Below are 115,343 nucleotides of genomic sequence, written 5' to 3'. Positions count from 1 at the left end.
TATCGGCAACTACCTCACCACACAGGGACGCGACAAAAAAAGTGACCTGGAGATGATCAAAGAGCTTGGCTTAGATATTGCAACGAAGGTCTAGCCTTTGCACCCCTTTGGATTTCATTTTATTTTTGACCTGACTTTTTTTTCATGTGGCGTCTAATGTATAGAAGTAAAAGAAGGGATGAAATCCGAGATACAATTCAAAACAGCTGGTAATTACTGTTTATAAGAAAGCATTAAAACAGGCTCTTATTTCCTGTTCCAACAGGTAAATAAAAATTCTACAGGCCGTTGCCCCACATATGCATCTTCTTCGCCATCACCAGGTCGTACCCTTCCAGGATATCGATACTGTTAGAGGCCCGGAACTCCGCCGCCTCCAGCATCGCTTTGAGCTCTTCGACATCGGCGTCCCCCTTTTTAGAGAGGACGATGATATCGCCGGTGTTGGCAAGAGTCGTGTAGATACCTTTGAGAATACGCTCCCTGAAAGCGTGCCGATGGAGCACGTCGCGGATCAGCACGATATCGTTGTCGCGCGGCAGGGCTCGAAAAGGGGCGTTGTAACTTGCAACTGTGTGGATCTTGAGCGATTCGCTCTCCTCAAACGGCTGATGCTCACCCGGATAGAGTGCCAGTGCCAGACGGTATGCGGGAAAAGAGGAGAGGTGTTCAGCGACTGCTGCTGTCAGATCGTCGGCATGGGCCGTAATATCGAGCACCTTGAAGCCGGGCTGCGGCTGGATAAGTTGTAAAAACTGGCGGTAATCGTTCATATTTTATAATCCGTTGCTGCTAGGAAAAGAGGTGAAAATCTATACCGTTCCAACTTGCTAAATAGCGAGGTCGTGCAGCTCTTTGAAGAGAAAGGCCTCGACGATGTCGTCAATATCTCGTTGGGTGTGGGCGACTAGGACCATCATCTGCTGCTCAATGAACTCCATGACCGGCTCAAAGTCGCCGATAACGACGACCGCATCCACCCAGTCGTTGACATCCTCTTTGGTATCGAAGTAGTTGATCTCAACGACCTGACCCGCTTCGAGGTCGATCAGCGCCCAGGTTTTGGCATCATTGATCGAGACAAGCTGCCCCTCCTGCGTATCATCACTGTCCATCGGTAAAAGGATCTTCACTCGCTACTCCTGACCGACTTTTGAAAGATCAAGTTTCAGCGCTTCGTTGTCCATGATACCGATACCGGCATCGAGTACTTTATGCGCAATCTCCTGTGCCTCTTTAAGCGAATGCATCTTGGCCGTACCGCACTGGTAGAGGTTGAGTTCCGGAATGTCATTTTGCGAAGCGACCTGCAGGACATCTTCCATCGACTCTTTCCACGCTTTGGCAACCGTCTCTTCCGCCGGCGTGCCGATCGTGCTCATATAGAAACCGGTACGGCAGCCCATCGGCGAGATATCGATGATCTCGGTCTCCTTGCTGTTGAGATGGTCACGCATAAAACCGGCAAAAAGATGCTCCAGCGTATGGATCCCTTTCTCACTCAGGATATCTTTGTTTGGCTTGACGAAACGGAGGTCAAAAACAGTGATATCGTCACCGGACGGGGTCTTCATCCCCTTGGCTTTGCGCACGGCCGGTGCCGGCATGATCGTATGGTCTACGGTAAAGCTGTCTAATAGTGGCATTCGTTATCCTTAAAAATTATAGTAGGAGAATATTAGCATAAATGGGTAACATTAAAATCGGTACAATACAGCTATATTTTTTCTCTAAGTGAGTATTATGAAAAGCCTGTTTGATGATGCAAAAGCTGCCACGTTAACGACACCGCTGCAGATGCGGGTCTACACCTCCCAGCTGCTGGGACAATCTGAAGATCTGGTTCTCCACGGTGGCGGGAACACCTCATACAAGAGTGATGAAACCCTCTATGTCAAAGGGAGCGGCTGGAACCTGATTGACATTGAGGAACCGGGGTTTTCGCCCGTCGATCTTGCCGTTCTCCAGGAGATGGCAACACGTAAAGAGCTCAGTGATTCGCAGATGGTCAAGGAGCAGCGTGCCGCCCTTCGCAAGGCTGATGCACCCAACCCCTCCATCGAGGCGATCCTCCATGCCATCATCCCGTTTGCATTTGTCGATCACACCCATGCCGATGCCATCGTCACCATCTCCAACACCCCCAACGGCAAAGAGATGCTCAGAGAGATCTACGGCTACAATGTCCTGCTGATCGACTATGTGATGCCGGGCTTCATCCTCTCCAAACAGATCTATGAACAGACCCGGGACATCGACTGGAGTGCGCTGGAGGGGATCATTCTGCTTAATCACGGCCTCTTTACCTTTGATGATGACGCCAAAAGATCCTACGAAAAACATATCGACTTGGTGACAAAGGCCGAAGCGTACATTCAGGCCAATACAACACTCCCGACAAAATGCGAACCAAGAGATCTAGACGGTACCTTTTTTGACACCCTGATCCAAAAGGTATCGGAACTTCGCGGTACCGCTATTACCGCCGTTATCCTCGATTCGGTTCAAGCCTGTGCCCTTTCAAAGCTGCCCGACCTTGAAGAGATCCTATCCAAAGGGGAGTTGACACCGGAGCATGTTATTCGGATCAAACCCTTTCCCGCCGTTATCGACGAAGATGTACAAGAGGGGTTGCAACAATTCGTAAACAACTACCGTCGTTATTTTGAAGAGAATGCAGACAGCAAGCATATCTGTCTCGATCTGGCACCGCGATATGCTATGATTAAAGGCTTTGGTGCCGTCGCTTTCGGCAAAGACGAAAAAGAGGCTAACGTGATCGCCGACATCGTCGAACACACCGTCAAAGCGATGCTCACCGCCGAACAGCTCGGCGGCTGGAAAAGCCTCAAGCCAAGCGATGTTTTCGATATGGAATATTGGGAATTGGAACAAGCTAAACTGATAAAGCGCTAAAGTGTAATACAGGACAGGAACTAAATTCTGTATCGTAAAAAATAACTAATAAAGGATTATTATGAAAGTCACAAAAAAAGTCACATTTATCGCTAAAGAGGGGCACGAACAACAGCTCTCTACCCTACTGAACGCTATGATCACCCCATCGCGCAACGAACACGGCTGTCTGCTCTATGATATTTTCCAGTATGAAAAGGATCCGAAAACATTCATCGTCATCGAGTCATGGGCCGATGAAGAGGCGCTGGAGGGGCATAAACACTCCAAGCACTACCTGCACTACAAAGCCCATTATGAGGTACACACCGCGGACAAATACAGCGACAACCTCAACATTCTCGGGGATCTATTTTAAGCTTTTCAGAGGTATGGGTACCTGTAAATACGCAGGATACTTTCTTCTAAAAAATCACCCCAGTACTTCCAGTTCATCGGTGTATTTATCCAGACAATACTGCTCGTAACTCGACTTGTACACCTTGTAGTGTGCCGATGTTTTGTGCCCTTCTAGGGCTGTTTCGTCCCGCCATGTCTCTACCGCCATAAATTTCTCAGGCCTCTCTTTATACTGAACGATCTCGTAGAAGATACAGCCGTCTTCCGCTTTTGAGGGCTCTACCATCGCCGTCAACAGCGCCTTCATCTGTTCGATGCCGTCCGGTTTGGCAATAAATGTTACACGTTTTGTAATGGTCACTTTTTTCTCTTTCTGTTAAATTTTCAACGGGATTATAGCAGAAGGCTACAGCCCGGGGGCTCTCCACATCGACGTTGTGATTTCCTGATCGACCAGTTTCAGCTGCGAAGCGTATGCTGCCTGCCACCGACTGGCGACCTCCCGGTATTTTGCATGGTTCTGAGTATCAGGGTTGTAGCATTTATCCCACTGCACCAGATTTTTTGCCGCTTCGGCAATGCTTTTATACTCGCCCGTTGCAACACCGCAGGCAAAGGCACCGCCGAGCGACGTCGCTTCGTTTACATTCGGGATTTTCACCTCTTTGCCTGTGACATCGGCCAGGATCTGAGACCACAAAGTGCCCTTGCTTGCACCGCCGGCAAAGGTGATACTCTCGTTCTGCACCCCGGTAAAACGGAAGATCGCCTCAAGGTTGAGCATCGAGACGATAGCCGCGTTCTCCTCAAGCGAACGGAACATCGCTCCTTTCGAGGCGATCGCGGGATCGAGAGAGAGGTTCAAAAAAGAGGGAGCGGCATGGTACCATCTGCCGTAATGCATAACATCCGAGAAGATGGGCAGTATCCCGTTGGCACCGACAGGCACATTTGAAGCCAGCTCTTCGAGATAGGCATAAGGGTCGATCCCTCTTCTCTTGGCGTCTGACACCTCACTCTGGCACAGAGCGTCCCTGAACCAGCGCATCACCAGTCCCGAGAAGAAGGTGATCCCCTCCGCCTGCGAAATACCGGGGATGACGTGCGGGTTGATACGGATATCCATATTGGGATCTGTCTTGGCCGTCGGCATATTCACCAGCTGCTGCCAGAAGGTGCCGCCAAGGACCGCAACTTCGCCCGCTTCGACAACACCGAGACCGGCTGAACCCAACTGCACATCACCGCCGCCCGTCACTACCGGCGTCCCCGCTGCAAGTCCTGTCTCTTCCGATGCTCTTCTTGTCACCTCGCCGATGACCGCTCCGCTCTCGTATACCGGTGGGAAAATATCATCTTTTAATCCCAACTTTTTTGCCATCTCCGGTACCCATTGACGCTTTTCAAGCGAGAAGATACCCGATGTTCCGGCATTCGAGGGCTCACTCGCGATCACGCCGGAGAGCTTCGTCAGAACCCAGTCGCTGATCATGTTCATTGAAGCTGTCTTTTCATAAAGGTGCGGTCTGTTTCGCTTCAACCACAACAACCGGGGCAACGCACCGAGCGCATAGGTCTGACCACTTTGGGTATAAAAGCGTTCTTCACTGCCGGCAAACTCTCTTTTGAGTTCAGTCACCTCCCTGTCAGCTCTCGCATCCACATTGGCTACCCCGAACAGTTCTTTGCCTTCCCTGTCATAAAGGACGATCCCTTCACGCATACTTGTCGCTGTGACCGCTTTGATCGCTTCGGCTTTAATACCCGCTGTATCGATCGCTTTTTGGATACATGAAGAGAGAATTGTCCAATTGGTCTGATAGTCAAACCCCATTGAGTTTGCAACACCCTCCTCGCTCAGATGCGTCCACTCCTGCTGGCCTATCCCCACCTGATTACCAAGAGTATCAAATATTACTGCTCGTCCGCTTCCTGTCCCCGCATCAATCGTTAAAAAATAGCCCTGGCTCATCTTGTTCCTTGGGAGATCAATTCTTCTCTATATTGTAGCAAAGCAGCTCCCTTTTTTTCGTTTGCTGCAAGATAGCCTCATTCAGGCTATTTACCCAGTCGCGCTATACTTTTTCACCCCAGTGATAAAAGGTTTAACATGAACGCCGCTGCACTTTCCATCCTCACTCTGCTGACATCACCCCTGTTAAATGCTTCGAGCATTGCATCTCACCCCGACAGCTCTTCACTAATTGTCTACAACGGGAATATAGGACTCGTACACGAGAAGAGAGGATTATCACTTGACAGCGGCAAACAGTCGCTGATCTATCCCGATGTGGCAAGCAGTATCCAGACAGACAGTGTCAATGTCATTTTTCCCGACGGTGTATCACTCTATTCCCAACAGTACCGTTTCGATAAGATCACTGCACAGAAACTGGCAGAGGCCCATTTAGGCAAAGAGGTCAAATTTTACATCGAAACCGGCAGTGGGCTGATATATAAAAGCGGCAGTTTGCTTTCTGCAGATTCTCAGGCTGTTGTCAAAACAGCGCAAAGTGAGATCTATACAGTACCGGTATCTGCACTAATCTTTTCCTATATACCAAGTGAATTGATCACAAAACCCTCTTTGATCTGGAACATCGACACACCAAAAATAAACAGGGGCATCCTCTCCCTTGACTATCTTGTCAATAACATCTCTTGGAAGAGTGACTACACACTCAAGCTCTCTCAAAAAAGCGTTGATCTTAGCGGGTGGATCACCATCGACAACCGCAGCGGCAAAGCGTTTAAAGAGACCAGGGTGAATGTCCTGGCCGGTGATATCGACCGCGTCCAAGAACCCAAAAAGCGTTTGTATATGGCAAAAGCGGCAGTCGCCGAGATGGACGCTCCCGCGGTCCAAGAGGTTTCACATGAAGGGTACCATCTTTACCAGATCCCTTTTCCGGTCACACTACCCAATAATCAACAGACTCAGATCAAATTCGTCGACATCAAAAACATCCCCGTTAAACGGAAATACAAGGCCAAATTCAGCAATCCGTTCTACTTGCAGGGAGAAGCGAAACATACCATCAGCCAATATCTGGAGATCGAGTCCCTCGACAGGCCTCTGCCGATGGGAACTGTACGCAGCTATTCAAAAGAGAAAGAGACTACCCTGCTTTTAGGTGAGAGTGCTATCGCCCATACGCCCAAACACGAAAAGATCGCGATCACTCTCGGCAAAAACTTCGATCTTCATGCTACAGAAAAGACCCTGAGCAGCAACAGCGACCGGTACTATATGGACAAAACAGTCTACTATGAACTGGGCAACCGATCTAAAGAGTCCAAAACAGTGGAACTGCTTGTTCCTTTCATCAAAAATGACAAAGGACAAAGCAGTGTGGCTACGAAACAGCAATACCGTTGGGAAAATGCCAACCTGCTCTCATTTCAGGTCTCAGTAAAAGCCGACAGTAAACAAAGTTTTGAGGTCCATTACAGAGCGAAAAAACAATAGAATAGTGAATAGTGAATAGTGAATAGTGAATAGTGAATAGTGAATAGTGAATAGTGAATAGTGAATAGTGAATAGTGAATAGTGAATAGTGAATAGTGAATAGTGAATAGTGAATAGTGAATAGTGAATAGTGAATAGTGAAAGATGGCAAAACCCATCTTATCCCCACCTGAACTTGAAAAGTTTCAGATTGGGTGCAGATTGTGCCGAACTAAGGCCGAAGGCGCACTGATGTGCGTCGAGCGCCGCAGTCCGGTGCAAGATGTGCCGAAGCTGGAACTTTTAAACGCGTGCTTCTTCGCGGCGTTGCAGATAGTCCCATTTTGCATCTACGCGCTCTTGCCACTCTTTAATAAGATATTTGTATTCATCTTTGAAAAGGTGCTTGAAACGGCCCTGTGCAGCAAGGTATTCTTCTACCGGTACAACATTTTTAGGACGGTACGTGATGTTCAGCTCTGTCCCGTTGATGATCTCATACAGCGGGAATACGAGGGAATCGGTTGCAAGGTCCGTAATTGCCATTGTATCTTCAGGGGCAAATTTCCATTCCGTTGTACAGGCTGAAACGGCATTGATAAATACCGGACCTTCTACTGACATACCGTGTTGGATCTTCTTGACCATATCTTTCCATTTATTTGGAGAGACTTGCGCAACGTATGGCGAACCGTGTGCCGCCATAATGGCCATCATATCTTTTTTGTTCTGCTTTTCACCGTAACTAACGCGACCTGCAGGTGATGTTGTAGCAGATGAACCGATCGGTGTAGACGATGAACGCTGCCCGCCTGTGTTCGCATAGACTTCATTGTCAAGTACAACGTACATCATGTCATGACCACGTTCAAAACATCCTGAAATCCATTGGAAACCGATATCATAAGAGGCACCATCACCACCAAAAGCAACAAACTTAGGGTTGCGATCCGGTTGTTTCAATCGCCCTTTCGTTTTAAGTGCTTTGTGCATTGCTTCTGCACCGGCAACAGCAGTCGATCCATTTTCAAAGCCGATATGAATCCATGAAGCATCCCACGATGTATATGGGTAAACCGCTGTACATACTTCAAGACAACCCGTTGATGCTGCAAGAACCAGATCATCATTCGTTGCATTCAGTACTTCACGTACAATAATAGAGTGCGCACATCCCGGACAAAGAAGGTTTGCACCTTCGAAACGGTCCGCTGATGTCGAGAACTCTTTTAAGTTTTTAATTTTTTTAATTTCACTCATACTGTTCTCCTATAAAAATGCCAGTTTCGGACCGCGAACGCCGATAAACTGTTGTAGTGGTGTTGTTACTTTACCGGCATCAACATTCGCCTGAAGTTCCGTGTAAAGGTCAACAAGGTGTTGTTTAGTCAAATCACGCCCGCCAAGACCGTAAACATAACCGGAAAGAAGTGCACGACTCTCAGTATTGTAAAGTGTTCCTGCAATCTCGTTGAAAAGAGCACCCGGTGCGCCATTTGGAGATGAACGGTCAAGTGTAGCGATCGCTTTAGCACCCTTAAGTGCTTCTTTAATCTGTTCAAACGGGAATGGACGGAATACACGAAGACCGACGACACCTGCTTTTATACCTTGTGTACGCATCTCCTTGGCAACTTCACGCGCTGTCTCAACCGAAGTACCCATACAGATAACAGCAACATCTGCATCGTCCATATCATACGATTCAACAATGTTGTATTTGCGGCCTGTCAATGCTTCAAAGTCATCAAACGCAGCTTGAACTTTTGGCAGTACTTTTGTCATCAGGTCATTGTGCTGACGCGCTTTGTGCTCAAAGTGCCAATCTTCTTCCGTCTGAACACCGTGAGTAACCGGGTGGTCAAAGTCAAGCATATCGTTCATCGGTTTAAAGTCTCCGACAAAACCGTACGCTTGATCATCAGTCAACGTATTTACACCTTGTGCCGTGTGTGACGTCATGAAACCATCCTGGTGAACCATACATGGAAGACGTACATCATGATCTTCAGCTACTCTAAAAGCGATAAAGTTCAAGTCGTATGCTTCTTGCGGAGAGTACGCATCAAGCTGAATCCAACCGCTATCGCGGCCCAGGTACATGTCAGAGTGGTCACCATTAACATTAAGCGGTGCCGCAAGTGCGCGGTTAACAACGTTAAGGATGATCGGCAAACGCATACCGGATGCCTGGTACAACGTTTCAACCATCAAGGCAAAACCTTGACTTGACGTCGCTGTTGCGACACGCCCACCGGCAGCAGAAGCACCGATACATCCTGACATAGCAGCATGTTCAGACTCAACCATTACAAATTCGCCTTCGACATAACCGTCAGCTAAAAACTTTGCATAACCTTCAACAATCGGTGTTGACGGCGTAATCGGATATGCTGCAACGACATCGATCTGTACTTGGCGCATAGCTTGCGCCGCGGCAAAGTTACCGTCCCATACTTCAACGTCACGTAATTCCATTTTATCAAATGCCATTATTTTTCCCCTTTATCTTTCTCAGGCCAACCAGCAAGTTCTGCCTCTTCATCTGCTTGTTCCGGGAACATCAATAGTGATTTAGGGTTTGTAGGACAAACCTCTACACAGATGCCGCATCCTTTACAGTGATCCATATCGATACCGATCATCTTCTTGTCACGAGAAATAATTGAAATATCGGGACAATAGATCCAACAAAATTGACAATCAATACAGTAATCTTTGTTGAATATCGGTTTTTCAATACGCCAGTCTGCTACACTCGCTGTAAACGAGTTATTACTTGAGTAATTACGATCTTCTTGAGGTGTTGTCGCGATATCTTTGACTTCTCCGTCAAATGAACGAAGCATAGCGCCGATTTCAAATTCATCCCATCCGTTATTTTGCATCTATTGCTCCTTATTTCACTTCATCATACGCACGTTGGATAGCAAGCATATTTGCGTCAACAATCTTCTGTGGCAGTTTTGCAAGAATTCTTTGCATACTTTCTTTAAAAAACTCGATGTCATACATCTTAGAGATCTTCATAAATGCACCTAACATTGGTGTGTTTGGAATAGCACGGCCGATAGTCTCTTGTGCGATCTTGATGCAGTCAACCGTGTAGACTGTCTTACCTTCAAGTTTTGGTTGAGATGCGACCAGTTCTTCCGTACTCATATGTGTTGTAATAATAAATACCGTGTTCTCTTTTGCATTAACCGTAACATCAGTTGTATAAACAAGAGCCGGATCGATTACAAAGACATAATCAGGTTCCATATATTTTTCATGATTCATGATTGGTGCTTCATCGACGCGGTTATAGGCTGTCATTGCCGCACCGCGTTTTGCAGAGCCGTAAAATGCGAATGCTTGAACATGCTTCCCTGTTGTTGAAATAACATCAGCTAAACCTTTGGCACCAGTTACCGCACCCTGACCCGCACGACTGTGCCATCTAATCTCTAGCATGAATTCTCCTTAAATTGATTACAAAGAATTATTCATAATTCTATATATGCTAGCATTTTATGTATTTTGCTCTTAAATCTAGCTTCACCTTTTTTGCTTAGAAAAAAGGGTGGTGTTAACGTCACAATTATGCCAGTTTTGCGATGTATTTGACAGCTTGTAGAGCATTATTTTCGATAATATTAGTTAATGTTTGTAATTGCTCCAGATTATCATAACCGCTCAGAACCCCGATGCTCTTGATCCCCGCGTTGTTAGCAGAAGCAATGTCCAGACGGGTATCGCCTATCATCCAGCATTTTTCTTTTACTCCCTGCATCTGCGCTATTGCTCTGTCTATCGGTTCGGCATGAGGCTTCGGGTTTTGGACATCTTCTCGACCGATCAATACATCAAAATGGTGCATCAATCCGAAATGTTCCATCAGTACGCGAGAGTATTTTCCGGTCTTGGTCGTAACGATTCCGAGACGGGCAAATTTCTTGGCCTCTTCAACAGCTTCTATCGCTTCAGGCAGGAGTACTGTTTTCTGTGTTGATATCTCGCGATAATGCTCTTTATAGGTGTGGACAAAGTCCCAGACCTTCGCTTCTTCGATGCCCAACTCTGCATACATCACATCCAATGGATGCCCTATCAATGCCTTGATCTCTTCATCCTTGGGATGGGGATGTTTATGCAGATCAAATGAGTTATGAAAACTCTCCAATATCGCTTCCGTCGAATCGATAAGCGTCCCGTCTAAATCAAATAAAATTGTCAAATGTATTTCCTTCCACTTTAGAGAAAATAGTGCTACTACTACTCTATTTCCCACTCTATGTAATTGTGCCAAATACCGTTTATCGCTGGTTCGATATACTTGATCTTTTTATCGACTACGGTAATCGCGTTAGGGATAAACAGAAACATATAGGGGTTGTCATTCACCACATCCGCAAAGATCTCCTGCTGGATCTTTGCAAGTCTATCCCGCTCAACAGTTCCCTGCATCGTTTCGATCAACTTATCCACTTTCTTGTTGTGATAGCCGATAAAATTAAAACCGCCCTGCTTGTCGCTTTCACTGTGCCATAAGAGATAGGGATCAGGCGAAAGGGAGAGTGACCAGCCGAGCAGTACTGTCTCAAACTCTCTGGGAAAAACCACCGTATTTAAAAAAGCCTGCCACTCCATCACACGAAGCGTTACCTCAACACCCGCCTTGGCAAGCTGATGCTGCAGGATCTCTGCTGCATACGGACGGATCGGACTTGAATTTGACGTGGCTATCTCGAAGCTGAGCGGGTTGTTTTTATCATATCCCGCCTCTTTTAAGAGTGCAACAGCGCGTTCTAAATCGGGGACAGGCGCTTTGACCTCGCTGTTAAACGCTGGACCGCCCGGCAGGAACGGCCCCGTGCAGACCTGCCCGTGTCCCATAAACAAAATATCGACCAGTTCCTCTCTGTCAACAGCCAAAGAGAGTGCTTCGCGCACACGCGGATCTTGAAACTTCTTGTGTCTGAGGTTAAACCCCAGGTAGGTGTAGGCATGTGCGATCTCTTCGATCACCTTGAAATCATTGAAAAAACTCTTCTCTATCTGCCGTTCAATCTGTATTGCTTCAAGTGTGCCGATATCCACCTTTTTTGTCTTGAGCATCAAAAAACGTGTATTCGCATCGGGAACAACATGATAGATGATCTTATCGATTTTGGGTCGGTGTTCAAAGTACTCGCTATAGGCATCGAGCTCAATATTTTTAGAGAATTCAAGTTTGCTTAAGCGGTAAGGGCCCGTTCCGACAGGATGGGTATTAAAGTCCGAGCTCATAATACGCTTCTCATCTTTAAGCAGATGGTAGGGCAAAACACCGCTCATCCATAGCTCAAGTGCTTTAAAATAGGGTTTTGTATAGACGACCCTTAACGTTAGGTCATTCACAATCTCCACCGATTTTACCATGCGGAAGTTCGACGTATAGGGTGAGACCACCTGAGGTGAATTGATCAGTTCATAGGTAAAAAGCACATCTTGTGCGCTAAAGGGTGCCCCGTCTTGCCATTTAACCCCGTCGCGCAGTTTAAATACAAGCGTGACATTGTCTTCAAAATAGAAGTTCTCTGCCAGATCCCCGATAATCTGCTTACCGTCTTTATCATATTTGACCAAGCCGTTGAAGATGTGGCCTGCGATCTCCGAACTAGCTGCATCGGTCGCCAAAATGGGATTAATCCGCGACGGGTTGGAAGAGGTGCTCAGATGGAGGGTCGAAGCAGCCAAAAAGAGTGGAAAAAGTAAAAACAGCAGTTGTTTCAAAGGCGTACTTTTTTGAACGGATTATACCATAGCGGATGCTTTCGAAAAAGCGAAGAGAACTCGTTAGAGACTCTGACCGTTGACAGTTGCTTTACCGTCGTGCAGCGTGATATCGAAGAGGACAGCGTCGCCCTCTTTCTTTGCAAACATATCAGCCATGCTGAAATTCCCCTGCGTCCGCATAAAGTCGTAAAAGGAGGAAGCGAACTGCAGTTTTGCACTGATATCGATATTTTGCAGCAGTGCCATCGGTGTCATCTGCATCTTTTGAATCAGGTTGCCATCTTCTTTCACGATGATATCGACCTTATGATCAAAACCATTCATCAGACCCGAATCCTTGATCGCGATCTTGTCAACACTCAGTTTGTTCACGTGCAGGTTAAATCCTTTTGCCACCACGCCTAATGAAGCCAGCAGTGTATGCTGAGAAGAGGTACCCACCTGTTCCGAAGCTTGTTGGAATGATTCATACGCCACTTCATCAATGTCATCCGCATCCATATCAAACATAAAGTTTTCTAACTCCAGTGAACCATTTAGGTCTTGAAGTTTAAAATGTTTTACATTAGCATTAACGGTCATCGCCAGCTTGGCGTTCTCGACTTTTGACTTAGAAAGTGTCGTCATCTCGGAGGCATCAATATGTACATTCGTCTGGCTGTCTACAAATGCGAAATGAAGTGCATCCGCCTTATAGTTAAGATCAAAACTATTTTTTGCACCGAAAGTACTGCTGCTTTTGAGGTTATGAAGCGTCAGTTTCATCGTAGCATCATCGGGTAAAGAGAAATCAACATCGGCATTTTTGACATGCAGTTCAATGCTGTCAGGTTCAACCAGGGTACCGCTTCCCGTAAAGGTCGCCGCTTCAAAAACGATCATCGCTGCCTTGCCGTCTTGAAAAACGAGCTTCTTATTAATGTCTTTGATATTGCCTTTGAACGTTGAAGCGGCCATATTGTAATCCATGTGATACATGAATTCTCTGTTATCAAGCATCGCGACCATCTGCGTATAAAGCGTCGCATCTTCAGCCTTCATTCGATCGCCAGCCTCTTTCGAAAAAGCCACCGGATAAAGGTCGAGACTGATATCATTATTGTACAGCAGGTTTGAATAGGTCACGTCGGCAGCCATCACCACATCGTCAAGCATCGCATGCAGATAAGCCGGAACCTGGGTTTTAGAAAAACTGTTAAGATAATTCTCAAATGCGACTGGATCCTCAAGCGCAAATTCGTAATGGCTCCTGGTTGTCAGGTAGGTTGACCCGTTATCCTGGCGCTTGACCTGCACACCGTTCGCATTGAGCATAGCAACACGTTCATTGATCATTTTCTCGACACTCATATTTCCGACCAACGGCAGCGCAGCAAGCAGGGCGATAATAACCGCAGCGGCAATCAGCACTTTTTTGAACATTTTGGTTCCTTGTTATTGGGTGGGTGCATTATACAGAATGTTTATGGATAAAAAGAAAATAGCAGAACCTGTACTTGTACAAGGAAGTTGTTTTGTCTGCTTTACGCCGGCAGAGAAAAAAAGGTGTCAATATTTGTCAGTGAGAGGACTAATCTTCCAAACTACTGATCGGTAAAAATTGATTTTTTTCCGGATCATAATAGTCTATATTCCCGTTTTCAATATCATAATACCAGCCATGAATATGGACTTCACCGCTGTCGACCCGTCTCTGAACCGACGGGTAGGTCAGAAGATGTTCCAATTGCGTGATGATAGAGAACTGCTCCGTCAGACGAAGAAGCCTCTCTTTCTCCGCATTATGGCCCAGAGCGATCAACGCCATCGATTTCGCTTTTTCGCCGAGTTTCAACCAATGTTTTGTATGGATCAGCTCCGGATCATCTATCGTCTCAAAAAGACTTTCACAGGCACCGCAATGTGTGTGCCCGCAGATGATGATATCTTTGACTTTCAAAACACTGACCGCATACTCTATTGCCGAAGCGGTGGAGTGATAATCTTCATCGGGTCGGAAAGGGGCAACAAAATTTCCTACATTGCGTATGACAAAAAGATCGCCTGGTTTGGATTGCATAATCAGGTCGGGAATGACACGCGAGTCTGAACAACCGATATAGAGAACCTTTGGTTGCTGCCCATGTTTCGCCAGTTTTACTAACTCTTTTTCATTAGATTTAACATAGCTTTTTTGAAAGAGCTCATTCCCTTTAATCAATGTTTCAGTGACCAAACCATCTTTCCTTACAGAGCAAAATATTAAAAAGTATATCCTATTTTGACTGTTTCTGAAACAGATTGAGAGAAGTTTTTTGAAAATTTGATGGCAAAAAAGGGATAGTATCCAAAGCAGTTTGACACTGCTTCAGGAACAAAAAAGATTGGACTTAATTTGACTCGATTTGACGGTCAAACAGCTCTTGTACTGGACGCTCATTATCGACATAGTATTTTCGGAAAGCTTCGATCTGATCTTTCGATGCCTGTGCCGGTTGCTTAAGCAGATACCACTGTACGTTCTCGGAACACGGCGGTGTGGTCAATGAACCGATATAGTGGTAGTAGTGTGCCGTATCTTCCGGTAAAAGGTCTTGCGGATCAACTCTTATCTCTGCGCCGATATTTCCCAGGATATTATCGAGAACGGCGTTATTTTTACCCTCTTCAAAGAAGACCGCTACAACGGCCAGCTGTTTAGTCTCCGGATTTTGGTGAACAAGGTGCGCGACCATGTCATAACGTTTGCCGTCGACGGTATGTTCGCTTTTGCCGTGAAAATGAAACTGTAAAAGCGTGAACTTTTCGCCGTGAAGCGTGATCGTACCACCCTTGTTAGGTGTCACCTTGATAGAGTGACCGTTATCGATCACCTTGGCCGTAGTGTGGACATCTTCAGCCAGTGATAGGTCATACTGGTGGTTCATCTCTATCGTCTTGCCTGGGATGATGTTGATCGGAGACTGATGGTGCCCCGTACCGCAGGTCTTGGAGAACTCTTCCCAGTGTGCCGGGCCGTTTTCAGAGTAGTCCCAGTGCTTTTCATGCGATGCACCGTGTGCCTTTTCCGCCTCTTCGTGTGCTTTAACTTCTGCTTTGTGCGAAGCACATCCGCTGATCATCAACGCTGCTGCTGCACTTATCATTAAGATTGTCTTTTTCATGTATGGTTCCTTTTTTAAAATTTGTAGTTTGCAATGACACGATACTGTGTCAGTTTGTCGATCTGAGAGATCGATGCACCTGCATCGCCGGCTTTTATATCGGCGTCGGCAGCGGTGTTGCCGGCATTATTGCTGACCCAGATCCCTTTGAGGGCCAGGTCAAACTTGCCGATGCCGTATGCCAGGACAAGGTTGATGTCCTGCTGTGCATCGGTAAAGTTGCTGTTGTCATAATAAGCATATGACAAAACAGATTTGAAACCCTTGACGCCTGTAAAGTCATACTTCTGGGTGTATGCCGCTTTATAACCGGATGTCCCCGCAATATAGCCGCCGCTGCTTGTCAGACCTTTTCCGTAGTTGGAGGTAAAGAGGTCGTTCGAGGTGATCATGTCGGTAAAGAGCGGCGTACCGTCCCACGGCATAACAAGCGAGTTGTGCTCGTTTGAACGGGAACCCAGTACGTTAGTGTATGCCACCAGGAATGAACTTTCATGATAGTTCACACCCGCTTTCAAACCGAAAAAACGGCTATTGATCTTACCGCCGTAAGCCGCTGTGTCTGCGTCCATAGCGCCACGAGAATAGCCGACACCGTGCTGGTGCATTCCCTGAACAGCAGCCGTCCAAGAGAGCGCTTCATTGACCTGATGGTTATGCACCGCATCGAAATAGGTCGTGTTCATAAAGTCTTTGGAGTAATAGTCGTAGAGGCGGACAGCATGATGCGCATCATGCCACTCGAAATAGGAAGGGAGGACATTTCCGCTTCTGTGACCGGTGATCTCTTCGGTCTTATCGCCAAGCGCATGCTCGACAATATTGACAAACCGACTTGAGGTTCGCTGCTTGAACTTGTCCAGATAACCGCCGCCGATCTTGATGCCGTTTTCGAACGCGTATGAAAAGTCGCCCCCTTCAATAGTCGAAGGCAACATTCTGACCTCTTTGGCATTGACCAACGGGGTTTTTATGGTCTTACGACCGTACCAGACATCTACGCCCTGATATTGGTAGTCAAGATAGGCTTCGCCTAAAACCGAAAAACCCTCCTGCGCTACCGGATCACCTGCAGGCAGACCCTTCTGAACGGCATTGTCACGACCGATAATCGAGGTATCGACACTGTCCGGTAACGCGAAGGGGTTGGTCGTCATAAAGGTCGCACCGAGAGTGAAACCGTAGAGGCTTCCGGTTATATAGCCCAGCTGACCGCCGACGGAATTGGCATAGGCACTGCTCTCCAGACCTGAAGCACTGTGCTCTTTATTGGTCTCAATAAAATAGTATTTGATATTACCGTGTGCTTTGCCCTCGCTGAACCATGAGTCCAGTGACTCTGCACCGTAAAGTGTTGCGGCCAACAATCCGGATAAGATGATCGTTTTTTTCATTTAACACCTTGCATAAAAACTTATACATGTATTTTATCTGAATACATCAAAACACAATAATCAAATATATTGAATAAAAAATGAAGCAAATATTATTAAAAAAGATAAAAAAGCGTAAAGTTGAAAATGTTGGAAATTTGGAGGAGAAGGGGAAACAGCGCCAAAAGGCACTGTAAAGAAACGATTAACGTTTAGAGAACTGAGGAGAACGGCGTGCTTTGCGCTTACCTGGTTTCTTACGTTCAACAACACGTGAATCACGGGTCATCATGCCTTCTGGTTTCAAGATCGCACGGAATGAGTCGTCAAATTTGACAAGTGCGCGAGAGATACCGTGACGAAGGGCGTCTGCTTGACCACCGAAACCGCCACCAAGAGTAACGGCTACGATATCAACAGAAGTCTCTTGTTTGGTAAGAGCCAACGGTTGTTTAACACGAAGTTTTTTCGCTTCAAGACCACCCAACCATGCGTCTAGTGAAAGACCGTTGATTGTGATGTTACCTGTACCTGGTGTTAACCATACTTTAGCGATAGACGATTTACGACGTCCAGTTGCGTAGATTTTTGACATCTATCAATCCTTACTTAGAAATTTGCGCAGTGTGAGGATGCTCAGCACCAGCGTAAACTTTTAATTTTTTCAACATTGCACGACCAAGCTTCGTTTTTGGAAGCATACCGCGTGTTGCAAGTTTGAACAGTTTTTCCGGGTTGTTTTCCAGAAGATCTGTCATCTTAACGCTCTTAGTAGAACCGAAGTAACCACTGTGAGAGAAGTACTCTTTGTTTGCAAGCTTGCCTGCACCGTTGAATTTTGCTTTAGAAGCGTTGACGATTACAACGTAATCACCACAGTCAACGTTCGGCGTATAGTACGGTTTGTTTTTACCACGAAGGTGTGTTGCAACCTCAGTGATTAGACGACCGAAAGTTTTACCTTCAGCATCGATCAAGATCCAATCTTGTTTAATCTGCTCAGGTGTTGCAATTTTTGTAAATTTCATATTGCACCCTTTATAATTTTTTGATAGCGGAAGTATAGGGGAATAACCTTAATTAGTACTTAAATTAAGGTTTTTATAAGAATTTTGAGCGTTTTTACTCTATGCAATCTCGACAGATACTATTTATAGGCTGTCGCCAGAAAAACGTCGTAGGTCCGGCTGTTCTCTTTTTCGAAGGTGTGCACCGTATAGAAATGTATATTCTTAAAGCCGGCCGACTCAAGTTTCGAGCGGAACTCCTCGCGCTCAAACCCGAAGTGGAACACCCCATCGTTGCCGTCGCTGTGGAAGGTTCCGTCCTCTTTGTCCAAATCGGCAAGCGCAACAAAACCACCGGGTTTTATGTGGTCATAGAAGACTTTCAGTATCTCGTCGGTATCTTCGACATGATGCAGCGCCATCGCGCTAACGATGCCGTCAAAGTCATCTTCGAGAGGCTCATGCAGAATGTTTTGGCAGTAGGCTGCCACCTTCCCCTGCAGCGAAGGTTTGACGACCAATTCATCGAGCATCCCCTGCGAAATATCGACGGCAGAGACCCTGGCGACCCGCGGGACCACATGTTCGGCCAGCAGTCCCGTACCCGCACCGAAGTCCATCAGATGCATCTCCGGTGTCAGTTCGACATGTTCTACGATGCCACTGCCGATATTACGTGCCAGCTGCGTACGCTTATCGCTTTTATCCCATTCTTTGGCGGCTTTGTCAAAACGTTCTGTCATCCTCTTCTCCTCGTAATCTCTGATGAAAGTATGCGACAGTTCGGCTGACGGGCAGATAAGTCCAGCCGCCAACCGATATTCTCTTATGTTTGTCCAAGCCGCACCTCTATCTGGCGTCACCCTGCACTTCGACGATCTCACACCCCTCTTCAAGCATATAGATAAGATATCCGGACACCTTCTCTTTGGTAATGCTTGCAATCGCCTGTTTATAGAAACTGACCTGTTTGTTATACTGCTCACTGTGGCCTTTGGCAGACTTGTAATCCATAACGACCCATCCATCCTCATGCTGTACCAAAAGATCGATATAACGCAGTTCGCCCTTGTAGCTAATGGCACGTTCTTTCGTGACTATACCACTGCTGAGTGCCTTGAATGTATCATCCTTCACAAGATGGCTGATCCGTCTTTGGATACTGACAAAATCAGCTTCGCTAAGATAGGCACCGTAACGGTTCATGGCAACACTGACCGCTTCTTCAATGGCACCGGCATCAAAACCGCCCATCATTTCCATCGTATAGTGCAGCGCAAGACCGAACTCGATGGCGTGCTGGTCTTTATCCTCCTCCTCGTTCTCCTCTTTGATGATCTCACTCTGTTGACCGTAGTTGCACGCTTCATAGGCAAAGGGCTTACTCTCCGCTTGTACTGCAACACCCCGTTGTTCGATCTTTTCTTCGCCCCATATCTGCTCCTCCAGCGCCAAGATGTCAAATTTGGACTCTTTTGACTTTTGTATGATGTAAAGCCGGTTACGAGCACGGGTAAAGGCGACGTACAGGGCATGCATTGCATCCTCGTGATTCAAACGTTCCTCATCTTCCAAGGCTTGAGCGTACCCCAGATCAAAGCTGGCCCGTTTTTTCATTCGCAGATAGATCTTTTGAAGCGTGATCCCCTCATATTGATAGATGATCGTACTTGTATCGGCTTTCGCCCGTCCCAGTCTGTCCATGACAATGACATTTTCAAATTCCAGACCTTTCGATTTATGCACCGTCAATACCCGGACACCATGCAGGTCTGCCTGTGCCGCTGTAGCGTCAAGACGCTCGTACTCAAATAGGAACTGCTCAATGTCGCTGTAATTGCTTAGCAGCTGTAAAAAGAGCAGAAGGTTCAGGTCACCGTCAAAAAGCCTGTATTCATCTATCACCGTCAACAATTCGTCGGCAAGGTCGGACGCATTGATATTGCACGGCTTTAACGTTCCAACCTCCAGCTCCAAAAGGGCAAAGAAATTACGGGCGTAGATGTTCTCGTTGAAATAGGAGTACTTCAAATACTCTATCAGAGCACGAATGTTTTTTTGGTTGATCAAAAGAGACGTCGTCTCCGTCACGACATCAATGCCTAATTCCCGTAAAAGTGCTTCGACTTCTGTACCGTCGCGGTTTGTCTGTGTCAAGACAGCGATACTGTCCGGATCGGCCCCCTTCTCTATCAGAGCGAGGACCTTCTCCGCCATTCCCGCCAAAGCATCATCGTTGTTGATGACTTCGACATACCCTTCCCCGGCCTTGTCGCGCACCAGTTGCGGCTTATAGTTCCTAATCTTGTTTTCAAAGACCGTATTCACAAAACCGACCACGTTGGCATCGCTGCGATAGTTTGTCAGCAGGTTCTCCACTGTCACACCGTATTTGCCGGTGACGTGGTAGAAAAGCTCTTTGGTCCCGCCTCGGAAACGGTAGATGGACTGTTTTACATCCCCGACGATAAAAAGTGAACTGCGCTCGTTAATGCCCTTTCCGGAGGCGATCTCGTCGATGATCGGCTTGAGTATGTCAAACTGTACAACGGAAGTATCCTGAAACTCGTCGAGCAGCACATGGGCGATCTTCGCATCGAGTCTGAAATATAAGAACGCGCTGTCTACACGCTCTTTCAGAAGAGTGTAGACCAGGTTGGTAATGTCATCAAAAGAGAGTTCACTCTCCTCTTTCGCCACCATCATCTTCGCCTCTTCATAGATATCCAGAAGCGCCATAAGAGAGTGAAAGAACTGTGCCTCTTTGGCTTTCATGTAGTCTGGGAGCAGGATCTGAATCGTATGAAGACGTTCATCCATCTCCGGAGAAAAGCCTTTTTTGTACTGCCAATACTCCAGGGTGTCTTTCTCGATCCACGCTTTGGAAAGGATATCGTCAACGCTCTCACACTGCATTGTCTTTTTGGCACCGTCGGACATATTGGAAGCAAAAACCATGCTCTGCAGACTCGAGAAGTTACGCATGATCTCATTCTCAATGCTAATATAATCACGCTGCTGAAATTTCTGACTTTTCAGCTCTTTGCGTTTTGCGTAGAGCTCGTTAAGCAGCCCGAAGATGTCCGAAAGACGTTTCGAGGCCATGGTGGAAAGTGCAATCAGTTCACTCTCCTTTCCTTTAACATTGGCCAAGGTCAGGAACCGGGCCAGGATCTTGATCTCATGCTGTGATGCAAAAGTCGAGAAGGTCGGCATCAACCCCGCATGCAGGGAGAACTTGCGCAAAATCTTGGCAAAGAACTTGTCGATCGTCATCACCTTGGCATCGGACTTCAAAAACTGCGCCAAGACCTCTTGACGCAGCGTCAGGAGTGTCTCCACATCGATACCGGTGACACGGGCCACCTCAAAACGTTCATCACGTTCCTGAAAGTACATCAATGTCTCGACGATCCTCTCCTGCATCTCGTTGGCCGCTTTGTTGGTAAAGGTCAGAGCCAGAATCTTGTCGGCATCTTCCCCCATAAACAGCAGCGAGAGGTAGCGTACGACCAGGGAGAACGTCTTGCCCGCACCGGCACTAGCCTCATACGCGTGAAAAGGGATAAACTCAGACATTAGTGAAACCTTTGTGTACAGATCATACCGCTCAGAGGAAAAATAAGAGGTAAGATTGTTTTAGTTTTATTTGAAGACCTAGTTGTGACTAAGTTGAAAAGAAAAGTGAAGCAAGATTGCCTCTTATTTTCCCTCCCAAAGGGCAGTTGTGAGAGCGCTTTACTCCGCGTTAGACAACCTTCAACGTAGCTATGGCTATGCTGAAGAGCATCTGCCTTGATTAAAACGCTCTCACAACTGCTGAGTATATGATCTGTATACAAAGGCTTCACCCTCCCCTTTGGCAGAGGTAGGCGTATTCACAGTAGCTGCAGTCACTCAGCTTCTCTGTCATCTGGAAATCAAAATGTTTGGTCTCCCGCAGTTCATCCAGGACACTGTAGAGTTTTTCCAGTTTTTCGTTCAAGACCGGTTCATAGACGATCTTCCCGTTATTAAGGTCGTAAAAGCCGCAATTATTGACCTCACCCAATGTGCTCGCTAGCAGAAAGTAGAACTCCAGCTGAAAATCTTTTGCGCCCTCAAGCGTCTTTAGTGTGTAGGTCATATACTTGCCGCTTTTATAGTCCAATACTTCCAGGCCGTCCACCGTCATATCGATACGATCGACTACCCCGGCCAGTTTGATTCCCCTCGCCTCGGTCTCCAGCTTCTTCTCACAGGCGTGGACACGTGTCTCCCTGAAACGCTCGATCTCGCGTTCAAAAAACGGTTCCAGACGTTTCATCCAGAGTTTGTGCAAGTATTTGTCCAGTACACTTTTGCCGCTGCAGCTCTCCAGAGCCTTCGCCACTGCTTTTCTCAGTTCTGCGATGTCACTGAAACTGTTTTGCCCTTCATAGACAATTTTCAATGCCTCATGCAGGGCCGTTCCGACCTCATGTTCTTTCGGCATATCCTGGGCGATTTCATGGTTTTTGATGCCTTCGACATACTTATGATAAAACTTGCGTTTACAGGTCAGAAAGGTCTTTAGGCCTGTCGCTGAAAGAGAATGTTTGGTAAAGTCATACTCCCCCTCTATCGGGGTGAGTGGCCTTTTTTCATGGAACTGAACCGGCATGACGACTGGGGCGTAATACTCATCTTGTTGTCCGCCTCCCAATTCTAGTCCAAGCTGTGTCAAAAACCGCGAGGGGACGGAATCGCTTGAACTGACATACGCGATCATCACTTTGGAAGCCTGGGCGAAAAGCGAGTGGTAATAGAGCTTTTGCAGGTCTTCCCTCTCGCTGGTCGTCGGCAGACCTGCATTGTGTCTTGTAGTCGAGTTTAAAAAAAGATCTTTTTCGCTTTTACGCGGGACGACGCCCTCATTGAAGTTCACGACAATGACCCCTTCGTACTCCACCAAACGGGTCTCCAATACCCCCATCACCGTGATCTTGCCGCCGCGTACATCGTCAATGGACTTTGCCCTCAGCCGGTTGGCAAAGAGATGCAGGGCGGACTTCAAAGGCGACTCTTGCAAGAAGGGCAGGATCTTCTCAAAATAGTAGAGCTCTTCACGTACAATATCGATCACCGCCTGGTCATGCTCTTTCTCTAAAAACGGCTCCATCAGAGCCGAAAAGTCCAGACCGGAGACAGCGGAACGGTAGTTTGCATACAAGCCCTCAAGCAGTTCTACTCCGATACGATTCAGCCGGGCCCTGTTTTCAACCGTAGCGTTCTCCATATACTGCATCACCGCGTCAAGACTTTCGACAAAGATACTTTGCGAAAGTGGAATGCCCATAGCAAAGTTAAAGTTCCCCTCCGTATCAAAACGGCGCAGATGCTGCGCAAAGCTCTCATCGGGCAGTACCACAACGATCTTCTCGGGCGCCACCCCCTCTTTAATGAGGGCGTAGACCTTCTGTTTTATAAACCCGACTTGCAATAGTGACTGTGAAAAGCTCTCTACCGTGGCATTGATCTCTTCGTTATTAGGCCGGACATCATCAACTGCCATGGTCTGCAGGTTAATGCGCTGTGAACTGTTCTTTACCACTGGGACGCCGATCTTTACGAACTTGTTTGTCAGTTTTACATTAAACTCATTGGCACGGAAACGTAGGAAAAGAGGGATGATCTCGGCACATGAGGTTAATACTTCCAACTCAAAGTTTGTCAGGTATCCAAGGGCATAAAGCTCCACTTCGCCAAGCGTTTTCAGATAATTTTCATTGAGTTTGTAGTGCTGCGGCAGAAAGATCGGATCCAGTATCTTCTTCTCTTCGCAGAGATCTCTATAACGCCTGTGGAGCTCTTGAAGGATCGTTATGTGCTCTTCATAATCCCCGTAGGTATCGGCATATTCCAAACTTCCTATATCGACCAGTTCACCGCTCAACTCTTCATAAAAACGAAACAGATAGCTCGCATTTTGTGTAAAAGTAAAAAAGTTCCTCTCAATGTTCAGCGTTGCGAAGTTCTTAAAATCCGCCGCTTCGAGCAAAAGAAGCGTCCTTGTGTCCTCGTCTATTCGGTGATAACCTTTCACATGTATTGCCCGCTGCAAAAATTCGCCTATTGTCAGATAGTTGGAGAGAAACCCGTCGTGAGACTGTTCTTTCAAGATCTGTGACCGGATAGCACGTGAAGTAGGAAGGATGGTGGTTTTAAGAGACATTTATTACCTTGGTTTTCTTATAAAGAATTATAGTCAATTTATAGAAATAGGTCTGTTTTCTTGACAGAAGAGTGTATGGGGAGTGTAAAAGGAATGAAAAGCGTTAGACCCGGATGAGTCGTCTTTTAGACTGCCATAATGTTTACATTGATGACAGTCCAAAGCGAAAGAAAGTCGCGTGAACCCGGGTCAGTACTCAAACACGTTAGGATAACGCGTGTCTGCTTTTAGACTGTAATAGCGTTCATACCCGTTTACAACGATGTGAGCCATGATATTCCAGCGTCCCGTCAATGGAAGCTTTCCGGCGTTGAAAACATAAAGACCGTTCTCAATTGCCGGTGTATCCATAACGATATCGCTGTTGCGGTTGTCCGGTCTTGTCAGGACAATATTTATTTTCGCATCGTTTACACTCATACCCTCTTTGTCAGTGACCTTGTAAATGACGACCGCATTATCCTGGTTAAGCTCTTGACTGGCATAAACGATAGAATATTTTTTGTCAAAAGCGATTTGAGCGGCAATGATATCATTGGCGTTGGCATCATAATGGTGATAGTTCTGCATATCCATATCACTCATCTCTACAGGGTGCTGCACGGCTACGACGACAGTCATCACTGAAGCAGCGACAATCCCCAAGATCGATAAAACGATCGCGTAAGGCCAGACCTTACCTTGTGACTTCTTACTCATATTTTCCTACTTGTATCAGACTATTTTTCACTGTTTTCTTCATCTACTTTAGAACGAGAACTAAAGAACTTTCCTCTAATGTATTTTAATACAAAGAGTAGAAGTACACCATAAAAGATTAAACGAATGACATCAATAGCCATTTTATTTTCATTACCTGCTGCACTCTCAAGTTCAACGCCGTACGAGCCTGCTATCTGCTCCGCGATCTCGGAATAGCCGTTAAACATCGCAACGGCATACTTATTGACAATGTCGTCCCCCTTTGCCCTCTCTGCCAAGACAGGAAGGATAACACCACCGTAGTTGCTCATAAACTCTTTGATGTCATCAAAACTACGGGCAAACATAATGGAAGAGACGACGGCACCGATAAAGGTTGCATTGGGGCTTAGCACCTTCTCTTTGTCAAAATCATTGTAAAGTGATGTGGGACTGGCCAATATCTGCACCTGCTTTTTAAGCTCCACAAAGCTTAATATCACAGCCGGCTGCGGCAACTCTTTTGCAAGTGCCAACTCATAACCGGCAATACTCTGGTTTTCATCCAGGTCTCGAACCATAACAAGATAAAGGGAAACACCTGTCTTTTCATACAGTTCACTACCGATCTTGTCGATCTCTTCTGTAAAACTGTCTCTTTGAACAACATCGTCTTTGTATAGATACTCTGCAAAAAGGGTATTGGAAAGAAGAAGAGTGAGAATGAGGGCCGCTAGCCCTCGTGATTTACACAACTAAGTAACCCTAGCCGATAAACAGGTGATTTGGAGTCACAACGGCATACAGTGTGTATGCTGCCGCGATGATCAAACCAATTGTAAGAATTTTGTCCATGTATTGAATCATCATAAACTCCTTATTTAACTTTAACGTCAACCATATGAGATGCTGATGTCGTATCGATCATTTTGATCGACTTCGCATCTTCAATATCATAGAAGTTGTTGGCGTTTCTGTTCTGTGCACCGATAGCAGCCACAGTTAAACCGGCAAGAATACTCAGCAACAGCACTGTTGCGATAAGCATCCCTGTAATACCATCTAAAACGAATACACCTCTGTTTTCATTCATAATGGACCCCTTATTTGCTTAAGCTAGTAACGTAAGCACTAACTGCTTGAGTTTGAACATCTGTCAAGTTGGTAAATGCCGGCATTGCACCGATAACACCTTTTTTACCGTCTTTAAGAACAGATGAAACTGTCGGTACGTCGAAACCGTTGATTTTCGGTCCTGCAAAAGCCATACCTTCGCCTCTTTCACCATGACAAGAGTTACATGTACCCTGTTGGAAAAGTGCCGCACCTTCAGTATCGCTCTCCGGCAGACCTGCAACCACGTAATCAACCAGCTTGTTCAACTCAGCTTCGCTGGCAAACGAGTAGTTAAGACCCATCGGCATACCGCCAGGGAAATCAGTTTTCAGGTTGTTTGCACCATTCATTATAACATGAAGTACACTCTCTTTCGAGATACGTTTGTTCAGGTCAGCTGCTTTGCCATCGATACCGTCTGCTTTAAGACCGTGACATGGAGCACACTGTACCAAAAATACAGATTCACCCATCTCTACCAAGGTCTCAGCATCCAAGTTAGCATGTTCTGCTTCAAACTTTGCATTCAGAACGGCAACGTCTTCATTGTACTCACCGATCTGAGAGTAGGCATTTACAGGATATCCTGCGATAAAGTACCACATTGCCCAAACAATCGTGCCTAGAAACAGAAATGCCCAACCAGCCGGCAGTTCATTTTTGTACTCGCCGATTCCGTCCCAGTTCTCATCTGCCAATTTACCAGAAGCAGTATCTGTCTGCATTTGACGAACATACTTGATTACAACAAATACTGTAATGATTACAAGCGCAACCGCACCCGCAACCGCAAGCATGTTAACTATATCGCCGCCAAGTCCGTGTTTCGGATCGATTGCAAGATAAGTTGCACCGAGCATCAGAATGACAGTAATAATACCCGCTAAGGTTAACTTATTCATATTTGACTCCTACTTTTCTGTCTCATCCGAGACTTTGTTTACCGGTTCATCGGTAATATCATCACGCAGTGCCATATTGCTTAACTCTTCATAATCACGGCCATGCTTTTTCTTAGCCGTATAGAGATGGTAGATATACGCATAAAGCACTACTACCAAAAAAACGGTAAAGAAGAAATAACCGTACGCCTGTAAAGTTTCAATATCCACTGAATGACCCTCCTTACTTCAAGCTGTTCAAATAAGCGATCAGTGCTACGATCTCTGGGATCTTACCGGCAGCAACTGCATCTTGAACACTTTTGTCTTTCATGTCTGCAGCGATCAGTTTCGCCTCTTCAAGAGCAGACGCTTGCGCACCTTCAAGAGTCTCTGCAAGCTTAACTACTGCGCTAGAGCCGTCTTTCATCGGTAGTTCTTTGTTATAAGGAACAGAGAAGACATTTTTAACAGTCAGTTGTTCAGCATATGCTGTCTCGATATCTGATTCGTTTGTAAACATCCAAGGGTACGCCGGCATGACAGTTCCTGGAACAACCGCTGCAGGATCTTTCATGTGATTTTCATGCCAGTCCGTTGTACGGTAGTTACCAACACGCATAAGATCCGGACCGGTACGTTTTGAACCCCATAGGAATGGACGATCATAAGCGTACTCACCGCTTAGAGAGTAATCACCGTAACGGTCTGTCTCTGCTTTAAACGGACGGATAAGCTGTGAGTGACATGCATTACATGAGTTTTTAATGTAAACATGACGACCAGCCAACTCAAGTGTTGTATACGGTTTGGTACCGATGACAGGACGTGATGCCTGCGCAAAGTTTGGCACGATCTCAATGAGACCGGCAAACGCGATAACTACAAATACACCAACCGAGAAAAAGAACGGGTGTTTTTCTAACCAATGAAACATATTATCCCCTTTCCTTACGCTGCCATAGGTGAAGCGTTTTGAAGTTCATTTTCTTCAACACGACGACCAGCAGTCATAGTTTTATACATGTTCCATGCAAACAAGAACATACCGATTAGGTAAAGTGTACCACCAACTGCACGGATTGTGTAGTATGGGTGAAGTACGTTTACTGTATCGATGAATGAGTAAGCAAGGTTACCGAACTCATCGTGCGCACGCCACATCATACCTTGGGTAATACCCGCAATCCACATAGAAGTAAAGTAAAGAACAACACCAAGCGTCTGAATCCAGAATTGTGTATTCATTAATGACTTAGAGTAGATCTCACGTTTAAATACACGTGGAGCCATGTGGAAAAGTGCCGCCATAATCATGAATGCAACCCAACCAAGAACACCATCATGTACGTGACCAACGATCCAGTCTGTAAAGTGTGCGATAGCATTTACCGATTTGATCGCCTGGATAGGACCTTCAAGCGTAGAGAACATATAGAATGTCGATGCCAATACCATGAACTTGATCAATGGAGATGACGCAACTTGTTGCCACTCACCCTTCATTGTAAGAAGCATGTTGATCGCAGAACCCCAAGACGGAAGGATCAATACTACAGAGAATACTGAACCCATTGTCTGCATCCAGTCCGGTACCGTTGAGAAAAGAAGGTGGTGACCACCGGCCCAAAGGTAAACAAACATCAGACCCCAGAAAGAGAGGAGAGAAAGCTTGTATGAGAATACAGCCTGACCAGACTCTTTTGGCAGAAAGTAGTAGATCATTGCAACGATTGGCACGGTGAAACCGAACGCAACCGCATTGTGACCATACCACCATTGAACAAGTGCGTCATTCGTACCTGCATACATAGATACAGAGTGCCACCATGCGCCAAGACCACCAGATAAGAACATTGTTGGAACTTCCATGTTGTTAAACAGGTAAAGCATAGCAACACCTAGGAATGTAGCAATGTAGTACCAGATAGAGATATAGAGCGATTTTTCACGGCGGATACCGATCAAACCGAACATATTAATACCCCATAGTACCCATACGACAACAATCGCGATATCGATCGGCCATTCAAACTCGGCATACTCTTTCGACGTAGTAATGCCCAGCAAAAGAGATACGACAACAGCAACAACTGTCAACAGGTAGATCCAAAACTGAAGTTTAGCCATGAACATCAAGAACGACGATTCCGCCATTGACACTTTCAGAACACGTTGTCCCACATAATACCATGTAGCGAAAATCCCGCTCACGGTAAAACCAAAAATTACTGCATCCGTATGCAACGGACGCAGACGAGAGAAGTTTGTATACTCCGCTACTCCACTGCCCAACAGTGTGTTAACACTTGGAAAGGCAAGTTCCCATGCCAGAATAACACCGATAAGCATACCGACAATTCCGAGCAACACAGTCGTAAGCATAAACATCTTCGCAACAGTGTAATCATACTCTAAAGGACGATTCTCCATTTACAGCCTCCTAAAAAATTCAAAGCGTAAGAACCCTTTAAGAAAAAGGGTTTTTAGACGCTATGATAATAACGATTATTTTGTTTGATAATTCTTAAAGGATGGGCTTATGGCAATGTTATTCGATTTATATAATATATTTAAGTAGTAATTAAGTGTAATGGGAAAAAAAGAAACACCATCTCACAGAAATGGCTTAAAATATGGCTTTTTAGCAGCTATTCACCTCAAAGTAGACACTTTTTGATCAGCAGTTTTTACTCAATTTCCGCCGCATTTACCGCTGCCGCACTTGCCGGCACCACATTTCATCACGTCATCCTTAAGCGATTCAGGCGCATTGTTTTCTACCGGTTTTGCACCGCATTTGCCCATGCCGCACTTGCCGGCACCGCACTTGCCGGCACCGCACTTACCCATCTCTTGCGCATCCTTGAGCTGCTGCTCGCGAGGGGTGTTGTTCCAGTAGTCAAACTGCATATAGGCTTTCATCAGCGTCCATCCGCCGAAGACGATAATAGTGATCGCGGCGAACTGTATCATTAACGAACGAAAACGTGTTTGTGAGAATAGACCGACGGCAAAAGCGAAACTGAAGAGCGCAGGGATCGTAAAGATGCCGAATATCGCCATAACGATCGCACCCCACAGTGCCGACTGCGTGGTCGTTGCCGTCACAAGCATCGTATAAACAAGCCCGCATGGAAACAGGCCGTTCAACAGTCCCAGAGTAAAGAAACTGCTGGGTTTAGCCGATGTCAGCTGGGAGGTAAATATCTTTTTAAACCAGGGTTGTCTTGTAATCGGGTATTCGATCGATGTCAGAAACTTCAGCTTTCCGGCAAATGAGAATCCCATCAGGATCATCATAACACCGGCAACAGCGAACATAATGGCCCTTGCCAAAGGCGAAATGTCCCAGAGCGAACCGAAATAACCAAAAAGAGCACCCAGGACTGTGTAGGTTACGACACGTCCGAAATTGTAAAAAAGATGATAGGTCGATTGGGTAAACTTGTCTTGTTCCGGTTTGATCTTGGCTGTCGTATAGGTCACAATGAAACCACCGCACATACCGATGCAGTGGCCGATCGAACCGAGCAGTGCAAATGTGATTATGGCAGTGAACTCAATACCGTTCATGGAGGTCCTAAAAAGAGTGCTTTCTTACGCTTTGAATAAAAATTTTAGCGCAGGAGTGTTACATTAGTGTTAATTATATCGTCAGAAAGAAAAATCTTTCTTGACAGTCTACGCCTGTTTTAAAAGGCTTAAAAACTCGCCGAAGATATAGCGGCTCTCTTTCGGTCCGGGGCTTGATTCGGGGTGGTGCTGTACCGAAAAGATCGGAGCATCGTTGTAACGAAGCCCTTCGATCGTGCTGTCAAAGAGATTGGTATGTGTGACTTCCGCAATCTCCGTAATGTTCTCAGGAACATTGTAGTTGTGGTTCTGCGCTGTAATCTCCACCATGCCAGATTTGATATTTTTAACAGGATGATTGCCGCCATGGTGTCCGAATTTGAGTTTGTAGGTATCATAGCCATGCGAGATCGAAAGCAGTTGATGTCCCAAACAGATACCGAACATCGGCACTTTCGCTGCGATCAGTTTTTTGATTTGGGCCTGTTCTTCTTTCAATACCAGGGGATCGCCCGGTCCGTTTGACAAGAAGACACCGTCGATCTCTTTGTTCTTAACACGTGTGATCAGTTCATCGGCATCAAATGTATTCGGCACGACTTCGACTTCCAGTCCCGCCTGTGTCAGTTCATTTAAAATATTGCGTTTGACGCCAAAATCAATTGCAACGATTTTTGCTTGCACCTCAGGCGCTTCATTATATTTGAATCCAATGGCATCGTACGTACCGTTCTTGTGAACATACGCCTCTTTAGTACTGACCTCTTTAATATAATTGACCTCTTCGATACGCGGAGAAGTCTCAAGAACTTTTTTCAGCTCCTCTTTGTCGTCGATCTCAGTCGAAGCGACCATCATCATTGCGCCTTCAGAACGAAGCATCTTGGTCAGGTAACGTGTATCGATATCGCTGATACCCATAACATTGTGCTTTTTCAGGAAATTTGCCAAAGAATCTTCTGCACGGAAATTGGAATAACGGTCTTGATATTGACGGACAATCATCCCTTTCGCATGCGCTGCTTTCGACTCCATATCTTCATCGTTGACACCGACATTACCTATCTCCGGCGCTGTAAAGGTGACAAACTGCCCTGCATAAGATGGGTCAGACATGATCTCCTGATAGCCGCTCATTGATGTGTTGAAAACGATCTCGCCAACGAGCGTTGTCTCAGCACCAAATGATGACGCTTCCAAAAAAGTACCGTTTTCAAGATAGATCCAAACTGGTTTCATTAGGCAAGTCCTCTTTTTTGTAATTCTTCGTTATAGAGCTTTTCATGAATAATATCAAACTCTTCTGTGCCGGGGATAATACGGCGTTTGTATGACCGGATCTTCTCCATCACGGCATCATCAATCTCATCGTTACTTGCGATATAACCCGTAATTGCATTGTAGATAACATTTTTAATACGGTTTTCTGTCACTTCGTAATTGATTAGATCTTCTTCATACAGTTCATCCAGAATCTTATGCGAAAGATCCGAATAACGCTCTTCATAAGAGAGAATAACGCCATATTCCGGTGCCAGTTTTTTCTTGATCATGAAGAAAAGCTGGCGTTCATCTGCCAACATATCCTCAATATTGTCCTCGTTCTCAGCAAGCATCTCATTGACACGCTCTTCAAGTGCATGTTCTTTTTTTACACTCTCTTCAAGGATCTTCTCTGCCTCATGTGCGACAGGGTCAAGACCTCTGGTCATCGTAACTAGACCACTTTTGTTGAGTTCGATAGCGATTCTTTGTGCAATGCGTGGAACATGTGAGAGTGTTACTTTCATACGAAGACCTCATAATATTTTTTTGGATTTTACTCTATTTTTGGTTAGAAAGAGGTAAAAGGAAGAGACAAAAAACAGTATAGAAAGAACTGAAATTTTAGATTTAGTGTAGCTTGTATCGGATGTGAACCCGATAGCGCACTGCTGTGCTTAGAGAGGTGAACTCCGGTGCAAGATGCACTGAAACTGGAATTTAAAGGTGTATGGTGTCTTCGCGTTCCGGTGAAGTCGAGATAATGCCGACTTTCGTTTTAGAGATCTCTTTGATCGTCGTAACAAAATCCTGTGCATCCTGCGGCAATTTGTCAAATTCACGCACACCGACAGAGCCTGTCCACCCTTTAAATGTTTTATAAACAGGTGTGACGTTTTCAAGGTCAGCCGGCATGTAATTGATCTCTTCGCCGTTGTAGTTGTACGCGACACAGACCTTCACTTCGTCGAACCCGTCCAGGACGTCCAGTTTCATAAGGGCAAGCTCGTCCACACCGTTCAAACGGCATGCATGTCGGGTAGCAACAGCGTCGAACCATCCACATCGTCTGGCGCGCCCTGTCGTTGTTCCGAACTCGTGGCCCTGTTCACCGAGGCGTTTGCCGTCATCACCGAAATCTTCACTCGGGAAAGGTCCGTTGCCGACACGGGTACAGTACGCTTTGACAATACCGATCACTTTACCGATATCTTTGGGATTGATACCCAGACCCGTACAGGCTCCTGCGCTGACCGTTGAAGATGATGTGACATACGGGTAGGTACCATGGTCGATGTCAAGCAACGTTCCCTGCGCACCCTCAAGCAGTACTTTTTTATTCTCTTCGTCAAGCGCTTTCCATACCATCTGCGTCGTATCCGTAATAAACGGCGCCAGCTTCGCTTTGTACCCTTCAAGCTCTGCCAAGAGTGCCGCTTCTTCAGGTATCGCTATGTCAAGCACCTCAAAGATCGCACGGTTTTGCTCAAAATAGCCCAAAATCCCTTGGCATAGCTTAGCAGGGTCAAGAAGCTCACCGACTCTGAAACCGGTACGATTGATCTTGTCTGAGTAGGCCGGACCGATACCTTTTCCGGTCGTACCGATCGCTTTATCCCCTTTTAGACGCTCTTTGGCCTGGTCGATAAGCGCGTGATAACTCAGGTTCAAGTGTGCTTTGTCCGAGATATAAAGACGACCTTCAAGCCCGTCAAACTGTTCCATCTCTTTGATGATCGATTCAGGCGAAAGCACAACGCCGTTACCGACAACATTGACCGCTTTCGGGTTCAGTACGCCTGAAGGAATAAGGTGCAGTGCATATTTTACACCGTCTACCCAGATCGTATGACCTGCGTTGTGCCCGCCCTGGCTTCTACAAACCATGTCATATTTTCCGGCAAGCGCATCAACGATCTTTCCCTTGCCTTCATCGCCCCATTGGATCCCTACGATCAAATCTGCTTTCATTCTCATTCCTTACTTATTTGCTTCTATTAATGTGTCTGTGTAGATGGCGAAACCTACCGATGTTACGTCATCATTGACGTATCGACCGCCGCGCGCGTAGATCTCGTTGCCCTCGATCACTCTAAAAAAGAGTTCATCATAATAGAGCATCTTCGCATAGTAAAGCGGTGCAATCACCTTGTTTTTGTATGCGATCTTCCCGCACATCTCTTTCATCTTTAAAAGCTCTTCTCTGATCTCGTCCGGTACAACCTCGATAACACTGTCAACATCTTCCGGATGCTGCAGGTAAACGAGTTTGGTCAGCCAGTCAATATCGAGTGCCAGAAACTTCTGAATATTGATATGGCGAAAATCATCAAGATCAATGTTCAAAAGTTTTGATAACTTTTTCGGAATAGCGATATTTGAAATCTGAAGCAATGGCTCCACATTCAAACGGTTGAATATTTCAACAGACTGGTTGAGCACTGTACTCAAGTCACTCTCACCGATGATCTCTGCCCCTACCTGATACTGTTCCACCGAAGGGTAGTGGTAGATGGGCTGAATATAGAACCATTTGCGATGCGTCGTGTTACGACCAAGGCGTTTCGTGATAATACGTACCACGTCGATGGTCGAATCGGCGCGCAGGCTCATTTTGTTGTTCTGCTTGTCGTTGATTCGCACCAGTTTTTTCGTATCAGAAATAGATTCATGCTGATGGTAGGAAAAGAGCGGTGAAACGATCTCTTCAAAGCCCTCTTTGTAAAGAACCTCGCTCGCCACCTGTTCGATCTCGCGCTTGCGCTTTGCCGAATCGCCGAAATAGAGTTTGGAGCCTTCCGGAATCTCGTGTTCAAATATCATTTATTTGTCTGCTTTAACGAAAAATAGGTCTCATTGAACACACGGCTCGCCGTGCCGTCAAAGTCTCTGCGTCCGAGTTTCTGAAGTGCCAGTTCAACGGCATTGACAACCCAGACGATCTCATACGGTTCGATCAGTCCCATTTGGTTGATTCTGAAGATCTTGCCTTTAAGGTGATCCTGCCCGCCTGCCACATTGACACCGAACTCATTTTTGAGCAGGTTACGGATCTCAGATGCATTTTCATCATCAATCGTTGTCATCGAACGCGCCGGCGAGGTCGGATAGACATGAAGCCCAACGGCTTTGAGTGCCGCCAATACGGCAGTTGCACGTTTTTCCGTATCCGCATATAGCTTCTCCAAGCCGCCATTGTCTTCAATGTGCTGAAGCACAGAGCGAAGTCCGATAATAAGTGTCGTAGCCGCTGTATAGGCCGTTGTGTTCTGCGACTGCTTTTTGATCTCGGAAGCGAGATTGAGGTAGTAACCCTTTCCACTACCGATTTTCTCAACGGCCGCGTTGCTCAGGCCAAGGATCGCCAGTCCCGGTGGCAGCATCAACGCTTTTTGGCTCCCTGCGATCAGACAGTCTATGTTCGTCACATCGATACGCTCGACGCCCACTGCCGTAATACCGTCGGCGATGACCATGATGTTCGGATTGATCGCTTTAGCTGCCGCTGCGATCTCTTCGACATTATGACGCAGCCCGCCGGCCGATTCAGAGATCTGAATCGCCAGTGCATCGATCTGCGGGTTGGCCTTGAGTGCCTCGACGACCTCCGCTACCGATGCCGGTGTATGCCATTCGTTTTTGATCTCAATGTTCTTCAAACCGCTTGCAACCGCGATCTTTCCAAAACGCTCGCCGAACTTTCCGGAGTTAATACTCAGAAGCGTGTCCGAGCAGAGATTGACAACAGCCGCTTCCATCGCGCCTGTACCTGACGAAGCGAGCATGATCACTTCGTCTGTATTAAAAAGCTTAAAAAGCAGTTTACGCGCATCGGCAAAGATCGCTTCGAATTCCGGTGTACGGTGATGAAGGGTTTCTCCTGCCATCGCTACACGGGCAAATTCCGGTACGGGGGTCGGTCCTGGAGTAAAAAGCAACATATCATTTCCTTAAATAAACATCATCTAAAAACCCTGAAACAGAGGTCCTCAAATGATATTTATACCTAATATTTTTTCAAACCGCGTATTATAGCCTATAACCCTTTAGCTGTAAATGAAAAAAGGGCTTCATCGATAGCAAATACATCGACAATTCAAATCTAATCAATTTAGCACCGAAATGTTACAATGCTAAAACAAAACAAGCAGGTTTTTGCTTCTTTCAGACAGCCTGCTCGCATCTATATATAATCAGGAATTTACTTGGACATTTTTCAAGCCATCATCATCGGTATAATCGAAGGTTTTACCGAATTCTTACCTATCTCTTCAACCGGGCACATGATCGTTGCCAGTAAATATTTGGGTGTCTCTCAAGACAGTCTGACCAAAGCCTATGAGGTGATCATCCAGTTTGCCGCCATCCTGGCGGTGATGCTGCTCTACCGTGAAAAAATGACACTTGCCAAGGTCGAACTGTGGCAAAAACTTTTCATCGCCTTTTTGCCGCTGGCTATTGTCGGCTACCTCTTCAAAGACCAGATCAAAGCCCTTTTCTCCGTCGAGGTCGTCGCGATCATGTTCATCGTAGGCGGGATCATCTTTCTGATCGTCGAGAAGTTCTATAAAGAGGAAATGAGCCACACCAGCGAAGTCGAAAACGTCAGTTACAAACAGGCTTTTTTCGTCGGTGTCGCACAGGTCTTTTCACTTATTCCGGGCACAAGCCGTGCCGGAGCCACCATCATAGGCGGTCTTATGCTGAAGATAAACCGTAAGACAAGTGCCGAGTTCTCCTTTTTACTAGCGATTCCGGTAATGGGAGCCGTAAGCGGCTATGATTTGCTCAAACATTACAATGAGTTCGCTGATGCCAATTGGACGGCCTTTCTCGCAGGCTTTGTCACCGCATTTGTCGTCGCATACATTACTATTAAGCTTTTTTTAGTCTTTTTGCAGCGTTTTACCTTTGTCAGTTTCGGTATCTACCGCATTATTTTCGGTATTGTGTTATTGCTTATTAACGGGTAGTATAAAGACTCTATCCACTTCATTAGGATGCATACCTCCTGTTAACGAGCGTCTTCCAGTTGTCCTGTTTCTATCCCCTCACTGCTTAACTTAGGCATATTTTCACCTCTAAAGGCTAAGTCGATTTCCCTGCTTCTGCTTGTCTCAAGACCTGAATAACCGCAAGCATTTTATTTATACTGTTCGAGCTCTTCGAACGCCTCTTTGCCGGCACCGCAGTCAGGGCAGACCCAGTCATCCGGAATATCTTCGAAAGCCGTTCCCGGTGCTATCCCCCCGTCAGGATCCCCCACTTCAGGATCATAGATCCAATCACAAACGGTGCAGATATATCTTTTATGCATCTCCATCTTCTATCCTTTCATGCGCACTTAATGTATTACGTTGTCACATGCTTTTTAGTAGATATACAGTGTAGCAAATAATTTATTGATTTAAAAGTTATCTGGATAATTAAAACTGCAAGTTAATAGTTTGCTGATGCAAGGTGTGTCGGAAGTTGTTGCACAAGGAGTATGAAAACGCCAACACACCAAAAAGCTAAGAAAGAAAAGAAAGGGAAAAAATTATTAATTATATAATTGTTAATAACAGCACCCATCTGAATGCTTATAATAATTATAAATACAATTATCTTTTAAACAGCTTATAAATACTACATTTTTATATTATTTTATTTCATGCCGAAAATTTTGCTGCAAAAACCCTATATCCTGCTACTGTTTCGTCTTTTCAATCTCACTTTTAAAATCCTGTTTCATCTTCATCATCTTCTCTTTAATCATTTCGGGATGATTGATCATGAGGTAGCCTTTATACCCGGTATAAATACCATACAGGGCGATCAGTACCGCTGCCGCGCTCAGAACATGTTTACGCCAGGCCATTTGAGAGATAAAGGTACTCACCATCCCCAAAATAAAAAGTGCAGGCACCGTCGCCAGACCGAAGACGGCCATCACCACGGCTCCCATCAGCGCTGAACCCGAAGCGATCGCGGCCGTTGCGAAAAAGTAGACCAGGCCGCAGGGAATCAGACCGTTAAGCACGCCCATGTAAAAAAAACTCGGCAACGATTTTGACTTGATGACCGACTGAAAGAGTTTCTTGAACAGCGGGGTCTGCACTATAGAGTGTTCGATCACCGTCAAAAACTTTATCTTTCCGCTTAATGAAAAAGCGATGATCACCATCAAAATACCGATCACGATAAAAAGCACCCCTTTGGCACCCAGGGAGAAATTGATCGCCGAACCCAAATAACCGAATACCGCTCCGATCAACATATACGAGACCACACGCCCCACCGAGTAGAGCGTATGTGCCAAACTTTGAAAGAACTTTGTGCGGTTTGGATCGATCTTCGCTGTTGAATAGGCCACGACAAAGCCGCCGCACATCCCGATACAGTGCCCAACCGAGCCTAAAAGAGCCACAAAAAATATTGTCCATAGATCTACTGATTCCATCAATTCACCTCAGATTAAAATTATAATTATTATAAGATGCTATTGTTACATAAGTGTTAAGAAGAGAAAGAAAGGGTAATTCACCCTTTCCTTTTCATCTATTCGGTGGGGGCGTGATATGCTTCGATAAAATTGACGATCGAGGTATCAATGACATAGACATCACTGTATCCCATCATCTCTAAGTAACCCATAACGCGGTGTGCGAACCACCCTTTGAGACAAGCCGCAACAATAGGTGTTGACCGCGCTCATCCGGCAGCTGGTCCGTGTAATCCGCAAACTCATGAAACAGACTTATACTTTAATCTCATCGTCGTTCAAAACAGAGCTTCGCTCGAACTCTCTTGAGGTTCAAGCTCTATCGGTGTCTCTGTCGCCTCATCTTCTCCGCAGGAGGGTATATTGCCGGAATCCTTGGCATACTCAATGGCAAAATCCCTGACATGCTGCAGCTTTTTCCAAAGCTTCGGATCCTCAAGGAAGGCTTTTTGCTCGGGATACTTCCGGGAAAACTCGCTGATAAACCCTTTACCCTCCTCCTCGAAAAGCACGCTCCACTCCTCAGCGGTATGCAGCTGTGTAAACGCAAGCCCGTTCATCTTGAACTTCTGCTTGAAACTTTTCATATAGTAGCGTTTGCCTTTGTTGACATCGGCTGTTGCGGTCATCGAAAAAAGCAATACAAAGACGGCCAAAATGCTTTTACCCATCATTTCTGCTCCAATATCCAGCTTGTCACGCTGTCAAGCTCTTCATCGTTAAGTGTTTTAAACGCAGGCATCCTCGCGTGGTTTGCTTCTTCCCATCTGTCTTTGGTGCCTGAAAGGATGCTTCTCTTGATCTGCTTTTCGTCATCTTTGTAGCGCTTGGCGATAGCACGTAAGGCAGGCCCCATCTTCTTCTGTGTTACGCCATGACAGCTGGTGCAGCCATATTTTCGCGCGACACGTTCACCGGGATCCATATCCCGCAGGATCTGTCTCTCTTTCATCACCCGCAGAAAATTCTCCCGGTTATAATGTTCAAACATGTAGATGGCAACAGCGTCAAGCTCTGCTTCGCTCAGTTTCCCTTTTTGCGACGGCATCAGACCGTAATCCTCCAGGCTTTTCTTGTCACAGAACGACTTCTCGTAAGAGGGGCTGAAAACATAATCCTTCACAAAAGCGATCGACGCGGGGATCTTCTCTGCCGGTGTATCCACCTCGATAAAGTCGTAGATGTGAAACGCCACCGCCATCATCGGCGGTGCTTTCTCTTCGGGATACGTTTCCGGCGGAATATCGAGGTTGTGGCAGGAGGCACATTTGCTCTCTAAAAGAGCTTTGCCGTCAAGATCATTGCGTTTTTTCTTCTCCGGCGCGCAGCCTGCAAAGGCGAACAGCAGCAGATTCAGCGCAACCGACACTCTAAAAAAGATCTTCATCATGGTATCTTCGGCGGTTTTATCTCTTCGCTCATCATCGCATACGATTTGCCGACACGGGCCACCGCATCATAGCTGATATGCATCGTTTCGCTGTCACTGACACAGCTATCGTCGATATACTGCTGTTTGATCTCGACGACAAGCGGTATGGTCTTGGAACCTTTAAGCTCGAACTCCTGGTAATACTCACAGAAAAAAGCGCTTGGGGTCCCTTCGACCATCGGCGGGAAATTCTCGTACGGACGGGTAAGAGGAATATTGAAAACGTCGGCTTCGCTCAACGAAGCGTCCAGCTCTTTGGAGCTGAAGTGCATCTTCTCCAGAAGCTTGCCGTCCACCATGCAGATCGTGCATTTTTTGCTCTCTCGCAGGTTGCGCAGGGTGTCTTTTTCACTGCCGTCACTTTTGTGCCCGACCGATATCACCATCGTCGCCGGTTCGGATGAAAGTCCCATGAAGTAGCTGAAAGGCGCGACGTTCACCACCCCGTCATTTTCCGTAACGACCCAGGCTATAGGTCTGGGGATAATCGTCTGTGCCATCAGCTGGTAGCGCTGTGTCAGCGCTTTATTACGGTAATCGATCAACATGCCCTATCCTCCTTCTTCAATAATGCAGTAATACAACTATACCTGCATTTCCTTGTTCTTCTCGAACTTCGCTTCAAGCTCTTCAAGACGCTCCATCTTCGCAAAATGGCGCAGATTGAGTTCAACAAACTTGTATGACATATAGATGATGACAGGCCATGTTGCGTACCAGATCATTCCTGATAGATGTTCCATCTTCTCTCCTTAATAGTGGTGCGAGTCGGCTTCGACTTCGTCAATCGTGATCGGCTCTCTGTCCATCGCGCGCCACACCACAATGATGTATGCGAGTACGGCTGGAACGAAAAGCGAGACATAGCTCATGGCCGTGAGCGTGTAGTGGCTTCCTGAACTGTTTTCGATGCTCAGTGAGCTCTGCAGGTCGGAGAGCGACGGGTAGTAGACAGTATTGTTCAGTCCAAGGATCAGGAAAAGACTCATCACGACCAAAACGGTACCAAGACCCGAAGACCAGATCCCTCTGTTGCTCTCTTTAAAGAGTGTGCTGTAAAGCGAAAAGAGTACCAGGAGCGTCCCGGCAAGCAGCATGATCGCCACGACCGGCATCGCCATAAAGTTTTTCAGGAATTTGAAGGCGACGATCTCCACACTTTTGCTCTGCGGGTCATACCCGTACCCGCTCATCAAAAGGATGGCAACCGCCACACCGATAAAGAGCGGCAGAAAAAAGAGGGCGTTGGTCCGGACACTTTTACGGGCACGCTCAGCGATGCTCTCTTCGGCGACGTTGTTCAGGAAGTACATCGACCCCTGAATACGTGCCAAAAAGAAGAGCATCAGTCCGAAGGCCACATTGAAAGGATCCAGCAGTGCTTCAAGACCGTAACTCGGCATCGTCCAGCGCGAAAGGTTCATCGTATTGACGATGAAGTTTCCGCCGGTGAAGAGCGTCGCAACGGCGGCACCGATCAGAAAGACACCAACACTTCCGTTGATGAAGAGCAGTATCTCGTAACTGCGTTCGCCGAAGAGGTTGTCTGGCTTTTTACGGTACTCATACGAAACCGCCTGAATGATAAAAGAAAAGAGAATCGCCATCCAGACATAATAGGCCCCGCCGAAACTGACCGCATAAAAGAGCGGGAAAGCGGCGAAAAGTGCCCCGCCGAACATCACCAGGGAGGTGAAGGTAAGTTCCCATTTCCGTCCCAGTGAATTGACGAGAACATTGCGTTCTTTGTCACTTTCGGCAAGTGTGTAGAGAAGGGTCTGACCCCCCTGGACAAAGGTCATAAAAACAAAGAGTGCGCCCAGAACAGCGATCAGGAACCACCAATACTGCTGCAATACCAATAACGATAGATTTTCAAACATTCTAATGCTCCTCAGGTCCGATTTTGATCTGTTTCAACATGATCTTGACCTCGGCAAAAAGCAGTCCAGTAAAGAGGACCGCAAAAAGCCAGAAGGTGATCATGACACTGGTATGCTCGATGCTCGACGTCGCCATACCGACCGGCAGCATATCCTGAATTGCCCACGGCTGACGACCCACTTCCGCGACAATCCAGCCCGCTTCCTGGGCCACATACCCGAGTGGAATCGTAAAGAGTGCCGCCCACAACAGCCAGCGTCGCTTCTCCATCTCATTGGTCATAATACTGTAGAGCATCACGATAAAGAGCAGGATAAACCAGCTGCCCAGCCCCACCATAATGTGAAAGCTGTAAAAACTTATCGGGATATTCGGCACGGCATCTTCAGGCTTCTCAAGATAGCCGTACCCCATATAATGGCTGCTGCTTTCAAAACGCTGCAGTGCCGTATCAGCCGTGACCAGGTCACCGCTCTTTTTCGCCTCTTTATACTCGCTGAGTGAGGCAATTGCCTCCTTACCGATGGCAATTTTCTCCGCGGTACTGATGATGCCGTATTTTTCATTGCCATAGACCAGGTCTTCGACACCCGGGACAAAGGCATCAAAGGAGTGATACCCGAGGAAAGAGAGGGCATACGGTATCTCGATACTGAACTCAAAAGGCGCATTGTCGTCGCCGACCTCTTTGTCCGGATTGAGCTGGCCGAAGGCGATAATACCGGCACGTTCCTCGCCTTTGTAGAGCCCTTCCATCGCTGCCAGTTTCATCGGCTGATTAAGAGCGACCTGATGCGCCGACTCGTCACCGCTTGCAAGCAGAAAGAGCGAGGTCAACAGACCGAAACTCGATGCCACGACGATGCTACGCTTGGCAAACAGGACCTCGCGCCGTTTCAGAAGGTACCAGCTGCTGATCCCGATCACAAAGAGCGAGGCCAGTACATAACCGCTGCTGATGGAGTGAAGGAACTTGCTGACGGCGTTCGGGTTGAAAAGCACCGCCCAGAAGTCGACCATCTCATTACGCGCGGTATCAGGGTTGAAACGCATCCCGACCGGGTTCTGCATCCAGCCGTTGGCAACCAGGATCCACAAAGCCGAAAGGTTGGAACCCAATGCGACCAGCCATGTTGAGAGCAGGTGCATCTTTTTAGAGACCTTGTCCCAGCCGAAGAACATCACGGCAAAAAAGGTCGACTCCATAAAGAAAGCCATGATCCCTTCGATAGCAAGCGGAGCCCCGAAGATGTCGCCGACGATCCAGGAGTAATTCGACCAGTTGGTCCCGAACTCAAACTCCATGATGATACCGGTCGCAAGACCGATCGCAAAGTTGATAGCCAACAGGGTCATCCAAAACTTCGTCAGTGTTTTCCATTCGCTCTTGCCTGTCTTGACATAGATCGTCTCCATGATAGCAACCAGGAAGGTCAGACCGAGCGTCAGCGGTACAAAAAGCCAGTGATAGAGCGCGGTCAGTGCAAACTGGGCACGCGACCAATCTACCAACAGATCAGCATTTTCCATTATTTCTCCTTTGGTGGTGTTAATGCATCGAGGATATAAGCACCCCGGTCTTCATCGTTTGTGAAACGGGTCTCTAAAAAGTTGGGGAAGAAGAGCCACTTGATAATGACCAGCAGCACAAAAAGCTTGATCCCTATGATCAGCCAAAGCGTCTTGCCTGTTTTCATGTTCTTAAAGCCGTCATAATAGAGGTAAAACAGCCATTTCAACCTGGAAAAACTCTTCTGCGCCATCTTTTTTACCCGTTCAATATTTAATGTGTATGCCCGTGTTCATGCCCATGGGGATGCGTATGATGCTTTTCATGTTTTGCAATAATATTTTGCATCTGTGACGCATTGAGTCCATTTAATTCGCCTGCTTCATATTTTTTGATGATATCCGCTACTTCTATACGTTCGTCACCCGCATATAATAACTTCATATGATAGTTTTGTAAAGCCTTATAGGGGTTGCTCCCCATCTCTTTGACGATGATCGTATCGACACCTTTTTGTGCGAACCAGTTGATCACCGCTATGCCGTCGCCTACTTCATTTTTTTCTATTGTAATATTTTTCCCGTCATAGAAGGCAAAAAACTTCGCCTTACCGAATAGAGGGGAGACTGCTGTGTTCTCTTTGTCTGTCTTTACTGCTACTGCCAACATCTGAGACTCCTGTAAATTAGTGTTTATATGAACATATGTCCGAATGATAGCGATTTTATGAACATATGTCAAATTAAAAACTTGATTGGATATAATTTCTTTATGGCAAGAGAAAAAATAAAACGCACCCTCAATTTCAAACCCCTCGTCAAGGCTTTCGGACCGCTTGAACAAAAGGGTGAAAACAGTATCACCCTTTTTCACGAAGAGATCGAAGCGATCTACCTGATGGATCTGCTGGGGCTCTACCAGGCCGATGCCGCAAAGAAGATGAATGTTTCACGCCCTACCTTTTCGCGCATCATGAAAAGCGCGCATGAGAAGGTCGCTCTGGCCCTGGTAAGCGGCGCAAACCTCATCATCAAGGACCAGAAAGAGGATTACAGGATTGCCTTCTGCTCTTCCGATAAAGAGAGTTATAAAACCATCACGCCGCTGCAGCCCTTTATCATCATCTTACATATCAATGAAGGCGAAGTCGTCAGCACGGAGATCCTGGATAACCCCGTCTTCGTACAGAAAGGAAAACCGGGACAGCTGCTGCCCGGGTTTTTCTCAGAACATAACGTCAACTTTTTTGTCAGCAGCAGTATCGGGGAGGGGCTCAAGCATGCCTTGGCGGCTAAAGGGATCTCCCCTGTTGTCACAAAAAAGATCGAAGTGGAAAAACTGCTGAATTTGGGATTTTTAAACGGTCAGCAGCGGTCTTAGCCTCTGCCTGTTCTGTCTAAACAGAGACTTTCAACCTATTTCAGCGGAGCGCTTTTTGGTGTATTGCCTTGTGCAAGTCCGACTATGCCGCCTTTCATCACACGCGTATTTTTAAAACCAAGCATCTTCAGACTGGCGGCAGCCATCGTCGCGCGTGTACCGGAATAACAGACGATCACGATCAATTCATCGGTCGGCAGTTTCGCAAGGTTCTCTTTTTCAAAAAGATGTTCAAGAGGCATCTCGACGGTGTTCGCAGTTTTGAGTCCCAATACAGCCAGTTCCCCTTTTGTACGGATATCAAGCAGAGTGAACTTTTTCTCTTCACGCAGCATCTGCATCACTTCGTCACTGCCGATCGAAAGTTTTGAAGCAGCACACGCTTTTTGTGTCATGTGCGAGTAGAAAGCGTCAAAATCCTCTGCTTTATTCGTATCGAATGCAGACAGGTTCAGCGCCAAAGTCGAAAATAAAACCGCACCTGTTACTATTTTTTTAATCATGGGAATACTCCCCCTTTTTATTTTTTGGAACTCTACTAAAGTGACGATTAAATAAAACTTATGACGTATTTTATACGTCAAATACCGCCATCGTGCGATAAATTGCTTCCGATATAGAAAATAGCCCGAAAAGGGTTTCATCGCTGTCACTGATCTCGAAAGCGAATACGGGAGTTTCCATGATCACGGAAAGAAGGGGTTTTCATTTTGGATTTGAAGAAAGTACATTAACGACAATCGCCGAAAAGCACAGCTTCGGGACCATCACCTTCCAGATAGTCTATGCGATCGAAAAAGAGAATGGAAGAACGTATCCACTTTTCTGATTAGCGCGGTCAAAGGTTAATAGACCTTACGGACTTTGACCTTCTTCAATTCGCGTTTGACGATTTTGTTCTCGTGCTCCATCTTTATCCAGAACCGCTGGGTCTCATACCCCTTTTTGCTGATACGTATATCATAGTTTTCCGGTTTAAGCAGGATTCCCGGCTTGTATGCCGGTTTGATGTTCATGATCTGTATTTTGGCATCAAACGGTACCGTTTCGATGAAGAGCGGGTACGCCTCTTTTATCTCGATCTTTGTCGCTGAAAAGTAGTAGCTCATCGCGCCTAAGAGGATCAAAAGGGGAAGAATACTTGCTAAAAAGAGTTTATTAAGCCGCTGTTTTTTCTCCTCTTTCTCCTCATTGGCCTGGCGTTGCTCTTCCTGCCTGCGCCGACGTGCTTTTTTCTCTGCCTGGAAATGTGCGCTCTCTTGCTGTTCTATCTCTTTTAGCGCATCAAGATCGATTTTCAACTCTTTGGGAGAGGCGTCCTCGCTATTCTCTTCAGGACGGGTAGAAGAAACGCTCTGGGTAACTGTCTCTTTCTGCAACTTTTTCTCCTCTCTCTTCTCCTCTTTTTCAGCTAAAAAATGTCTCTCCATCTCTTTACGTCTCTCTTGATGCTCCGCTTCGGCACGTTTTTTCTCTTTTATATAAAATGCTTCTCTCTGCGTCAGAAAAGCACTCTTCTGTTTTTCCCACTTCTCTCTATCCTGCTCATGCAAAAGGGCAGAACCGTCAAAGTCGCTTTCAACTGCGTCGACATAGGCCTCGAAAGAGAGAAGATTCGCAAGGTAAAAATCGTTCGAGATGTCCAAGGCCTCTCCGTCAAAGATGTTTTTATTAAGCAGATCACGATCGGTATAAAACGCTTTGGGAGGTCTGCACTCGGCCCAGGAGAGAAGACCGAAGGCCTCAGCCCTGTTCTCCTGATGCACCGCCGCCCTGATGCGGCGTTTCAATGCCCGGCTGGGGTGGATGCCGCGGTTGTCCACTGCGATACCGGTGATCATCCTCCGGCCGTTTTTGGCACTCTGCAGCTTTCTTTTTTTATGGTTAAGGCGAAAACCTGCACCATTGATGATCCTCTCGACAACTTTTTCAATCGTCTCCGCAAAGGCCTTGTCGTTAAAAGAGAAGATCAGGTCGTCGGCGTAACGGGTATAGACAGCATAGACCCCTTCATCTGAAAGAGCATCCGCAATCGCTTTATCGATCTCTACAAAAGCGAGATTGGCGATCACAGGGCTTGTCGGTAGACCTTGCCTGGCGATGCCGTCGATAAAACAGAGAGAGAACGCTTCTTCACTCAGGTACGCTTTGACCATATCCGCTTTCACACTGTCAAAAAAATCTTCCAGATCAAGCGAGAGCGTGTAGGCGTAGCCGACATGTTTGAGTGCGTTGCTCACCGGTGAACGGCCGCGCATAAAACCGTGGATACGACCTTCTACATCGATATTATGGAGTTTTTGCTGTAGTTCCGGAAGAAACGATATTAATTTGTTTTTGTAGGCTTTGTGTGGTGCGTAAAGTATTCGATATCGTCCATCACCTTTGGCAATTTTGATAGTCTTGTATTGTTTGATCATAGTTCTTCTCTTAGGAAGGCAGCACGAATTTCAGTGGGACCATTCAGAAAAGTAGGCGAAACGCGCTACCAAAACGGACCTGAACTACGATCGAAATCGTATAAAGCTACTGCCTAGTTTTATTATAATCAAGTCATGCTCATACTAGCTTTAAACAGCATCATGTTTTACTATCTCTGTTCCGTGATCGCCGGAGGCAGCTGGCAACAGTCAGGAACGGGATAGTCATCTGATAAAAGACCCGTCTAGTATTACTGCAATATGATGAATGTTGTGCTCCGAAACGATATCTACTGATGACGTTCTTTTTTGATCGTATGCAGCACCAGGGCAGCCAGATAAAGGGCCTTTGATCGATGCGACAGTCCTTTTTTTACCTCTTCGTCAAGCTCACCCAGGGTTTTGTCAAAACCTTCCGGTATAAAACAGGGGTCATAGCCAAAACCGTTGTCACCGCGAGGCACGGTAATGACATCACCGTACATCCAGCCGTGTACTGTCTGCTCACCCTCTTTCGTCACGATCGCAATGGCTGCCGTATAGTGTGCCGGGGAACTCTCCAACCCTTTGGCTTTGACCGCGTTCATCAGTTTTTGAAGGTTCTCTTTATCGCTGGCATCCTCCCCGGCGTAACGCGCACTGTAAATACCCGGTTCGCCACCGAGAGCATCTACGGAGATGCCGCTGTCATCAGAAAGGACGATAGCATCCTCGTCGCCGAGCGCCGCATATACAGCCCGCGCCTTGATCAGGGCATTTCCCTTAAAATCCGGGGCATCCTCGATGATGTCAAAAGCATCTATCAGGTCGGTGTAGGGCACCACTTCAAAATCACTGCACATCGCTTTTATCTCACGTACTTTCCCCTTATTAGAGGTGGCCAGGACAATTCGCATCTTACTTCCTTACGCAACTTTTAATTCAAAACACTGCCTCTATCTTTGAGACAAAAAAAACAGCATCTGTACTATAATGCGCATTTTAACGCAGTTGTCTAGAAAATTGCCACTATTTTTACCCGAAGGTCTGTTCATGTTCAAAAAAATAATGCCGCTCTCGGCTATTTTATCCCTGCGCTTTTTAGGGCTGTTCCTCGTTCTTCCTGTTCTCTCGGTCTACGCCATGAGCATGGAGGGGGCAACACCTCTGCTCGTCGGTATCATCGTCGGCGGTTACGCCCTAACGCAGGCACTCTTTCAGGTACCGTTCGGCACGATCAGCGATAAGATCGGCCGCAAACCGACCATCTTCGTCGGACTTGTCATCTTTCTTATCGGTTCCGTGATTGCGGCTCTGAGCACGGACATCTATACCCTGATGGTCGGCCGTTTCCTTCAGGGTGCCGGTGCGATCGGTGCGGTTGTCACCGCCATGATCTCCGACCTGGTTCCCGAAGAGGTACGCGGTAAAGCGATGGCGATGATGGGCGGTACTATTGCCCTCTCCTTTGCCTTGGCAATGGGTCTTGGTCCGGTACTGGGGGCTGCTTTCGGGGTCGATTTTCTTTTCTGGGTAACCGCCGGACTCTCCGGCCTGGCCATGCTGCTGCTTTTCACCAAAGTACCGACGCCCCCGCGTATCCGCCACATCTACCATAACACGACCAAGACCTCCGATATTCTCAAAGATCCGAACCTGCTCGGCATGATCATCATCAACGGTATGCAGAAAGGGCTGATGACCGTCGCCTTCGTACTGATCCCGATCATCATGACCAACCCGCTTGCCGAGGGCGGTTTTGCCTGGGAAAAATCGGAGTTGTGGATGGTCTATCTACCGGCAATGCTCTTCGGCCTGATCGCAATGGGGCCGGCTGCCGTATTCGGTGAGAAACACAACAAGGCAAAAGAGATCTTTATGCTCTCTATTGTCCTCTTTATCACCGCATTTGTGTTGATGGGCTACGCCACGACGCCGGTACTTTTCATTGTCGGCGTCGTCAGTTTTTTTATCGGCTTCAATATGATGGAGCCGTTGGTGCAGTCGCTCATCTCCAAATATGCAAAAGTGCACCAGAAAGGTGCCGCTCTCGGGATCTCCAACTCGATCTCCTACTTCATGACCTTTTTGGGCGGTACCTTTGCCGGTTTGATGCTGGACATCTCTGACCGTCAGAGCATGGGGATGATACTGGGGCTGATCGGCGCACTCTGGTTGATCATGACAGCGATCAAGCTCTCAAATCCGGCAAAGCACAAACATCTTTTCAAACATATCGACGAGATCGATATGAAAAAACTTGAAGACCTTGAGCATGACGCTATTGCAGAGTGGTACATCAATGAGACGGAAGACCTTGTAGTCGTGAAATACCGCAGTGACGATATCGCTGAAGAGGCGATCCTCGCGAAAATTCAAAAGTAAACATTGCCAACGGAACCTCGCCTTTAGGTTCTATTCTGTTTTTTTATATTTTTATGTGTATTTTCTGTTATAATGAATCTTCAACTCGTGGAGTCCGAAGAGAGAGATGCCTAAAAATATACTTGCAGTGCTTAACCAACAGATCGGCCAATACGACTCCAAAGCGTATACAGCATTCCAATATGCCCTGCTGCTCTCGCTGCTGGGCTTTTTCTCGGCCGCCTCTTCGTTCTTTACGATAAAACAGCTTTTTTCTTTCCATGACACCCAGATGTTTATTGCCGATGCATCTGCCGCGGCTGTCAGTCTGGGGCTGCTGCGACATCTTGTCCGCTACAAAAACTTTTCGCTTGTCGCCACCTATACGATCTATTTTCTCTTTCTGTTCCTTCTTACATTCAGCATTGTCAGTCAGAACAGAGATTTCGGGCTGGTCTGGAGCCTATTTTTCCCCGCATTCGCTATATTGCTCAAGGGGGTCCGTTTCGGTCTTGCCATCACCGCTGTCTATTACGTTATTCTTCTCTCTTTCGCCTATAACGGCATAGGCGTCTGGGAAGAGGGGGCGTGGTCGATGCAGGCTTTTCTGCGTTTGGCGGTGGCCTCTTTCGGCACCGTCTTCGTCATCTCGCTTGCCGAATACAACCGTGAACGCACCTTCAAGGCACTTCATCTGCTGCATGAGAGAGAGCGCAGAAATGCCAAAAAACTGCGTGAGCTCTCCCATAAAGACCATCTGACCGATCTCTACAACCGCCGCAAACTCCACGAGATCTACCCGCAAAAAATGGACATCGCCTCGAGAGAGAACAGCTATTTTTGCTTTTTTATTCTGGATGTCGACTATTTCAAAAACTACAACGACACCTACGGGCATCAGATGGGCGACAAGGCGCTTAAAAAGGTAGCCGATATTTTGAAGAACGTACTGCGCCGCAGCGATGACCATGTTTTTCGGATCGGCGGCGAAGAGTTTGGCGGTATTATTGCAGGGAGGTCAAAAGAGTCGATAGAAGAGCGGCTTCAAAGCATACAGAAGAGTATACGCAGTGCCAGGATAGAGCACAAGAGCAGTAAGGCCGCCGCTTATCTCACTGCCTCGATCGGTGCGGTGGTCTCCCGACCGATCGAAGTCTGTCATACCTTTGAGTCCAAGTTCTTTCAGGCGGACAAAGCACTCTACCATTGCAAAGAGAATGGGCGAAACAGCATCTCTCTCGTGGCGATCTAGAAACGATCGAGTTTTATAACCTTAACCGTCTCGCCAGCCTCTTTAGCTCCGTCATTTTCCTTGCTGTGGATCAGTGCGGAACTGCCGAGCATATTGGTCAAAATCGCGGACGTTCCCGATTTTTTCCCTTCAAAATCGACGACGTAACGCCCATTTTCGAAACGGAGGTTGCAGGCGGTAAACTCGCTTTTCTTGGAGCGTTTGTTGAACGGTTCTGCCAGCGTCGCTTCGACTACTTCGAACACTTTTTCGCTACCCAGAAACTTCTTGATCAACGGGACGACGTACAATAAAAAAGTCACCGTTGACGAGTAAGCAAACCCAGGGAGTCCAATGATGAGCTTCTCCCCTTTTTGGGCGACCATGACGTGCTGCCCCGGTTTGATGTTCACTCCTTTGAAAACCACTTCGGCCCCCAATGCGGGGATAATATCTTTGACGAAATCATAGTCGCCGACACTCACGCCTCCGGTACTGACCACGATGTCAGCCGAAGAGAGGGCGTTTTCAAAAGCCGCAGTGATCGAAGCACGGTCGTCTTTGACAACCCCCATCTGCATCGCCTCACCGCCGGCCATATTGGCAATCGCCGCGATCGTGTGATGGTTTGAACTTCTTATCTGCGCGGCGTTTTGCTGCGGTTCTCCGATCTCGAGGATCTCACTGCCTGTCGACAGCACCGCAACACGCGGTTTCAAAACCACCGGAACTACGGCCGTATTGAGGCCCGCCATCACGCCGATCTCCGCAAAACCGATCTTGGTCCCTTTGTTGATCAGCACATCGTCTTTGGCATAACTCTCGCCGATCGGACGGACACTGAATCCACAGGAAACCTCTTTATTGACAATAATCGTATCACCTTCCACTGTCACATTCTCGATCGGGATAAGAGTATCGGCACCACGCGGCATCACCGACCCGGTAAAGGTTTTGATGCAGTATCCGCTTGTGACTTCCCTTGTCTCATCACTGCCGGCAGGGTTGTCGCCAAGAATCTTGATGCGGCCCGAAGCGAGATCGCTGTGGAGCACCGCATAACCGTCCATCGCAGATGTCGGCTGTGTCGGTGAATTCTCAAAAGCGACCAGATCTTCTGCCAGATAGCGTCCGAGAGAAGCATTTAAAAAGACCTTCTCACTGCGGACCGCACCCGTATCCAGAGCGTTAAGGCGTTCTACCGACGCCTCGTAGGCAAGAAAACTCACGCCTCTTCCCCAAGGAGGCCGCTGCCGCTGATCGGCGTTGAACGATCACGGGCATAGACGCGTTTTCCCTCTTTGAGGTCATACTTCCAGATCGGGGCGCTTGCCTTGAAATCCTCGACAAAGTCATTAATCATCTTCAGTGCGACCTTGCGTTTCGGCGAGAAGACCGCCGCAACATACGAAGAGGTGTGCAGGGGAACATCCCCTTTGGAATGGGCCATCTTCAGGATCGCACCCGCCTCTTTCGCCCTCTGCTGCCATGCATCAAACCATGACTCCAGTATCGGCTCGTAAATATCGAAACTCAAGCCCGAAATACCCTCTTCGTCACGGATCGTTCCGATAAAAGGGATAAAAGCACCGTAGTTGCTGCCCGCTTCTTCACGGTACCAACGCACCAGGATCTCTTCGACCGGGACCGGACCATCGTAAAGTTCAAGCATCTCAGCCCCCGCAGACCGGGGGCAGAAGCGAGACTTTGTCACCGGACTTCAACACAGTATCAAGACTCTTGACCAAGGTGTCATTGACTGCCACCGCACAGGTGTCAAGCCAATCCTTGACCTCGGCATCACTCTGAAGAGCTGCGGCTACATCCCGAAGCGTTGCCGCTTCAAGCTCTAAAGCCTCTTTTTGTATCGGCCCCAAAAATTCTACACGTACCATTTTCTATCCTTAAAAGAGGGTATTCCCCCTCTTTATTATTATCGCGATTATAGCATATTTGTAAACAGCACCATGAGTTGGTGAGTTCGTATAAGACAGGAACACTGCTTAACCTATCGAAAAAGCAACCTGAGTCGCAAAACGATCCATTTACAAGAAACCAGCATCGTTTTCGCGAAAGCTAAACCTTCAATGCGTTATAATTGCGACAAAAAAAGGGAGTTTTATGCTCTTTGGCAAGATCCAGTATTTGAACCTGCTTCCTTTTCATCTCTTTATGAAGCGGTATGGGCGTTCTTCCCGCACATATAAAAGTTTCAACTATAAAAAAGGGGTGCCGTCCAAGATCAATGCCGATTATGCAGCGCGCCGTGTCGATGCCGCCTTTATCTCAAGCATAAAGGCCAGACACGAACGTTTTGTCGACCTCGGTATTATCGCCAAAAAAGAGGTCTTGAGCGTACTCTTGATACCTTCTGACACCTATATGGCAGACCAGGAAAGTGCCACATCAAACATATTGGCAAAAGTTCTCGGTCTCAACGGCGAGGTCCTGATCGGTGATAAGGCACTGCGCCATTATCTCCAAGGCGACGGCAGCACGATCGACCTGGCAAAAGTGTGGCATGAGAAATATAAGCTCCCCTTTGTCTTTGCACTTCTCTGCCATCACGGACATCAACAGGAGATCAAAAAACTTTCTAAAGCCTTTAAAAGAGACCGGCGAAAAATCCCGCAATATCTGCTTCATGAAGCGTCCATGCGAACCGGCATTGCACCCAAAGATATTCAGACATATCTCACCTACATCTCCTATGAGGTTGACAGCAAAGCTAAAGCCGGACTCCGAAAATTCTGGCACCTATCTAAAAATCTGTAATACTGCTTAATCTTTTTAGTGATATGATAATATCTATGATAAAGAGACTCTTACTTCTTTTCTTTTCAGCACCGGTTCTTTTTGCCCTTGAGCCGATCGCCCCTTTGCCGACGCATCTTGAGGATGTCGATATCGCCAAAGCCAAACTCGGCCGGATGCTTTATCTCGATCCCATCCTCTCCTCTGATAAAAATGTCTCTTGCCACAGCTGCCACAGTTTTGATTACGGAAGTGCCGATCCGAATCCTGTTTCCCTTGGCGTCCATGGGCGCAAAGGGGACATCCAGTCACCCCCTATTTACAACAGCCGCTACAATTTCAAACAATTTTGGAACGGCAGGGCAAAAGACCTGAAAGAGCAGCTGAACGGTCCGCTTTTCAACCATGCTGAGATGAATATGACACCCGAAGAGATCGAAACGCGTCTAAATGAAAACCGGACCTATCAAGATCTGTTCAAAAAGATCTATGGCGCTACGCCTATCACCGTTGAAAATGTTACGGATGCCATCGTCGAGTTCGAAAAAGCGCTGACCACACCCAACAGCCGTTTCGACCGTTATCTAAGAGGCGAAATAAAGCTCAGCCCCGACGAGGAAAAAGGCTATGAAAAATTCAAATCGCTTGGCTGTGTCACCTGTCACAACGGGATCAATATCGGCTCAAACGCCTTTCAGAAAATGGGGCTTTTTATCGACTACCCCTATGACAAAAAATATCAGGACCGTTATGCTTTTACCAAAAAAGAGATCCATAAAAATGTCTTCAAAGTGCCGACGCTTCGAAACATCACCCTGACAGCCCCTTTTTTTCATGACGCCAATGCAACAACACTTGAAGAAGCAATCGAGATGATGGCACACTACAATCTAGGTATTACGCTCTCAAAACAGGACATCGCTCTCCTTGTCGCTTTTTTAAAAACCTTAGAGGGTGAAAGACCTGCCATATTGGATCTTAAATGAGATCTAATCTCAAAATTTCCCTTGCTTTTCTTATGGGATTGGTCTCCGTTTTTTTAACGGTATATTATTACGTACACCAACGCGAATACTCCCAGCAGTACAAAACTGTCATCAATGCCTTTCATACCTTGCAAAGTGACTATGATGCACTTTCATACGATATTTTAAAAAGTGCGCTTTACGGCTACAACAACCAAGATGATATCTCGCAGGGGGCCCGTAATCTTAATGAGGCCTATGCCGATCTCTATAATGCGCCGCTCTTTAGCAAAGAGCAATATCTCAGTCTCGATTATTCCCTGATTGATCTGGGAAGTGATATAGCGGAATACAACAGTGCCGTTGAACACTATTTAATGCTTAACGCCGGCATCAAAAACTCTTTTGTCTTTCTAATCAACTACGCTAACCGTTCGCATCACATCTTTCCGCCTGACGCCACCATTCACAATGATATCCATGCTATCATCTCAGAACTCTCAAATATGCGCCTTCTACTTGAAGAGATGCATCTCAAATCGATCGGACCGCATCTGCAAAATATTAAAAATTTTGAAACAACGAATGATGAACAGAAAGCTTTTATAAAGACCCTGACACTCCACATCAGGTACATCCAGAAAAATTTCCCCGACTTTATCGTCATCATCACAAAACTGCAGGATAAAGGACTGACGACCATGCTTTCAAACCTGCAGAACAGCTTTAATCAGGTCGCCAAGAATGACTTTATCATGATCGATAGATTTGCTATGCTTCTCCTAGTGCTCATTATCACGGCACTGATTATCATCGTCAATCTCCTGCTGCGTTCACAGCGTGAGAACAGAAACCTTAAAATCCTGCAGAAAGAGCTGGAGTATGTCGCTAACTTTGATATCCTGACCGGCCTTTTGAACAGAAACAGCTTCAATCAGACCCTGGCCTTGAAAACCTATGCCGATCCGACACTTCTGCTTGTCAATATCAATGACTTTAAACATGTTAACGATATCTATGGTTCCAATATCGGCGACTATATTCTCAAAGAGGTCTCGCAGCTCATCAAGCTCCCGATATTTGAACCTTTTAATCCAAGCTACTATCGTCTGGGCGGTGATGACTTTGGTATATTGTTCGAAAACCTCCCTCAAAAAGCGGCGTACAGTTTTGCCGAAGCACTGGCGCACAGTATCAAATACTATCTCTTTATCAAAGATGATATCGAGGTCAATATTACGGTCAATATTGCGATCAACACCCAGGAACCCCTGCTCGAAAATGCCGATATGGTATTAAAACATCATAAAAAAAGTTCCCTGGAGGCGATCGTCACCTTCTCCGAAGAACTTGGGCTAAAAGAGCAGATCCAAAAGAATATCAACATCCTCAAATCTCTCTCATCTGCCATAGATGACCATCGGATCATCCCCTATTTCCAACCCATCATCGATCTCAAAAGCGGCAAGATCGTCAAATACGAAGCTCTTATACGGCAGGTAAGCGAAGAGGGCGAGATCATTGTACCGGATCGTTTTTTGGCGCTTGCCGCACAGACACCTCTCTATCGTGAATTGACAAAAATGATGATCGAGCGCGTTTTTGAGACCTTTGAATCGGAGCCCTACCGCTTCTCCATCAACCTCTCCATGCGCGACCTCCTCGACAGAGGATTGATGCAGATTCTTGAAGAGCTGCTTAAAAACAACCCCCAAAGTGCGAAGCGCCTGGAAATAGAGCTGCTTGAGAGTGAGAACCTGACCAATATCGATGTCGTCAAACATTTCATCACCCTTTTAAAAAGCTACGGATGCCGTATCGCCATCGATGATTTCGGAACAGGCTACTCCAACTTCTCACATCTTGCCAAACTCTCAGTCGATACACTCAAGATCGACGGCTCCCTGATCTCCAGGATTGAGACCAATGAAAAGTATCTGCTGACGGTTCAGACCATCGTGCGCTATGCAGAAGCCCTTGGCGTTGAGACCACTGCCGAGTTCGTAGAGACGAAAGAGACCGCGCTGAAGCTCAGGGAGATCGGGATAACCTATGGGCAGGGGTACTATTTCGACAAGCCGCAGTCAAGTGTCGTCGCAAAGGAGATCATTTTGTAGTCTAGCTATGCTACAATGAGCGATAACACACTCCGATTTTCGAACCATTTTCAAAGGATTCAAATGCCTCACAAAGAGACAATGAACGCCATCTGTTCACAACTGCTGACACCGGACGATATCAATATATCCGAAGATCTTTTCTCGCAGATACAAGACAAAAAGATCGTTGTGCAAGTGCTTATAAAAGGTGAAAATGCAGCAATCCGCATCTACTCGAAACAAGCGCTGATGCTTTCATTGGTCATGCCGATCCTTCACGATTTCGGTTTCAATATTATTGATGAGATCCCCTTCAGTTTTGAGCATAAAAAAAAGACGGTGCATATCAAACGCTTTAATCTTAACCTCATCAAGATAGAAGAGCTCACCCTGGCAAAAGACAACATCGAAGAGGTCATCACCCAGGCGCTTATGGGCAGAGGGTTTCAGCTCTCGCAACTCTTCTCACTGGTCTGTGAACAGAACCTCAACCTTCGGCAGCTCTCCCTGCTAAAAGCAATAATCGACTACATGAACCAGGCGGTTCTCGCCATCAATCTCGGCAGTTTCGTGCACACGCTCACCATCCACTCCGAGATGGCAAAACTCTTTTTACGCTACTTTGCCGCAAAGTTCGACCCGACGATCACTTCCCGAACACACAAACTCAACGAGCTCGAAGAGCTCATCGAAGACAATATCAAGAAAGTACCCAATATTACTGATGACAAGATCTTAAAGCTCACCTACGCACTGATCCAGTCGACGGTGCGGACCAACTATTTTTTAAACAGGGAAGCGATCGCCTTCAAGATCGATACCGCGACTTTTGCCCAAAACCTCAAGGGAATGCAGCCCAAGATCGAAACTTTTGTCTCCCATAATGATTTCTCCGGTGTCCATCTTCGCATGTCCAGCGTCTCCCGGGGAGGATTGCGCTGGAGTGAACGGCACGAAGATTTTCGTACCGAGATCAAATCTCTGATGATCACCCAAGAGGGTAAGAATGCCATTATCATTCCCGATGGGGCCAAAGGCGGTTTTGTCATCCATCGCGAACCAGGCGATATCTCAAAAGAGTTTTTTACAGAGGTCTACTCAAGTTTCATTCATAATCTGCTAGATCTGGTCGACAACCGCATAGAGGGGGAGGTCGTTCGGGACAAAGAGATCATCGCCTATGATGATGAAGACCCTTACTTTGTTGTTGCTGCAGACAAAGGAACCGCCGCGATGAGCGATGTCGCCAACGCCATCGCTATTGAGCGCAACTTCTGGCTCGGCGATGCCTTTGCAAGCGGAGGTTCAAACGGTTTCGGCCACAAGGAACTCGGTATCACGGCCAAGGGTTCGCTTAAATCGACAGAACGCTTCTTTCTGGAAAAAGGGATCAACTTCAGAAAAGAGAATATCACCGTCGTGGGGATCGGCTCGATGAACGGTGATGTCTTTGGCAACGGCATGCAGGAGTCAAAATGCTTTCAGCTTCTGGCCGCCATCTCCCATAAAGAGATCTTTATCGACCCAAATCCCATCCCTCTAACAGCCTATGAAGAGAGACAGCGTCTCTTTGATGCAAAAGACGGCTCCTGGAGTGCCTATGACCGTTCACTCATCTCTAAAGGCGGCGGGGTTTTTTTACGCAGCCATAAAGCGATTGAGCTGACGCCGGAGATCCAGAAGATGCTCGCAACCAAAAAGAGCGTATTGAGCGGGGAGGAACTGGCAAAAGCACTCTTATGCATGAAAGTCGATCTTCTTTTCAACGGAGGCGTCGGTACCTATGTCAAACACTCCGAAGAGAGCAATCTTGATCTTGGGGATAAACAGAATGAAGCCGTACGTGTCGACGCTTCCGAACTGCGCTGCAGCGTCGTCTGTGAAGGCGGAAACCTCGGTTTCACCCAAAGGGCACGCATCGAGTACGCGTTAAACGGGGGCAAGATCAATATCGACGGCATTGACAACGCCGCCGGTGTTGACACTTCAGACCACGAAGTCAACTTAAAGATCCTTCTCAATGCACTTAAAGAGAAAGCGCTGCTAAGCGAAGAAGAGAGCCGGAAAACCCTTAAGTCACTTACACAGCAAGTCGTCAATATGGTCTTATGGAGCAACTACCGCCAAGCCCTGGCTCTCTCGCGCGATGAGACACTCAGTCGCCTCTATATGGATGATTTCAACATGGCGATCGATATTTTAAGCACCAATATCGAAGCCTTTAGCCGGCGCGACTTTTTCATTCCAAAAACGGAAAACATGCACGAAATATTGACCAAAAAAGGAGAGATCGTTCGGCCGGTACTCGCCTCTCTGCTCTCCTACGCCAAAATCTTTGTCAAAGGTCTGCTTCTTGAGAACACCTTTATTGATGAACCGGGCAGTGTCGATTACCTCTATAAATATTTTCCAAAATCATTTGTAAGCGTTTACGAGAATGAGATAGAGGCCCATCCGCTACGACGCCAGATCATTGCGACCGTTATTGCCGATATGCTGATCAACGCCCAGGGAGCAAGCTTTGTCCATGACTTTAACCGTCTCGGAAAAGAGCGCTTTCTTCTCAAGATCAAATCCTATCTCATCAGCAACAATCTTTTCAATGCCAACGATATCCGCTATGAGATATTCAGACAGGATTATGTCATGGCGCTGCCGACACAGTACCAGCTCTTTGACCGGCTCGAGAAAACGCTTAACTTTTCTACCGGATGGATGTTGAAAAACCTCAATGCCGATATGCTCGATTCCGCCCACATACTTGATTACAAAAGCCGTCTCTTTGAGCTTTTGGACACGATTGAAAAAGAGAAACCGCCGATAGAGCTTATACCCGGAAATACAGCGTTTAACCGTTTCTTTGATATCCTCGACTATCTGCGTTTTGCCGTGGCCGCTATTATGATCAAAGAGCATAAGGACAACACCTTCGACAATATCGCGACCCTCTTCTATCTCATCATCCGCAACTTTGAGATCATGGAACTGATCAGGATCCTCGACGAGCTTAAGATCAACGATCAGAACGATCTTGCCCTGAAACGTCAGATGCTCTTCTACATCGAATTTATCGTGGTCCACTTTACGGAAAAGGTCCTCTCCTTCCAGCGGGTCAACGAAGCACCGTTGGATGCCTTTGAGAACTACCTTAACAGTGACAGAGAGCTCTTTGATAAAACAATTGCTCAGATCAAGCAGCTCATAGATGATCAAAATAAAAATGTGAAAGAGGTAGTGATCACCGTCAATCAGCTGATGGCGATCGCAATTTAACGTGAAGCGGTTATAAAAAGGTGGCGCAGCTCACCTTAGGACTAACAAATGAACGAAGTTTGCACTCACCGGAAGCGCAACCCGCTCCACTCACCCGTTTCAGAAGAAGAAACGCTGAGGCCAAAACCTCAATCGCACTCTACGCAGACACGTTTGGCGAGTTCTTCTTTGTAGAGTTCTATATCGAAATCACTGCGTGTACTTGCACCGCTGTGCAGTGCGGCAGCGGCAACGGCAGATGAGACTTCGACGATCAGGCGTTTGTCGAACGGCTTGGGAATAATATATTCGCGTCCGAACGCAACCTTTGTTCCATACAGCTCGCTGATATATTCCGGTACCTCTTTGCGTGCCATTGTCGCCAGGGCTTCGGAAGCGGCCACCTTCATCTCCATATTGATCTTTTTGGCACGGACGTCCAGCGCACCGCGGAAGATAAACGGAAACCCGAGTACATTGTTGACCTGATTCGGGAAGTCGCTCCGTCCCGTTGCAATGATCGCATCGGGACGGACTTCACGCACCTCCTCAGGGAACATCTCAGGCGTCGGGTTAGCCAGGGTAAAGATGATCGGATCGGCTGCCATGCGTTTGATGTCCTCTGCGCCGAATGTACCCGGTCTGGAGAGTCCCACCACGACATCGGCCTTCGTGAATGCCTCTTTCTGGCTTGTCTCTACCTGGAGCGAGAACTCTTTCTTGTACGCATTGAGATCACTGCGTCCATTGTGAATCACCCCTTTGGAGTCGATCATAATGATCGTCTTCACCCCCATATGGCGATAGAGACGTCCGCATGAGATCGCGGCAGCTCCCGCACCCACGATTACGACGCGGATATCGGAAATATTACGTTCTGTCAGGCGGCAGGCGTTCATAATACCGGCTGCCGAAATCACCGCTGTGCCGTGCTGATCATCATGCATAACCGGAATATCAAGTGCTTCTACGAGACGTTTTTCGATCTCAAAACACTCCGGCGCTTTGATATCCTCGAGATTAATGCCGCCGAAGGTCGGTGCGATCGCCTCGACCACATTGCAAAAGCGGGTAATATCCTTGGTGTCGACCTCAATGTCATAGGCATCCAGGTCACTGAATTTTTTAAAGAGGACCGCCTTGCCCTCCATCACCGGTTTCGACGCCAGTGCCCCGATGTCGCCAAGTCCGAGGACAGCGGTGCCGTTGGAGATCACCCCGATCAGATTGGCTTTAGCCGTATAGCGGTAGGCATCGTCAGGATTCTTCTCGATGTGCAGACAGGGCACGGCAACGCCCGGTGTGTAGGCCAGGCTAAGGTCTTCCTGGGAATGAAACGATTTGGTCACCTCTGTTGCGATCTTGCCCGGTCGCTCGTCCTCATGGTAGTCCAGTGCAGCCTGTGCAAATGACGCTTTTGTGATACTCATATCGTTTCCTTTACGTTAATTACGACAGTGCAGAGACGGCGTTCGCGATTCGCTTAAGCGTCTCTTCTCTGCCGATGATCGCCATGACACTGTCAAGCCCTGGGCCCGACATCTCACCAAGCAGGGCAACCCGCAACGGCATACCGATCTTGCCGAAACCTATCCCCATCTCGTTAACGAGGCTCTCCATCTCATGATGATAATCGGAAGGCAGGTGCAGTGTCTGAGCCGTTTCGATTTTTTTCGCAAATGCCTGCAATATCTCCATAGCATCGCCTTTGAACGCTTTTTTAACTGCCTTATCATCATAGGCTGTCGGTGTCTCCAGGATACTTTTGATGAGCATGGCAAGCTCTTTCATCGATTTTGCACGCTCTTTAAGTGCATCGAGCAGGATCTCTTTCTTATCATGCGCCTTTAAGAAGATATCGTACTCTTCCAGCAGCTGTGCCAACTCTTCGTTACTGCTGTTTTTGATGTAGTGGGCATTCAGCCAGTCAAGCTTTTCAACATTATAGATCGAAGCTGACTTGTTGATATTGGCAGGATCAAAAAGCGTCGTCATCTCTTCAAACGAAAAGATCTCCTGATCACCATGACTCCAACCGAGACGAACCAGAAAATTAAGCAGTGCCTCCGGCAGGTAGCCCATCTCTTTATAGGCCATCACATCGGTAGCGCCGTCACGTTTGGAGAGTTTTTTCCCGTTGGCATTATGGATCATCGGAACATGATAGAACTTCGGCAGATCAAAACCGAGTGCTTTGTAGATCACCATCTGTTTCGGTGTATTGGAGAGGTGGTCATCACCGCGGATCACCTCGTTGATCCCCATCAAGGCATCATCGATCGCCACGACAAAGTTATAGGTCGGTGAGCCGTCTGCCCGAGCGATAACAAAGTCATCCAGAATATCTTCTGCCTGGAAGCTGACCCGCCCTTTGATGCCGTCATCCACAACGATCTCACCGCTCGTCGGCGCCTTGATACGGATGACCGGCTCAATGCCTTCCGGCGGCGTTCCCTTGAAGTCGCGATAACGCCCGTCATAACGTGTGCGCTCTTTCTTCGCCATCTGCTCTTCACGAAGTGCCGTCAGCTCTTCTTTGGACATATAGCACTTATACGCCTTGCCTTCTTCAAGCAGCTGCTGAATATACTTCGTATAGATCTCTGAACGATTTGACTGGTAGGTGATCTCCCCGTCGTGTTCCAGTCCCACCCATTTAAATGCTTCAACGATAGCCTTGGCCGCCTCTTCACTGTTACGGCTTTGGTCCGTATCTTCAATACGCAAAACGAATTTTCCACCGTTACCGCGTGCCCAGAGATAAGAGAAAAGCGCCGTACGAAGACCGCCGATATGGAGATAGCCCGTCGGGCTTGGAGCAAAACGTGTCACAATCATGTCTGACCTTTACAGTGATGTCTCAGCATCACAAAAATTAATGCCGAATTTTAACAAAAATGCGCTTTAAGTGCGGAGCGTATTGAAGCCTTACGATAAAGCAGGTAAAATACCCCATCTAAACTGACAAGCGAGCCCCTTTTGAAAATCATACTGCTTACACTTTTTTTCCTCTCTATCCATGCTGCCACAATTGACGGTATCGCAATTATGGTCAAAGACCAGCCTATAACGCTTTATGAGATCACAAAGGCTATGGAAGAGAACAACATCCCTCAAGAACAGGCTGTCGAGCTTCTGGAGCGTAAAAAACTCGAAGAGATAGAGATAAAGGAACGCCATATCAGCGTCTCCAAACAAGAAGTTTTCGACGACATCCAGAAAATGGCTGAACAAAACAACATGAGCGTGATTGAACTCTATCAGGCCATCCAAAGTGCACAGGGTCTTAGCGAGAAAAAGCTCAAAGAGAAGATCAAAGAGAAGATCCTCAACCAGAAGCTCTACAATGCGATCGCTTTTGCCAACCTGGAACAGCCCACCGATGAAGAGATCAAAGAGTATTACCAGCTCCATAAAGAAGAGTTCCAAAAGCCCTCCAGCTACAATGTCATCATCTACGAGTGTGCGGACAAGGGCCATCTGCAGGAGAAAATAGACAACCCGATGTTCTACGCACCCGACGTGAGCAGCGAAGAGCGTACATTCGAAGCAGCGAAGATGAACCCCCGACTCGCCGAACTTCTGGACACGACACCGCTTAACGGATTCACCCAGGTCCTTCCCTCGCCAAAGGGCGGATTCATGAGCTTTTACCTCAAAGAGAAGGGAGAGGTCAACGCGCCGGACATGGAGGCTATCAAACCGCAGATCTCCAATGCCATCATGGGGCAAAAACGCGAAACGATCCTGAAGGACTATTTTGACAGGCAACGTTTGAATGCTGAGATCAAGGTGATCCGCCTGCCGAGAAACTAGTATAACTTTTTATACGCATAGTACTACACGGCATCTGCCCAACAGTAAAATATGCCATGAGTTGCTCCTCGTTACTATCCTCCTAATGCACCCTTTAAAAACGGCAACAACGCCTATAGAAACTTAATACTATTTAAGTTAGAATAGTTTTATTAGAATTACTGATAATTAAACCGGTATCCGGAGAAGGAAAAGCCCACTGTGAAAAGAGATATTAGACCTCGTGTTTTCCTTCGAAAAGCTTATTTCAGCCGCCCCTCGACCTCCTGGATCATCTTGTTCTTCTCCCTTGTCATTGCCGTTTTCGTCTGGACTATGTCAAAACACTATTTTGACAGCCACGCCAAAGAGCTCTTTGAAAGCCGAGTCAATGAGAACCTGGACCATATCGACAGACGGATGCAAAAATATGAGAACGCTTTGCGCAGCGGCATCGCCTTCTTCCACGCCAGTGAAGGTATCGACCGGCAAAAATGGCATCAATTTGTAAAGGCGCTGCAGACCCGGAAATATTACCCCGGTTTTCAGGGGATCGGATTTTCGATGATGCTCCGTCCCGACGAAGTTACCCCGACCGAGCAGAGGATGCGTGATGAAGGCTATTCTCCTTTTATGCTGAAACCCGCCGGGAAACGCGAACAATACAGTTCGATTCTCTATCTCGAACCGATGGACAAACGCAATATCCAGGCAATCGGATACGACATGTTTTCCGAGCCTACCCGCAAGGAGGCGATGGAAAGGGCCAGAGACACAGCTCTTCCGTCGGCTTCGGGGCGGGTGATATTGGTTCAGGAGATTGATTCTGATGTCCAGCCCGGTTTTCTGATGTATCTTCCCCTCTACAAAACAGAGCGGGAGCCCGATACGGTTGAAGCACGCCGAGATATGCTTCTTGGATTTGTCTACAGCCCCTTTCGGATGGAAGATCTGATGAGCGCGGTTGCCCTGAAGGATTCCCTGCTCAATTTTGAGATCTACGATGCCGAAGAGCACACCGTCGACGATCTCCTCTATCGTTCTTTTGAACCCTCCTCCTATATCTCTAAACACGACTGCTGTCAGCCTCTTCAAGTCGGCGGACGGACATGGCATATCCGTTTTTCGAGCACACCGGCCTTTGATGCCGCAACGGACAGCAAATACCCCCTGCTTCTGACGTTGGGGGGACTCCTCGTCTATCTTTTCTTACTTTTTATCATCCTCTCGCTTGTAAAAAACAGGCAGGTACTGCAGCTCAGGACCAGAGAGCTTGAATCAAACAGGGCGTGGCTGAACAGCCTGCTCGAATCTTCTGCCGACGGCATCCATATTGTCGATTTAGAGGGCAATCTTAGCGCATACAGCCCCTCTTTTATTCAGATGCTCGGCTACAACGAACATGAAGCGCGCAACCTGAATCTATGTGACTGGGACACCGATATGTCACATGAAGGGATTATAGACGTCTTCCACTCCACGTCCAAAACGTCTCTCACACTTGAAACACGTCATCGCCGTAAAGACGGTACCGTTTTTGATACTGAGATTACGACCAGGATGATTGAACTGGATAATAGACCCTACATCTACGCCGCTTCCCGGGACATCACCGAAAGAAAAAAGAGAGAGGAGGCCTATCGAGAACTCTCTTCCCAGACCGAAGCTATTTTGGCTTCCGTTCCCGACATCATCATGCAGGTGAATAACGACGAGGTCTATACCTGGTCGAACAGGGCCGGGATTGCTTTCTTCGGAGAAGATGTTATCGGCAAAGAGGCTTCTGCCTATTTTAAAGGGGAACAGGTAGCCTATAATATCGACAATCCGCTGATTGAAGGGGATGACAACATTACGTATATGGAGAGCTGGCAAAAACGCTTTGACGGCGAGATACGTCTTCTTGCCTGGTGGTGCCGTTCTCTCAAGGATGATGACGGAAATCCTATAGGGGCCCTCTCAACGGCACAGGATATTACAGAGCGCAAGAAAGCAGAAAGCCAGCTGCTGAAACTCTCGCAGGCAGTCGAGCAGAGTCCCCATACTATTGTTATTACCGATGTCGACGGCAATATCGAATACGTCAATGCCGCGTTTGTCACCGTTACCGGATACACGCAAGAGGAAGCAATCAGCAAAAATCCGCGTCTGCTCCAATCAGGAAAAACACTTCCGGCCACCTACGATGCCATGTGGCAACAGTTGACCCAGGGAAAAAGCTGGAAGGGAGAGTTTATCAACCATCGAAAAGACGGCACTGAATACATTGAAGCAATAAAAGCGTCCCCCATCTTTCAAGCCGATGGAAAAATTGCCCATTATATGGCAATCAAAGAGGACATCACAGAGAAAAAACGCGACCAGGAGCGTATCCATTATCTTGCCAATTTCGATGCGCTTACCGGACTTCCAAACCGGACCCAGTTAGAAGACCGAATCAAATATGCAATCAGCTTGGCGAAACGGGATAACGGCGAGTTGGCCGTACTGTTTTTAGATCTTGACCACTTCAAAGATATCAACGACACACTCGGTCATCGTATCGGTGATGCTTTATTGATAGCATTGGCCAAACGATTTAAATCGATTTTACGTGAAGCGGATACCATTTCCCGGCTGGGTGGAGATGAATTTATATTTATGTTGTCAAACACCACTATGCAAGGTATTGCGCATGTTGCTCAGAAAATTCTAGACAGTATAGCGGAGCCTTTTACGATTGATCAAAATGAGCTTACAGTGACCGCTTCCATAGGTATCGCCATCTATCCTGCAGATGGAACCGATCAGGAGACACTCTCCAAAAATGCCGATATCGCCATGTACCGCGCAAAGCAGGAAGGACGCGATAACTACTGTTTCTTTACCGAAGCGATGCAGGAAGATTCAGCACGTAATCTACGGTTGACCAATGCATTACGCCATGCGCTAAAACGAAACGAACTCCATCTGGTCTATCAGCCCCAGATTTCTCTGCATGACAACCGTATTATCGGAGCAGAGACCCTGCTGCGATGGCACCACCCCGAGCTTGGGAATATCTCACCTGCAGAGTTTATTCCGCTCGCAGAAGAGAGCGGATTGATCCTACCGATCGGGGAGTGGGTACTTCGTTCTGCTGTGGCACAGGCAAAGCGCTGGATAGAGGCCGGTCTGCCGCCGATGATCGTCGCCGTCAACCTCTCAGCGGTTCAGTTCCGTCATCCCAATTTACCGGACCTGGTCACAGACATACTTGAAACGGCAGGGTTGCAACCGGAATACCTGGAGATAGAATTGACGGAAGCGGTAGCAATGAAAGACCCCAAAAGAGCCACTGCCGTAATGGACAGCCTGAACGAACGGGGTATACGCATGTCGATCGATGATTTCGGAACAGGCTACTCCTCGCTCAGTTACCTCAAGAAATTCAAAGTCTATAAACTTAAAATAGACCGCTCCTTCGTTCGCGATATCCATACTGATCCGGAAGATAAAGCGATTGTCAGTGCGATTATCAGCATGGCAAACAGCCTCGGACTCAAAACGATCGCCGAAGGCGTCGAGACGGCAGAACAGCTCAACTATCTTCGCGGACAGGGATGTGATGAGATACAGGGCTATCTCTACAGCACACCTCTCCTTGCTGATGAGTTTGAACTATTTGTCAAAGGCCTTCATACAGATCAGATCGATGTCTAAAAAGACAGACAAAAAAATGAGGGGAGAAAGTGAAATGGGTGCATTTCATATAGGCTTTTAAGCCTATAAGTCATATTTCAGAAGCATACTCTACCGGGGCGTTAGCCCTTACTACCCGGCTTAAACGCCTAGCGGCATTGGGTTTCTAACCCTTGCACGACTCAGGATTTAGTCCTTCGCTGTACTGGGCCGTTAGCCCTTGTAATTTTCGAGGTACTTCGTATCGAAGTTGTTGTTGATGAAGTCAGGATTTGTCATCATCTTCTTATGGAAATCGATCGTTGTACGGATACCTTCGATCTTGAACTCACTCAAGGCACGGTGCATACGCTTGATCGCCTGATCGCGGGTGTCCGCTTTAACGATGAGCTTACCGATCATAGAATCATAGGTAGACGGCACGGTATAACCCGCGTGTGCATGGGTATCGATACGAATACCTAAGCCGCCCGGCGCGATCCACTCTTTGATCGTACCCGGAGAAGGCAGGAATCTAATGGAATCTTCTGCAGAGATACGGCACTCAATAGAGTGGCCGTGAAAGTTGATACTCTCCTGTGAAGGAAGCGCTTCGCCTTCAGCGACACGGATCATCCACTCAATCAGGTCCAGGCCGCTCACCTCTTCAGAGACAGTGTGCTCGACCTGGAGACGGGTGTTCATCTCCATAAAATAGAAGTCAAGGTTCTTGTCGAGAAGAAATTCAAATGTACCGGCACCTTCATACTTGATGAACTTTGTCGCCTGTACAGCTGCTTTATGTAGACGTTCGCGAACCTCCGGCGTCAAGACAACAGCCGGCGACTCTTCGATCAGCTTCTGGTGGCGGCGCTGCATTGAACAGTCACGCTCGCCGATATGAAGCACATTTCCGTGGCTGTCGGCCATGATCTGGACCTCGATATGACGAGGGTTCTGGATGAACTTCTCCATATAGATCGTGCCGTCGCCGAAAGCAGTGATCGCTTCGGACTCCGCTGCCAAAAAGGCATTTTTGAGTGCCGACTCCTCTTCAACAACACGCATCCCGCGACCGCCGCCGCCCTGGGCAGCTTTAAGTATGACCGGGTAACCGACCGCTTTGGCACGTTCAGCCGCATCATTGATGTCATGGATGGCACCGTCTGAACCCGGTACGACCGGCACTTCGGCTTTGATCATGACATCTTTGGCTTTTGACTTATCCGACATCAGTTCCATAACTTCGACCGTCGGCCCGATAAATTTGATACCGTGGTGTGTGCAGATCTCAACGAAATTCTGGTTCTCGCTTAAAAAACCGTAACCCGGGAAGATCGCGTCACAGTTGCTGATCTCTGCCGCAGAGATGATCGAAGGGATATGGAGGTAACTTTCAGAGCTTGGCGCCTCACCGATGCAGATCGCTGCATCTGCGAGCTTCAGATAGTTTGCATCTTTATCGCCTTTGGAGTATACAGCTACAGCCTCTTTACCCATCTCTTTAATCGTACGGATAGCACGAAGAGCAATCTCCCCGCGGTTCGCAACTAAAATGCGTTTGATCTCAGCCATAATTAGATTTTCTCTACAACAAATAGTGGCATATCATACTCAACTGCCTGACCGTCTTTCACCAAAATCTCAACGATCTTGCAGTCAAATTCCGCTTCAAGTTCATTCATGATCTTCATCGCTTCAAGAACAGCGACGGCCTGACCTTTTTTGACCGTATCGCCCACTTTTACAAATGGGGCTGAATCCGGTGATGGAGCTGCATAAAAAGTCCCCACCATAGGTGAGTCGATCGTGTCACCGCTGATCGCTTGCGGTGCTGCTGCCGGGGCTACCGCTGCCGGGGCCGCCGCAGCAGCTGCCGCTGCAGGGGCAGCTGCTGCGCTAATAGTTTGAACAGGGGCAGCAACTAGACCTGTTGCTTTTTCCATCTCAATTTCAAAACCTTCTTTATTGATCTTAATCTTTGAAAGACCGCTGTCGTCAAAGGTGCTTATTAGTGACTTAATTTGCTTCATATCCATGTTGGAAACTCCTAAAAAATGGCTTAACTTTAATCCGATATAATAACACACTTTATATTAATCAGCGTAATATCAGTATCTCAGTATACTTTTATGTTTACGACAATTTTGTAATAAATAAAGATCACTTAAAAGGATTAGGTTTGGGTTTAAAAGCAGACACATGGATTCGTGAGCAGGCACTACAGGAAGGGATGATCAGCCCCTTTTGTGAAGATCAGGTTGGCAAAGGGGTAGTCTCATACGGGTTGAGCTCCTACGGTTATGACATCCGTGTCAGCAACGAGTTCAAGATCTTCACCAATCTCAACTCGACCGTCGTCGATCCGAAACATTTTGATGATGCAAACGTGGTGGATTTTGAAGGTGACGTCTGTATCGTCCCGCCGAACTCCTTTGCCCTTGCACGCACCGTAGAGTACTTCAAAATACCGCGCGACGTCTTGGCGATCTGCCTTGGAAAATCGACCTATGCCCGCTGCGGCATCATCGTCAACGTTACCCCGTTCGAACCGGAGTTCGAAGGCCACATCACCATCGAGATCTCGAACACCACGCCGCTTCCGGCCAAGATCTATGCCAATGAAGGGATAGCCCAGGTGCTCTTCCTCCAGGGCGACGAAGATTGCGAGACAAGCTACAAAGACAAAAAAGGGAAATACCACGGTCAGGAGGGGATCACCCTGCCAAGGATCCTGAAATAAGACCGATCTACAAAGCCGTTCTGGAGCTCTTTTTTCTGGGCGGCGTTCTTCTGCCTCTTCTTATCAGTTTTACGGACATTACACTGCGTACGATCCTGCAGGAATACCTTAGTCAGATACCGCTGATGGTCCTCAGCTTTTTGCTGCTCTTCACACTCTATGGTTTCGGCTACTATTTTCTTTGGCAATGGATCGTAAAAAAGTATGATGGCGATCGGACAAAACTGCTTGAGCTCGGTACGCTCTCTGTTCTGCTCAGCGATATTGCGATCTATGCGTCACTCTTTCAACTGGGCAACACGCTGTCAAATCTGATCTGGCTGGGATTCTATCTCATTTTGATTGCCATTTTTTATCTGCTGGGAAAACAGCGTATTAATCAATCTCAAACATAACGGACGCTATAATTTCAAAATAAATCAATGTCAAGGAACGACAATGTTACACGAATACAGAGACATCATTACCCACATGAAAGAGAATGAAGCGGCAAACGCGCACTTCCTACACATCTTTGACAAGCACAACATGCTTGACGATCAGATCACGAAAGCAGAAAACGGGACAACACCGATGACTGACGTAGAGCTTGAAAAACTGAAAAAAGAGAAACTTCTTTTAAAAGACGAAGCATACGGTATCTTGATCAAATACAAAAAAGAGCACAATCTGTAATTAGATTGGGGAACACGCCCCATCCTCTTCAACCCTTGGCAATTTTTACGAAACTTCCCTTGGGTTCAAATCTAAAAAAGCCAATCAGATGGCTTTTTTACGACGTTCACCCTTTTAAAAATTCCACGATCTTTTCCGGCGGTCTTCCGATCACTGCCTTATCACCCTTGATGACAATAGGTCTCTCTATCAATTTCGGAAATCGGCTCATCGCACGGATCAAAACGCCTTCATCATCCACACCGGCCAGTTTCAGCTCTTTGTAGATATCTTCTTTGGTCCGCATCAGCTCTTTCGCATGGATACCCAGTTTTTTCAGCACTGCTTTGATCGCCTCTTCATCCGGTTCGACCTCGAGGTATTTCACCACCTCGGCATCTACACCGCTCTCTTCCAACAGCTTCATCGCCTCGCGCGACTTTGAACAGCGCGGATTGTGCCAGATCTGGACTTCATTCATAGTATCCTCCTATAATAAATTTCGTTTTATCCAATAGGATAATACATACAAACCCCATACATGCTGTTTAAAACGGCCGCGCACTCCCCGCTCTATATACTCTCTTAAGACATCCCGGTTAAAGAGTCCCGTCTGCTCGTTCACCTCTTCGATAAGATCGATCTTCCCGGAAGCGGTCAGCCACTTCTGCTAACATACCTCTGTTTGCCACCTATCAACATGGTTTATCTGAGAAAAGTTATTTTTATGTGTAACAAAACCTCAATCTGCATTACGGCTGAACAATGATAAATTCACCGACATCACCAAATGACGGCATCGTACCACTCACCTTGGCATTGCCGCTGCCGTCCGCAAAAACGGTGTAGAGCTCAACAACATTGTCTGTCTCCTGGTCGGCCCGATACGCTATCTTCGAACTGTCCGGCGCCCACGCGTAACTAAACACATAACCGTTTGCGACCAGCGCGCCGCTTGCCTTGGCATTGCCGCTGCCGTCCGCAAAAACGGTGTAGAGCTCAACAACATTGTCTGTCTCCTGGTCGGCCCGATACGCTATCTTCGAACTGTCCGGCGCCCACTTGTAATCCCCTACATCACCGTTTGCGACCAGCGCGCCGCTTACCTTGGCATTGCCGCTGCCGTCCGCAAAAACGGTGTAGAGCTCAACAACATTGTCTGTCTCCTGGTCGGCCAGATACGCTATCTTCGAACTGTCCGGCGCCCACGCGTAACTAAACACATTACCGTTTGCGACCAGCGCGCCGCTTGCCTTGGCATTGCCGCTGCCGTCCGCAAAAACGGTGTAAAGCTCAATAACATTGTCTGTCTCCCGGTCGGCCAGATACGCTATCTTCGAGCTGTCCGGCGCCCACGCGCAACTAAACACATTACCGTTGGCGACCAGCGCGCCGCTTACCTTGGCATTGCCGCTGCCGTCCGCAAAAACGGTGTAGAGCTCAACAACATTGTCTGTCTCCTGGTCGGCCAGATACGCTATCTTCGAACTGTGCGGCGCCCACGCGTAACTAAACACATTACCGTTTGCGACCAGCGGGCCGCTTACCTTGACATTTTCGCTGCCGTCCGGTGAAACGGTGTAAAGCTCAATAACATTGTCTGTCTCCCGGTCGGCCAGATACGCTATCTTCGAGCTGTCCGGCGCCCACGCGCAACTAAACACATTACCGTTGGCGACCAGCGCGCCGCTTACCTTGGCATTGCCGCTGCCGTCCGCAAAAACGGTGTAGAGCTCAACAACATTGTCTGTCTCCTGGTCAGCCAGATACGCTATCTTCGAGCTGTGCGGCGCCCACGCGTAACTAAACACATTACCGTTGGCGACCAGCGCGCCGCTTACCTTGGCATTGCCGCTGCCGTCCGCAAAAACGGTGTAGAGCTCAACAACATTGTCTGTCTCCTGGTCGGCCCGATACGCTATCTTCGAACTGTCCGGCGCCCACGCGTAATCTAACACAGAACCACCCGTTACCAACTCCGGATGCATCTGTTTAGGGGCAGATCGTTTTAAGAGGTCGACACTGTAAAGCCGCCCTCCCTGCCTGTAGGCGGCTCGCGTTTTATCCGGTGACACCTTTACGTCTGATATACTCTCCGAACCCACCGCCGGTGCTGCAAGCTTGATCTCTTCACCGCCTACATTCGCATACAGCTCTGCCATGCCATCGAGATTTTTGTCGGCAGTATAGACCACCCCCTCAAAAGCGTCCGCCTGACTGCTGTCCGAACAGACGTACTCGGTCTGGTCCACTTCGGAGGCGTCAAGTACCCCGTTCCTGTTATCATCGACACCGCTGTCGATCCTCGTACCGCCATAGGTACAGTTGCTCCCCATCGGCTCAGCAACCATGGCAAGCAACGAAGAGTAGCCATCTAACCCATCAGTTCCATCCGTCCCGGCTTCACCGTTACAGAGGTATTCGGTCTGGTCCACCTCTTCCTGTGCCAAAACACCGTCTCTATTACTGTCGATACCACTCTCGACTTTGATACCACCATCCACGCAATTGGGACCGATAGGCTCCGTACTCGTCAGAATCAGGGCTTCAAGACCATCATGCCCATTGGAACCGTCACTCCCGCTGCACCCCGCAATGATCACCATAAAGGTCACGACTGAAAGGGTTCTAAAAATACTTGCTACGACTTTCATTTTACATCCTTTAAATACAATGTAAGAGAGCATCTTCTGTTTCTATTGTACTGCAAACTTTTACCGTTTCAAGATAATGATTAGTGTGATCTATTACGAGTAGATAGAAAACAGCCTGTACCCATATCCGAATGGCACAGCTGTTTATTGTTTGGTACCGGAAAGTTTGGTATCTTTAAAATAGCATGGTTACAGTGTCCTGAGCATATTTCCATTTATCTTGCCTGCAAAGGTCAACTGTCTGCTGTTTGGCTTGATGAGCAGTGTCAACAGTTCACTCTCTTCACGTGTTAAGTCGACGGGCTCGCCACGCAATATCGATCGGCTCCGCCCACGTGGGAACAAGACCAAAGAGGAGTACTAAAACGAAACAGAGTAGTTTCATACGAAGTTTACAGGAGATTTTCCTTTAGCCAGTACGATAAAACATACAGTCCCCATACATGCTGTTTAAAACGGCCGCGCACGCCCCGCTCTATATACTCTTTTAAGACATCGCGGTTGAAGAGTCCCGTCTGCTCGTTTACCTCTTCGATCAGATCGATCTTGCCCGATGCTGCCAGCCACTCCATATAGGGGTTTGAAAACCCTTTTTTCTTGCGCCCTATCACCTCGTCAGGCAGGTACTTCGCGGCGATTTTTTTGAGCAGCGCCTTGGTCACCCCGTCTCTATAGCGCAGCTGCGGGGCGATGCTGAAGACGCTCTCGGCCAGGTTGTGGTCCAGAAAAGGGGTACGCGACTCGATGGAGTGGGCCATCGAGACCCGGTCAAGCTTGGCCAGGAAATGCTCCGCCTGAAAGAGCTTGAGATCGATATAGCTGTACCAGAGGCTCGGGTCGCTGTGGCCACTCGCTTCGAACATTTTGCGGTAGGGTTCCAGAAAGCGCAGGCCGTCGCCGTCTTTGATGTTCTGGCGCAGCAGCATGTTCTTCTGAAGATCGGTGAACTTCTCCCCCGAGGTGCGGAAGAGCAGCTGGTCGTCGAAGACCCGCTTGTACCACTCCCACTCCCGGTTCATCGAGAAGTTTGCGCGGAAGTACTTCTTGAGCCAGTTCTTGTGCTGCAGTGTGGCAGCCTTCTCGATGTCGAGGTACTCAAAGTACTGCCGGTACCCCAAAAAGAGCTCGTCGCTCCCCTCGCCGCTGAAGACCACCTTGTACCCCTCTTTCTTGATCCCCTCGAAGAGGAGGTAGAGCGGAATGGCCGCCGGATCGTTGAGCGGCTCATCCATCGCCGCAAAGACCTTCTCGCTCGCGCCGATGAAGTCATCCTGCGTGATCTCTATTGCGCTGTTTCTGACCCCGAGGGCCTCCGCCGTGAAGCATGCGTTGCTGCGCTCATCGTAGTTCCGGTATTCGGCATAACCAAGGGTAAAGGTGTGCAGCGGGTTTCCCTGCTCTTTGGCGATCGCGGCGATAAGGGCGCTGTCGATACCACCCGAAAGTAGGGAGGCCATCGGCACATCGGCATTCAGCCGCAGCCGCATGCTCTCGAGCAGACGCTCTTCGATCACCGCAAGCGCCTCTTTCTCCGTAACGATTATCGACGAAGGGGCATCCAAAAGCGAGTAGTACGGCCTCTTCCCGATCTTCCTGCCGTCAAAATGGAGCATCTCCCCCGCTTCAAGTTTGTGGATCCCCTTGAAAAAGGTGTGCGGCGGCGTGGGAGCCAGATAGCCGAGGTAGCTGATCAGGGCATCCTTGTTCATCTCTTTTTTGGCAAGGAAGGGGGCGAGCCCCTTGATCTCCGAGGCGAAGATGAACTGTTCCCTGTTGTGCAGGTAGAAGAGCGGCTTTTTACCGAGACGGTCGCGGAAGAGGTAAAGTTCCTCTCCGTCCAGAAGGGCGATGGCGAACATCCCGACCAGCCGATCGACAAAAGCAAGCCCCCATTTTTTGTAAGCGGCCAGCAGCACCTCCGTGTCGGAGTCGCTTGCAAAGATGAAGTCGGCGGAGAGCTCCTGGCGCAGGGCCCTGTGGTTGTAGATCTCCCCGTTGAAACTGAGCAGAACTTCGTTGTGGCGCATCGGCTGGTGCGCCGAGGCACGCAGGTCGATGATGCTGAGGCGGTTGTGGGCGAAGAAGAGGCGCTCCTGTTCGACGATACCGCAGTAATCCGGCCCGCGGTGCGCCATTGTCGAGAGCGCCTGGCGGGCCTGCTGAGGATCGAACGGACCGAGGATGCCGAATATCGCGCACACTATAGACGCTCCGCGTCTGATAGATCGGAAATCAGGAATCGAAAAGAAGCAGATATTACGCCAAGATCAGCCATCACAATCGTCCATTTTCTATTCACCATTTTCCATTCTCCTCTTTCTGAAGAAAGACGGTAAAATCCCGCGGCAGGTACCCTCTTTTCATCGTAAATCCGGCCCCCAGCTCTTTAGCCATCGCCTCTATCTCTTTGGGCTGACAGTAGTTGTAGACCAGGGATTCGTCCTCCCCTTCGAGCAGATTGAAGACAAACCCTCTGCGGCTCGCTGCAAAACAGCGGCGGATAAAGAGCGCTGTCTCCTCGCGGGTCAATATGTTCATCGCCCCGCTGCAGATGTAGTAATCCGCCTCCGGCAGGGGATCGCGAAGGATGTCGCACACCCTGACTTCGCAGGCCGCTCTTTTTCGTGTCTCTTCGACCATGGTCTCCATGATCTCCAGACCGACGTAAGTACGCGGCAGTGTCTCCTGCGCCTGCATGTAGCGGTAAAGCTCGGCAAACCCGCAGCCGGCATCGACGACCTCAAATGACTCAAGGTCACCGAGCATGCCAAGCAGGATCTCAAAACGCTTGTATTGCGTATGCTGCGAGTTCCAGTGTACCCCCCGGGCGCTGTTGCCGTGACGTGTTATGGCGGTGGTGTAGTAGTTGTGGTTATCGATGCGACTCATGAGCGTATTATAGTAAAATATCGCATTATTGGCGCACGGCATTCTGTTACAATGGAGAGATTGTTCCGCTTTTGCGCTAAGGAGAGTACTATGCCCGAGAAAACACACTTTATCAATGAACCGCTGAAAGCCAGCCTCGAGGCCGGTTTCAAATACGCCTACTGCACCTGCGGCCACGCCGACACTTTTCCCTACTGCGACGGCACCCATGTCAAAAAGGGCGGTAAACCGATCAAGTTCACGCTTGACAGGCCCGAAGAGGTTCTCCTCTGCCGCTGTGGGCGTTCAAAAGAGCTTCCCTACTGCGACGGCTCGCACCGGCCGTGACCTTGATGTCAAACACATCCCAAATAAGGACAAAGAGAAGTAGTTCGTGCCAAACTCAGACCGAAAGCGCACTGCTGCACGACTCACAATTTAGTTGTTCGCTGTAGTGAGCTGTTGGCTCTTCTGCGTGGAGAGCCTTCATTTGGAGCAAGATACGCTGAAGCTACTTCTCTTTTTTGTAGGTGAACTCGATGTCGCATTCCCAGCGGTGCGCGTCGTTGATAAAACAGCGGCACCCCGGGTCCATTTTGATGATCTCGTACTTGGCACGGACCTTCTCTCTGGCATTGTCGCAGGAGTCGCTTCGATACTTCCCGATCCCTGTCTCGATCCCCTCTTTGACACCGTTCTCTTCCGCCAAAAGGGCTAGCCCTGTGGTTAGTAAAATAGCTATTATTCTCATTCTGCGACCTTTAATAAGCGTAATTTTACACAAAAGACTTTATGCTAACCCCATCCAAAAATTCAGTGTAACGACTTTAAAGATCGCCCATGGCCACCCCGAAACCTCTTCCTGCCATTGCACTCGGCGGGACCCTCTTTGTCCCCGCCTCGCATAAAGACCTTGAAACGATACTCTCGGGCGAAAAGTACCCCGATCTTCGTTCGGTGGTCATCGACTTTGAAGACGGCCTTGCCGAAACAGATCGGCCGGATGCACTCAATAATCTGCCCGGTACACTTGCCGGTATTAAAGAGAATAAGCTCCTCAGATTTATCCGCCCGCAAGACACGGCGATGCTTGAAACTTTTTTGGTGCAAAAGCATATTGAGAAGATCGACGGTTTCATCCTCCCAAAATTTGGCATGGGCAATGCGGAAGAGTACCTTTCACTCTTCCCCCTTTCCGTTTCACCCTTTACTCATTTCTTCATGCCCTCCATCGAAAGCGAAGAGCTCTTTGACACGCAAAAGCTTCAAAAACTGCGCGAGATGCTGCTCCCCTACCGGGAACAGATCGTCTGTATCCGTTTCGGCGCCGAAGACATGCTTCGCCAGCTCGGCCTCAGACGCGTGATCGGAAAGTCGCTCTACGATATGCTCGTCCCGTCCCAGGTGATCGCCAATATCCTGGCGACCTTCAAACCGTACGGTTTCGACATCAGTGCCCCGGTCTTTCCGGACTTCTCCGACAAGACCGGGTTCGAGGAGGAGATCAAAGAAGAGCTCGAAAACGGGTTCGTCTCCAAGACCATCATCCACCCCCGCCAGATTGCGCCGATGAACGAGCTCTACCGCGTCACTGAAGATGAGCTCCGCGAAGCCAAGGCCCTCCTTTCACGAAAAGATGGGGTCATGAACCTGGGCGGCAGGATGGGCGAGGCGAAAACGCAGAGTCCGTGGGCCGAACGGATCCTAAAACGGGCCGAATATTTCGATGTGGTCTAGAACTCTTTTCCTTTTTCTCATACCCCTTTCTCTCTGGGCAGATACTGCCGATGAGAAATCACTGACCGACCGGAGAAACTTCCGCGGGGACCTGCAACTCTACACCTACATTATCGATCAGCCCGGGCAGGTCAATGACGCCTATGCAACGGCACTCGGCGGCAGTCTGGGCTACAAATCACACCTTTTCTACCGTTTTGGAATGGAACTCGAATACAGCGGTTCGCATGCACTCGGCAACACGAAAAACCCCGAACGGCTTCTGCTCTTTAACAACGACAAGCCCTCGCTGCACCTCAACACCCTGTCACAGGGCAATCTCTACTATCAGAACCCGACTACCTATTTCCGTCTCGGCGCACAGACCTTCAACACCCCGCTCTTCAACGAGGACCCGACCCGCATCGTCCCGTGGGGTGCAACAGGTGCCAGCATCACCTACAACCGGGTCAATGAACTCACCCTTATCGCTGCCGCGATCAACGCTATCCGAAGCAACACCTCTGCGGTCTACCGCAAGGAAAGCGCGAGCGGCCCCATTGTACACGGTCTCTATTTCATCGGGGGAAGCTACTACCTCAACGATGCAAACTGGCTTCAGGTCTACTACTACCTTGCACCAAACCTCTATGACTCGCTCTACCTGCAGTACGAATACCGGCGGCTGCTTTTTGACACCGCCCTGGTCTGCTTCGGCATCCAATACATCAGGACCTATACCAACGGCGGCATCGATTCGAATGCCGATACCTCCAGTGCCATCGGCGGCGACGATGTCGACCTGGCCGCTTACAAGGCCAGCATGGATTACGCCGGGCTCGACCTGCAGTTGAGCTACTCGAAGAACAGGGGCCAGAGCGGCATCAACAACGGTTACGGTGGTCTGAGCAAAGTCTACACCTCCTCCATGGTCGCCAACGGCCGCAAGAACAACCGCCCCGAAACCTGGTCGCTAAAGAGCGCCTATAACCTCCTCCACCCGTACAGTTTCGGCACGACCGAACTGGCGATCTGGCTGACAAAGACCCGTTATGCAGATCTCCCCGACGGCGATTTCTTTTCCACCTACGCCCACCTCCGTCAGAATTTCAGTGTCAACACCTCCGCCTACCTGCGCTGGGAGAAGATCGACTATGCAGGTAAAGATAATACAACCTATGTGCGGTTGATCTTGAAGCAGCAGTTCTGAGCTATCCATAACAGATTAAAGCCTAAAGTCATTATTTTTATTACGCTAAAATATAAAAGATTATTCGAAAACCTAATGTATAGACAAATAATCTTCACTCAGACATACTTTAGAATAAAAAGAGACCGATCAAATTGAATCAGCGACAAGTATCGTAACCATGATTGCAAAACTTAAAGCCCTCAAAAGCCATCAAGGTTTTATGAAATACTTCAAGAACACTTCATGGCTTTTTGGAGAAAAAATCCTTCGGATGGCCGCCGGGCTTTTAATCGGAGTCTGGATCGCCAGGTATCTCGGACCCGAGCAGTTCGGGTTGCTCTCTTATGCTGGAGCCTTTGTGGGTCTTTTCAGCGCTGTAGCTGCCCTGGGCCTTGACAACATCATTGTCCGCAAACTTGTCAAAGACGAGACACAGCGGGACCTCCTTTTGGGTACCGCCTTTTTGCTCAAGATCATCGGGGGCGTGCTTGTTCTGCTCTTTTTGGCGCTTGCGATCAACCTCGTATCGATCGACACCTATACCGCTACGCTAATCTTCATCATCGCCTCTGCCATGCTTTTTCAAAGTTTCAATGTCATTGACATTTACTTTCAAAGCAGGGTATTAAGCAGATATGTTGTTTATGCCAACATCATCTCCCTGAGCGTATCCTCCATTGTCAAAATAGTATTGATACTCAAAGCGGCCCCACTGATCGCGTTCGCCTTTGTCGTCTTGTTTGACAGTATTGTTTTGGCGCTTGGATTCATCTATATCTATAGGCTTAACCATCTATCCGTTGGACAATGGACATTCAACAGCGGTGTTGCGGTCACCCTTTTGAAAGAGAGCTGGCCTTTAATACTTAGCGGTATCGTTGTCGCAGTCTATACAAAAGTCGATCAGGTGATGATCAAAACGATGTTGGGAAATGAAGCTGTCGGACAATATGCCGCTGCTGTCCGGATAAGCGAAGCCTGGTACTTTATACCGACGGTGATCGCAGCTTCGATCTTTCCGGCCGTTATCCATGCCAAAAAACAGAGCGAAACGCTCTATTATGCGAGACTTCAGAAGCTGTTTGACCTGATGGTCTGGATCGCGATAGCCATTGCATTGCCGATGTCATTTTTCTCGGATTGGCTGATCGACATGCTATACGGGAGCCCTTTCCATCCATCCGCTTCGGTTCTGATCGTTCATATTTGGACCGGAGTATTTGTCTTTCTGGGTGTTGCCAGCAGCAAGTGGTTTATCGTTGAAGAGCTTCAGAAACTAGCCTTTTACCGGACTTTTTACGGTATGCTGACAAACATCATTTTAAACCTGCTTCTTATCAAAGAGTTCGGTATCATCGGGGCGGCATATGCAACGCTTATCAGTTACGGTGTGGCTGGATTTCTATTCGATTTTTTTAATCCAAAGACACGAGCCGTTTTTTATATGAAGCTCAATACCCTCAACATAAGGAAATTTTTTGCTTACAAAGATCAGTAAGGTCTTAACGCTGCTGCAGCACCCGAGCCTGACCAAACTCACCTGTTCCATGAGCATACAGGGCTATCTGAAAGATATCGGCTGGGTTGACTCTTTTATCCGCAAAATGCCGGTGGACGGCAGAGGCCGACCGCTCCCCTGGGTTACATATCCCTTTATCGATTTTATCGAAGCGCGGTTGAACAGCACGATGCGGATTTTTGAGTTTGGTTCGGGCAACTCCACGTTATGGTACGCAGGCAGGGTCAAGACAGTTGTGTCGGTGGAGCATGACAGATTCTGGTATGATAAGATTTCACATACCATGCCGGACAATGTCTCCCTAAACTATCAGGCAATAAACGATGACAGCAAGTATGCCAAATTTGCAACGAACCTGAAGACTGAATTTGATATTGTAATTGTCGATGGACGTGAGAGGGTCAACTGTATCAAAAACGCTCTACAGGCTCTTGGCAGCAACGGGGTCATCGTTCTTGACGATTCCGAAAGGGATGCATACAGGGAGGGGCTTGATTTCCTGAAGGATCAGGGCTTCAGACGGATAGATTTCTGGGGTATCGCCCCCGCTGTTTTTTTCAAAAAATGCACAACGGTTTTTTACCGGGATGATAATGTATTAGGCTTATAATGAAACATCTTCTCAGAAAAACACCTCTGGTCAATTCGGCTTATTTTCGTATTGCTAAGCGGGTCAGGTCATACAAGGGGACCCAAAGGCTTAAAAAAGAGTTGAAAACACCGGGAGGCATTAAAATTGTGATCGGTGCATCCTCTGTCTATGAGAGGAACTGGATTCCGACCGACATCGAGTACTTGAATATCCTCAACAAAAGCCACTGGCACAGTTTTTTCCGTCACAACAGTATCGATGCTATTCTCGCCGAACATGTCTGGGAGCACCTGACGGTTGAAGAAGGGATTGCCGCTGCGAAAAACTGTTACTCCTACCTGAAACCGGGAGGCTATATCCGCATAGCTGTTCCGGATGGTCTGCATCCCAATCATCACTACATCGACGAGGTAAAAGCCGGCGGTTCGGGCTCGGGATCCGATGATCATAAAGTACTCTATACCTATAAGACACTTGCAGACCTGTTCGAACAGGCGGGTTTTCAGACGGAACTGCTGGAATATTTTGACGAAGAGCACAATTTTCACGCCAAAAAATGGTGTGCTGAAGAGGGGATGATCCATCGATCAAAACAGTACGACCAGCGCAACAGAAATGGCCAATTAAACTACACATCAATCATCTTAGATGCAAAAAAGATCTGACAATATGATGCCTTTAGCGCCAATCGTTCTTTTTGTCTATAACCGTCTCTGGCACACACGACAAACCGTGGAAGCATTGCAGAAGAATACGTTAGCCGCCCGGAGCGAACTGTTTATATACAGTGATGCCCCGAAGAATGAAGATGCGCAAAAGAGCGTGAAAGAGGTCAGAGACTATATTAAAACGATAGACGGCTTTAAAAAAGTAACCATTATAGAACGTGATAAAAACTGGGGACTCGCAGACTCTATCATCGACGGTGTGACAAAGATCGTAAAACAATACGGCACGATTATTGTACTTGAGGACGATCTGGTTACGAGCCCCTGTTTTCTGCAGTTTATGAACGAAGCTTTGAAGTTCTACAAAGATGAGAAAAAAGTCTGGCATATAAGCGGCTATACCCCGCCCCTGGAAAAGATCGAGCACCACTTTTTTATTCAGCCTACAACATGCTGGGGTTGGGCGACCTGGACTGACAGATGGGCCTATTTTAAAAAAGACACAGCATACTTCCTGGAGAAGTTTGACAAAAAGACTGTAAAAGAGTTCAATATAAACAATACCTACGATTATTATTCGCATATCGTTTTGAATCATCAACACAAGATCAATACCTGGGCAATTTTTTGGTATGCCTCTTCTTATTTTAACGGAGGCCTCTCCCTGCATCCCAAAAAGTCATTTGTCCAAAACATCGGGCACGACGACAGTGGCACCCATTGTGCCGGAAGTTGTGACTATGATGTCACACTTGCCGTGACTTGTGATAATGATTTCCCTTCCGAAATATCGATCAAAAGAGAAAACACCGCCGCTTTGGAAAGATACTACAAACGCTTAAAGCCTTCGCTATTCAAAAGAGCTGTGTACAAAGCAATAAAATACGCCAAAGGGATAATATGAGCTGCCCACTTTGTTTGAATGAAAAAGTAATAGAGCTGGAACTGATCGATCATAATAAGTTGGTACAACGCTACAGACAACTTACAGGTACGGACTTTACCCATTTATTGGATCAGGATCTGAAATATTGCGAATGCCAAAACTGCCGACTACGATATTACGCGCCATTGTTAACCGGTGACGAAACTTTTTATAATGCCCTTCAGCGATTTGAATGGTATTATATGGATGAAAAGGAGGAGTTTAAAGAGGCGATAAAACAGATAACCCCCACCGACAGAGTCCTTGAAATAGGAAGCGGTAAAGGGGCATTTGCTAAACATCTTCCGACCAATGACTATACGGGCCTGGACTTTAGCAAAAAAGCAAAAGAGATCGCGGCACAAAACGGTATCAAGATAGAAAATGAGATGATACAGGACTTTGCAGACAAGCATCCGGGCACATTTGATGTCGTTGTCAGCTTCCAGGTCCTGGAGCATGTGTCGGATCCCAAATGTTTTATTGAATCTCAGATCAAAGCCTTGACAAAAGGCGGCAAGTTGATTATTGCCGTACCGAGTGAAGACTCTTTCTTGAAGTATGTGACGAACGGCATCCTGAACATGCCGCCGCATCATGTTACAAGATGGAGTGATACGACCTTGAAATTCATTGCCGAACAATACAATTTAGAGGTCATAGATATCCATCATGAAAAAGTTCAGAAGGTCCACAAGCAATGGTGCCTGAGTACATTTATACAGACCGCTCTCTTGAAGACAAAAGTCCTGGATGACTCACTGGTACGCAAACTTGTCGCAAGGGCAGCAGAACTCTTTTCAAAAGTACTGGTCAAAGGATTAAAAGATGAACTCCTTCCAAACGGGCATACTGTCATAGCGATATACAAGAAAAAATGAAAATACTCATCGTAAATACATCCGATCTTCAAGGTGGCGCTGCAAAAGCAGCGTACAGACTGCACAGAGCATTACTGGATGCCAAGATAAACAGCCGGATGTTGGTGCAGAACAAGATAAGCGACGACACTACCGTTTTCGGGTCAAAAACAAAGCGGCAAAGACTCATCAATAAAGTCCGTCGTGTATTGGACCAGTTTCCCATCAGATTTTATAGACACCGGACAAAAACACTCTTCACCCCCGCATGGCTCCCCTTTTCAAATGTAGTCGATCATATCAATAAAATCAATCCGGACCTCGTACATCTGCACTGGATAGGCTTCGGGATGATCAGAATAGAAGAGTTGGCCCGTATTAAAGCTCCGATTGTCTGGTCGCTTCATGACAACTGGGCTTTTACCGGTGGTTGCCATGTCAAATGGGAGTGCGAGAAGTATAAGGAACATTGCGGTGCCTGTCCAAGACTTGGAAGCAACAGCGAGAACGATCTGAGCCGGTATGTTTTTACAAGGAAAGAGAAAACATTTTCACGCATGCCGCACATGACGATTGTAGCCCTGAGCAGATGGCTGGAAAGTTGTGCAAAAGAAAGCACTCTGTTCAAAGACAAGCGCGTGACAAACCTGCCAAACCCAATCGATACCAAGACATTCATGCCCTCCGACAGAGCGCAGGCAAGAGAACACTGGAACCTGCCAAAAGATAAAAAACTGGTACTTTTTGGGGCAATGGCCCCGGCAGGTGATATAAACAAGGGATTTATAGAGCTCAAGCAGGCTTTGCACAACCTCTCCGCCAATAATATAGAATTGGTCATATTCGGCAACAGTGAACCTCAACACACTCCGGAGTTTGACTTCAGAGCACATTATATCGGGCATCTGGATGACGACGTCGCACTCTCTACACTCTATAGCGCATGTGATGTGATGGTCGTCCCCAGTCTGCAGGAGAACCTTTCCAATGTCATTATGGAAAGTCTCGCCTGTGCCACCCCGGTTGTCGCTTTTGATGTCGGCGGCAATAGTGATATGATAGAGCATCGGAAGAATGGCTACCTGGCCATACCCCTTGATACCGATGATCTTACACATGGGATCGAATGGGTCCTCAATACACCAGACTATGACGAACTCTCCAAAAATGCTGAAGCGAAGATAGCCAAAGAATTTGACAGTGTTGTTGTAGCGCAGAAATATATAGCACTGTACAAGGAATCTCTTAATGAGCGGTAAGCCTGAAAAGAAACCTCGAATCACTGTTATCACCGTTGTCTACAACGGAGAGAAACATCTTGAAGAGACCATCCGAAGTGTCATCAATCAGACCTATGTCAATGTTGAATATATCATCATCGACGGCGGCTCAACCGACGGAACCCTCGACATCATCAAACGGTATGAGGAGAAGATCGACTACTGGGTCAGTGAGCCGGACAAAGGTATTTACGATGCGATGAACAAAGGGCTCGCCTGCGCCACCGGGGATTATGTCGCCTTTATGAACGCCGACGACTGGTATGAACCAGATGCGCTGGAAGCGGTAGCCGACGCGATCGTCAAGACAGAAGCCGATTTCATCACCGCCAATATACGTATTATTGATGAAGAGACAAAAGAGAGCGTCATCAGGTATAGCACCTTTGACGAGTACGGCAAGAACATTCACCATCAGACCTGTTTTATCAACCTCTCTCTGCACAAACAGTTCCCCTTCAATACGCAATACCAGCTTGCAGCCGACAGAGATTTGATCGTAAGAGTGATAAAAAGCGGCGTTGCAACACACTTCATCGACAAGGTCGTCGCCAACTTTCGTGAAGGCGGAAAAGGCTCAAACATGCTGAAGTATCAGATAGAGCTGTTCGATTCCAATGCCAAAAACGTCGGAATACTGTTCGCTCTTAAACGGTTTGCTCTCAATATGACGGGCAGGACGCTGCTCAATTTACTTAAGATCAAACGATAAGAGGGGCGCTTGAAAAACCAAACTGTTGTGCTTTATATTGATGTCATGGAGCGTTACCGTTTTTTTAAACGAATGCTCCCTCCACTTGTTCAGCTTGGCTGCCGTCCTTTGCTAATTACAGCAAAGCTCTCCGTCTTTCTGCTTGCAAAATCGGCGGGCTTCGAGGTCCATCTGCTTAAGAACTCTCCAGCGTGCCACGCCGAAATCAAAGCTGATCTACAACATTCGTTGAGTGTCATGAACGGCTATCACGCACTCAGCGATGCCGCCGAAATCTACAGTTCTATCTTTGCAAAGCTCTCAGCACTGCATAAAAAGTCGGCCATAAAGTACCTCTTTATCTGGAACGGGACGACGACAGTCGCAAAAACGCTCTCTGCTTTTGCACATCTTCACCATATACAGACACGCTATTTCGAGATCTCGAACCTGGGAGAACGCATCTTTGTCGATGTCCAGGGGACGAGCGGGGGCTCTTATCTTTGCAGCCACCCCGAAATACTCGACCGATCGCCTGTTAACGAAGCGGCTTATCAGGCGTGGCTGGGAGGATATCTCCAAACTGAGCATCTTCCGAAACAGGCGGCCAACCGTTCCAGTATCCCATGGCATGCCCTTATTGACACCCTTGGCTATTTGTTTGGCTGTGTGAAAGAAGACCGCCGCCATATTCTCAAACTCGCCTTAAACCGGGTTCTGAACAGATTTCACGCCCACACCTTTGCTGTGCAAACACTTGAGCGCCCTTTCATTTTTGTACCGCTGCAGGTCTCGGACGATTCGCAGGTAAAACTCTTCAGCCGCTACTCCAATTCCGATCTTATCCGTCAGGCACTCCGCATCAGCCGGGAAAAAGGGTGGCAGCTGATCGTCAAGATCCATCCCGCAGAGAGCGACAGGAATGAGATCGACTGTATCTTAGACCTGAGCCAAAAAGAGTCGTTTGTAATTGCGGGCAATGCCACAACTGAGCTGATCCGCAAAGCAGCACTGGTTGTCGTCAATAACAGTACCGTCGGGCTTCAGGCCCTTATTGAAGAGAAAGAGATCACGGTCTTTGGCGATGCCATCTATAAAAATTTTGATCAAAAGCGGTTGAGAGCCTATATCCTGGCCTATCTTCTGCCTGCTGATTATTTCGGGAATGCACCGGTCCCGCTTGAGACCGTTCAGGCCATCCTCGCCAGAGAGAGCTGGCATATAAAGGCTGACAATGCTTAACGAAACACGTCCGAGAAACGCTGCCATGATCGTCTCCGTCTATAAAAACGATACGCTTCCTGTCGTCAAAGAGATGTTCCAATCCCTCTTTGTACAGAGCAGAAAAGAGTTTGATATTTTGGTGCAGGAAGACGGCAGAGTCGATCCCGAACTTGATGCCTACCTTGACGCCCTCTACCGCCAGAAAAAGATAACGCACCTTGGGAAAAGGGAACAGAACATGGGACTGGCATACTCGCTCAACGAACTGGTTGAGTTTGCACTGCAGCAGGAATATGCCTTTATCTTCCGGATGGACGCTGACGATATTGCGGTACCAAAACGGATAGAGCAGCAGCTTGACTATTTTAAAACGCATCCCGAGACCGATATTCTCGGCGGCTGGATCGAGGAGTTCAATACGGATACCGGTGCAAGACAGCGGATCAGCTATCCGGAATATCATGACGATATCTTGAGCCATATGGTCAAACGCAACCCAATGGCCCATGTCACTGTTGCCTTCCGGACAAGCTTTTTTCGACGTTTTGGGCACTATGACGAAAACAGCCGAAACGAGGACTTCCGTTTATGGGTAGAGGCCTTTGACAAGGGGGCCAGATTTCACAACCTCCAGGAGGTACTGGTCTATGTCCGTACAAATAATGCCTTCTACTCCCGCCGGAAGAACAGAGCCCGGGCGATCGAGGTGATGAAGATCAAGTTTGATGCGACCCGGCGTTTCAACTTCGGCATAAAAGGCTACCTCTATGCCTTGACACACTACCTGCTTTTTATGGCTCCTAGTGTTATAAAACAGGTAGTTTATAAGTATTTTCGTTAAATCCACTATAATATCGTGACTAATAAAGGGACGTTCAATATGCAAGAAAAAACTGACACAAAACCGATCCTGCTTTTTATCTTCTTTGCCTATCTATTCAGTTTTCTAGTTCGAATGATCTGGGTCTATCAGTTTCAGGGCAATCCGCAGTTCATCTGGAACGACCAACTGATGATCAATACCAATGACGGCTACTATTTTGCATCGGGCGCCCAGAAGTGGCTCGAAGGCACACTCCAATACAATCCGCGTGTGCCCGAGCTTTATCGTACAGCAGCTATCACCTTAAGCGCTTATATTGCCAAGATCATGCCCTTTTCTCTTGATTCCGTCATCCTCTACATGCCGGCTGTCGTCTCAAGTCTGGTCATCATACCTATTATTCTGATCGGCCGTCTTTTCGGCATGCCCGCCGTCGGCTTTTTTGCAGCACTGTTAGGCTCTATCGCATGGAGCTATTACAACCGCACGATGATCGGTTACTACGACACAGACATGTTCTCTGCCATGGCACCGATGTTCATCCTCTATTTTCTACTCGCGACGATCAAAACGGAAAAGACAATATTTGCACTTCTGAGTGCCCTTTCCTTTCTGATCTATCCCTTTCTCTATGACCAGGGACGCGCCGTTGTCTATGCTATAGGAATCATCTATATGGTTTATATGGTGGTTTTTCACCGCAGAGATGCGTTTACCTACCACTCCATACTCCTGATCTCTGTGGGACTAATGGATATCAATGCCTGGGCCCAGTTTGCCATTATCATCGCTCTCTTCGTCGCAATCAAAAGAGAACTTATAAGTGCCAACCTTTCGCTTAACGGTTCCATCATCACCGTCTTTCTCTTTCTCTATACCGGCCATGTCTTTGATCTTATCTGGATGAAAATCTCGCTCTACTTCAACCGCGGTGTCGAGAGCAGTGGCCTGCACTTTTTCCAGGTCTCACAGACGGTCCGGGAGGCAGGACTCATCCCGTTTGACACTATGGCAAACCGCATATCAGGTTCGGTAATCGGGGTCTTTGCCGCATTGGCCGGCTACATCGTATTAGTGCTCCGCCATAAAGAGTTTATCCTGGCCCTTCCGCTTATAGGCATCGGACTTTTCTCGTTAATGGGAGGCTTGCGTTTCACCGTCTATGCCGTACCGGTTGCCGCGATCAGTGCGATATATCTCTTCCATGTCTTTGCCCGATACACGAACGAAAAAAAGTTATATTACCCCGTACTTACTGTATTGACAGCGGCGATGATCTATCCCAACATCACCCACATCATCGGCTACAAAGTGCCAACCGTCTTTACGAAACAAGAGGTCCAGATCCTCGACAATTTCAAAGCCAAATCCTCATCCAAAGATTACGTGATCACATGGTGGGATTATGGCTATCCAATCTGGTACTACGGCAACAAGAATACGCTGATTGACGGTGGCAAGCACAATAACGACAACTTTATCGTCTCCGAGATACTGCTCTCTACATCGCCCCTGGAAGCTGCACGGCTCTCACGTCTAGCTGTCGAAGCCTACGTCGGTTCCAACTACGATCTTGTCACCAATACCCTCTTCAAAAACAAAAAGGAGGATCAGGTCGATGTCAGTGCCTACCTTGAGAATCTCCGCTACGGTGATGTAACACTGCCGCAGCAAAGCCGCGATATCTATCTCTATCTGCCGATGCGTATGCTGGACATCCTACCGACGGTCAAACTCTTTTCCAACCTGGATCTCAAAACAGGCCAACCGCTGTCAAAACCGTTTTTCTACTCGACCCGGCAGTTCCGGGACAGCGGCACAGTCCTGCAACTTGGCAATGGCATCGCCCTGATGAAATATGAAGGGAAGTTGCAGATCGGCGACCAAAAGGTGCCTCTAGGGCAGTTTATCCGTATCAACTACGACCAAAGCGGCAAGCCCAATATCCAGAGACAGACCATTACCCCTATGTCACGTCTCTCTGTCATCTACCTGGAAGACATGCAGCGATTTGTGGTGCTCGACAATGAGTATATGAACTCTACCTATATACAGATGTATCTTTTCAATAACTATGACAGTGAACTTTTCGAACCAGTCATCCTTGATCCATTAACTAAAATCTACAGACTGAAAATCTAAAAAAAATGTCATGATGTATGCTCTTCTCATTTTTACCACTTCGGCTCTCGGCACCTTGGCGATACGCTTCTTTAGCAATAAAAAAGAGCTTTTAGACCACCCGAATGAGCGCAGTTCACATACAATGCCAACACCTAAAGGAGGCGGCTTGGCGATCATGATCGCCTTTTACGGGGCCATCATTTACCTCTATCTTCAAACCCTGATCGATCCGAAGCTCTTTTTCGCGCTTCTCTCCGCTCTGCCTGTCATTCTCATCAGTCTTGTCGACGACATCTACCCCCTCTCGGCTAAAATACGCCTGGGGGTCCAGCTTCTCAGTGCTGCTACCGTGCTCTACGTTCTAGGAGGCGTCGATACGTTCAACCTTGCTACCTTTACGCTTAGCGGTATCTGGCTTAACGTCATCGCTCTGTTCGGCATCGTCTGGATGACCAACCTCTACAACTTCCTCGACGGCATCGACGGCTATGCAGGAAGCGAAGCGCTTTTTGCAGGCCTGTCCGCCTACCTGCTCTTCGGCAGCGAGGCGGCTCTTTTTGTCGCTGTCGCGGCTGCGGGCTTTCTTGTTTTCAACTGGCACAGGGCTTCCATCTTTATGGGGGACGTCGGCAGCGCTCCGCTGGGTTTTATCTTCGCAGTCCTGATGCTCTATGATGCCGCTTCACCGCACTTTCTAGGCTGGATAATGCTGCTCTCTCTCTTCTGGTTTGATGCGACCCTCACCCTCTGCAGGCGGGCCAAAAGAGGTGAAAAGCTCTCTCAGGCACATAAAAAACATGCCTATCAACGGCTTAATCAAGCCGGGTTTTCCCACGCCAAGGTCGTTCTGCTCGCCATGGGCGTCAACCTCTCGATCTTTACAGCCCTCTTTTTCACGCCGACAACGGGGTATCTATATCTTTTTTTGGCCCTCATAGTGCTATTATATACGCTTACAAAACTCATTGACACTAAGAAGGCCTTTGATTGAACCTATTTCAGCCCAGTTTTGCAAAGCGTCTGCTCTTTTTTCTTCTGAGCGACCTCGTTCTCTTCTACATCTCGCTTCAGCTCGCCTATGCCCTGCGTTTCGATTTTGTCATCGAACCCAAACATATGACCAACTTTTTGACGGTCTTCGTCACGCTATCGCTGCTTAAACTGCTCTTCTTTTTTCTCTTTCGTATCTACAGCATCACCTGGCGCTTTTTCGGTCTGGACGATGCCCTGCATCTGATCAAGGCCCACATCAGTGCCGCCGCCGCCTTCGGTGTACTGCTCTACTTTTTCTATGACTTCTTTATGCCGATGCCCAGAAGCGCCATTCTGATCGACCTCTTTCTCTCCCTAATGCTGACCGGTGCGCTTCGGATCTCCAAACGCGCGCTGATCGAACAGCTGAAGCAGGGCGATGAAAGACCGACCCTTATTGTCGGGGTCAACCCCAAAACTAGTTCCATTATCAAAAGTGCCCTCAGCGGAGAACTTAACTACTTTCCTGTCGCTATCTTCGCCCTGTTGAAAGAGAATCAGAGCGCTGTCAACACTTATATCAACAAGGTCAAGGTCTATGCGGCCGATGATCTTGAAAAAGAGATCGACGAGCGGGGGATCACTGCCGCCGTCATCACGGCCGAGCTCTCCCAGAGCGATCTCAAAGCCCTCTTTCTGCGTCTGCAGAACGCCGGTATCAAAGAGATCAAGCTGGCCAAGATCCTCGGTTCGCAACACGAGAAGCTCGAGGACCTCTCTATTGAGGATCTGCTTGCCCGCCATCCGAAAGACCTTGACAGCAACGCCATCGCCGCCTTCATCAAAGGCAAAAATGTTCTTATCACCGGTGCCGGCGGCAGTATCGGCAGCGAGATCACAAAACAGTGCCACCATTTCGGTGCGGCATCGCTGACGCTGGTCGACAACAGCGAGTTCAACCTCTACCAGATCGCAGAGGAGCTTCCCGAAGCGGTGCATGCCCTCTGCTCCGTCACCGACTACCAGCGTCTCGACAAGCTCTTTTCAGAACGTCCGGTCGACATCGTCATCCATGCCGCAGCCTACAAGCATGTACCACTCTGCGAAGAGAATGTCGATATCGCCGTCGTCAACAACATCATCGGGACGAAGAACGTCATCGATCTGAGCATCGCGCACAAGGTGCAGAAGGTGGTCATCATCTCCACCGACAAGGCGGTCCGTCCGACCAATGTGATGGGCGCAACGAAACGGGTCGGCGAGCTTTATGCCCAGAACGTCGACTCAAAAGAGACGGAGATCGTCGCCGTGCGCTTCGGAAATGTGCTCGGCAGCTCGGGCAGCGTGATCCCGAAGTTTAAAAAGCAGATCGAATCCGGCGGTCCGGTGACCGTGACGGACAGAGAGATGATCCGTTATTTTATGCTGATTCCAGAGGCGTGCCAGCTGGTCCTGCAGGCCGCCTCTATCGCCAGAGGCAACGAGCTCTTTATCCTCGACATGGGCGAACCGGTCAGGATCTACGACCTTGCCCAGCAGATGATCAGACTCTACGGCAAAGAGGACGAAATCGAGATCAGCTTCACCGGCCTGCGTCCGGGAGAAAAGCTCTTTGAAGAGCTGCTGATCGATGAAAACGAGAAGAAGACGGAGTACAGCTCGATATTTATCGCTCACCCCTCAACATATGCTATATCCCGCTTAAACGAAGATATACACGCGCTGCTGAAAGCCGATGACAAAATAGAGGGGTTGCAGAAGATCGTGCCAGAGTTTACGCGCAAAGCATAGCTCTCGTGATTCGATTATTATAGGAAGGTGCGAAGCTCACCTAAAAGTGAACTTGTAAAAGGTTCAGGTTTTGAGGGAACATCGCTTCGCGAGTGGTACCCTTGTTTTGGTGTAGATTGTGCAAAACGTTTAGCCGACAGCGCACTGGTATACGACGCACAATTTAGTTGTTCGCTGTAGTGAGCTGTTGGCTCTTCTGCGCCGAGCACTAAACTTATGTGCAAGATGTGCCGATACCCGAAGGGCAGACCCAGCTGGCACTATTTATAATTCAGTTTTTAAAGCAGCACCGTTCGAGGCGTTGGAGACAAGCAGGCTGTAGCGTTTCAACCATTTTGACGGAATCTCTTTTTTGACCGGTGTAAAGTGAATGCGGCGGCGTTCCAGCTCTTCGGCATCGACATTGAGCTGTAACAGGTGGCTATCGACATCGATCTCGATCTCGTCGCCGTCTTCAATCAGCCCGATCATCCCGCCTTCTGCCGCTTCAGGGCTGACGTGACCGATACTTGCACCGCGCGTCGCACCGGAGAAACGGCCGTCGGTAATCAGCGCAACACTCTCGCCCAGTCCCATCCCCATGATGAGCGAAGTCGGTGCCAGCATTTCCTGCATACCCGGTCCGCCTTTAGGCCCTTCGTAGCGGATGACAACGACATTGCCCGCTTTGACTTTATGGCTCATGATCCCGGCGATCGCCTCCTGCTGCGAGTTAAAGCAGACTGCCGTCCCTTTATACTGACGCATGCCCGGTGCGATACCGGCCGTTTTGACGACCGCACCCTCTTCAGCAAGGTTTCCGAAGAGGATAGAGAGACCGCCGACCGGCGAGAAGGCGTTCTCATTGGTGTGGATGATGCTGGTGTCTTTAATCTCGGCATCTTTGATGCGTTCCGCCAGGGTCTCACCCGTCACCGTCATAACATTGGTACGTAAAACGTCACCACGTCTGCTCACCTCTTTCATAACCGCATTGACACCGCCTGCACGGTTGATGTCATCCATATGCACCGTAGAGAGCGACGGCGAGATCTTGGCGATATGCGCAACCTGCTGACCGATCTTATTGATGTTTGTGATGTCGAAGTCGACCTCTGCCTCTTTGGCAATAGAGAGCAGGTGTAGCACCGTGTTCGATGAACCGCCCATCGCCATATCGATAACAAAGGCGTTATGGATCGCATCTTCGTTCAGGATATTGCGCATCTTCCATTTCGGATCCTCGCTTTTTGCCATCTCGACAATGCGTTTGGCCGCCTCTTTGACCATCGCGATACGCTCTGGCGTCATCGCAAGCACCGTGCCGTTACCCGGCAATGCTACGCCCATCGCCTCGCAGAGGGTGTTCATTGAATTCGCGGTGAACATGCCCGAACATGAACCGCCGCTTGGGCAGGCCTCACACTCGATCTCATAAAGCTCTTCATCGCTCATATTCCCTTCGGCATGCTGACCGACCGCTTCAAACGCTGTCGCCAGGTCGATCGGCGTACCGTCTTTTTTATGGCCGGCCTGCATCGGACCGCCCGAAACGAAGATCGTCGGTACGTTCACACGGAGCGCGCCCATCAACATACCCGGTACGATCTTGTCGCAGTTTGGGATACAGATCATCGCATCAAGCTTATGGGCGTTCATCACCGTCTCGATAGAGTCTGCGATCAATTCGCGTGACGGCAGAGAGTAGAGCATCCCGTCGTGCCCCATCGCGATACCGTCATCAACACCGATCGTGTTGAACTCGAACGGCACGCCGCCGGCTTCGCGGATCGCCTCTTTGACGATACGGCCGTACTCCTGTAAAAAGAAGTGGCCTGGGATAATGTCGATGTGCGAATTGGCTACACCGATGAACGGCTTGTCAAAATCTTCATCTTTCAGTCCCGTCGCACGAAGAAGCGAACGGTGAGGTGTTTTGTCGAACCCGCGTTTAATAGTATCACTGCGCATGGAATACCCTTATATATAGTTTATGAATAACGCGATTATAGCAAAATCAAAGCCCTATTCCATCTTTTAGAAAAAAAATTTGTATTTTTTACAAAAAACCCTTTACAAGCAAAATATTTTTTGATATACTTCCGCCCTACAACGACAAAGTGCGGGAATAGCTCAGTGGTAGAGCACAACCTTGCCAAGGTTGGGGTCGCGAGTTCGAACCTCGTTTCCCGCTCCATAAACACTTTATATAGTTTTTTTGTAAAAGAAGTTATATAAAGTGTTTTCGTTGTATATTTGGCATTGATGCCCGGATGGCGAAATTGGTAGACGCAAGGGACTTAAAATCCCTCGGTGGTAACACTGTACCGGTTCAAGTCCGGTTCCGGGCACCACCAAGATGGTGCCATCGCCAAGTGGTAAGGCCGCAGCCTGCAAAGCTGCTATCCCCGGTTCAAATCCGGGTGGCACCTCCACTTTTTTTAACGTTACACTTATATGGAGATCTGGCAGAGTTGGTCGAATGCACCGGTCTTGAAAACCGGCGAGGGTCACACCTCCCAGGGTTCGAATCCCTGGGTCTCCACCACCATTTTTTATAACCCCCAAACAAATCCTCAAAATACAATCTTTAATAACTTCTGTACATTTAAATAAGCAAAAACTGTAGCTAAGCGTAATCTAAGGTATCCTGGCTTTTATCGTCTCTGACCTTCTCTTTTTCATCATCTCGCGATCCACCCCTGAATACGGTGCAAAATCTGTTTTAATGCACTATAAAACGAAACAGTATCTACTAGACCGCACTGGACTGAATACGTGATATCTTCAACCTACTTACGATTGAACAGATCAGCGGGAATATCCTTGAATACTATGTCATCCAGAGCGGTCAGTTTATAAGCTTCACTGCAGATGGACTGGCAGGTTTCAAAAAGCTGCAACGCGGCATCGTTGTTGTCTTTGAATGCCCGCAGGGAGGCAGGTTGATACAATAGTCTCAACGAATTTGAAAGATGTTTTCTTTTTTTGTAGGGATAAAATCAGTGCCGAAACGCACACGTTGCTGAATACCGCCTCTGGCTGCCAGATCGACGATGACCCCAAGATGTTTTGTAGCGATACTGCTGTCGATGACAGCGTAGATTTCGTTGGCGATATCTTCCGCATAAAACGTCTTTGCTCTTAGTGAGGTGATGTACTTTTTAAAATCACGCAGATCAAAGCTCTCACCTATGGAGGTAAATTGGATGTAAACGGAACCCCTGTATGGTTGACCGCTGTGTGCAAGAAAAAGCAGCTCTCGAGAACTATACTCCAAGTGGGATCCTTCCCGCAAGGGCACTTTTGTCAATGTCATGGCATTATCCTATACGTTGCGGGTTCAGATTTCGGTTCATGAACCGGTATTGTTCTATCTCTGCGTACTTCGCTTCACCGTTGCTGTAGCTGTAAGCGGGATGTATGCTGATGTTACCGCGGGGGTAAAACAGACCGATGACTTCAAGATATTTCGGTGCCATCAATGCCACAAGGTCTTTGCCTATCTTGTTGACGACATCTTCATGAAATTCGCCGCTGTTGATGAAACTGAAAAGATACAACTTCAAGGACTTGCTCTCAACCATCTTGATGTCAGGGATATAGTTAATAATCAGTGTACCAAAATCAGGCTGATTGGTGACGGGGCACAGAGCGGTAAACTCATCGGCATTTAACGTGACCCAGTAGTCATTCTCCTGATGAGCATTGACAAACGTCTCCAACAGTTCAGGGGCATAAGTATAGTGGTACTGAGTGGTTTCCGAGCCAAGCTGGCTGACTTCATCTTCTCGTTTCATCGTCTTCCGTCAATTTATTTATGATCTCTTTTCCAAAAAACTCGATCTTCTCAAAAACTGGAATATACTATTTTTTGGACGAATAGATTATTTTATCGTATTTCCCGTCTTTCTTTATCAAACAAGCGCCAGCTGAACTATCAGGAACAAAGAATAGATCAATTCGTAAAATTCGCAAAAGCGCCTTCGACACTCAGGACACTTTTATAGCGCGTCGGCATCAGTTTCACACGCTTCGTCTTCAAATCACAGACAGCGATGCGAAAATTTGACCCCATAAAGGGCTCGACAATACAGATAATCTTGTCATCGACCTGCCGTGTTGCATGAATATTGCCTTGTAGGTCTGAAAAGAAATATTTCGGATAGCTCAGCGGTGTGATCTCAACGATCTCGACACTCTTTCTTTCATCAAGGCTCTCCGCAATGGTACTGGCATCTTCGTAGTTATCAAACTGTACACACCAGTCATCAAACGTTTTATTAAAATGTTCGAGGTCTTCATCCAAAAAGCCGCCCGCCGGCGATTGTAAAGCAAAGATACTCATAATATACACCTAAAAAAAGAGTTCCGAAGATATAGCTATAACGACCGACTGTTCTCTATGCCCATAATCTTTATCGAATTATATTACATGACCCTTTCAATTTATCACATCAGGCAAAAAACAAACCGAACATCAAAGGATTCTATAAAATAAGGCAAAGAAGCCAAACGATGTCCCGATCGCAGGTAGGATTTATAGTTGTCACTCTTTAGTAACATTACGTTTTGTAGGAATAATTTTTAAAAGGTAATGGTGGTGAGACCAGGAGTCGAACCTGGGAACCCATAGGGAGCAGATTTACAGTCTGCCGTCGTTGGCCACTTGACTATCTCACCGTCTGTTGTGTTAAAAAGATCCGAAATCGATGGTGCCGACACGAGGATTTGAACCCCGGGCCTGCTGATTACAAATCAGCTGCTCTAGCCAACTGAGCTATGTCGGCATCTGAAATCGGAGCGCAAGTATAGAGAGCTTCTCATCAAAAGTAGTTAAATCGGAGGAAAATATTGAAAATTTTCCGATATAGGACACCAACGGGTTAAATGCGGTGGAGATGGGAAAAACATCACGCGCTGCTATATCTTAAAGTATTCCCCCGGGAATCCTAATGCCATACCCCTTCAAGCACATAGCCGCAATACGGGCAGGTGCCGTTTTCATCGAGCTCGTTGGTGACGTACTGGCCGATGGTACCGCTGCGGTCGATGACCCTTTTTTTGCAGCCCGGACAGTAGGTCGACTCGTGATCCTCATCGTCGACGTTACCGACATAGATATATTTGAGCCCCTCTTCCTGACCGATCTTGTAAGCCCTCAGCAGGGTTGACGTCGGCGTACGGGGGACGTCGAGCATCTTGTAGGTCGGATGGAAAGCGGAGAGGTGCCAGGGGATGGCAGGGTCAACATCCGCGATGAATTTTGCGATCCCCCTGATCTCTTCGTCGGAGTCGTTCTTGCCCGGGATAAGCAGGGTCGTGATCTCTACCCAGATCCCTTTGTCGTGAGCATGCTTGACTGCGTTAAGCACCGGTTTGAGCCGTCCGCCGCAGATCTCGTGGTAGAACTCCTCGGTAAACCCCTTGATGTCGATGTTCATGCCGTCGACATAGGGGGCAAGCAGGTCGATCGCCTTGCTGGTCTCGAAACCGCTGGTGACGTAGATGTTCTTGAGCCCCTTCTCATGCGCCAGCTTGGCCGTATCGTAAGTGTACTCGAAAAAAACGACCGGCTCGTTGTAAGTGTAGGCAATGGAATCGCAGCCGTACTCCAGGGCCAGCTCGACGATACGCTCCGGCGGCATCTCATGGCCGACGATCTGGTGATCATGCTCTTTGGGAAACTGGGAGATGTCGTAGTTCTGACAGAAGGTACAGGAGAAGTTGCACCCTACCGTTCCCAGGGAGAAGGCCTTGCTTTTGGGCAAGAAGTGGAACATCGGCTTCTTCTCGACCGGATCAACGTTGACGGCGGCCGCAAGCCCGTAGACGAGCAGGTGGAGCTCGCCGTTCTCGACCTTCCTTACACCGCAGATGCCGTATTCGCCTTCACCGAGCTTGCACGCCTGGGCGCAGGCCTCACAGAGGACCTTGCCGCTGGGGAGTTTTTTACTTAACCATGCTGTTTCTGCCATGTTGTTCTCCTTGTAAGAAATGCCCGATAATTATTTATAATACTCCAGAAAATCTTATATCAACTAAAAATAAATAAACTACTCTGGGCCTCTATGCTGCTTGCCTGTCAGGTCAATGGTCCAAGCTTCAGGTATCTGCCGTGTGATCGTTTCGCAGGCCAGGTTGCACCAGCTTTTTGCCTGCTCCAGTATCGCCGAGTCGCAGCTGATGACAACATCGCTGCTTCGACTCAGCAGGGCATCCGTACTGTCGGTGGTCTCCGCTTCAAAGGGCCAGTTGTGTTCTTCGCCAAGCTCGCGTACCACTTCCGCCACCCTGCCGCTGTTGGAGACAGGCCGGTCAAAGAGCCATACCACCTTTTGAGGCGAACTCTGCTCCAGCGTTCTGCCGATGAGCGTTATAGCCTGCCTTGTCTCTGCCACGATCTTGTAACTGCCGTATACCGCAGAAAGATCCCGACAGCAACCATCCAGACAGTTGAAGATCGCGCCGCCGCCAAGAGCAGTCTCGATGGTGATAAGCAGGTTGAAGCCGTCTATGATCACCGTTTTCTCTTTTAAAAGGGAAAGCGGCACCTGCTTTGCCTGCCGTTCTTCGACCTGTTCCTCTGCACAGACGACGCGTGCTATGGCCAGCCGCTGCCGGGAGGTCAGCTGATGATGGTCGCCGACAAGCTCGTTCGACGCCCCCATCGAATAACCCCGGCTCAAAAGCCATGCGAGTTCGCCGGCAGCCGTTTTAAGTCTGGCTAACTGCACTTCGCCAAAACATTTGGCATCTTGCGGATGGGGACCGCGGTGTCTTTCAGGCATGGTTCCGGCTCCAAAACGTAGATTCTTGATACTAACATATCTACTCACAGAGCGTTATAAAGTGCTCTAAAACGTCGGTAAAACGGGGAAATTCCCTGTGTCGTATATGTGTGTTGATGGAGTTGAAAATCACCCGAAAGCAACATCCAGCACCATCATCACGGCGAACCCAACCATCGCCCCGATCGTGGAGAGATCGGTCTCATTCCCGATCTGCGATTCCGGGATCAGCTCTTCGACGACCACAAAGATCATCGCTCCCGCCGCAAAAGAGAGCGCATAGGGTAGCAGCGGGGTTATGGTCATGACCATGTAGGCGCCGATGACCGCGGCGACCGGTTCAACGGCACCGGAAAGCTGCCCGTACCAGAACCCTTTGAACCGTGAAAAACCTTCGCGCCGCAACGGAATGGAGATGGCGGCGCCTTCGGGAAAGTTCTGTATGCCGATACCGATAGCAAGGGCGATAGCGGCGCCGAGCACCCCGGTATCAAAATTGTCCGCCAATGCCCCGAATGCGATGCCTACCGCCAGCCCTTCGGGAATATTGTGCAGGGTAACCGCCAGCACCAACAGTACGCTCCGTTCCCACGATGTCTTTATGCCCTCTTTTTGACTGATCGGAAGACCCAAATGCAGGTGCGGCAGGATCTTATCGATCAAAAACAGAAAAGCGCCTCCGGCCAGAAAGCCGACAGCGGCAGGAAACCACCCACTCTCTCCTCTTGCTTCCGACATCGCTATCGCAGGTTCCAGAAGCGACCAGAAGCTTGCAGCGATCATCACCCCCGCCGCAAAACCGAGCATGCTGTTGAGCACTTTGGCATTGATGGTCTTAAAGAAAAAGACCATCGAAGCCCCCATCGCCGTCATGGCCCATGTGAAAAGTGCCGCAAAGAGCGCCAGCAGTACCGGATGATATTCAAGTAGCCATTGAGTCTGCATCCCGTTCCCTTTTTAGGTAGATAATCCTCCAGTATAGCCTCTTTTGACGGTGATTTTCAACCTCTTCGGGATCTTCCTACGATCCGTTTCCGTCATGAGGCCGGGCCATCTGTGCTAAAATAGAATCACCAGCAAAAAGGAGAAGAGATGACGCTGACATTTCTGGGTACAAGCGCCGGAAAACCGACCAGCGAGCGCAACGTCTCCGCGCTCGGTCTCACACTCGAGCAGGAGAGCATGTGGTATCTCTTCGACTGCGGCGAGGGGACCCAGCGCCAGATCATGAAAAGCCAACTCTCCTTCGGACGCCTCGGCACCGTCTTTATCACCCACCTGCACGGAGACCACTACTTCGGTCTGCCGGGACTTTTGGCGACGAAAAAGCTCGACGGCATAACGGCTCCGCTGACCATCTACGGACCGCAGGGGATCAGAGCGTTTCTGGAGTGTGCGATGGATCTATCGGAGACGCATCTCGGCTATCGACTCGAGATTATCGAGTACCGAGCCGGAGAGAGCTTTCTCTTTGATCGGTTCACACTCAAAGTACTTCCCCTTGTCCACTCCAAAGAGAGTGTCGCCTTCTATATCAAAGAGCACGACATCACCGACCGACTAAACGAAGCGAAGCTCAGAGCGCTCGGACTGGAGCCCTCGCCGCTCTACGGCGAACTCAAGCGGGGAGAAAACGTACGGTTCGAGGGCAAAGAGCTCGAACCCTCCGAGTACATGCTCAAGCCGGTCATCGGGCGTTCCCTCATCATCGCCGGCGACAACAGCACACCTGCCGTCCTGGACGATTATCTCGAAGACCTCGACCTGCTGGTACACGAGTGCACCTACACGCAGGCAGTGTACGATAAACTGGTCAGGAAAGTGCTCCACACCACCGCCATGGAGCTCGGCGAGGCGCTCCAAAGCAGAGGCGTCAAAAATCTCATTGCCAACCACATCGACCCTCGCTATAACAAAGAGAGTCCCCTGGATGTCAAAATGATCTACGATGAGATAAAACACTGCTATGAGGGAAAGCTGTTTATCGCCGAAGATTTTGACGTCTATCATCTCGACAGGGACTGTTTCATCGAGAAATTATAGGGATACCCCTAATTGTCACACTTGCCTTTGTTGCTTAAAATAAGGTACACTTTAATTACGTCAGATTATATAAAAAGGATCATGATATGGGAAAGAGAAGAGAGAAGTGGTTTTCGGCTGTTGCTTCAAATAATCTAACGACCATTGACGAGATGCTCGAAGAAGGATTCGATGCCAATACCCCTGACGAAGAGGGAAAAAGCGCCTTGAAAAGGATCGCAGAAAAACTTTATGTTGCGATCCTGGATATGCAGTGGGACAAAGAAGATCTTCTGAAAGAGATCGCAGCGACACTTATTATCCACGGAGCCCACCCCGAAGACCTCGGGCACAAGGGCGGTGAAGCCTGCGACATCATTCATGCCATAACCCTGCATATCATCAAAACCGCGGCAATAAAGGGAAAGATCGGGCCTATCGACGAACTCATAGAGGACGGGCAGATCTGGTTCCGCAACGAGAACCCTGCCGCCAGGGAGCAGTTTCTTGCTGCCGTCAGGAATAAAGACATCTTCTCGATAGAGAAGATGTATGAATACGAGATGATAGGTTTCCCGCCGACACAGTAAGAGCAGAGATTTCCGAAGTGACGGACCTTTTGCCTGCACTGTCCCCCTCTGTTGCGATAGAACAGAACCCTCAAAGGAGATGCGAGTGAGAACCACTCTTTTTGTCATACTCTTCACATTGACTGCGGCGCAGGCGCAGACACTTGGCGAGATCATGCAGCTGGTCGATACCAATCCCCAGCTCAAGACCGCCGAACAGAAGAGCAGAGCCTCAACAGCACGATACGCATCCCAGCAGTCAGCCAACTACCCCTCTCTTGATGCCCTCTATTCGGCCACCTACCTCTTCGAAAAACCGGTCGTCTATCTTTCTACTCCCGGAGCCCCTACTGCAGAGGTCCAGATCCAGTCGCAGAACCAGTATGACGGGGCTCTCAGACTCACCTACCCGCTCTTTACCGGCTTCGCGGCAAGCTCGGCAATCGATATGGCAAAATCTGCCATGCAGCGCAGCCTGCTCGAAGCCGAAGACGTAAGACGAAATCTCTATCTCGGCACGATCAACGCCTATGCCACGGCCGTGGCAGCCGAGCAGTTCCAATCGGCGCAGGAAGAGGCGCTCGACGCGATAAAAAAGAGTTATGAGAAGGCAAAAGGGATGTTTGAGCAGGGCATGGCACCGCCTTCCGAGCTCTACCGCATTGAGGCGAGCTATCATGCGATCGAAAGCGCAGTTATCCGGGCCAGGAACCAGTACCGGATCGCACTGAACACCCTCTCCTTTTTGGCTGACAGTACGATCTCCGAGGTGTCGGCACTGCCGCAATACCAAGATCTCAGCGAAGAGGCGCTGCTGACGATGGCACTGCAAAAGCGCCCCGATCTTCAGGCCTTAAAAAAGATACTTGCAATGCAGCAGAGCCGTGTCGAACTGGAAAAAAGCGACTACTATCCTACCGTCACCCTCTATGCGCAACTGGCGCAGCACGGTGATGACTGGCGGCTCGACGGCGACGGCTACACCAACAAAGACCGCAGTGCCGCGGGATTCACGATCAACTACAACCTGTTCGGGGGGTTCAAAAGCAAATACGCCGTTGAAGCGGCCAGAGAGGAGGAACTCTCGGTCCGATGGATGATAACCTCGTATGAAGAGGAGATCAAAAAAGAGATAAAGGAGAGCTACCTCAATTTTGTATCGTTGAAGAGCCAGCTCGAAGCCCAGAAGGCCCAGGTCAAAGCAAGGCAGGCCTACTATGCTTTTATTAAAGGCGAGTTTGACAATCAGCTCACCGATGCCGACCGGCTCAGCCGCGCCGTCTCCTCGCTGGCAGCCGCCCGTTCATCCCTTGCAGCTGCACAGGCGCGTGCCTATGGCGCGTATGCGCACATGCTGCTGCAGGTCGACGTGCAGACCTTTCAGGATGCACTCTACCCGGTTCGGCGAGAGTCAGAAAAGATCAGGAGAGAAGAGTGAAGTTTAAAAACTATATCGTTATCGGGGTGCTGGCACTGCTGGGGAGTGTCGCACTTTTTTTCATCTACCAGAAACTCAACCCGAAAGAGCTACCCGAGAACCTGATAGAGTCTGCAGGCAGGATCGACGGGGACCTGATACTCCTGAACGCCAAATATCCCGGACGCATCGAGGAGATAAGGGTGGAAGACGGCAGCCGGGTCAAAAAAGGTGATATCGTCGCACGTCTCGGAAGCAGAGAGATGCAGGCGAGAGTAGCCCAGGCGACGGCACAACAGCAGGCACTCCAAAGTGCGCTCAATGCCGGCCGAAAAGAGCTGGAGATGCTTGAGCGGACCCTGCCTAACAGTGTACAAAAAGCCTATAAGTCTTATACGATAGCAGAGGCACAGATCGCCGAGCTTACGGCTGCCATCGAAAGCCTGAAACTGACCGTGAAACAGGATGAAAAAGATTACCGGCGTTTTCAGACGATGTATGAAGCGAAGCTCCTTGAACAGCACAAGGTCGAATTGTCCAAACTCAAATATGAGAGCGGCCGCAAACAGCTGCACGCCCAGCAGCAGAAACTGGACCAGGCGCAAAGCAGTGCGAAGATCGCCTCGCTGAACACTAAAGATGCCAAAACCGCGCTGCTGAAGATAGAGATATACAGGGAGAAGCTCAAAGCCGATGAGGACCGCCTGAAAGCGGCCAAGGCCGCCCGAAGCGAGGCCGAGGCGATGCTTGCGGAGATGACGCTCACCTCCCCGATCGACGGTTTTGTCGTAGACAGGACAGCAGAGGCCGGCGAGGTGGTCGGTGCCGGCATGCCGGTGGCCTCGCTGATCGATCCGAACAAGCTCTATTTGAAGATCTTTGTCGATACGATGCAAAACGGAAAACTCAAACTCGGTGACAAAGCCCTCATCTTTTTAGATACCTATCCCGACACCCCCTTCGCGGCCAAAGTGGTCAGGATCGCCCAGAAAGCGGAGTTTACGCCAAAAGAGGTCAGCGTCAGGAGCGACAGGATCCAGCGGGTCTTTGCCGTTGATCTCAAACCGGAGAGACCCGATCCCCTGCTGAAACTCGGCATCCCGGCCATCGGCGTCATCTCCACAGACGGCAACGGGCTCCCCGAAAGCCTGGATGAGCTGCCCCCGCTATGAGAACCGCCGTCATATCGGTCTGCTTGCAGGAGAGAGAAGCATGATGGCTGACCTCTCCGTCGACGATCTCAGCGTCTACTACAAGAAAAGTCGTGCCATAGGCCGTGCCGGCTTTGAAGCCGGGCGCGGTCAGATCATCGGCTTTATAGGGGCCGACGGTGCCGGCAAAAGCTCGTTGATGTACGCAATCGCCGGGGTAAAACGCTTTGAAGGGAGCGTAACATTTCAGGGGCATAGCTACCGTTCGCCCCCGGAGGCCGAGAAGATCAAAGAGAAGATCGGTTTCATGCCGCAGGGGATCGGACTGGTGCTCTATAAGAACCTTACGGCCAACGAACATCTGGACTTTTTTGCCGACATCAGAAGCGTGAAAAAAGAGCCGTGGTTCACCGCCTATAAAAACCGTCTGCTCCAGATGGCCGGACTGGAGAAGTTCGGGGAGAGACGTGCGGGAGACCTCAGCGGCGGCATGATGCAGAAACTCTCGCTTATCTGTACATTGATCCACCGCCCAAAGCTGCTGATCCTTGACGAACCGACGACCGGCGTGGACCCGTTAAGCCGTATAGAGCTGTGGAAGATACTTGATGAGATCAGAACGCAGGAGGGGACCATCATCCTGGTCAGTACGGCCTATATGCAGGAAGCTGCAAAGATGGACGGTGTCCTGCTTTTCGACGAGGGAGAGATTATTGCCAAGGGAAGCGTTGCGCAGCTGCTTGAAAGTGCCCGCCCCTATACCTATGAAAAAACGGAGAAAAATACAGCGCTGAATGTCCAGAACCGAAGCTACTCTCTGGAGAGGATAGATGCAAACCATGCGCAGCCCGGCCTGGAGGCGCTCTTTTTTGTCAATGCCCTGAAAAAGAGGAGAACGTTCCCGCAGCTCTCCATATCACCCAGGCAGCGCGAAGAGGATCCGCCCAAGATCGTGATGGAGTCGAAAGGGCTGACCAAGACCTTCGGCGATTTTACCGCGAACGACCATATCGACATGGTGCTGAGACAGGGGGAGATACTGGGGCTGCTGGGCGCCAACGGTGCGGGAAAGACCACCTTTATCAAGATGCTTCTGGGACTTTTGCCGGTCGACGACGGCGAGCTCTACCTCCTCGGCGGACGTGTGAAAAGCGACAGGGAGCGCCAAAAGCTAAAAAGCAAGATCGGCTATGTCAGCCAGCACTTTGCACTCTACCGGGATATGAGCGTCCGCGAAAATCTTGCCTACTTCGCCGCCATGCATAAGATACCGGTCGCGAAGACGGGCGAGCTTATCGGCAAATATGCCCGTGAACTCGGTTTTACCGACTATCTCGACGAAATGCCGAAGGATATTCCGCTCGGCATCAACCAGCGCTTTTCCATCGCGGCCGCCATCATGCACGAGCCGGTGGTCCTCTTCCTCGACGAACCGACATCCGGCGTCGACGCTATGGCCAGGGGGCAGTTCTGGGAACTGCTCAAAGAGCTGAAACAGAAGTGGAAAATCGCCATTCTTATTACGACGCACTATATGAGCGAGGCGGAGTACTGCGACAGGGTAGTGCTTTTGAAAGAAGGGAGAAAAGTGGCGGACGAGCGTCTGGAAGAGCTCTACCGGATGCACCCCAAAGCAAAGAATTTCGAGGAGATCTTTCTGGAGTATTACCAATGAGGTTCACTATTTTAAAGGCCTATCTGCTTAAAGAGTTCAAAGACCTCTTCCGCTCCCGTATCTTTGTAATGATCTATCTGATGCCGAGTCTGATCATGATCCTCTTCGGCAACGGCATCACGATGGAGGTGGTGCACAGCCGGACCGTCATCCTCAATTACGACAACACCCCTTTGGCGGAAAAGCTTGTTTCGAAGTTCGAGCATTCAAAATATTTTGATACCGAACTCCTCAATATCAGCGAGAGGGAGGCGTTGGATCGCATCAAGAAGGCCGAAACGGACCTCATCGTCATCATCCCAGAATCCTTCGAGAAAAACCTGCTCAAAGGGGTAAAAAGCGAGATCGGCGTCTTCATCGACGCGGCCTTTCCGACCCGGGCCAATACCCTCGAAGCCTATGTCCGGGGCGTCGTCCTTGATATGGCCATGGAAACCGCCCCCGAGGCAGCCGGCAGTCTTATCACCATCAACAACCGCAACCTCTTCAACCAGGCGATGCGTGCACAGGACATGATCATACCGGGGATCATCGGGCTGGTCCTCCTCGTCGCCCCTGCGATTCTATCGGCACTGCTGATCGTCAAAGAGAAGGAGGACGGGACCATTTTCAACTTCTATGCGTCACCGGTCGGAAAAAGCGAGTTTCTGGCCGCCAAGCTGATCCCGGTCATACTGCTGCACTCCGTCAACATCTTTATCCTGTTTCTGTGGGCCACTTATCTCTTTGATCTGCCGTTTCGCGGCAGTTTCCTGCTCTATTGGCTCACCTCCGAGATCTATATCCTGATCAGCCTCTCCATCGGTCTGCTGGTCTCCATCATCGCATCGACCCAGATCGTTGCCATCGTCTTGACGGTGGTCATTACGATCATCCCCGGATTTCTCTATTCGGGCATGCTGATGCCGATCTCCTCCATGGAAAGCGCATCCTATATCGAAGCGCACCTCTACCCGGTGATGTACTACAACCACATCATCTACGACACCTTCCTGATCGGCCAGGGTTTCAGTTCGCCCAAGATCCTTCTCTACCTCGTCATTCTGCTGCTTTATGCGCTGACGCTCTTCTCCCTCGGGCACCATTTCCTGAAAAAGGAGATCAGATGAAAAGCTTCTTTGCGATCGTTGGTAAGGAGCTGCTGCTCTTCGTACGCTCTTACGGACTGGCCGCCGTCGTGGTCCTTGTCTTTACGGCGGACATCTATATAGCCGGCAACGGTATTGTGATCGATGCAAAAAATGTCAGTGTCGGGGTCGTGGACAGAAGCGAAGGGGTACTGAGCAAAAAGATCATCACCCGTCTGCACCAGCCTGAATTCAAAACGCCTCTGTTTTACCGATCACAAAAAGAGCTCAACCGGGCGATCTACAACAAGGAGATCATGCTGGGGATCATCTTCGCAAGCGATTTCGAAAAAGAGTATCTTAAAGGACGGCACCCCCATATCGATGTACTGCTGGACTCCACCGCGGCAGCACAGAGTTTTATGGCCCTGAGCTACCTGCAGAACATCATCTTCGATGTAAACGCCATCGATATTCCGCTCGAAATCAAAACACACAAGCTCTTCAACCAGAACACGACCAATGCCTACTTTATGGCACTGACCGAACTCCTCTCCGTCATCACCCTTTTAAGCGTCATCCTCACCGCCGTTGTCTTTGTCAAGGAGAAAGAGAGCGGCACCTGGGATATGATGCTGCTGATGCCGGTCAACCCGAAACTGACCATACTGGCGAAAAGCCTTTCGCAGGTGTTCATCATCATGCTCGGTGTCATGCTGAGTGTCGGTATCGTGCTCTTCGGCGCTTTTGACATGCCGCTTAACGGTTCGCTCTGGACCTTTTTCCTGCTGACCTTTTTTTACGCCTTTACCAGTGCCGGCATCGGTCTTTTTGTGGCCAGCGTCTCCCAGAACACGGTACAGGTAGGCCAGTTCTCCATCGTGATCATGATGCCGCTTATCTTTTTAAGCGGGGCATGGACACCCGTCCATGCCATGCAGCCGTTTATGCAGTACCTCTCCCTGTTCTCCCCGCTTCGCTACTACATCGAAGGGAGCGAAAGCATCTTTTTCAGAGGGACCCCCTTCATCGACCTTCTCCCCTATTTTGCCGGGGTGATCGGGGTGGGCAGCCTCTTTTTTCTCTTAGGCTTCAGAAAGATCGGAAAGCTCTTTTGAGCATAGAGACCGCGATGATCTCCCCTTGCGGGCACGGATAGCGACAAAGGCCCCTTCGCTGGAACCCTTTTTTACGCCGGTCTCCATCTCTTCCAGACTCTCTCCGAAAAGGGTCTGGGCAGAGGCGATCCCGGAAAAACCCGCCTTTTTCAACAGTCCGGCAACCTCATCCGCGCTGTAGAAGCGGGCTTCGCGGTAAAAACGGCTCTCTTCGCGGTTTTTTTCATACTGCTGCCCCAGGGCCGAATCCCTGTCCACAAAACCGATGATCACGTATCCCTTAGGTTTGAGTATACGGTGGATCTCCTGCAGGCTCAGCAGCGGGTCGTCGACAAAACAGATCGTCGTCACCATCAGCACGAAGTCAAAGCTTTCGTCTCCGACCGGCAGCGCTTCGGCGATACCTTCGATCACCTCGATCCCTTTAAAGCGGGCAAGCTCCGCCATTTTTGCCGAAGGCTCGACCCCCGTCGTGATGCCGAACGGCAGGGCGAACCGTCCGCTTCCGACACCGATCTCTATCCCCTTTTTAAAAGGGGGCAGCAATGTTCTGATCGCCTCGATCTCGGCGTCATAGAGCGTTAAATGTTTGTCAAACCACGCTTCATACGCGTTCGGAAACCTCTCAAACGGTTCTATCTTCGGCATATTCACACTCCTTTTTAAACGATCGCTCTTCACTGCTTGGACAAAATGATCAGAACCGCCACCATGATGCCTGCCCCCAAAGCGATGAAGCTGAACCGCGCATGCTCCTTTTCCGCCTGGGGCAGAAGGTGCGTCGCACCGACGTAGACCAGAGCCCCGGCAGAAAGCGAGAGCAGAATCCCGAGAAGAGGCTTGTCTATCCGGCTTATAAAAGGATAGGAGACGAGCATCCCCAGCGGTGTCGTCAGGGCTGCGGCGAAAAAAGCAAGCAGCAGCCCTGTTCTCTCTCGAAAACCCCCGCGCAGGAGCAGAAGGTAGGTGATGATCCCTTCGGGGAACTCATGCAGCACCATGCCTGTCGCAGCCAGTACACCCGTAAATATACTGACGGTAAAGGTGATGGAGTAGATAAACCCGTCGATAAAGGAGTGAATACCGATGCCCAGCATAGGGGTCAGTCCGATACCGCAGTCACCTTCGGGTCTCTTCTCGCAGACAAAGGCGGTCACAAAACGGTTGAAGAGGTGCATGCCTAAAAACCCGATAAGCAGAAATACCGGTGCATTCGGGTTCATTTCGAAGGATTTTGGAATAATATGCAGAAAAGAGACAGAGATCAGTACGCCCGCCGCAAAACAGATAAAGTAGATGCTGTTGCGTCTCCCCCATCCCTCAAACCGGCGTATCGTATAGATGCCGGCAGTTGTTACCGCTGCGGCCAGCGAGCTGGCTCCCAAGGCGGTCCAAAAACTGTTTTCCATACGCTTCTCCTCCCGCCTCCTGCTTTTTATCTGAAACGGATCTTTGCCATCGGTTTCATCTTTCTTATACTCAACTATAGTACAATCAATATACACCAACTCTTAAGAGGAAAGCATGGAAACGACACTCTTTGACCTGGAATCAGGAAAAGAAGCGACCATAACAAAACTCAAAGGAGGAGAAGAGTTTCGTAAAAAACTCGCTTCGCTTAACATCAGGGCCGGAAAGACCATCAGGAAGATCACCGCAGAGCCTTTTCACGGTCCCGTCGTCATCGCGATCGGCAATACCGAAGCGACCATCGGCATGGAGATGGCAAAGAAAATCGTCGTAGAGCCATTGAAAGCCCAATAGCACAGAAAGGTATCCGAAGATGAGAATACTTCTGATGGGAAATCCAAACGTCGGAAAATCGGCCCTTTTCTCAAGGCTGACCGGCGTGGATGTCATTATCTCCAACTATCCGGGCACGACGATCGAATTCAAAAAAGGGGAGATGAAGCTTGATGACCGAACCGTAGAGGTGATCGACGTACCGGGGACCTATACGCTGGAGCCGACATCAAAGGCTGAAGAGGTCGCGGTAGGCATGCTCGAAGAGGAGGATATCGTCATCAATGTGGTGGATGCGACCAACCTGGAGCGCAACCTCTATCTGACACTGCAGCTTCTGGAGCGCAATATTCCCGTTGTCGTGGTCCTCAATTTTTGGGATGAGATACGCCATCTGGGTATTCGGATCGATGCCGAAAAACTTGAGGCCCATCTGGATGTCCCGGTTGTGCCGGCGGTTGCCGTGACCGGGGTGGGCATCAAAGCGCTGGTCTCAAGGCTTCGCGAGGCAAGGAGCCATACCAACAGCTACAGCGAAGAGGCCCGATGGGGAGAGATCGGCAGGATCGTCAGCAAAGTACAGAAGGTGACCCTGAAAAAACACACCTTTTTGGAAAACCTTGAGGATATGAGCGTCAAACCGCTGACGGGAATCCCGATGACACTCTTCATCCTGGCCTTTGTCTTTTGGACGGTCCGCTTTGTCGGCGAAAATCTGATAACCTATCTCTTCGATCCTCTGTTTAAACTCTATCTTCCCGTGATAAACAACTTGAGTGAGATGCTCGGCCGCGGCGGCATTATCCATGATATCCTGATCGGTACCCTGATAGAGGGGAAGATCGATTATGTCCAGTCGATGGGTCTGCTCACGACCGGCCTCTATGTCCCTTTTGCCATGGTCCTGCCCTATATCTTTGCCTTCTACCTTGTCCTGGGGGTGATGGAGGACAGCGGCTACCTCCCGAGGCTGGCGACACTGGTCGATGCGGTTTTGCACAAACTCGGGATGCACGGACTGGCAATCATTCCGACGCTTCTTGGATTCGGCTGCAATGTTCCGGGCGCACTCAGCACCCGAATACTCGAAACCAGGAAACAGCGTTTTATTGCGGCGACCCTGATGGCCATAGCCGTACCCTGTATGGCGCAGACCTCCATGGTATTTGCCCTGTTGGGACCCTACGGCATCAAGGGGTTGGGCATCTATTTTCTCACGCTTTTTATTGTCTGGCTTGCGCTGGGTTTTCTGCTCAACAGAGGGATCAAAGGCGAAACGCCCGAGACCTTTATGGAGATCCCGCCCTATCGGGTCCCCTATTTTGGCAGCCTTTCAAAAAAACTGTGGATGCGGATGCGGGGGTTTTTACGCGAGGCGATCCCCTTTGTACTGCTTGGGGTGCTCATCGTCAACATTTTGTATGTTTTCGGGATCATCGGATGGATCAGCGAGGCGGCCTCTCCTGTCATCGTCGGCATGTTGGGGCTCCCGAAGGAAGCGGTCGCCTCTCTGATCGTCGGTTTTCTGAGAAAAGATGTAGCCGTGGGTATGCTGCTGCCGCTCGGGCTGGATATGGGTCAGCTTATCGTCGCCAGCGTCGTACTGACCATGTACTTTCCCTGCGTTGCGACCTTTGTCGTTCTGTTCAAAGAGCTGGGGGCCAAAGACCTGATCAAAGCCACCGCCATTATGGTGGTCTCCACCCTGCTGGTCGGAAGCATTCTGAATGCGCTGCTGTAATGCGGAAAGAGCTGTTGCCATGAAGATGAATGATCTAAACGTTGCGGTAAAACGGTGTACAAAATGCAGGCTCTCCGAGAGTAGAATAAACGCGCTTTGCGGCGAGGGCGATCCGCATGCCAAACTCATGCTGATCGCCCAGGCCCCCGGAGAGAATGAGGATAGGGAAGGGAGAATGTTTATCGGCCCTTCGGGAAAAGTGCTGGATGAACTGTTGGAGACGGCCGGTATCGACCGAAAAGAGATCTACATGACAAATCTGGTCAAATGCATGCTTCCAAAATGCAGAAGGCCGAAACAGGACGAGATCGAAAGCTGCAGCCACTACCTCGACAAAGAGATAGAACTGATCAACCCGGAGGTATTGGCGCCGATGGGCTATTATGCTATCCGATATATCTTTGAGAAGTATGCCATTGCACTGCCGTCCAAACCGGAGTTTCACAAAATTTGCGGCACTGTCTTTTCAGCCGGAAATAAAAAGATCATCCCTCTGCAGCATCCGGCCGCCGTACTCTATAATCACTCTATGAAAGCCGTGTTGATAAAAAATTATCGCAAGTTGAAAGGAGTGCTTGCAGATTACAGGTAATCTTCTCTGCCTCTGCTGTGCATCTGCGATACAATGTCACAAAGGAGAGTTCATGCCGCCGCTATCGAAACGTTTCAGAGAGGCCCTTGCCGGATCGTTCAAATCGCTCTATACCCTCTTGCCGATGCTGCTTGCCGTTTTCGGGCTTGTCGGGCTCTTTCAGGCCGCTGTCACCCCGCAGATGCTCCATGCCCTCTTTAACGGCGACGTGCTGCATGACACCCTTGCCGGTACGCTCGTCGGCGGAGTCTCCGTCGGACAGCCGTTTTTGAGCTACATTATCGGCGGCGAACTGCTCAAAGAGGGCATTTCGCTCTCTGCCGTCACTGCATTCATCCTGGCCTGGGTGACGCTCGGCATCACACAGCTGCCGCTTGAGTGGGCCCTTTTCGGCGGCCGTTTCACCGTCGTTCGCAACCTTCTCAGCATTCTCTTTGCCCTTCTGATCGCCTTCGCTGCCGCAGCGACCTTGGGGGCACTCTCATGAAAAAGGAGCAGCGTTCCAAACCGGCAAACCTCAGCGGGTGGATCCTACTGGGTGTTACGATCATCCTCTATGGTGTCACCGCATTTTTAGACGCCTCTACAGCACGCGCTGCACTCGGCAAAAGCCTCGGTGTACTCAAAATGATCGCGCCGATCCTGTTGATCGTCTTTTTTCTGATGGCCCTGCTGAACACCTTTATCAAGCCCAAAAGCATTGCCAAACATCTGGGAAGAGAGAGCGGTCTCAAGGGATGGTTTTTCGCGCTGGCAGGCGGTGTTATCAGCCACGGGCCGGGTTATATCTGGTACCCGATGCTCAGCGAACTGCGAGACCATAATGCGCGCGACGGGCTGATTATCGCCTTTTTATACGCGCGTGCCATCAAGCTGCCCTGGCTGCCGGTCATGGTCGGCTATTTCGGCATTGCATTTACCCTGGTATTGATCTTCTATATTCTGCTGGGCGCATGGATTCAGGGTCTGCTCGCCGATAAAATGGCATCAAAAAACAGGACACACCTCTGAATATATACATTGACAAAAGGAGTGATCTGCCATGATGAAGAGCGGCGGCATAACACTTAGCATCGTTTTTGACAACTACCTTTTTTTAGACGGACTGAAGACATTATGGGGTTTCTCCTGTTATATCGAGACCCCGAAAAAGACCATTCTCTTTGACACCGGAAGCAACGGAAGAGTGCTTCTGGAAAATATGAATAAGCTGAACAAAAGTATCAAAAAGATCGACACCCTTTTTCTATCACATCATCACTGGGACCATATAGGCGGCGTCGACTCCCTCATCGAACTGAATCCTAATGTCGACATCATCGCCCCCGACTCGCTCTCGAAACGTTATGTCCGTGATCTGAGATCGATGGTCAGAAGCGTTACGGTTATCGGAGAGAAAGAAACCCTTATAGGTGATGACCTTTATTCAACCGGGATGATGGGCGATGACATAACAGAACAAGCTATCGTCATCGACAGCGATGCGGGGCTGATCATCGTTACCGGTTGTGCCCACAGCGGTATCGTCGCGATCGCAGCAAAAGCGCAGGCGATGCTGAACAAAAAGATAGCCCTTCTGGTCGGCGGATTTCATCTTGTGCAGGAAGAAGAGACGCAGATCCTGAACGTCATAGATGAACTCAAAAAGATGAAGATCGATTATCTCTGCCCGACCCACTGCAGCGGTGAAAGGGCGATAGAGCTGTTTCAGGAGACGTTTTCAGAGCGCTGTATCAAAGGCGGTCTCGGCCGCGTTATCACAATGGAGTAGTCTGACCTGCCGAACGGCTACTGCAAAAACGAGGAGATCTGCTTCTTGTAGTCGGGGTGCAGCTGCACGGTGTTGTGCCCCACCCCGCTGAGTGAGACAAATTCCGGACGCACCCCGGTAAAAGCCTCTGCCAGGTTACGGGTGTTCTCGTAGGGGATGATCTCATCATCAGCTGCAGCTACGATCAGTGTCGCTGCGGTGATCTTCCCTGCCATAGCTGCCGCATCCAGCTTCTCCTGCACAATCAATCCCATCGGCAAAAACGGGTAGATCTTTCTGCCGACACTCACGGCGCTGTCGAAAGGGGTGATAAGGACAAGCTTTTCTACGCGGCGCTGCGAGGCCAGATAGGTCGCGACCGCCGCACCCACGCTTCGTCCCATCACCGAAACCGCGCTGTGGTATTTGGAGAAGTGGTCATACGCCAGCAGGGCATCTCTCTGGAACCCCTTTTCGCTAGGCGATCCGCTGCTGCCGCCGTAACCGCGGTAGTTGACGAGGTAGACAGTACGGTCGGGGAAGAGCGTCCTGAAATCATCGATGTTGTAGGCGACGTTCTCGGCATTGCCCCCGAAATAGATCAGCGCCTTCTGCCTGCCTGTGTTAATGGTCCAGACCTTGATGCGCACCTTCCCTCTGTCGAGTATGATGTGCGCCACACCCGGGACATTTACCTCGGGCGTCGGGTAATAGAGCATCTGGCGCTGAAACATATAAAAGAGAAGACAGATCGCTCCGTAGGCGATCACCGGTATCGCTATTATCGAGAACATCATCCTGCCGCTTTTCGGGATCTTCATAAGACCATTATGCCCTATTGTCCCGCCGGATATCAACCTTTTTGAAAACCGCCGCTTCCCCTCTCTATCAGATGTAAGATATTATGAAGTATTATTAACAGACAGACGAGAAAGTTATGCAGCATAAGGAGAGAAGATGACAGTCGGCATACCTAAAGAGGTGAAAACAGACGAGTTCCGTGTCGGTGCGACACCTTTCAATGTCGCGACCCTTGTCGGGGAGGGGCACAGTGTCCTTGTCGAGAGCGGCGCCGGAGAAGGAAGCGGCTTCAGCGATGCACTCTACCGCGAGGCCGGCGCGGAGATCGTAAGCGGCCCCAAAGTGCTCTACGGCCGCGCAACTTTGATCGTCAAGGTCAAAGAGCCGCAGCCGAGCGAGTACGGACTTCTGGATGAACGCCATACCCTCTTCTGCTACCTCCATCTTGCACCGCTACCGGAGCTGGTCGCGGTACTGGCCGAAAAAAAGGTCTGCGCCATCGCCTACGAGACCGTCGCCTCGGGCAGAGAGCTGCCGCTGCTCAAACCGATGAGCGAGATAGCCGGTAAGATGGGCCCTTCGGTCGCGGCCCACCACCTCAGCCGATACCAGGGCGGTGAGGGGGTACTGATAGGCGGTGCCGTCGGCGTAGCCCCGGCGAAACTTCTGGTCATCGGCGCCGGCAATGCCGGTTTCAATGCGGCAAAAACAGCCGCCGGCATGGGCGCGGATGTGACCGTTGTGAAC

The 115,343-nt window shown here is 48.6% G+C and carries 116 protein-coding genes and 6 tRNA genes (2 of these 122 cut by a window edge); 51 read left to right on the top strand and 71 right to left on the bottom strand.

Going from position 1 to position 115,343, the window contains the following annotated elements; all coding sequences use genetic code 11:
* Positions 1-94: the 3' portion of a biotin synthase gene (locus WCY20_RS01440; protein WP_345976481.1), read on the top strand. The gene continues 749 nt to the left of window position 1, outside the view; the window shows 94 of its 843 coding nt (coding positions 750-843); its start codon lies off the left edge, out of view; it ends in the stop codon at positions 92-94.
* Positions 95-278: 184 nt separating this feature from the next.
* Here WCY20_RS01440 and WCY20_RS01435 read toward each other — a convergent pair whose 3' ends face one another.
* From WCY20_RS01435 to luxS, 3 genes are read right to left on the bottom strand one after another with little or no spacing between them, the layout of a single operon-like run.
* Entirely contained in the window at positions 279-773 is a 495-nt protein-coding gene (locus tag WCY20_RS01435; RefSeq protein ID WP_345976480.1) for a hypothetical protein, read from the bottom strand.
* A gap of 57 nt (positions 774-830) precedes the next feature.
* Positions 831-1,133 (bottom strand): hypothetical protein, encoded by a 303-nt coding sequence (locus WCY20_RS01430; protein WP_345976478.1) that lies wholly within the window; start codon positions 1,131-1,133, stop codon positions 831-833.
* A gap of 3 nt (positions 1,134-1,136) precedes the next feature.
* A complete protein-coding gene (gene luxS / locus WCY20_RS01425) occupies positions 1,137-1,646 on the bottom strand; it encodes an S-ribosylhomocysteine lyase (RefSeq protein WP_345976476.1) in 510 nt (169 codons plus the stop codon).
* Between the two features lie 97 nt (positions 1,647-1,743).
* On the opposite strand from luxS, the gene WCY20_RS01420 reads away from it, so the two are divergent.
* Positions 1,744-2,916 carry a class II aldolase/adducin family protein gene (locus WCY20_RS01420; protein WP_345976474.1) on the top strand — a complete coding sequence of 391 codons (1,173 nt, stop codon included), beginning with the start codon at positions 1,744-1,746 and terminating at the stop codon, positions 2,914-2,916.
* A gap of 61 nt (positions 2,917-2,977) precedes the next feature.
* The gene (locus WCY20_RS01415; protein WP_345976473.1) at positions 2,978-3,274 is read left to right on the top strand and encodes a putative quinol monooxygenase; all 297 of its coding nucleotides are present in this window, start codon (positions 2,978-2,980) and stop codon (positions 3,272-3,274) included.
* Between the two features lie 54 nt (positions 3,275-3,328).
* On the opposite strand, the gene WCY20_RS01410 is transcribed toward WCY20_RS01415, so the two are convergent.
* Both WCY20_RS01410 and lsrK read right to left on the bottom strand, forming a co-directional pair.
* Positions 3,329-3,616: a putative quinol monooxygenase gene (locus tag WCY20_RS01410; protein ID WP_345976471.1), complete on the bottom strand. Its 288-nt coding sequence runs from the start codon at positions 3,614-3,616 to the stop codon at positions 3,329-3,331.
* 45 nt (positions 3,617-3,661) lie between these two features.
* The gene (gene lsrK / locus WCY20_RS01405; protein ID WP_345976470.1) at positions 3,662-5,227 is read right to left on the bottom strand and encodes an autoinducer-2 kinase; all 1,566 of its coding nucleotides are present in this window, start codon (positions 5,225-5,227) and stop codon (positions 3,662-3,664) included.
* Between the two features lie 138 nt (positions 5,228-5,365).
* Here lsrK and WCY20_RS01400 point away from each other — a divergent pair, with 138 nt between their 5' ends.
* Positions 5,366-6,724 carry a hypothetical protein gene (locus WCY20_RS01400; protein ID WP_345976468.1) on the top strand — a complete coding sequence of 453 codons (1,359 nt, stop codon included), beginning with the start codon at positions 5,366-5,368 and terminating at the stop codon, positions 6,722-6,724.
* 282 nt (positions 6,725-7,006) lie between these two features.
* On the opposite strand, the gene WCY20_RS01395 is transcribed toward WCY20_RS01400, so the two are convergent.
* From WCY20_RS01395 to WCY20_RS01260, 28 genes are all read right to left on the bottom strand, one after another.
* Positions 7,007-7,963, bottom strand: a complete 957-nt coding sequence (locus WCY20_RS01395) for a thiamine pyrophosphate-dependent enzyme (protein ID WP_345976467.1) — start codon at positions 7,961-7,963, stop codon at positions 7,007-7,009.
* A gap of 9 nt (positions 7,964-7,972) precedes the next feature.
* A complete protein-coding gene (locus tag WCY20_RS01390; protein WP_345976466.1) occupies positions 7,973-9,196 on the bottom strand; it encodes a 2-oxoacid:ferredoxin oxidoreductase subunit alpha in 1,224 nt (407 codons plus the stop codon).
* On the bottom strand, positions 9,196-9,591 hold the full coding sequence (locus WCY20_RS01385; RefSeq protein ID WP_345976465.1) for a 4Fe-4S dicluster-binding protein: 396 nt from the start codon (positions 9,589-9,591) through the stop codon (positions 9,196-9,198). The genes WCY20_RS01390 and WCY20_RS01385 overlap by 1 nt, the downstream gene beginning before the upstream one ends.
* Positions 9,592-9,601: 10 nt before the next feature.
* Positions 9,602-10,159 (bottom strand): pyruvate flavodoxin oxidoreductase subunit gamma, encoded by a 558-nt coding sequence (locus WCY20_RS01380; protein ID WP_345976464.1) that lies wholly within the window; start codon positions 10,157-10,159, stop codon positions 9,602-9,604.
* 127 nt (positions 10,160-10,286) lie between these two features.
* A complete protein-coding gene (locus WCY20_RS01375; RefSeq protein WP_345976463.1) occupies positions 10,287-10,922 on the bottom strand; it encodes an HAD family hydrolase in 636 nt (211 codons plus the stop codon).
* Positions 10,923-10,960: 38 nt separating this feature from the next.
* Positions 10,961-12,460, bottom strand: a complete 1,500-nt coding sequence (locus tag WCY20_RS01370) for a peptide-binding protein (protein ID WP_345976461.1) — start codon at positions 12,458-12,460, stop codon at positions 10,961-10,963.
* A 63-nt stretch (positions 12,461-12,523) separates the two neighbouring features.
* Positions 12,524-13,885: a hypothetical protein gene (locus tag WCY20_RS01365; RefSeq protein WP_345976459.1), complete on the bottom strand. Its 1,362-nt coding sequence runs from the start codon at positions 13,883-13,885 to the stop codon at positions 12,524-12,526.
* Positions 13,886-14,033: 148 nt separating this feature from the next.
* A complete protein-coding gene (locus WCY20_RS01360; RefSeq protein WP_345976458.1) occupies positions 14,034-14,678 on the bottom strand; it encodes a carbonic anhydrase in 645 nt (214 codons plus the stop codon).
* Positions 14,679-14,832: 154 nt separating this feature from the next.
* Positions 14,833-15,606: a carbonic anhydrase family protein gene (locus WCY20_RS01355; protein WP_345976456.1), complete on the bottom strand. Its 774-nt coding sequence runs from the start codon at positions 15,604-15,606 to the stop codon at positions 14,833-14,835.
* Positions 15,607-15,620: 14 nt separating this feature from the next.
* On the bottom strand, positions 15,621-17,000 hold the full coding sequence (locus WCY20_RS01350) for an OprD family outer membrane porin (RefSeq protein ID WP_345976454.1): 1,380 nt from the start codon (positions 16,998-17,000) through the stop codon (positions 15,621-15,623).
* 184 nt (positions 17,001-17,184) lie between these two features.
* Complete coding sequence (gene rpsI, locus WCY20_RS01345; protein WP_345976452.1) at positions 17,185-17,574, bottom strand: 30S ribosomal protein S9; 390 nt, start codon at positions 17,572-17,574, stop codon at positions 17,185-17,187.
* A 10-nt stretch (positions 17,575-17,584) separates the two neighbouring features.
* Positions 17,585-18,007, bottom strand: a complete 423-nt coding sequence (rplM, locus tag WCY20_RS01340; RefSeq protein ID WP_345976451.1) for a 50S ribosomal protein L13 — start codon at positions 18,005-18,007, stop codon at positions 17,585-17,587.
* A 119-nt stretch (positions 18,008-18,126) separates the two neighbouring features.
* Entirely contained in the window at positions 18,127-18,729 is a 603-nt protein-coding gene (locus WCY20_RS01335; protein WP_345976449.1) for a class I SAM-dependent methyltransferase, read from the bottom strand.
* Between the two features lie 106 nt (positions 18,730-18,835).
* Positions 18,836-21,565 carry a RecB-like helicase gene (locus WCY20_RS01330; protein WP_345976448.1) on the bottom strand — a complete coding sequence of 910 codons (2,730 nt, stop codon included), beginning with the start codon at positions 21,563-21,565 and terminating at the stop codon, positions 18,836-18,838.
* 268 nt (positions 21,566-21,833) lie between these two features.
* Complete coding sequence (locus WCY20_RS01325; protein WP_345976446.1) at positions 21,834-24,179, bottom strand: PD-(D/E)XK nuclease family protein; 2,346 nt, start codon at positions 24,177-24,179, stop codon at positions 21,834-21,836.
* A gap of 189 nt (positions 24,180-24,368) precedes the next feature.
* Positions 24,369-24,878 carry a FixH family protein gene (locus WCY20_RS01320; protein WP_345976445.1) on the bottom strand — a complete coding sequence of 170 codons (510 nt, stop codon included), beginning with the start codon at positions 24,876-24,878 and terminating at the stop codon, positions 24,369-24,371.
* Between the two features lie 20 nt (positions 24,879-24,898).
* The gene (locus WCY20_RS01315; protein ID WP_345976443.1) at positions 24,899-25,615 is read right to left on the bottom strand and encodes a 3-dehydroquinate dehydratase; all 717 of its coding nucleotides are present in this window, start codon (positions 25,613-25,615) and stop codon (positions 24,899-24,901) included.
* A 122-nt stretch (positions 25,616-25,737) separates the two neighbouring features.
* Positions 25,738-25,953, bottom strand: a complete 216-nt coding sequence (locus WCY20_RS01310) for a DUF4006 family protein (protein ID WP_345976441.1) — start codon at positions 25,951-25,953, stop codon at positions 25,738-25,740.
* Positions 25,954-25,963: 10 nt separating this feature from the next.
* Positions 25,964-26,878 (bottom strand): c-type cytochrome, encoded by a 915-nt coding sequence (locus WCY20_RS01305; RefSeq protein WP_345976439.1) that lies wholly within the window; start codon positions 26,876-26,878, stop codon positions 25,964-25,966.
* Positions 26,879-26,887: 9 nt separating this feature from the next.
* A complete protein-coding gene (locus WCY20_RS01300; RefSeq protein WP_345976437.1) occupies positions 26,888-27,088 on the bottom strand; it encodes a cytochrome c oxidase, cbb3-type, CcoQ subunit in 201 nt (66 codons plus the stop codon).
* A gap of 13 nt (positions 27,089-27,101) precedes the next feature.
* Positions 27,102-27,794 (bottom strand): cytochrome-c oxidase, cbb3-type subunit II, encoded by a 693-nt coding sequence (ccoO, locus tag WCY20_RS01295; protein WP_345976435.1) that lies wholly within the window; start codon positions 27,792-27,794, stop codon positions 27,102-27,104.
* A 14-nt stretch (positions 27,795-27,808) separates the two neighbouring features.
* Positions 27,809-29,290, bottom strand: a complete 1,482-nt coding sequence (ccoN, locus tag WCY20_RS01290) for a cytochrome-c oxidase, cbb3-type subunit I (RefSeq protein ID WP_345976433.1) — start codon at positions 29,288-29,290, stop codon at positions 27,809-27,811.
* Between the two features lie 261 nt (positions 29,291-29,551).
* Entirely contained in the window at positions 29,552-30,433 is an 882-nt protein-coding gene (locus WCY20_RS01285) for a sulfite exporter TauE/SafE family protein (protein ID WP_345976431.1), read from the bottom strand.
* A 108-nt stretch (positions 30,434-30,541) separates the two neighbouring features.
* Positions 30,542-31,672: a glutamine-hydrolyzing carbamoyl-phosphate synthase small subunit gene (gene carA / locus WCY20_RS01280; protein WP_345976429.1), complete on the bottom strand. Its 1,131-nt coding sequence runs from the start codon at positions 31,670-31,672 to the stop codon at positions 30,542-30,544.
* Positions 31,672-32,223: a DUF507 family protein gene (locus WCY20_RS01275; RefSeq protein ID WP_345976427.1), complete on the bottom strand. Its 552-nt coding sequence runs from the start codon at positions 32,221-32,223 to the stop codon at positions 31,672-31,674. Before WCY20_RS01275 ends, carA begins: the two co-directional genes overlap by 1 nt.
* 193 nt (positions 32,224-32,416) lie before the next feature.
* Positions 32,417-33,673, bottom strand: coding sequence for an adenylosuccinate synthase (locus WCY20_RS01270; protein ID WP_345976426.1), 1,257 nt, complete (start codon positions 33,671-33,673; stop codon positions 32,417-32,419).
* 3 nt (positions 33,674-33,676) lie between these two features.
* Complete coding sequence (locus WCY20_RS01265; protein ID WP_345976425.1) at positions 33,677-34,519, bottom strand: ATP phosphoribosyltransferase regulatory subunit; 843 nt, start codon at positions 34,517-34,519, stop codon at positions 33,677-33,679.
* Positions 34,516-35,637, bottom strand: coding sequence for an aminotransferase class V-fold PLP-dependent enzyme (locus WCY20_RS01260; protein ID WP_345976424.1), 1,122 nt, complete (start codon positions 35,635-35,637; stop codon positions 34,516-34,518). Before WCY20_RS01260 ends, WCY20_RS01265 begins: the two co-directional genes overlap by 4 nt.
* A gap of 264 nt (positions 35,638-35,901) precedes the next feature.
* Here WCY20_RS01260 and WCY20_RS01255 point away from each other — a divergent pair, with 264 nt between their 5' ends.
* The gene (locus WCY20_RS01255) at positions 35,902-36,669 is read left to right on the top strand and encodes an undecaprenyl-diphosphate phosphatase (RefSeq protein WP_345976423.1); all 768 of its coding nucleotides are present in this window, start codon (positions 35,902-35,904) and stop codon (positions 36,667-36,669) included.
* Between the two features lie 170 nt (positions 36,670-36,839).
* Here the strand turns inward: WCY20_RS01255 and rd are convergent, their stop codons facing one another.
* From rd to WCY20_RS01205, 10 genes are all read right to left on the bottom strand, one after another.
* Positions 36,840-37,013, bottom strand: coding sequence for a rubredoxin (gene rd / locus WCY20_RS01250; RefSeq protein ID WP_345978287.1), 174 nt, complete (start codon positions 37,011-37,013; stop codon positions 36,840-36,842).
* Positions 37,014-37,385: 372 nt separating this feature from the next.
* Positions 37,386-38,138: a sulfite exporter TauE/SafE family protein gene (locus WCY20_RS01245; RefSeq protein ID WP_345976422.1), complete on the bottom strand. Its 753-nt coding sequence runs from the start codon at positions 38,136-38,138 to the stop codon at positions 37,386-37,388.
* 320 nt (positions 38,139-38,458) lie between these two features.
* Positions 38,459-38,854, bottom strand: coding sequence for a hypothetical protein (locus WCY20_RS01240; RefSeq protein WP_345976421.1), 396 nt, complete (start codon positions 38,852-38,854; stop codon positions 38,459-38,461).
* A complete protein-coding gene (locus WCY20_RS01235) occupies positions 38,851-39,570 on the bottom strand; it encodes a c-type cytochrome (RefSeq protein WP_345976420.1) in 720 nt (239 codons plus the stop codon). Before WCY20_RS01235 ends, WCY20_RS01240 begins: the two co-directional genes overlap by 4 nt.
* A complete protein-coding gene (locus WCY20_RS01230; RefSeq protein ID WP_345976419.1) occupies positions 39,567-40,160 on the bottom strand; it encodes a flavin reductase family protein in 594 nt (197 codons plus the stop codon). The genes WCY20_RS01235 and WCY20_RS01230 overlap by 4 nt, the downstream gene beginning before the upstream one ends.
* A gap of 36 nt (positions 40,161-40,196) precedes the next feature.
* Positions 40,197-40,355, bottom strand: a complete 159-nt coding sequence (locus WCY20_RS01225; RefSeq protein WP_345976418.1) for a hypothetical protein — start codon at positions 40,353-40,355, stop codon at positions 40,197-40,199.
* Between the two features lie 9 nt (positions 40,356-40,364).
* Positions 40,365-41,495, bottom strand: coding sequence for a cytochrome d ubiquinol oxidase subunit II (gene cydB, locus WCY20_RS01220; RefSeq protein ID WP_345976417.1), 1,131 nt, complete (start codon positions 41,493-41,495; stop codon positions 40,365-40,367).
* Position 41,496: 1 nt separating this feature from the next.
* Positions 41,497-43,026, bottom strand: a complete 1,530-nt coding sequence (locus WCY20_RS01215) for a cytochrome ubiquinol oxidase subunit I (protein WP_345976416.1) — start codon at positions 43,024-43,026, stop codon at positions 41,497-41,499.
* Positions 43,026-43,259 (bottom strand): DUF4492 domain-containing protein, encoded by a 234-nt coding sequence (locus WCY20_RS01210; RefSeq protein ID WP_345976415.1) that lies wholly within the window; start codon positions 43,257-43,259, stop codon positions 43,026-43,028. Before WCY20_RS01210 ends, WCY20_RS01215 begins: the two co-directional genes overlap by 1 nt.
* Before the next feature lie 20 nt (positions 43,260-43,279).
* Positions 43,280-43,675: a NifB/NifX family molybdenum-iron cluster-binding protein gene (locus WCY20_RS01205; RefSeq protein WP_345976414.1), complete on the bottom strand. Its 396-nt coding sequence runs from the start codon at positions 43,673-43,675 to the stop codon at positions 43,280-43,282.
* A 102-nt stretch (positions 43,676-43,777) separates the two neighbouring features.
* Between WCY20_RS01205 and WCY20_RS01200 the strand changes: the two genes are divergently transcribed.
* The gene (locus WCY20_RS01200) at positions 43,778-44,386 is read left to right on the top strand and encodes a DUF134 domain-containing protein (RefSeq protein ID WP_345976413.1); all 609 of its coding nucleotides are present in this window, start codon (positions 43,778-43,780) and stop codon (positions 44,384-44,386) included.
* Positions 44,387-44,421: 35 nt separating this feature from the next.
* Here WCY20_RS01200 and WCY20_RS01195 read toward each other — a convergent pair whose 3' ends face one another.
* Positions 44,422-44,889, bottom strand: a complete 468-nt coding sequence (locus tag WCY20_RS01195) for a rhodanese-like domain-containing protein (RefSeq protein WP_345976412.1) — start codon at positions 44,887-44,889, stop codon at positions 44,422-44,424.
* Between the two features lie 179 nt (positions 44,890-45,068).
* On the opposite strand from WCY20_RS01195, the gene WCY20_RS01190 reads away from it, so the two are divergent.
* A complete protein-coding gene (locus WCY20_RS01190) occupies positions 45,069-45,215 on the top strand; it encodes a hypothetical protein (RefSeq protein WP_345976411.1) in 147 nt (48 codons plus the stop codon).
* A gap of 16 nt (positions 45,216-45,231) precedes the next feature.
* Here the strand turns inward: WCY20_RS01190 and WCY20_RS01185 are convergent, their stop codons facing one another.
* Both WCY20_RS01185 and rdgB read right to left on the bottom strand, forming a co-directional pair.
* Positions 45,232-46,806: a reverse transcriptase family protein gene (locus WCY20_RS01185; RefSeq protein WP_345976410.1), complete on the bottom strand. Its 1,575-nt coding sequence runs from the start codon at positions 46,804-46,806 to the stop codon at positions 45,232-45,234.
* 290 nt (positions 46,807-47,096) lie between these two features.
* Positions 47,097-47,702, bottom strand: a complete 606-nt coding sequence (gene rdgB, locus WCY20_RS01180; protein ID WP_345976409.1) for an RdgB/HAM1 family non-canonical purine NTP pyrophosphatase — start codon at positions 47,700-47,702, stop codon at positions 47,097-47,099.
* A gap of 136 nt (positions 47,703-47,838) precedes the next feature.
* Here rdgB and WCY20_RS01175 point away from each other — a divergent pair, with 136 nt between their 5' ends.
* A complete protein-coding gene (locus tag WCY20_RS01175) occupies positions 47,839-49,170 on the top strand; it encodes an MFS transporter (RefSeq protein ID WP_345976408.1) in 1,332 nt (443 codons plus the stop codon).
* A 106-nt stretch (positions 49,171-49,276) separates the two neighbouring features.
* On the top strand, positions 49,277-50,401 hold the full coding sequence (locus WCY20_RS01170; protein ID WP_345976407.1) for a GGDEF domain-containing protein: 1,125 nt from the start codon (positions 49,277-49,279) through the stop codon (positions 50,399-50,401).
* Here WCY20_RS01170 and WCY20_RS01165 read toward each other — a convergent pair.
* The 3 genes from WCY20_RS01165 to WCY20_RS01155 are packed head-to-tail and all read right to left on the bottom strand — an operon-like array spanning position 50,398 to position 52,275.
* A complete protein-coding gene (locus WCY20_RS01165; RefSeq protein WP_345976406.1) occupies positions 50,398-51,609 on the bottom strand; it encodes a molybdopterin molybdotransferase MoeA in 1,212 nt (403 codons plus the stop codon). The two genes, WCY20_RS01170 and WCY20_RS01165, sit on opposite strands and share 4 nt — an antisense overlap.
* Complete coding sequence (locus tag WCY20_RS01160) at positions 51,606-52,052, bottom strand: molybdenum cofactor biosynthesis protein MoaE (protein ID WP_345976405.1); 447 nt, start codon at positions 52,050-52,052, stop codon at positions 51,606-51,608. The genes WCY20_RS01165 and WCY20_RS01160 overlap by 4 nt, the downstream gene beginning before the upstream one ends.
* Position 52,053: 1 nt before the next feature.
* Positions 52,054-52,275: a MoaD/ThiS family protein gene (locus WCY20_RS01155; RefSeq protein WP_345976404.1), complete on the bottom strand. Its 222-nt coding sequence runs from the start codon at positions 52,273-52,275 to the stop codon at positions 52,054-52,056.
* A 226-nt stretch (positions 52,276-52,501) separates the two neighbouring features.
* Between WCY20_RS01155 and WCY20_RS01150 the strand changes: the two genes are divergently transcribed.
* From WCY20_RS01150 to WCY20_RS01135, 4 genes are all read left to right on the top strand, one after another.
* Positions 52,502-53,155, top strand: a complete 654-nt coding sequence (locus tag WCY20_RS01150) for an MqnA/MqnD/SBP family protein (protein WP_345976403.1) — start codon at positions 52,502-52,504, stop codon at positions 53,153-53,155.
* A gap of 35 nt (positions 53,156-53,190) precedes the next feature.
* Positions 53,191-54,120, top strand: a complete 930-nt coding sequence (locus WCY20_RS01145) for a cytochrome c peroxidase (protein WP_345976402.1) — start codon at positions 53,191-53,193, stop codon at positions 54,118-54,120.
* On the top strand, positions 54,117-56,216 hold the full coding sequence (locus tag WCY20_RS01140; protein ID WP_345976401.1) for an EAL domain-containing protein: 2,100 nt from the start codon (positions 54,117-54,119) through the stop codon (positions 56,214-56,216). Before WCY20_RS01145 ends, WCY20_RS01140 begins: the two co-directional genes overlap by 4 nt.
* Positions 56,217-56,279: 63 nt before the next feature.
* Positions 56,280-59,471, top strand: coding sequence for an NAD-glutamate dehydrogenase domain-containing protein (locus WCY20_RS01135; protein ID WP_345976400.1), 3,192 nt, complete (start codon positions 56,280-56,282; stop codon positions 59,469-59,471).
* A gap of 128 nt (positions 59,472-59,599) precedes the next feature.
* Here the strand turns inward: WCY20_RS01135 and WCY20_RS01130 are convergent, their stop codons facing one another.
* Both WCY20_RS01130 and gltX read right to left on the bottom strand, forming a co-directional pair.
* Positions 59,600-60,880, bottom strand: a complete 1,281-nt coding sequence (locus WCY20_RS01130) for a malic enzyme-like NAD(P)-binding protein (RefSeq protein WP_345976399.1) — start codon at positions 60,878-60,880, stop codon at positions 59,600-59,602.
* 19 nt (positions 60,881-60,899) lie between these two features.
* Positions 60,900-62,288 carry a glutamate--tRNA ligase gene (gene gltX, locus WCY20_RS01125; RefSeq protein ID WP_345976398.1) on the bottom strand — a complete coding sequence of 463 codons (1,389 nt, stop codon included), beginning with the start codon at positions 62,286-62,288 and terminating at the stop codon, positions 60,900-60,902.
* A 141-nt stretch (positions 62,289-62,429) separates the two neighbouring features.
* Between gltX and WCY20_RS01120 the strand changes: the two genes are divergently transcribed.
* A complete protein-coding gene (locus tag WCY20_RS01120; protein ID WP_345976397.1) occupies positions 62,430-63,266 on the top strand; it encodes a peptidylprolyl isomerase in 837 nt (278 codons plus the stop codon).
* Between the two features lie 201 nt (positions 63,267-63,467).
* On the top strand, positions 63,468-66,926 hold the full coding sequence (locus tag WCY20_RS01115) for an EAL domain-containing protein (protein WP_345976396.1): 3,459 nt from the start codon (positions 63,468-63,470) through the stop codon (positions 66,924-66,926).
* Between the two features lie 192 nt (positions 66,927-67,118).
* Here the strand turns inward: WCY20_RS01115 and WCY20_RS01110 are convergent, their stop codons facing one another.
* Together WCY20_RS01110 and accB are read right to left on the bottom strand one after the other, a co-directional pair.
* Positions 67,119-68,459 (bottom strand): acetyl-CoA carboxylase biotin carboxylase subunit, encoded by a 1,341-nt coding sequence (locus WCY20_RS01110; RefSeq protein WP_345976395.1) that lies wholly within the window; start codon positions 68,457-68,459, stop codon positions 67,119-67,121.
* 2 nt (positions 68,460-68,461) lie between these two features.
* Complete coding sequence (gene accB / locus WCY20_RS01105) at positions 68,462-68,923, bottom strand: acetyl-CoA carboxylase biotin carboxyl carrier protein (RefSeq protein ID WP_345976394.1); 462 nt, start codon at positions 68,921-68,923, stop codon at positions 68,462-68,464.
* Between the two features lie 143 nt (positions 68,924-69,066).
* Between accB and dcd the strand changes: the two genes are divergently transcribed.
* Genes dcd through WCY20_RS01090 form a run of 3 tightly spaced genes read left to right on the top strand, consistent with a single transcriptional unit; the run spans position 69,067 to position 70,302 of the window.
* On the top strand, positions 69,067-69,627 hold the full coding sequence (gene dcd, locus WCY20_RS01100) for a dCTP deaminase (protein ID WP_345976393.1): 561 nt from the start codon (positions 69,067-69,069) through the stop codon (positions 69,625-69,627).
* Complete coding sequence (locus WCY20_RS01095; RefSeq protein ID WP_345976392.1) at positions 69,549-70,022, top strand: hypothetical protein; 474 nt, start codon at positions 69,549-69,551, stop codon at positions 70,020-70,022. The genes dcd and WCY20_RS01095 overlap by 79 nt, the downstream gene beginning before the upstream one ends.
* Before the next feature lie 43 nt (positions 70,023-70,065).
* The gene (locus WCY20_RS01090) at positions 70,066-70,302 is read left to right on the top strand and encodes a DUF465 domain-containing protein (RefSeq protein WP_345976391.1); all 237 of its coding nucleotides are present in this window, start codon (positions 70,066-70,068) and stop codon (positions 70,300-70,302) included.
* A gap of 106 nt (positions 70,303-70,408) precedes the next feature.
* On the opposite strand, the gene arsC is transcribed toward WCY20_RS01090, so the two are convergent.
* From arsC to WCY20_RS01065, 5 genes are all read right to left on the bottom strand, one after another.
* The gene (gene arsC / locus WCY20_RS01085) at positions 70,409-70,762 is read right to left on the bottom strand and encodes an arsenate reductase (glutaredoxin) (protein ID WP_345976390.1); all 354 of its coding nucleotides are present in this window, start codon (positions 70,760-70,762) and stop codon (positions 70,409-70,411) included.
* A gap of 271 nt (positions 70,763-71,033) precedes the next feature.
* On the bottom strand, positions 71,034-72,935 hold the full coding sequence (locus tag WCY20_RS01080; RefSeq protein WP_345976389.1) for a hypothetical protein: 1,902 nt from the start codon (positions 72,933-72,935) through the stop codon (positions 71,034-71,036).
* A 189-nt stretch (positions 72,936-73,124) separates the two neighbouring features.
* Positions 73,125-73,250, bottom strand: a complete 126-nt coding sequence (locus WCY20_RS01075) for a hypothetical protein (protein ID WP_345976388.1) — start codon at positions 73,248-73,250, stop codon at positions 73,125-73,127.
* 77 nt (positions 73,251-73,327) lie between these two features.
* The gene (gene asnB, locus WCY20_RS01070) at positions 73,328-75,136 is read right to left on the bottom strand and encodes an asparagine synthase (glutamine-hydrolyzing) (protein WP_345976387.1); all 1,809 of its coding nucleotides are present in this window, start codon (positions 75,134-75,136) and stop codon (positions 73,328-73,330) included.
* 94 nt (positions 75,137-75,230) lie between these two features.
* The gene (locus WCY20_RS01065; RefSeq protein WP_345976386.1) at positions 75,231-75,824 is read right to left on the bottom strand and encodes a class I SAM-dependent methyltransferase; all 594 of its coding nucleotides are present in this window, start codon (positions 75,822-75,824) and stop codon (positions 75,231-75,233) included.
* Positions 75,825-75,914: 90 nt separating this feature from the next.
* On the opposite strand from WCY20_RS01065, the gene WCY20_RS01060 reads away from it, so the two are divergent.
* Positions 75,915-76,151: a CDGSH iron-sulfur domain-containing protein gene (locus WCY20_RS01060; protein ID WP_345976385.1), complete on the top strand. Its 237-nt coding sequence runs from the start codon at positions 75,915-75,917 to the stop codon at positions 76,149-76,151.
* Between the two features lie 163 nt (positions 76,152-76,314).
* Here the strand turns inward: WCY20_RS01060 and WCY20_RS01055 are convergent, their stop codons facing one another.
* Positions 76,315-76,554 carry a hypothetical protein gene (locus WCY20_RS01055; protein WP_345976383.1) on the bottom strand — a complete coding sequence of 80 codons (240 nt, stop codon included), beginning with the start codon at positions 76,552-76,554 and terminating at the stop codon, positions 76,315-76,317.
* An 89-nt stretch (positions 76,555-76,643) separates the two neighbouring features.
* Here WCY20_RS01055 and WCY20_RS01050 point away from each other — a divergent pair, with 89 nt between their 5' ends.
* The 14 genes from WCY20_RS01050 (at position 76,644) to WCY20_RS00985 (ending at position 92,180) form a co-directional block, all read left to right on the top strand.
* On the top strand, positions 76,644-77,540 hold the full coding sequence (locus WCY20_RS01050) for an HpcH/HpaI aldolase/citrate lyase family protein (RefSeq protein WP_345976381.1): 897 nt from the start codon (positions 76,644-76,646) through the stop codon (positions 77,538-77,540).
* Positions 77,530-78,729 (top strand): OprD family outer membrane porin, encoded by a 1,200-nt coding sequence (locus WCY20_RS01045; protein WP_345976379.1) that lies wholly within the window; start codon positions 77,530-77,532, stop codon positions 78,727-78,729. Before WCY20_RS01050 ends, WCY20_RS01045 begins: the two co-directional genes overlap by 11 nt.
* Positions 78,730-78,889: 160 nt before the next feature.
* Complete coding sequence (locus WCY20_RS01040; protein ID WP_345976377.1) at positions 78,890-80,209, top strand: flippase; 1,320 nt, start codon at positions 78,890-78,892, stop codon at positions 80,207-80,209.
* Positions 80,190-80,840 (top strand): hypothetical protein, encoded by a 651-nt coding sequence (locus WCY20_RS01035; protein ID WP_345976375.1) that lies wholly within the window; start codon positions 80,190-80,192, stop codon positions 80,838-80,840. Before WCY20_RS01040 ends, WCY20_RS01035 begins: the two co-directional genes overlap by 20 nt.
* Positions 80,840-81,487, top strand: a complete 648-nt coding sequence (locus tag WCY20_RS01030) for a methyltransferase domain-containing protein (protein ID WP_345976374.1) — start codon at positions 80,840-80,842, stop codon at positions 81,485-81,487. Before WCY20_RS01035 ends, WCY20_RS01030 begins: the two co-directional genes overlap by 1 nt.
* Before the next feature lie 4 nt (positions 81,488-81,491).
* Positions 81,492-82,394 carry a glycosyltransferase gene (locus tag WCY20_RS01025; RefSeq protein WP_345976373.1) on the top strand — a complete coding sequence of 301 codons (903 nt, stop codon included), beginning with the start codon at positions 81,492-81,494 and terminating at the stop codon, positions 82,392-82,394.
* A complete protein-coding gene (locus WCY20_RS01020) occupies positions 82,391-83,296 on the top strand; it encodes a class I SAM-dependent methyltransferase (protein WP_345976372.1) in 906 nt (301 codons plus the stop codon). Before WCY20_RS01025 ends, WCY20_RS01020 begins: the two co-directional genes overlap by 4 nt.
* Positions 83,293-84,534 carry a glycosyltransferase family 4 protein gene (locus WCY20_RS01015; RefSeq protein WP_345976370.1) on the top strand — a complete coding sequence of 414 codons (1,242 nt, stop codon included), beginning with the start codon at positions 83,293-83,295 and terminating at the stop codon, positions 84,532-84,534. Before WCY20_RS01020 ends, WCY20_RS01015 begins: the two co-directional genes overlap by 4 nt.
* Positions 84,524-85,267: a glycosyltransferase family 2 protein gene (locus tag WCY20_RS01010; RefSeq protein ID WP_345976368.1), complete on the top strand. Its 744-nt coding sequence runs from the start codon at positions 84,524-84,526 to the stop codon at positions 85,265-85,267. Before WCY20_RS01015 ends, WCY20_RS01010 begins: the two co-directional genes overlap by 11 nt.
* Before the next feature lie 9 nt (positions 85,268-85,276).
* Positions 85,277-86,488 (top strand): hypothetical protein, encoded by a 1,212-nt coding sequence (locus tag WCY20_RS01005; protein WP_345976367.1) that lies wholly within the window; start codon positions 85,277-85,279, stop codon positions 86,486-86,488.
* Positions 86,481-87,311 carry a glycosyltransferase gene (locus WCY20_RS01000; protein WP_345976365.1) on the top strand — a complete coding sequence of 277 codons (831 nt, stop codon included), beginning with the start codon at positions 86,481-86,483 and terminating at the stop codon, positions 87,309-87,311. Before WCY20_RS01005 ends, WCY20_RS01000 begins: the two co-directional genes overlap by 8 nt.
* A 39-nt stretch (positions 87,312-87,350) precedes the next feature.
* On the top strand, positions 87,351-89,435 hold the full coding sequence (locus WCY20_RS00995; RefSeq protein ID WP_345976363.1) for an STT3 domain-containing protein: 2,085 nt from the start codon (positions 87,351-87,353) through the stop codon (positions 89,433-89,435).
* 10 nt (positions 89,436-89,445) lie between these two features.
* Entirely contained in the window at positions 89,446-90,408 is a 963-nt protein-coding gene (locus WCY20_RS00990) for a glycosyltransferase family 4 protein (protein WP_345976362.1), read from the top strand.
* On the top strand, positions 90,405-92,180 hold the full coding sequence (locus tag WCY20_RS00985; RefSeq protein ID WP_345976360.1) for a nucleoside-diphosphate sugar epimerase/dehydratase: 1,776 nt from the start codon (positions 90,405-90,407) through the stop codon (positions 92,178-92,180). The genes WCY20_RS00990 and WCY20_RS00985 overlap by 4 nt, the downstream gene beginning before the upstream one ends.
* 264 nt (positions 92,181-92,444) lie before the next feature.
* On the opposite strand, the gene ilvD is transcribed toward WCY20_RS00985, so the two are convergent.
* Positions 92,445-94,130, bottom strand: a complete 1,686-nt coding sequence (gene ilvD, locus WCY20_RS00980; protein WP_345976358.1) for a dihydroxy-acid dehydratase — start codon at positions 94,128-94,130, stop codon at positions 92,445-92,447.
* Between the two features lie 151 nt (positions 94,131-94,281).
* Here ilvD and WCY20_RS00975 point away from each other — a divergent pair.
* The 4 genes from WCY20_RS00975 (at position 94,282) to WCY20_RS00960 (ending at position 94,707) form a co-directional block, all read left to right on the top strand.
* Positions 94,282-94,356, top strand: a tRNA-Gly gene (locus tag WCY20_RS00975).
* Between the two features lie 70 nt (positions 94,357-94,426).
* Positions 94,427-94,513 (top strand) — tRNA-Leu (locus WCY20_RS00970).
* A 7-nt stretch (positions 94,514-94,520) separates the two neighbouring features.
* A tRNA-Cys gene (locus WCY20_RS00965) sits at positions 94,521-94,594 on the top strand.
* Positions 94,595-94,618: 24 nt separating this feature from the next.
* Positions 94,619-94,707: transfer RNA gene (locus tag WCY20_RS00960), tRNA-Ser, on the top strand.
* Positions 94,708-95,118: 411 nt separating this feature from the next.
* Here WCY20_RS00960 and WCY20_RS00955 read toward each other — a convergent pair.
* The 8 genes from WCY20_RS00955 to WCY20_RS00920 all read right to left on the bottom strand — a co-directional run bounded on the left by WCY20_RS00955 (position 95,119) and on the right by WCY20_RS00920 (position 99,895).
* On the bottom strand, positions 95,119-95,439 hold the full coding sequence (locus WCY20_RS00955) for a hypothetical protein (RefSeq protein WP_345976356.1): 321 nt from the start codon (positions 95,437-95,439) through the stop codon (positions 95,119-95,121).
* A gap of 43 nt (positions 95,440-95,482) precedes the next feature.
* A complete protein-coding gene (gene queF, locus WCY20_RS00950) occupies positions 95,483-95,959 on the bottom strand; it encodes a preQ(1) synthase (protein ID WP_345976354.1) in 477 nt (158 codons plus the stop codon).
* Positions 95,960-96,117: 158 nt separating this feature from the next.
* Positions 96,118-96,507, bottom strand: coding sequence for a hypothetical protein (locus tag WCY20_RS00945; protein WP_345976352.1), 390 nt, complete (start codon positions 96,505-96,507; stop codon positions 96,118-96,120).
* 250 nt (positions 96,508-96,757) lie between these two features.
* Positions 96,758-96,842: transfer RNA gene (locus WCY20_RS00940), tRNA-Tyr, on the bottom strand.
* Between the two features lie 30 nt (positions 96,843-96,872).
* Positions 96,873-96,949, bottom strand: a tRNA-Thr gene (locus WCY20_RS00935).
* 162 nt (positions 96,950-97,111) lie between these two features.
* Entirely contained in the window at positions 97,112-98,137 is a 1,026-nt protein-coding gene (amrS, locus tag WCY20_RS00930) for an AmmeMemoRadiSam system radical SAM enzyme (protein WP_345976351.1), read from the bottom strand.
* Between the two features lie 78 nt (positions 98,138-98,215).
* Positions 98,216-98,950, bottom strand: a complete 735-nt coding sequence (locus WCY20_RS00925; protein ID WP_345976350.1) for a DUF434 domain-containing protein — start codon at positions 98,948-98,950, stop codon at positions 98,216-98,218.
* A 129-nt stretch (positions 98,951-99,079) separates the two neighbouring features.
* Positions 99,080-99,895, bottom strand: a complete 816-nt coding sequence (locus WCY20_RS00920; protein ID WP_345976349.1) for a ZIP family metal transporter — start codon at positions 99,893-99,895, stop codon at positions 99,080-99,082.
* A gap of 147 nt (positions 99,896-100,042) precedes the next feature.
* Here WCY20_RS00920 and WCY20_RS00915 point away from each other — a divergent pair, with 147 nt between their 5' ends.
* The 7 genes from WCY20_RS00915 to WCY20_RS00885 all read left to right on the top strand — a co-directional run bounded on the left by WCY20_RS00915 (position 100,043) and on the right by WCY20_RS00885 (position 107,969).
* Positions 100,043-100,993, top strand: coding sequence for an MBL fold metallo-hydrolase (locus tag WCY20_RS00915; protein WP_345976348.1), 951 nt, complete (start codon positions 100,043-100,045; stop codon positions 100,991-100,993).
* Positions 100,994-101,079: 86 nt separating this feature from the next.
* A complete protein-coding gene (locus WCY20_RS00910) occupies positions 101,080-101,562 on the top strand; it encodes a hypothetical protein (protein ID WP_345976346.1) in 483 nt (160 codons plus the stop codon).
* Positions 101,563-101,647: 85 nt separating this feature from the next.
* Positions 101,648-102,979: a TolC family protein gene (locus WCY20_RS00905; RefSeq protein WP_345976344.1), complete on the top strand. Its 1,332-nt coding sequence runs from the start codon at positions 101,648-101,650 to the stop codon at positions 102,977-102,979.
* Positions 102,976-104,130 carry an HlyD family efflux transporter periplasmic adaptor subunit gene (locus tag WCY20_RS00900; protein WP_345976342.1) on the top strand — a complete coding sequence of 385 codons (1,155 nt, stop codon included), beginning with the start codon at positions 102,976-102,978 and terminating at the stop codon, positions 104,128-104,130. The genes WCY20_RS00905 and WCY20_RS00900 overlap by 4 nt, the downstream gene beginning before the upstream one ends.
* Entirely contained in the window at positions 104,111-105,784 is a 1,674-nt protein-coding gene (locus tag WCY20_RS00895; protein WP_345976340.1) for an ATP-binding cassette domain-containing protein, read from the top strand. The genes WCY20_RS00900 and WCY20_RS00895 overlap by 20 nt, the downstream gene beginning before the upstream one ends.
* Positions 105,781-106,893 carry an ABC transporter permease gene (locus tag WCY20_RS00890; protein WP_345976338.1) on the top strand — a complete coding sequence of 371 codons (1,113 nt, stop codon included), beginning with the start codon at positions 105,781-105,783 and terminating at the stop codon, positions 106,891-106,893. Before WCY20_RS00895 ends, WCY20_RS00890 begins: the two co-directional genes overlap by 4 nt.
* Positions 106,890-107,969: an ABC transporter permease gene (locus WCY20_RS00885; protein WP_345976336.1), complete on the top strand. Its 1,080-nt coding sequence runs from the start codon at positions 106,890-106,892 to the stop codon at positions 107,967-107,969. The genes WCY20_RS00890 and WCY20_RS00885 overlap by 4 nt, the downstream gene beginning before the upstream one ends.
* On the opposite strand, the gene WCY20_RS00880 is transcribed toward WCY20_RS00885, so the two are convergent.
* Both WCY20_RS00880 and WCY20_RS00875 read right to left on the bottom strand, forming a co-directional pair.
* Complete coding sequence (locus tag WCY20_RS00880) at positions 107,937-108,617, bottom strand: class I SAM-dependent methyltransferase (protein WP_345976334.1); 681 nt, start codon at positions 108,615-108,617, stop codon at positions 107,937-107,939. The two genes, WCY20_RS00885 and WCY20_RS00880, sit on opposite strands and share 33 nt — an antisense overlap.
* Positions 108,618-108,646: 29 nt before the next feature.
* Complete coding sequence (locus WCY20_RS00875; RefSeq protein ID WP_345976333.1) at positions 108,647-109,378, bottom strand: ZIP family metal transporter; 732 nt, start codon at positions 109,376-109,378, stop codon at positions 108,647-108,649.
* A 115-nt stretch (positions 109,379-109,493) separates the two neighbouring features.
* On the opposite strand from WCY20_RS00875, the gene WCY20_RS00870 reads away from it, so the two are divergent.
* The 6 genes from WCY20_RS00870 to WCY20_RS00845 are packed head-to-tail and all read left to right on the top strand — an operon-like array spanning position 109,494 to position 113,816.
* The gene (locus tag WCY20_RS00870) at positions 109,494-109,733 is read left to right on the top strand and encodes a FeoA family protein (protein ID WP_345976331.1); all 240 of its coding nucleotides are present in this window, start codon (positions 109,494-109,496) and stop codon (positions 109,731-109,733) included.
* A 19-nt stretch (positions 109,734-109,752) separates the two neighbouring features.
* A complete protein-coding gene (locus WCY20_RS00865; protein ID WP_345976330.1) occupies positions 109,753-111,453 on the top strand; it encodes a ferrous iron transporter B in 1,701 nt (566 codons plus the stop codon).
* Positions 111,454-111,478: 25 nt separating this feature from the next.
* Complete coding sequence (locus WCY20_RS00860) at positions 111,479-112,045, top strand: uracil-DNA glycosylase (RefSeq protein ID WP_345976328.1); 567 nt, start codon at positions 111,479-111,481, stop codon at positions 112,043-112,045.
* 52 nt (positions 112,046-112,097) lie between these two features.
* A complete protein-coding gene (locus WCY20_RS00855) occupies positions 112,098-112,532 on the top strand; it encodes a permease (protein WP_345976326.1) in 435 nt (144 codons plus the stop codon).
* Positions 112,529-113,056, top strand: a complete 528-nt coding sequence (locus WCY20_RS00850) for a permease (protein ID WP_345976324.1) — start codon at positions 112,529-112,531, stop codon at positions 113,054-113,056. The genes WCY20_RS00855 and WCY20_RS00850 overlap by 4 nt, the downstream gene beginning before the upstream one ends.
* A 31-nt stretch (positions 113,057-113,087) precedes the next feature.
* Positions 113,088-113,816 carry an MBL fold metallo-hydrolase gene (locus WCY20_RS00845; protein ID WP_345976322.1) on the top strand — a complete coding sequence of 243 codons (729 nt, stop codon included), beginning with the start codon at positions 113,088-113,090 and terminating at the stop codon, positions 113,814-113,816.
* A gap of 17 nt (positions 113,817-113,833) precedes the next feature.
* Here WCY20_RS00845 and WCY20_RS00840 read toward each other — a convergent pair whose 3' ends face one another.
* Positions 113,834-114,616 (bottom strand): alpha/beta hydrolase, encoded by a 783-nt coding sequence (locus tag WCY20_RS00840; protein WP_345976321.1) that lies wholly within the window; start codon positions 114,614-114,616, stop codon positions 113,834-113,836.
* 136 nt (positions 114,617-114,752) lie between these two features.
* Between WCY20_RS00840 and ald the strand changes: the two genes are divergently transcribed.
* Positions 114,753-115,343: the 5' portion of an alanine dehydrogenase gene (ald, locus tag WCY20_RS00835; protein WP_345976319.1), read on the top strand. It continues 519 nt past the right edge of the window; only the first 591 of its 1,110 coding nucleotides appear in the window; its start codon is at positions 114,753-114,755; the stop codon falls past the right edge of the window.

The sequence above is a fragment of the Sulfurimonas sp. HSL3-7 genome, assembly GCF_039645985.1.
GTDB lineage: Bacteria > Campylobacterota > Campylobacteria > Campylobacterales > Sulfurimonadaceae > Sulfonitrofixus > Sulfonitrofixus jiaomeiensis.
The sequence above is the reverse complement of the archived record's forward strand: the minus strand, read 5'-3'. Positions and strand labels throughout refer to the sequence as shown.

What these genes read in the sequence shown, in the direction of transcription:
- WCY20_RS01435 (WP_345976480.1), bottom strand. Translation starts at nt 773, where the DNA reads ATGAACGATTACCGCCAGTTTTTACAACTTATCCAGCCGCAGCCCGGC.
- luxS (WP_345976476.1), bottom strand. Translation starts at nt 1,646, where the DNA reads ATGCCACTATTAGACAGCTTTACCGTAGACCATACGATCATGCCGGCA.
- WCY20_RS01420 (WP_345976474.1), top strand. Translation starts at nt 1,744, where the DNA reads ATGAAAAGCCTGTTTGATGATGCAAAAGCTGCCACGTTAACGACACCG.
- WCY20_RS01415 (WP_345976473.1), top strand. Translation starts at nt 2,978, where the DNA reads ATGAAAGTCACAAAAAAAGTCACATTTATCGCTAAAGAGGGGCACGAA.
- lsrK (WP_345976470.1), bottom strand. Translation starts at nt 5,227, where the DNA reads ATGAGCCAGGGCTATTTTTTAACGATTGATGCGGGGACAGGAAGCGGA.
- WCY20_RS01400 (WP_345976468.1), top strand. Translation starts at nt 5,366, where the DNA reads ATGAACGCCGCTGCACTTTCCATCCTCACTCTGCTGACATCACCCCTG.
- WCY20_RS01395 (WP_345976467.1), bottom strand. Translation starts at nt 7,963, where the DNA reads ATGAGTGAAATTAAAAAAATTAAAAACTTAAAAGAGTTCTCGACATCA.
- WCY20_RS01390 (WP_345976466.1), bottom strand. Translation starts at nt 9,196, where the DNA reads ATGGCATTTGATAAAATGGAATTACGTGACGTTGAAGTATGGGACGGT.
- WCY20_RS01385 (WP_345976465.1), bottom strand. Translation starts at nt 9,591, where the DNA reads ATGCAAAATAACGGATGGGATGAATTTGAAATCGGCGCTATGCTTCGT.
- WCY20_RS01380 (WP_345976464.1), bottom strand. Translation starts at nt 10,159, where the DNA reads ATGCTAGAGATTAGATGGCACAGTCGTGCGGGTCAGGGTGCGGTAACT.
- WCY20_RS01365 (WP_345976459.1), bottom strand. Translation starts at nt 13,885, where the DNA reads ATGTTCAAAAAAGTGCTGATTGCCGCTGCGGTTATTATCGCCCTGCTT.
- WCY20_RS01355 (WP_345976456.1), bottom strand. Translation starts at nt 15,606, where the DNA reads ATGAAAAAGACAATCTTAATGATAAGTGCAGCAGCAGCGTTGATGATC.
- WCY20_RS01350 (WP_345976454.1), bottom strand. Translation starts at nt 17,000, where the DNA reads ATGAAAAAAACGATCATCTTATCCGGATTGTTGGCCGCAACACTTTAC.
- rpsI (WP_345976452.1), bottom strand. Translation starts at nt 17,574, where the DNA reads ATGTCAAAAATCTACGCAACTGGACGTCGTAAATCGTCTATCGCTAAA.
- rplM (WP_345976451.1), bottom strand. Translation starts at nt 18,007, where the DNA reads ATGAAATTTACAAAAATTGCAACACCTGAGCAGATTAAACAAGATTGG.
- WCY20_RS01335 (WP_345976449.1), bottom strand. Translation starts at nt 18,729, where the DNA reads ATGACAGAACGTTTTGACAAAGCCGCCAAAGAATGGGATAAAAGCGAT.
- WCY20_RS01330 (WP_345976448.1), bottom strand. Translation starts at nt 21,565, where the DNA reads ATGTCTGAGTTTATCCCTTTTCACGCGTATGAGGCTAGTGCCGGTGCG.
- WCY20_RS01325 (WP_345976446.1), bottom strand. Translation starts at nt 24,179, where the DNA reads ATGTCTCTTAAAACCACCATCCTTCCTACTTCACGTGCTATCCGGTCA.
- WCY20_RS01320 (WP_345976445.1), bottom strand. Translation starts at nt 24,878, where the DNA reads ATGAGTAAGAAGTCACAAGGTAAGGTCTGGCCTTACGCGATCGTTTTA.
- WCY20_RS01310 (WP_345976441.1), bottom strand. Translation starts at nt 25,953, where the DNA reads ATGAATGAAAACAGAGGTGTATTCGTTTTAGATGGTATTACAGGGATG.
- WCY20_RS01305 (WP_345976439.1), bottom strand. Translation starts at nt 26,878, where the DNA reads ATGAATAAGTTAACCTTAGCGGGTATTATTACTGTCATTCTGATGCTC.
- ccoO (WP_345976435.1), bottom strand. Translation starts at nt 27,794, where the DNA reads ATGTTTCATTGGTTAGAAAAACACCCGTTCTTTTTCTCGGTTGGTGTA.
- ccoN (WP_345976433.1), bottom strand. Translation starts at nt 29,290, where the DNA reads ATGGAGAATCGTCCTTTAGAGTATGATTACACTGTTGCGAAGATGTTT.
- WCY20_RS01285 (WP_345976431.1), bottom strand. Translation starts at nt 30,433, where the DNA reads ATGAACGGTATTGAGTTCACTGCCATAATCACATTTGCACTGCTCGGT.
- carA (WP_345976429.1), bottom strand. Translation starts at nt 31,672, where the DNA reads ATGAAACCAGTTTGGATCTATCTTGAAAACGGTACTTTTTTGGAAGCG.
- WCY20_RS01275 (WP_345976427.1), bottom strand. Translation starts at nt 32,223, where the DNA reads ATGAAAGTAACACTCTCACATGTTCCACGCATTGCACAAAGAATCGCT.
- WCY20_RS01270 (WP_345976426.1), bottom strand. Translation starts at nt 33,673, where the DNA reads ATGAGAATGAAAGCAGATTTGATCGTAGGGATCCAATGGGGCGATGAA.
- WCY20_RS01265 (WP_345976425.1), bottom strand. Translation starts at nt 34,519, where the DNA reads ATGATATTTGAACACGAGATTCCGGAAGGCTCCAAACTCTATTTCGGC.
- WCY20_RS01260 (WP_345976424.1), bottom strand. Translation starts at nt 35,637, where the DNA reads ATGTTGCTTTTTACTCCAGGACCGACCCCCGTACCGGAATTTGCCCGT.
- rd (WP_345978287.1), bottom strand. Translation starts at nt 37,013, where the DNA reads ATGCATAAAAGATATATCTGCACCGTTTGTGATTGGATCTATGATCCT.
- WCY20_RS01245 (WP_345976422.1), bottom strand. Translation starts at nt 38,138, where the DNA reads ATGGAATCAGTAGATCTATGGACAATATTTTTTGTGGCTCTTTTAGGC.
- WCY20_RS01240 (WP_345976421.1), bottom strand. Translation starts at nt 38,854, where the DNA reads ATGATGGGTAAAAGCATTTTGGCCGTCTTTGTATTGCTTTTTTCGATG.
- WCY20_RS01235 (WP_345976420.1), bottom strand. Translation starts at nt 39,570, where the DNA reads ATGATGAAGATCTTTTTTAGAGTGTCGGTTGCGCTGAATCTGCTGCTG.
- WCY20_RS01230 (WP_345976419.1), bottom strand. Translation starts at nt 40,160, where the DNA reads ATGTTGATCGATTACCGTAATAAAGCGCTGACACAGCGCTACCAGCTG.
- WCY20_RS01225 (WP_345976418.1), bottom strand. Translation starts at nt 40,355, where the DNA reads ATGGAACATCTATCAGGAATGATCTGGTACGCAACATGGCCTGTCATC.
- cydB (WP_345976417.1), bottom strand. Translation starts at nt 41,495, where the DNA reads ATGTTTGAAAATCTATCGTTATTGGTATTGCAGCAGTATTGGTGGTTC.
- WCY20_RS01215 (WP_345976416.1), bottom strand. Translation starts at nt 43,026, where the DNA reads ATGGAAAATGCTGATCTGTTGGTAGATTGGTCGCGTGCCCAGTTTGCA.
- WCY20_RS01210 (WP_345976415.1), bottom strand. Translation starts at nt 43,259, where the DNA reads ATGGCGCAGAAGAGTTTTTCCAGGTTGAAATGGCTGTTTTACCTCTAT.
- WCY20_RS01205 (WP_345976414.1), bottom strand. Translation starts at nt 43,675, where the DNA reads ATGTTGGCAGTAGCAGTAAAGACAGACAAAGAGAACACAGCAGTCTCC.
- WCY20_RS01200 (WP_345976413.1), top strand. Translation starts at nt 43,778, where the DNA reads ATGGCAAGAGAAAAAATAAAACGCACCCTCAATTTCAAACCCCTCGTC.
- WCY20_RS01195 (WP_345976412.1), bottom strand. Translation starts at nt 44,889, where the DNA reads ATGATTAAAAAAATAGTAACAGGTGCGGTTTTATTTTCGACTTTGGCG.
- WCY20_RS01190 (WP_345976411.1), top strand. Translation starts at nt 45,069, where the DNA reads ATGATCACGGAAAGAAGGGGTTTTCATTTTGGATTTGAAGAAAGTACA.
- WCY20_RS01185 (WP_345976410.1), bottom strand. Translation starts at nt 46,806, where the DNA reads ATGATCAAACAATACAAGACTATCAAAATTGCCAAAGGTGATGGACGA.
- rdgB (WP_345976409.1), bottom strand. Translation starts at nt 47,702, where the DNA reads ATGCGAATTGTCCTGGCCACCTCTAATAAGGGGAAAGTACGTGAGATA.
- WCY20_RS01175 (WP_345976408.1), top strand. Translation starts at nt 47,839, where the DNA reads ATGTTCAAAAAAATAATGCCGCTCTCGGCTATTTTATCCCTGCGCTTT.
- WCY20_RS01170 (WP_345976407.1), top strand. Translation starts at nt 49,277, where the DNA reads ATGCCTAAAAATATACTTGCAGTGCTTAACCAACAGATCGGCCAATAC.
- WCY20_RS01160 (WP_345976405.1), bottom strand. Translation starts at nt 52,052, where the DNA reads ATGCTTGAACTTTACGATGGTCCGGTCCCGGTCGAAGAGATCCTGGTG.
- WCY20_RS01155 (WP_345976404.1), bottom strand. Translation starts at nt 52,275, where the DNA reads ATGGTACGTGTAGAATTTTTGGGGCCGATACAAAAAGAGGCTTTAGAG.
- WCY20_RS01150 (WP_345976403.1), top strand. Translation starts at nt 52,502, where the DNA reads ATGCTCTTTGGCAAGATCCAGTATTTGAACCTGCTTCCTTTTCATCTC.
- WCY20_RS01145 (WP_345976402.1), top strand. Translation starts at nt 53,191, where the DNA reads ATGATAAAGAGACTCTTACTTCTTTTCTTTTCAGCACCGGTTCTTTTT.
- WCY20_RS01140 (WP_345976401.1), top strand. Translation starts at nt 54,117, where the DNA reads ATGAGATCTAATCTCAAAATTTCCCTTGCTTTTCTTATGGGATTGGTC.
- WCY20_RS01135 (WP_345976400.1), top strand. Translation starts at nt 56,280, where the DNA reads ATGCCTCACAAAGAGACAATGAACGCCATCTGTTCACAACTGCTGACA.
- WCY20_RS01130 (WP_345976399.1), bottom strand. Translation starts at nt 60,880, where the DNA reads ATGAGTATCACAAAAGCGTCATTTGCACAGGCTGCACTGGACTACCAT.
- gltX (WP_345976398.1), bottom strand. Translation starts at nt 62,288, where the DNA reads ATGATTGTGACACGTTTTGCTCCAAGCCCGACGGGCTATCTCCATATC.
- WCY20_RS01110 (WP_345976395.1), bottom strand. Translation starts at nt 68,459, where the DNA reads ATGGCTGAGATCAAACGCATTTTAGTTGCGAACCGCGGGGAGATTGCT.
- accB (WP_345976394.1), bottom strand. Translation starts at nt 68,923, where the DNA reads ATGGATATGAAGCAAATTAAGTCACTAATAAGCACCTTTGACGACAGC.
- WCY20_RS01090 (WP_345976391.1), top strand. Translation starts at nt 70,066, where the DNA reads ATGTTACACGAATACAGAGACATCATTACCCACATGAAAGAGAATGAA.
- arsC (WP_345976390.1), bottom strand. Translation starts at nt 70,762, where the DNA reads ATGAATGAAGTCCAGATCTGGCACAATCCGCGCTGTTCAAAGTCGCGC.
- WCY20_RS01080 (WP_345976389.1), bottom strand. Translation starts at nt 72,935, where the DNA reads ATGAAAGTCGTAGCAAGTATTTTTAGAACCCTTTCAGTCGTGACCTTT.
- WCY20_RS01065 (WP_345976386.1), bottom strand. Translation starts at nt 75,824, where the DNA reads ATGAGTCGCATCGATAACCACAACTACTACACCACCGCCATAACACGT.
- WCY20_RS01060 (WP_345976385.1), top strand. Translation starts at nt 75,915, where the DNA reads ATGCCCGAGAAAACACACTTTATCAATGAACCGCTGAAAGCCAGCCTC.
- WCY20_RS01055 (WP_345976383.1), bottom strand. Translation starts at nt 76,554, where the DNA reads ATGAGAATAATAGCTATTTTACTAACCACAGGGCTAGCCCTTTTGGCG.
- WCY20_RS01050 (WP_345976381.1), top strand. Translation starts at nt 76,644, where the DNA reads ATGGCCACCCCGAAACCTCTTCCTGCCATTGCACTCGGCGGGACCCTC.
- WCY20_RS01045 (WP_345976379.1), top strand. Translation starts at nt 77,530, where the DNA reads ATGTGGTCTAGAACTCTTTTCCTTTTTCTCATACCCCTTTCTCTCTGG.
- WCY20_RS01040 (WP_345976377.1), top strand. Translation starts at nt 78,890, where the DNA reads ATGATTGCAAAACTTAAAGCCCTCAAAAGCCATCAAGGTTTTATGAAA.
- WCY20_RS01030 (WP_345976374.1), top strand. Translation starts at nt 80,840, where the DNA reads ATGAAACATCTTCTCAGAAAAACACCTCTGGTCAATTCGGCTTATTTT.
- WCY20_RS01025 (WP_345976373.1), top strand. Translation starts at nt 81,492, where the DNA reads ATGATGCCTTTAGCGCCAATCGTTCTTTTTGTCTATAACCGTCTCTGG.
- WCY20_RS01020 (WP_345976372.1), top strand. Translation starts at nt 82,391, where the DNA reads ATGAGCTGCCCACTTTGTTTGAATGAAAAAGTAATAGAGCTGGAACTG.
- WCY20_RS01015 (WP_345976370.1), top strand. Translation starts at nt 83,293, where the DNA reads ATGAAAATACTCATCGTAAATACATCCGATCTTCAAGGTGGCGCTGCA.
- WCY20_RS01010 (WP_345976368.1), top strand. Translation starts at nt 84,524, where the DNA reads ATGAGCGGTAAGCCTGAAAAGAAACCTCGAATCACTGTTATCACCGTT.
- WCY20_RS01000 (WP_345976365.1), top strand. Translation starts at nt 86,481, where the DNA reads ATGCTTAACGAAACACGTCCGAGAAACGCTGCCATGATCGTCTCCGTC.
- WCY20_RS00995 (WP_345976363.1), top strand. Translation starts at nt 87,351, where the DNA reads ATGCAAGAAAAAACTGACACAAAACCGATCCTGCTTTTTATCTTCTTT.
- WCY20_RS00990 (WP_345976362.1), top strand. Translation starts at nt 89,446, where the DNA reads ATGATGTATGCTCTTCTCATTTTTACCACTTCGGCTCTCGGCACCTTG.
- ilvD (WP_345976358.1), bottom strand. Translation starts at nt 94,130, where the DNA reads ATGCGCAGTGATACTATTAAACGCGGGTTCGACAAAACACCTCACCGT.
- queF (WP_345976354.1), bottom strand. Translation starts at nt 95,959, where the DNA reads ATGAAACGAGAAGATGAAGTCAGCCAGCTTGGCTCGGAAACCACTCAG.
- WCY20_RS00945 (WP_345976352.1), bottom strand. Translation starts at nt 96,507, where the DNA reads ATGAGTATCTTTGCTTTACAATCGCCGGCGGGCGGCTTTTTGGATGAA.
- amrS (WP_345976351.1), bottom strand. Translation starts at nt 98,137, where the DNA reads ATGGCAGAAACAGCATGGTTAAGTAAAAAACTCCCCAGCGGCAAGGTC.
- WCY20_RS00925 (WP_345976350.1), bottom strand. Translation starts at nt 98,950, where the DNA reads ATGCCTGAAAGACACCGCGGTCCCCATCCGCAAGATGCCAAATGTTTT.
- WCY20_RS00920 (WP_345976349.1), bottom strand. Translation starts at nt 99,895, where the DNA reads ATGCAGACTCAATGGCTACTTGAATATCATCCGGTACTGCTGGCGCTC.
- WCY20_RS00915 (WP_345976348.1), top strand. Translation starts at nt 100,043, where the DNA reads ATGACGCTGACATTTCTGGGTACAAGCGCCGGAAAACCGACCAGCGAG.
- WCY20_RS00910 (WP_345976346.1), top strand. Translation starts at nt 101,080, where the DNA reads ATGGGAAAGAGAAGAGAGAAGTGGTTTTCGGCTGTTGCTTCAAATAAT.
- WCY20_RS00895 (WP_345976340.1), top strand. Translation starts at nt 104,111, where the DNA reads ATGAGCTGCCCCCGCTATGAGAACCGCCGTCATATCGGTCTGCTTGCA.
- WCY20_RS00890 (WP_345976338.1), top strand. Translation starts at nt 105,781, where the DNA reads ATGAGGTTCACTATTTTAAAGGCCTATCTGCTTAAAGAGTTCAAAGAC.
- WCY20_RS00885 (WP_345976336.1), top strand. Translation starts at nt 106,890, where the DNA reads ATGAAAAGCTTCTTTGCGATCGTTGGTAAGGAGCTGCTGCTCTTCGTA.
- WCY20_RS00880 (WP_345976334.1), bottom strand. Translation starts at nt 108,617, where the DNA reads ATGCCGAAGATAGAACCGTTTGAGAGGTTTCCGAACGCGTATGAAGCG.
- WCY20_RS00875 (WP_345976333.1), bottom strand. Translation starts at nt 109,378, where the DNA reads ATGGAAAACAGTTTTTGGACCGCCTTGGGAGCCAGCTCGCTGGCCGCA.
- WCY20_RS00870 (WP_345976331.1), top strand. Translation starts at nt 109,494, where the DNA reads ATGGAAACGACACTCTTTGACCTGGAATCAGGAAAAGAAGCGACCATA.
- WCY20_RS00865 (WP_345976330.1), top strand. Translation starts at nt 109,753, where the DNA reads ATGAGAATACTTCTGATGGGAAATCCAAACGTCGGAAAATCGGCCCTT.
- WCY20_RS00860 (WP_345976328.1), top strand. Translation starts at nt 111,479, where the DNA reads ATGAATGATCTAAACGTTGCGGTAAAACGGTGTACAAAATGCAGGCTC.
- WCY20_RS00855 (WP_345976326.1), top strand. Translation starts at nt 112,098, where the DNA reads ATGCCGCCGCTATCGAAACGTTTCAGAGAGGCCCTTGCCGGATCGTTC.
- WCY20_RS00850 (WP_345976324.1), top strand. Translation starts at nt 112,529, where the DNA reads ATGAAAAAGGAGCAGCGTTCCAAACCGGCAAACCTCAGCGGGTGGATC.
- WCY20_RS00845 (WP_345976322.1), top strand. Translation starts at nt 113,088, where the DNA reads ATGATGAAGAGCGGCGGCATAACACTTAGCATCGTTTTTGACAACTAC.
- WCY20_RS00840 (WP_345976321.1), bottom strand. Translation starts at nt 114,616, where the DNA reads ATGAAGATCCCGAAAAGCGGCAGGATGATGTTCTCGATAATAGCGATA.